General features: G+C 70.0%; 102 protein-coding genes, 1 other RNA gene and 2 pseudogenes (1 of these 105 running past the window's edge). 52 read left to right on the top strand and 53 right to left on the bottom strand.

Annotated features, from left to right (window positions below):
• The 3 genes from AC5YDV_RS07325 to AC5YDV_RS07315 form a co-directional block, all read right to left on the bottom strand.
• Positions 1-1,478, bottom strand: the 5' portion of a protein-coding gene (locus tag AC5YDV_RS07325; RefSeq protein ID WP_496182556.1) for an ABC transporter permease. It extends 49 nt beyond the left edge of the window; 1,478 of the gene's 1,527 nt are visible here — the first part of the coding sequence; its start codon is at positions 1,476-1,478; its stop codon lies off the left edge, out of view.
• A 142-nt stretch (positions 1,479-1,620) separates the two neighbouring features.
• Positions 1,621-3,483 carry an ABC transporter family substrate-binding protein gene (locus tag AC5YDV_RS07320; protein WP_496182555.1) on the bottom strand — a complete coding sequence of 621 codons (1,863 nt, stop codon included), beginning with the start codon at positions 3,481-3,483 and terminating at the stop codon, positions 1,621-1,623.
• A gap of 211 nt (positions 3,484-3,694) precedes the next feature.
• Positions 3,695-4,114, bottom strand: coding sequence for an RDD family protein (locus AC5YDV_RS07315; RefSeq protein WP_131167146.1), 420 nt, complete (start codon positions 4,112-4,114; stop codon positions 3,695-3,697).
• A gap of 110 nt (positions 4,115-4,224) precedes the next feature.
• Here AC5YDV_RS07315 and glnA point away from each other — a divergent pair, with 110 nt between their 5' ends.
• Positions 4,225-5,655 (top strand): type I glutamate--ammonia ligase, encoded by a 1,431-nt coding sequence (glnA, locus tag AC5YDV_RS07310; protein ID WP_496182554.1) that lies wholly within the window; start codon positions 4,225-4,227, stop codon positions 5,653-5,655.
• Positions 5,656-5,862: 207 nt separating this feature from the next.
• Here glnA and AC5YDV_RS07305 read toward each other — a convergent pair whose 3' ends face one another.
• The 6 genes from AC5YDV_RS07305 to AC5YDV_RS07280 all read right to left on the bottom strand — a co-directional run bounded on the left by AC5YDV_RS07305 (position 5,863) and on the right by AC5YDV_RS07280 (position 13,776).
• Entirely contained in the window at positions 5,863-6,072 is a 210-nt protein-coding gene (locus tag AC5YDV_RS07305) for a hypothetical protein (protein ID WP_496182553.1), read from the bottom strand.
• 84 nt (positions 6,073-6,156) lie between these two features.
• Entirely contained in the window at positions 6,157-7,002 is an 846-nt protein-coding gene (locus tag AC5YDV_RS07300) for a sulfurtransferase (RefSeq protein WP_496182552.1), read from the bottom strand.
• A gap of 31 nt (positions 7,003-7,033) precedes the next feature.
• Positions 7,034-8,455 carry an alanine/glycine:cation symporter family protein gene (locus AC5YDV_RS07295; protein WP_496182551.1) on the bottom strand — a complete coding sequence of 474 codons (1,422 nt, stop codon included), beginning with the start codon at positions 8,453-8,455 and terminating at the stop codon, positions 7,034-7,036.
• Between the two features lie 123 nt (positions 8,456-8,578).
• Positions 8,579-9,340, bottom strand: a complete 762-nt coding sequence (dprE2, locus tag AC5YDV_RS07290; RefSeq protein ID WP_496182550.1) for a decaprenylphospho-beta-D-erythro-pentofuranosid-2-ulose 2-reductase — start codon at positions 9,338-9,340, stop codon at positions 8,579-8,581.
• The gene (gene dprE1, locus AC5YDV_RS07285; RefSeq protein WP_496182549.1) at positions 9,337-10,749 is read right to left on the bottom strand and encodes a decaprenylphosphoryl-beta-D-ribose oxidase; all 1,413 of its coding nucleotides are present in this window, start codon (positions 10,747-10,749) and stop codon (positions 9,337-9,339) included. Before dprE1 ends, dprE2 begins: the two co-directional genes overlap by 4 nt.
• A gap of 72 nt (positions 10,750-10,821) precedes the next feature.
• Positions 10,822-13,776 (bottom strand): bifunctional [glutamine synthetase] adenylyltransferase/[glutamine synthetase]-adenylyl-L-tyrosine phosphorylase, encoded by a 2,955-nt coding sequence (locus tag AC5YDV_RS07280; RefSeq protein ID WP_496182548.1) that lies wholly within the window; start codon positions 13,774-13,776, stop codon positions 10,822-10,824.
• Between the two features lie 96 nt (positions 13,777-13,872).
• Here AC5YDV_RS07280 and AC5YDV_RS07275 point away from each other — a divergent pair, with 96 nt between their 5' ends.
• The 5 genes from AC5YDV_RS07275 to AC5YDV_RS07255 are packed head-to-tail and all read left to right on the top strand — an operon-like array spanning position 13,873 to position 19,325.
• Positions 13,873-15,081, top strand: coding sequence for an efflux RND transporter periplasmic adaptor subunit (locus AC5YDV_RS07275; RefSeq protein WP_496182547.1), 1,209 nt, complete (start codon positions 13,873-13,875; stop codon positions 15,079-15,081).
• Complete coding sequence (locus tag AC5YDV_RS07270; RefSeq protein ID WP_496182546.1) at positions 15,078-15,767, top strand: ABC transporter ATP-binding protein; 690 nt, start codon at positions 15,078-15,080, stop codon at positions 15,765-15,767. Before AC5YDV_RS07275 ends, AC5YDV_RS07270 begins: the two co-directional genes overlap by 4 nt.
• Positions 15,764-16,981 (top strand): ABC transporter permease, encoded by a 1,218-nt coding sequence (locus AC5YDV_RS07265; RefSeq protein ID WP_496182545.1) that lies wholly within the window; start codon positions 15,764-15,766, stop codon positions 16,979-16,981. Before AC5YDV_RS07270 ends, AC5YDV_RS07265 begins: the two co-directional genes overlap by 4 nt.
• Positions 16,981-18,939 (top strand): hypothetical protein, encoded by a 1,959-nt coding sequence (locus AC5YDV_RS07260; protein ID WP_496182544.1) that lies wholly within the window; start codon positions 16,981-16,983, stop codon positions 18,937-18,939. Before AC5YDV_RS07265 ends, AC5YDV_RS07260 begins: the two co-directional genes overlap by 1 nt.
• The gene (locus AC5YDV_RS07255) at positions 18,936-19,325 is read left to right on the top strand and encodes a sterol carrier family protein (protein WP_496182543.1); all 390 of its coding nucleotides are present in this window, start codon (positions 18,936-18,938) and stop codon (positions 19,323-19,325) included. The genes AC5YDV_RS07260 and AC5YDV_RS07255 overlap by 4 nt, the downstream gene beginning before the upstream one ends.
• Positions 19,326-19,348: 23 nt before the next feature.
• Here the strand turns inward: AC5YDV_RS07255 and AC5YDV_RS07250 are convergent, their stop codons facing one another.
• The 3 genes from AC5YDV_RS07250 to AC5YDV_RS07240 all read right to left on the bottom strand — a co-directional run bounded on the left by AC5YDV_RS07250 (position 19,349) and on the right by AC5YDV_RS07240 (position 21,621).
• The gene (locus AC5YDV_RS07250) at positions 19,349-19,921 is read right to left on the bottom strand and encodes a GNAT family N-acetyltransferase (protein WP_496182542.1); all 573 of its coding nucleotides are present in this window, start codon (positions 19,919-19,921) and stop codon (positions 19,349-19,351) included.
• A gap of 69 nt (positions 19,922-19,990) precedes the next feature.
• A complete protein-coding gene (locus AC5YDV_RS07245; protein ID WP_496182541.1) occupies positions 19,991-21,328 on the bottom strand; it encodes a glutamine synthetase family protein in 1,338 nt (445 codons plus the stop codon).
• Between the two features lie 44 nt (positions 21,329-21,372).
• Positions 21,373-21,621 (bottom strand): hypothetical protein, encoded by a 249-nt coding sequence (locus tag AC5YDV_RS07240; protein ID WP_496182540.1) that lies wholly within the window; start codon positions 21,619-21,621, stop codon positions 21,373-21,375.
• A 62-nt stretch (positions 21,622-21,683) separates the two neighbouring features.
• Here AC5YDV_RS07240 and map point away from each other — a divergent pair, with 62 nt between their 5' ends.
• Both map and AC5YDV_RS07230 read left to right on the top strand, forming a co-directional pair.
• Positions 21,684-22,544, top strand: coding sequence for a type I methionyl aminopeptidase (gene map, locus AC5YDV_RS07235; RefSeq protein ID WP_496182539.1), 861 nt, complete (start codon positions 21,684-21,686; stop codon positions 22,542-22,544).
• Positions 22,544-23,389, top strand: a complete 846-nt coding sequence (locus AC5YDV_RS07230; RefSeq protein ID WP_496182538.1) for an aminodeoxychorismate lyase — start codon at positions 22,544-22,546, stop codon at positions 23,387-23,389. Before map ends, AC5YDV_RS07230 begins: the two co-directional genes overlap by 1 nt.
• 45 nt (positions 23,390-23,434) lie before the next feature.
• Here AC5YDV_RS07230 and rnpB read toward each other — a convergent pair.
• The 3 genes from rnpB to AC5YDV_RS07215 all read right to left on the bottom strand — a co-directional run bounded on the left by rnpB (position 23,435) and on the right by AC5YDV_RS07215 (position 26,021).
• Positions 23,435-23,821: RNase P RNA component class A (gene rnpB / locus AC5YDV_RS07225), an RNA gene on the bottom strand.
• Between the two features lie 21 nt (positions 23,822-23,842).
• Complete coding sequence (locus AC5YDV_RS07220; RefSeq protein ID WP_496182537.1) at positions 23,843-25,273, bottom strand: RNB domain-containing ribonuclease; 1,431 nt, start codon at positions 25,271-25,273, stop codon at positions 23,843-23,845.
• Positions 25,274-25,277: 4 nt separating this feature from the next.
• A complete protein-coding gene (locus AC5YDV_RS07215) occupies positions 25,278-26,021 on the bottom strand; it encodes a zinc ribbon domain-containing protein (protein ID WP_496182536.1) in 744 nt (247 codons plus the stop codon).
• Between the two features lie 75 nt (positions 26,022-26,096).
• Here AC5YDV_RS07215 and AC5YDV_RS07210 point away from each other — a divergent pair, with 75 nt between their 5' ends.
• The 4 genes from AC5YDV_RS07210 to AC5YDV_RS07195 are packed head-to-tail and all read left to right on the top strand — an operon-like array spanning position 26,097 to position 30,638.
• Positions 26,097-26,660 (top strand): histidine phosphatase family protein, encoded by a 564-nt coding sequence (locus AC5YDV_RS07210; protein WP_496182535.1) that lies wholly within the window; start codon positions 26,097-26,099, stop codon positions 26,658-26,660.
• Positions 26,661-26,714: 54 nt separating this feature from the next.
• Entirely contained in the window at positions 26,715-28,217 is a 1,503-nt protein-coding gene (locus AC5YDV_RS07205) for an aminopeptidase P family protein (protein ID WP_496182534.1), read from the top strand.
• Positions 28,214-29,272 carry a magnesium and cobalt transport protein CorA gene (locus tag AC5YDV_RS07200; protein WP_496182533.1) on the top strand — a complete coding sequence of 353 codons (1,059 nt, stop codon included), beginning with the start codon at positions 28,214-28,216 and terminating at the stop codon, positions 29,270-29,272. Before AC5YDV_RS07205 ends, AC5YDV_RS07200 begins: the two co-directional genes overlap by 4 nt.
• A gap of 55 nt (positions 29,273-29,327) precedes the next feature.
• Positions 29,328-30,638: a TrpB-like pyridoxal phosphate-dependent enzyme gene (locus tag AC5YDV_RS07195; protein ID WP_496182532.1), complete on the top strand. Its 1,311-nt coding sequence runs from the start codon at positions 29,328-29,330 to the stop codon at positions 30,636-30,638.
• A gap of 436 nt (positions 30,639-31,074) precedes the next feature.
• On the opposite strand, the pseudogene AC5YDV_RS07190 reads toward AC5YDV_RS07195, so the two are convergent.
• Together AC5YDV_RS07190 and AC5YDV_RS07185 are read right to left on the bottom strand one after the other, a co-directional pair.
• Positions 31,075-31,578, bottom strand: a pseudogene (locus AC5YDV_RS07190) (YflT domain-containing protein); the annotation flags it as partial.
• A complete protein-coding gene (locus AC5YDV_RS07185; protein WP_496182531.1) occupies positions 31,575-32,522 on the bottom strand; it encodes an HpcH/HpaI aldolase/citrate lyase family protein in 948 nt (315 codons plus the stop codon). The gene AC5YDV_RS07185 and the pseudogene AC5YDV_RS07190, both read right to left, overlap by 4 nt.
• Before the next feature lie 57 nt (positions 32,523-32,579).
• Between AC5YDV_RS07185 and AC5YDV_RS07180 the strand changes: the two genes are divergently transcribed.
• Positions 32,580-33,782: an MFS transporter gene (locus tag AC5YDV_RS07180; RefSeq protein WP_496182530.1), complete on the top strand. Its 1,203-nt coding sequence runs from the start codon at positions 32,580-32,582 to the stop codon at positions 33,780-33,782.
• 59 nt (positions 33,783-33,841) lie between these two features.
• Here the strand turns inward: AC5YDV_RS07180 and AC5YDV_RS07175 are convergent, their stop codons facing one another.
• Together AC5YDV_RS07175 and AC5YDV_RS07170 are read right to left on the bottom strand one after the other, a co-directional pair.
• Entirely contained in the window at positions 33,842-35,140 is a 1,299-nt protein-coding gene (locus AC5YDV_RS07175; RefSeq protein ID WP_496182529.1) for an Nramp family divalent metal transporter, read from the bottom strand.
• A gap of 137 nt (positions 35,141-35,277) precedes the next feature.
• A complete protein-coding gene (locus AC5YDV_RS07170) occupies positions 35,278-35,961 on the bottom strand; it encodes a GNAT family N-acetyltransferase (RefSeq protein WP_496182528.1) in 684 nt (227 codons plus the stop codon).
• 62 nt (positions 35,962-36,023) lie between these two features.
• On the opposite strand from AC5YDV_RS07170, the gene AC5YDV_RS07165 reads away from it, so the two are divergent.
• A complete protein-coding gene (locus tag AC5YDV_RS07165; RefSeq protein WP_496182527.1) occupies positions 36,024-36,437 on the top strand; it encodes an OsmC family protein in 414 nt (137 codons plus the stop codon).
• A gap of 82 nt (positions 36,438-36,519) precedes the next feature.
• Here the strand turns inward: AC5YDV_RS07165 and AC5YDV_RS07160 are convergent, their stop codons facing one another.
• Complete coding sequence (locus tag AC5YDV_RS07160) at positions 36,520-37,671, bottom strand: Mrp/NBP35 family ATP-binding protein (protein WP_496182526.1); 1,152 nt, start codon at positions 37,669-37,671, stop codon at positions 36,520-36,522.
• 10 nt (positions 37,672-37,681) lie between these two features.
• Complete coding sequence (locus tag AC5YDV_RS07155; RefSeq protein ID WP_496182525.1) at positions 37,682-39,886, bottom strand: heavy metal translocating P-type ATPase; 2,205 nt, start codon at positions 39,884-39,886, stop codon at positions 37,682-37,684.
• A gap of 174 nt (positions 39,887-40,060) precedes the next feature.
• Between AC5YDV_RS07155 and AC5YDV_RS07150 the strand changes: the two genes are divergently transcribed.
• From AC5YDV_RS07150 to AC5YDV_RS07125, 6 genes are all read left to right on the top strand, one after another.
• Positions 40,061-40,537 carry a cupredoxin domain-containing protein gene (locus tag AC5YDV_RS07150; RefSeq protein WP_496192452.1) on the top strand — a complete coding sequence of 159 codons (477 nt, stop codon included), beginning with the start codon at positions 40,061-40,063 and terminating at the stop codon, positions 40,535-40,537.
• Complete coding sequence (locus AC5YDV_RS07145) at positions 40,534-41,406, top strand: cytochrome c biogenesis CcdA family protein (RefSeq protein ID WP_496182523.1); 873 nt, start codon at positions 40,534-40,536, stop codon at positions 41,404-41,406. Before AC5YDV_RS07150 ends, AC5YDV_RS07145 begins: the two co-directional genes overlap by 4 nt.
• 5 nt (positions 41,407-41,411) lie before the next feature.
• Entirely contained in the window at positions 41,412-41,624 is a 213-nt protein-coding gene (locus AC5YDV_RS07140; RefSeq protein ID WP_496182576.1) for a heavy-metal-associated domain-containing protein, read from the top strand.
• 4 nt (positions 41,625-41,628) lie between these two features.
• Positions 41,629-42,393, top strand: a complete 765-nt coding sequence (locus AC5YDV_RS07135; RefSeq protein ID WP_496192451.1) for a response regulator — start codon at positions 41,629-41,631, stop codon at positions 42,391-42,393.
• The gene (locus tag AC5YDV_RS07130; RefSeq protein ID WP_496182521.1) at positions 42,390-43,496 is read left to right on the top strand and encodes a sensor histidine kinase; all 1,107 of its coding nucleotides are present in this window, start codon (positions 42,390-42,392) and stop codon (positions 43,494-43,496) included. Before AC5YDV_RS07135 ends, AC5YDV_RS07130 begins: the two co-directional genes overlap by 4 nt.
• A gap of 117 nt (positions 43,497-43,613) precedes the next feature.
• Positions 43,614-44,264: a DUF6803 family protein gene (locus tag AC5YDV_RS07125; RefSeq protein ID WP_496182520.1), complete on the top strand. Its 651-nt coding sequence runs from the start codon at positions 43,614-43,616 to the stop codon at positions 44,262-44,264.
• A gap of 45 nt (positions 44,265-44,309) precedes the next feature.
• On the opposite strand, the gene AC5YDV_RS07120 is transcribed toward AC5YDV_RS07125, so the two are convergent.
• Genes AC5YDV_RS07120 through dapA form a run of 4 tightly spaced genes read right to left on the bottom strand, consistent with a single transcriptional unit; the run spans position 44,310 to position 47,474 of the window.
• Positions 44,310-44,840: a DUF1003 domain-containing protein gene (locus AC5YDV_RS07120; protein WP_496182519.1), complete on the bottom strand. Its 531-nt coding sequence runs from the start codon at positions 44,838-44,840 to the stop codon at positions 44,310-44,312.
• The gene (locus AC5YDV_RS07115; RefSeq protein WP_496182518.1) at positions 44,833-46,092 is read right to left on the bottom strand and encodes a magnesium transporter MgtE N-terminal domain-containing protein; all 1,260 of its coding nucleotides are present in this window, start codon (positions 46,090-46,092) and stop codon (positions 44,833-44,835) included. Before AC5YDV_RS07115 ends, AC5YDV_RS07120 begins: the two co-directional genes overlap by 8 nt.
• 22 nt (positions 46,093-46,114) lie before the next feature.
• Positions 46,115-46,561, bottom strand: coding sequence for a sec-independent translocase (locus tag AC5YDV_RS07110; RefSeq protein ID WP_496182517.1), 447 nt, complete (start codon positions 46,559-46,561; stop codon positions 46,115-46,117).
• A gap of 31 nt (positions 46,562-46,592) precedes the next feature.
• A complete protein-coding gene (dapA, locus tag AC5YDV_RS07105) occupies positions 46,593-47,474 on the bottom strand; it encodes a 4-hydroxy-tetrahydrodipicolinate synthase (protein ID WP_496182516.1) in 882 nt (293 codons plus the stop codon).
• Between the two features lie 51 nt (positions 47,475-47,525).
• Here dapA and AC5YDV_RS07100 point away from each other — a divergent pair, with 51 nt between their 5' ends.
• Complete coding sequence (locus AC5YDV_RS07100) at positions 47,526-48,170, top strand: O-methyltransferase (RefSeq protein ID WP_496182515.1); 645 nt, start codon at positions 47,526-47,528, stop codon at positions 48,168-48,170.
• Between the two features lie 85 nt (positions 48,171-48,255).
• On the opposite strand, the gene glgC is transcribed toward AC5YDV_RS07100, so the two are convergent.
• A complete protein-coding gene (glgC, locus tag AC5YDV_RS07095; RefSeq protein WP_496182514.1) occupies positions 48,256-49,479 on the bottom strand; it encodes a glucose-1-phosphate adenylyltransferase in 1,224 nt (407 codons plus the stop codon).
• Positions 49,480-49,631: 152 nt separating this feature from the next.
• Here glgC and glgA point away from each other — a divergent pair, with 152 nt between their 5' ends.
• Positions 49,632-50,828 (top strand): glycogen synthase, encoded by a 1,197-nt coding sequence (gene glgA / locus AC5YDV_RS07090; protein ID WP_496182513.1) that lies wholly within the window; start codon positions 49,632-49,634, stop codon positions 50,826-50,828.
• Between the two features lie 76 nt (positions 50,829-50,904).
• Here glgA and AC5YDV_RS07085 read toward each other — a convergent pair whose 3' ends face one another.
• Genes AC5YDV_RS07085 through dapE form a run of 4 tightly spaced genes read right to left on the bottom strand, consistent with a single transcriptional unit; the run spans position 50,905 to position 53,196 of the window.
• The gene (locus AC5YDV_RS07085; RefSeq protein ID WP_131167178.1) at positions 50,905-51,072 is read right to left on the bottom strand and encodes a DUF3117 domain-containing protein; all 168 of its coding nucleotides are present in this window, start codon (positions 51,070-51,072) and stop codon (positions 50,905-50,907) included.
• Positions 51,044-51,373, bottom strand: coding sequence for a DivIVA domain-containing protein (locus tag AC5YDV_RS07080; RefSeq protein WP_496182512.1), 330 nt, complete (start codon positions 51,371-51,373; stop codon positions 51,044-51,046). The genes AC5YDV_RS07085 and AC5YDV_RS07080 overlap by 29 nt, the downstream gene beginning before the upstream one ends.
• Position 51,374: 1 nt before the next feature.
• On the bottom strand, positions 51,375-52,124 hold the full coding sequence (locus AC5YDV_RS07075) for an LOG family protein (protein WP_496182511.1): 750 nt from the start codon (positions 52,122-52,124) through the stop codon (positions 51,375-51,377).
• 16 nt (positions 52,125-52,140) lie between these two features.
• The gene (gene dapE, locus AC5YDV_RS07070; RefSeq protein WP_496182510.1) at positions 52,141-53,196 is read right to left on the bottom strand and encodes a succinyl-diaminopimelate desuccinylase; all 1,056 of its coding nucleotides are present in this window, start codon (positions 53,194-53,196) and stop codon (positions 52,141-52,143) included.
• A gap of 64 nt (positions 53,197-53,260) precedes the next feature.
• On the opposite strand from dapE, the gene AC5YDV_RS07065 reads away from it, so the two are divergent.
• The 3 genes from AC5YDV_RS07065 to AC5YDV_RS07055 all read left to right on the top strand — a co-directional run bounded on the left by AC5YDV_RS07065 (position 53,261) and on the right by AC5YDV_RS07055 (position 56,208).
• On the top strand, positions 53,261-54,310 hold the full coding sequence (locus AC5YDV_RS07065) for a hypothetical protein (protein ID WP_496192450.1): 1,050 nt from the start codon (positions 53,261-53,263) through the stop codon (positions 54,308-54,310).
• 82 nt (positions 54,311-54,392) lie between these two features.
• A complete protein-coding gene (gene dapD, locus AC5YDV_RS07060; RefSeq protein WP_496182508.1) occupies positions 54,393-55,328 on the top strand; it encodes a 2,3,4,5-tetrahydropyridine-2,6-dicarboxylate N-succinyltransferase in 936 nt (311 codons plus the stop codon).
• A 10-nt stretch (positions 55,329-55,338) separates the two neighbouring features.
• On the top strand, positions 55,339-56,208 hold the full coding sequence (locus AC5YDV_RS07055) for a hypothetical protein (RefSeq protein ID WP_496182507.1): 870 nt from the start codon (positions 55,339-55,341) through the stop codon (positions 56,206-56,208).
• A gap of 42 nt (positions 56,209-56,250) precedes the next feature.
• Here AC5YDV_RS07055 and dapC read toward each other — a convergent pair whose 3' ends face one another.
• Both dapC and fdxA read right to left on the bottom strand, forming a co-directional pair.
• Positions 56,251-57,348 carry a succinyldiaminopimelate transaminase gene (dapC, locus tag AC5YDV_RS07050; protein WP_496192449.1) on the bottom strand — a complete coding sequence of 366 codons (1,098 nt, stop codon included), beginning with the start codon at positions 57,346-57,348 and terminating at the stop codon, positions 56,251-56,253.
• Complete coding sequence (fdxA, locus tag AC5YDV_RS07045) at positions 57,345-57,665, bottom strand: ferredoxin (RefSeq protein WP_496182505.1); 321 nt, start codon at positions 57,663-57,665, stop codon at positions 57,345-57,347. Before fdxA ends, dapC begins: the two co-directional genes overlap by 4 nt.
• 130 nt (positions 57,666-57,795) lie before the next feature.
• Here fdxA and AC5YDV_RS07040 point away from each other — a divergent pair, with 130 nt between their 5' ends.
• On the top strand, positions 57,796-58,290 hold the full coding sequence (locus tag AC5YDV_RS07040) for a hypothetical protein (RefSeq protein ID WP_496192448.1): 495 nt from the start codon (positions 57,796-57,798) through the stop codon (positions 58,288-58,290).
• On the opposite strand, the gene AC5YDV_RS07035 is transcribed toward AC5YDV_RS07040, so the two are convergent.
• From AC5YDV_RS07035 to AC5YDV_RS07005, 7 genes are all read right to left on the bottom strand, one after another.
• Positions 58,274-58,477, bottom strand: a complete 204-nt coding sequence (locus AC5YDV_RS07035) for a hypothetical protein (RefSeq protein ID WP_496182503.1) — start codon at positions 58,475-58,477, stop codon at positions 58,274-58,276. The genes AC5YDV_RS07040 and AC5YDV_RS07035 overlap by 17 nt on opposite strands.
• A gap of 105 nt (positions 58,478-58,582) precedes the next feature.
• A complete protein-coding gene (locus AC5YDV_RS07030) occupies positions 58,583-60,337 on the bottom strand; it encodes a VanW family protein (protein ID WP_496182502.1) in 1,755 nt (584 codons plus the stop codon).
• A 157-nt stretch (positions 60,338-60,494) separates the two neighbouring features.
• On the bottom strand, positions 60,495-62,564 hold the full coding sequence (tkt, locus tag AC5YDV_RS07025; RefSeq protein WP_496182501.1) for a transketolase: 2,070 nt from the start codon (positions 62,562-62,564) through the stop codon (positions 60,495-60,497).
• Positions 62,565-62,757: 193 nt separating this feature from the next.
• A complete protein-coding gene (locus AC5YDV_RS07020; protein ID WP_496182500.1) occupies positions 62,758-64,107 on the bottom strand; it encodes an MFS transporter in 1,350 nt (449 codons plus the stop codon).
• A gap of 295 nt (positions 64,108-64,402) precedes the next feature.
• Positions 64,403-65,047: a hypothetical protein gene (locus AC5YDV_RS07015; protein ID WP_496182499.1), complete on the bottom strand. Its 645-nt coding sequence runs from the start codon at positions 65,045-65,047 to the stop codon at positions 64,403-64,405.
• 604 nt (positions 65,048-65,651) lie between these two features.
• Positions 65,652-68,321 carry a pullulanase-type alpha-1,6-glucosidase gene (pulA, locus tag AC5YDV_RS07010; RefSeq protein ID WP_496182498.1) on the bottom strand — a complete coding sequence of 890 codons (2,670 nt, stop codon included), beginning with the start codon at positions 68,319-68,321 and terminating at the stop codon, positions 65,652-65,654.
• 9 nt (positions 68,322-68,330) lie between these two features.
• Entirely contained in the window at positions 68,331-70,133 is a 1,803-nt protein-coding gene (locus AC5YDV_RS07005; RefSeq protein ID WP_496182497.1) for an ABC transporter ATP-binding protein, read from the bottom strand.
• Positions 70,134-70,194: 61 nt separating this feature from the next.
• On the opposite strand from AC5YDV_RS07005, the gene AC5YDV_RS07000 reads away from it, so the two are divergent.
• The 10 genes and pseudogenes from AC5YDV_RS07000 to AC5YDV_RS06955 all read left to right on the top strand — a co-directional run bounded on the left by AC5YDV_RS07000 (position 70,195) and on the right by AC5YDV_RS06955 (position 79,493).
• Positions 70,195-70,644: a MarR family winged helix-turn-helix transcriptional regulator gene (locus AC5YDV_RS07000; RefSeq protein WP_496182496.1), complete on the top strand. Its 450-nt coding sequence runs from the start codon at positions 70,195-70,197 to the stop codon at positions 70,642-70,644.
• A 130-nt stretch (positions 70,645-70,774) separates the two neighbouring features.
• Entirely contained in the window at positions 70,775-71,425 is a 651-nt protein-coding gene (locus AC5YDV_RS06995) for a hypothetical protein (RefSeq protein ID WP_496182495.1), read from the top strand.
• A 110-nt stretch (positions 71,426-71,535) separates the two neighbouring features.
• Positions 71,536-72,528 carry a metal ABC transporter solute-binding protein, Zn/Mn family gene (locus AC5YDV_RS06990; protein WP_496182494.1) on the top strand — a complete coding sequence of 331 codons (993 nt, stop codon included), beginning with the start codon at positions 71,536-71,538 and terminating at the stop codon, positions 72,526-72,528.
• A gap of 9 nt (positions 72,529-72,537) precedes the next feature.
• Positions 72,538-73,383, top strand: a complete 846-nt coding sequence (locus AC5YDV_RS06985) for a metal ABC transporter permease (protein WP_496182493.1) — start codon at positions 72,538-72,540, stop codon at positions 73,381-73,383.
• Positions 73,380-74,204: a metal ABC transporter ATP-binding protein gene (locus AC5YDV_RS06980; RefSeq protein ID WP_496182492.1), complete on the top strand. Its 825-nt coding sequence runs from the start codon at positions 73,380-73,382 to the stop codon at positions 74,202-74,204. The genes AC5YDV_RS06985 and AC5YDV_RS06980 overlap by 4 nt, the downstream gene beginning before the upstream one ends.
• A gap of 46 nt (positions 74,205-74,250) precedes the next feature.
• Positions 74,251-75,204 (top strand): COX15/CtaA family protein, encoded by a 954-nt coding sequence (locus tag AC5YDV_RS06975; RefSeq protein ID WP_496182491.1) that lies wholly within the window; start codon positions 74,251-74,253, stop codon positions 75,202-75,204.
• Positions 75,205-75,213: 9 nt separating this feature from the next.
• Positions 75,214-76,488, top strand: a complete 1,275-nt coding sequence (locus AC5YDV_RS06970; RefSeq protein ID WP_496182490.1) for a sensor histidine kinase — start codon at positions 75,214-75,216, stop codon at positions 76,486-76,488.
• Positions 76,485-77,170: pseudogene (locus AC5YDV_RS06965) on the top strand (response regulator). Before AC5YDV_RS06970 ends, AC5YDV_RS06965 begins: the two are co-directional and overlap by 4 nt.
• 88 nt (positions 77,171-77,258) lie before the next feature.
• Positions 77,259-78,146, top strand: coding sequence for an RNase H family protein (locus AC5YDV_RS06960; RefSeq protein ID WP_496182489.1), 888 nt, complete (start codon positions 77,259-77,261; stop codon positions 78,144-78,146).
• 75 nt (positions 78,147-78,221) lie between these two features.
• On the top strand, positions 78,222-79,493 hold the full coding sequence (locus tag AC5YDV_RS06955) for a citrate synthase (RefSeq protein WP_496182488.1): 1,272 nt from the start codon (positions 78,222-78,224) through the stop codon (positions 79,491-79,493).
• A gap of 18 nt (positions 79,494-79,511) precedes the next feature.
• Here the strand turns inward: AC5YDV_RS06955 and AC5YDV_RS06950 are convergent, their stop codons facing one another.
• Genes AC5YDV_RS06950 through AC5YDV_RS06940 form a run of 3 tightly spaced genes read right to left on the bottom strand, consistent with a single transcriptional unit; the run spans position 79,512 to position 81,965 of the window.
• Positions 79,512-80,141 carry a prepilin peptidase gene (locus tag AC5YDV_RS06950; protein WP_496182487.1) on the bottom strand — a complete coding sequence of 210 codons (630 nt, stop codon included), beginning with the start codon at positions 80,139-80,141 and terminating at the stop codon, positions 79,512-79,514.
• On the bottom strand, positions 80,138-81,019 hold the full coding sequence (locus AC5YDV_RS06945) for a type II secretion system F family protein (protein ID WP_496182486.1): 882 nt from the start codon (positions 81,017-81,019) through the stop codon (positions 80,138-80,140). The genes AC5YDV_RS06950 and AC5YDV_RS06945 overlap by 4 nt, the downstream gene beginning before the upstream one ends.
• Positions 81,020-81,029: 10 nt before the next feature.
• On the bottom strand, positions 81,030-81,965 hold the full coding sequence (locus AC5YDV_RS06940) for a type II secretion system F family protein (RefSeq protein WP_496182485.1): 936 nt from the start codon (positions 81,963-81,965) through the stop codon (positions 81,030-81,032).
• Between AC5YDV_RS06940 and AC5YDV_RS06935 the strand changes: the two genes are divergently transcribed.
• Positions 81,955-82,617 carry a hypothetical protein gene (locus AC5YDV_RS06935; RefSeq protein WP_496182484.1) on the top strand — a complete coding sequence of 221 codons (663 nt, stop codon included), beginning with the start codon at positions 81,955-81,957 and terminating at the stop codon, positions 82,615-82,617. The two genes, AC5YDV_RS06940 and AC5YDV_RS06935, sit on opposite strands and share 11 nt — an antisense overlap.
• Positions 82,618-82,620: 3 nt before the next feature.
• Here AC5YDV_RS06935 and AC5YDV_RS06930 read toward each other — a convergent pair whose 3' ends face one another.
• Complete coding sequence (locus AC5YDV_RS06930) at positions 82,621-83,292, bottom strand: FCD domain-containing protein (protein ID WP_496182483.1); 672 nt, start codon at positions 83,290-83,292, stop codon at positions 82,621-82,623.
• Between the two features lie 266 nt (positions 83,293-83,558).
• Between AC5YDV_RS06930 and AC5YDV_RS06925 the strand changes: the two genes are divergently transcribed.
• On the top strand, positions 83,559-85,013 hold the full coding sequence (locus AC5YDV_RS06925) for a serine/threonine-protein kinase (RefSeq protein WP_496182482.1): 1,455 nt from the start codon (positions 83,559-83,561) through the stop codon (positions 85,011-85,013).
• Between the two features lie 7 nt (positions 85,014-85,020).
• Here the strand turns inward: AC5YDV_RS06925 and AC5YDV_RS06920 are convergent, their stop codons facing one another.
• On the bottom strand, positions 85,021-86,409 hold the full coding sequence (locus AC5YDV_RS06920) for a serine hydrolase domain-containing protein (protein ID WP_496182481.1): 1,389 nt from the start codon (positions 86,407-86,409) through the stop codon (positions 85,021-85,023).
• Positions 86,410-86,821: 412 nt separating this feature from the next.
• Here AC5YDV_RS06920 and AC5YDV_RS06915 point away from each other — a divergent pair, with 412 nt between their 5' ends.
• From AC5YDV_RS06915 to AC5YDV_RS06895, 5 genes are all read left to right on the top strand, one after another.
• Positions 86,822-89,032, top strand: a complete 2,211-nt coding sequence (locus tag AC5YDV_RS06915) for an NADP-dependent isocitrate dehydrogenase (RefSeq protein WP_496182480.1) — start codon at positions 86,822-86,824, stop codon at positions 89,030-89,032.
• A gap of 98 nt (positions 89,033-89,130) precedes the next feature.
• A complete protein-coding gene (locus AC5YDV_RS06910) occupies positions 89,131-89,877 on the top strand; it encodes a trimeric intracellular cation channel family protein (protein ID WP_496182479.1) in 747 nt (248 codons plus the stop codon).
• Positions 89,878-89,880: 3 nt separating this feature from the next.
• Positions 89,881-90,792 carry a patatin-like phospholipase family protein gene (locus AC5YDV_RS06905; RefSeq protein WP_496182478.1) on the top strand — a complete coding sequence of 304 codons (912 nt, stop codon included), beginning with the start codon at positions 89,881-89,883 and terminating at the stop codon, positions 90,790-90,792.
• Positions 90,793-90,802: 10 nt separating this feature from the next.
• Positions 90,803-91,972: an amidohydrolase gene (locus AC5YDV_RS06900; protein ID WP_496182477.1), complete on the top strand. Its 1,170-nt coding sequence runs from the start codon at positions 90,803-90,805 to the stop codon at positions 91,970-91,972.
• A 101-nt stretch (positions 91,973-92,073) separates the two neighbouring features.
• On the top strand, positions 92,074-93,981 hold the full coding sequence (locus AC5YDV_RS06895) for a BCCT family transporter (protein ID WP_496182476.1): 1,908 nt from the start codon (positions 92,074-92,076) through the stop codon (positions 93,979-93,981).
• 75 nt (positions 93,982-94,056) lie between these two features.
• Here AC5YDV_RS06895 and AC5YDV_RS06890 read toward each other — a convergent pair whose 3' ends face one another.
• The 6 genes from AC5YDV_RS06890 to AC5YDV_RS06865 all read right to left on the bottom strand — a co-directional run bounded on the left by AC5YDV_RS06890 (position 94,057) and on the right by AC5YDV_RS06865 (position 100,556).
• Positions 94,057-94,725, bottom strand: a complete 669-nt coding sequence (locus AC5YDV_RS06890; RefSeq protein ID WP_496182475.1) for a response regulator — start codon at positions 94,723-94,725, stop codon at positions 94,057-94,059.
• On the bottom strand, positions 94,713-96,380 hold the full coding sequence (locus tag AC5YDV_RS06885) for a sensor histidine kinase (protein WP_496192447.1): 1,668 nt from the start codon (positions 96,378-96,380) through the stop codon (positions 94,713-94,715). Before AC5YDV_RS06885 ends, AC5YDV_RS06890 begins: the two co-directional genes overlap by 13 nt.
• Before the next feature lie 137 nt (positions 96,381-96,517).
• Positions 96,518-96,763 (bottom strand): hypothetical protein, encoded by a 246-nt coding sequence (locus tag AC5YDV_RS06880; protein WP_496182473.1) that lies wholly within the window; start codon positions 96,761-96,763, stop codon positions 96,518-96,520.
• Positions 96,764-96,772: 9 nt separating this feature from the next.
• Positions 96,773-98,050 carry an MFS transporter gene (locus AC5YDV_RS06875; RefSeq protein WP_496182472.1) on the bottom strand — a complete coding sequence of 426 codons (1,278 nt, stop codon included), beginning with the start codon at positions 98,048-98,050 and terminating at the stop codon, positions 96,773-96,775.
• A 32-nt stretch (positions 98,051-98,082) separates the two neighbouring features.
• Positions 98,083-99,156: a redox-regulated ATPase YchF gene (ychF, locus tag AC5YDV_RS06870; RefSeq protein WP_496182471.1), complete on the bottom strand. Its 1,074-nt coding sequence runs from the start codon at positions 99,154-99,156 to the stop codon at positions 98,083-98,085.
• Positions 99,157-99,299: 143 nt separating this feature from the next.
• Entirely contained in the window at positions 99,300-100,556 is a 1,257-nt protein-coding gene (locus AC5YDV_RS06865; protein ID WP_496182470.1) for a M18 family aminopeptidase, read from the bottom strand.
• Positions 100,557-100,743: 187 nt separating this feature from the next.
• Between AC5YDV_RS06865 and AC5YDV_RS06860 the strand changes: the two genes are divergently transcribed.
• From AC5YDV_RS06860 to AC5YDV_RS06840, 5 genes are all read left to right on the top strand, one after another.
• Complete coding sequence (locus AC5YDV_RS06860) at positions 100,744-101,430, top strand: lysoplasmalogenase family protein (protein WP_496192446.1); 687 nt, start codon at positions 100,744-100,746, stop codon at positions 101,428-101,430.
• 12 nt (positions 101,431-101,442) lie between these two features.
• A complete protein-coding gene (locus tag AC5YDV_RS06855; protein WP_496182468.1) occupies positions 101,443-103,041 on the top strand; it encodes a DNA recombination protein RmuC in 1,599 nt (532 codons plus the stop codon).
• Between the two features lie 45 nt (positions 103,042-103,086).
• Positions 103,087-104,364, top strand: coding sequence for a threonine ammonia-lyase IlvA (ilvA, locus tag AC5YDV_RS06850; RefSeq protein WP_496182467.1), 1,278 nt, complete (start codon positions 103,087-103,089; stop codon positions 104,362-104,364).
• Positions 104,365-104,517: 153 nt separating this feature from the next.
• Positions 104,518-104,967: a rhodanese-like domain-containing protein gene (locus AC5YDV_RS06845; protein WP_496182466.1), complete on the top strand. Its 450-nt coding sequence runs from the start codon at positions 104,518-104,520 to the stop codon at positions 104,965-104,967.
• A gap of 42 nt (positions 104,968-105,009) precedes the next feature.
• Entirely contained in the window at positions 105,010-105,639 is a 630-nt protein-coding gene (locus AC5YDV_RS06840; RefSeq protein WP_496182465.1) for a hypothetical protein, read from the top strand.
• 6 nt (positions 105,640-105,645) lie between these two features.
• On the opposite strand, the gene AC5YDV_RS06835 is transcribed toward AC5YDV_RS06840, so the two are convergent.
• Together AC5YDV_RS06835 and AC5YDV_RS06830 are read right to left on the bottom strand one after the other, a co-directional pair.
• A complete protein-coding gene (locus AC5YDV_RS06835) occupies positions 105,646-106,422 on the bottom strand; it encodes a maleylpyruvate isomerase family mycothiol-dependent enzyme (RefSeq protein WP_496182464.1) in 777 nt (258 codons plus the stop codon).
• Complete coding sequence (locus AC5YDV_RS06830) at positions 106,394-107,077, bottom strand: TetR/AcrR family transcriptional regulator (protein WP_496182463.1); 684 nt, start codon at positions 107,075-107,077, stop codon at positions 106,394-106,396. Before AC5YDV_RS06830 ends, AC5YDV_RS06835 begins: the two co-directional genes overlap by 29 nt.
• A gap of 87 nt (positions 107,078-107,164) precedes the next feature.
• On the opposite strand from AC5YDV_RS06830, the gene AC5YDV_RS06825 reads away from it, so the two are divergent.
• On the top strand, positions 107,165-107,767 hold the full coding sequence (locus AC5YDV_RS06825) for a hypothetical protein (RefSeq protein WP_496182462.1): 603 nt from the start codon (positions 107,165-107,167) through the stop codon (positions 107,765-107,767).
• A 262-nt stretch (positions 107,768-108,029) separates the two neighbouring features.
• On the opposite strand, the gene AC5YDV_RS06820 is transcribed toward AC5YDV_RS06825, so the two are convergent.
• The gene (locus tag AC5YDV_RS06820) at positions 108,030-109,424 is read right to left on the bottom strand and encodes an NAD-dependent succinate-semialdehyde dehydrogenase (RefSeq protein WP_496182461.1); all 1,395 of its coding nucleotides are present in this window, start codon (positions 109,422-109,424) and stop codon (positions 108,030-108,032) included.
• A gap of 147 nt (positions 109,425-109,571) precedes the next feature.
• Between AC5YDV_RS06820 and AC5YDV_RS06815 the strand changes: the two genes are divergently transcribed.
• The 3 genes from AC5YDV_RS06815 to AC5YDV_RS06805 all read left to right on the top strand — a co-directional run bounded on the left by AC5YDV_RS06815 (position 109,572) and on the right by AC5YDV_RS06805 (position 113,386).
• Positions 109,572-110,597 carry a tocopherol cyclase family protein gene (locus AC5YDV_RS06815; protein ID WP_496182460.1) on the top strand — a complete coding sequence of 342 codons (1,026 nt, stop codon included), beginning with the start codon at positions 109,572-109,574 and terminating at the stop codon, positions 110,595-110,597.
• Positions 110,598-110,825: 228 nt separating this feature from the next.
• The gene (locus AC5YDV_RS06810; RefSeq protein WP_496182459.1) at positions 110,826-111,998 is read left to right on the top strand and encodes an HNH endonuclease signature motif containing protein; all 1,173 of its coding nucleotides are present in this window, start codon (positions 110,826-110,828) and stop codon (positions 111,996-111,998) included.
• A gap of 143 nt (positions 111,999-112,141) precedes the next feature.
• On the top strand, positions 112,142-113,386 hold the full coding sequence (locus AC5YDV_RS06805) for an IS4 family transposase (protein WP_496182899.1): 1,245 nt from the start codon (positions 112,142-112,144) through the stop codon (positions 113,384-113,386).
• Positions 113,387-113,567 lie beyond the last annotated feature (181 nt).

The following is a 113,567-nucleotide window of genomic DNA, read 5'->3' as shown; positions in this document are numbered from 1 at the left end:
GCGACGAGGTTGGCGATCATCGCCAGGGCGCCCGTCAGCATGATGTAGAACATCACGGGGTCCACCTCCTGCCCGCCGAGGGACGTGAGGAAGAGGCGTCCCATGCCGGCCCAACCGAAGATGGTCTCGGTGATGACGGCGCCACCGATGAGCCCGATGAAGTCGACGGGCACGATCGAGGCCAACGGCATCAGGGCGTTGCGCAGGGCGTGGCGCACGATGACGACGCGTTCGGACAGGCCCTTGGCCCGCGCGGTGCGGATGTAGTCCTGGTTCAGCACCTCGAGCATCGCGCCCCGCTGGTAACGGACGTAGGTGGCGAACGAGATCATCACCAGCGCCACCGTGGGCAGCAACAGGTGGGTCGCCTTGTCGAGTTGCGCCATCCAGAAGTCGGCGTTGAGCCCCGGCGTCGCGGCACCGATGGTGGCCAGCGGACGGCCCCGGATCTGCGGCGCCGCGGTGTAGGGGCCCCACGTCTGGAGCACGCGGTCGACGAAGATGAGGACGCTGGTGAACAGCGCCGTGAGCATCCCGCCCCGGATGGAGATGTTGCGGTCGGGGCCGCCGAACAGCCAGCCGATGAGCGCTCCCACCGCCAGTGCGACGGCGAGCAGGCCGAGCATCCAGCCCCAGCTCATCTCCCAGTAGTGGAACAACCACTGCAGGGGCCACCAGGTGATCGAGCCGACGACGGCGGTGGTGAGGGCGGAGTACAGGGCGCGCTTGTTGTTCATGCCCGCGAAGATCGCGGTGATGCTGGCGGCGAAGACCAGGGAGAGCACCGCGATGCCGATGATGCCGATGCTCGGGTTCTCGACCCACCCGGTGAGCAGCGTCAGGACCAGCACGGCGAAGGTCACGACGGTGGCCCCGGCGAACACCTTGAGCTTCTTGTCCCGGCGGCCCCCCAGCGCCCCGGCCCAGAACAGCCCCGAGACGACGCTCAGGGCGATGACGAGGGGCCAGTTGATCGTGGGGTCCTGGAGGTAGTCGTTCGCACCGATGGCGAGGAACTGCTTCAACAGGACGGCGACCCAGAAGATCGGCAGCGAGTACAGCAGGAACGAGATGAAGGTGATCACGTAGTCGAACGAGGTGTACTGGCGCAGCGCGGAGACGATACCGATCGTCACACCCAGCAGGATCGAGATGATCGTGGAGGCCAGGACGAGCTGCACCGAGGTGGCCATGGCGCCCCCGATGAGGTTGTTGACCGGTTGCATGGTGCGCCAGGCGATGCCGAAGTCACCTTGGAGAAAGTCCCCCAGCCACAGGAAGTAGCGCTGGTACCACGGCACGTCGAGGTTCAGCAGGCGGACCCTGATCGCGATCAGGTCGTCCCGGTTCGGGGCCGGGTTCTCCCGCAGGTCCATCAACGGATCGAGCGAGAACTCGAGCAATCCGTACATGAGGAACGACAGGATCAACAGGGTGCCGAGGGCGAGCGCAAGCCTGCGAGCGATGAAACGTGCCATGAACTACTCCCAGTCGGGGGCATGCGGTGGACGGGTGGTCGAGTGCATCCGGGCGACGATATCCGGGCGAACCCGCGTGTGGGGCGCCAGGCCTGCCTGGCGCCCCACAGTGTTGACACTTAGCGGTACGTGACCATGAGGATCAGGCCACTGTCTCCCACTCCCAGAAGCTCCAGAAGAAGGTCGGCGACAGCGGGATGGACGAGACGCCCTTCACCTTGGTCGTGTCGATGCCGGTAATCTCCGGGAACTGGAAGATCGTGATACCGAAGGCCTCGTCGACCAGGATCTTCTCGACCTCCCGGATGATCTCGTTCTGGCGCTCCTTGTCGGTGGTGACGTTCAGCTCGTTGAGGAGCTTGTCGACCTCGGCGTTGGAGAAGCCACCGTAGTTGTTCTGACCGGCGTCACCGGACAGGAAGTTCGGCGGGACCTGCGACACGCCCACCGAGGTGGACTGCCAGCCGAACAGCGACGCATCGTAGACGTCCTTGTTGGACAGGAGCTGGCCCCAGTCCTTGCTGGAGGCGTCGACGACCTTGAAGCCGGCCGCCTCGGCCGTCTCCTTGATGAGCTGGAACTCCTGCTGACGACGCGTGTTGTTCTGGGCGAACAGCAGGCGGACGGTCGGGCTGGGGACGCCCGCCTCGGCCAGGAGCGCCTTGGCCTTGTCGACGTTGGAGCCGCCGCCGTAGGTGGCCTCCATGCCGTTGGCCTCCGCGGTGGCCTCGTACTCAGGCGAGCCGGGGACCACGTTGAAGGTGTTCCGGATCTCGGCCTCAGGGTTCAGCGGCTTGATGATGTTGTCGATGATCCGCTGGCGGGGGATGGTCTGCAGGAAGGCCTGACGCACCTTCTTGGCCTTCTCGGCGTCGCCGCCGTAGCTCGCCGGGTCGAACGGACCGCCGTTGTTGAAGACCAGGTCGACGTGCTCGTAGGTGCCACCGGACTGGGTCAGGACCTCGACGTTCGGCAGGGCCTGGAGCTGCTGCAGGATGTCGGCGGTGGACTGCGGCTGAGTCACGGCGACCTCACCGTTCTGCAGGGCCTGGACCGACGCCTGGGCATCGGGGATGATGCGGACCGTGATCTTGTCGATCTTCGGCGCGCGCATGCCCTTGTAGTTCGGGTTCTTCTCGACGGTGAGGTACTGCTCCTCGACGAGGTCGGTGATGACGTACGGGCCGGAGCCGACGACGAGTTCCTTGTCGGACGGCATCGACTTGAAGTTGAAGTCGTTGTTCCAGACCTTGGCGACCTTGGCCAGGGCGGCACGGTCGTTGTTCTTGAACGCGTCGACGATGGCCTTCTGGCCGGCTGCCGGATCGGCCGACTGCAGCGCGCGCTTGGCGACGACGTGAGCCGGGACGCCGACGGGTTCCATGGCCAGGATCTCCCAGTCAACGAACGGCTCGGAGAACGTGACGGTGAACTCCTTGCCGTCGGCCGAGACCTCGGGGAAGTCCTTGATCAGGGCGTGGCCCGGGGACGCGGCGTTGAAGTAGACCTGGTCGTCGGCGACGCCGGTGACCTCGCCGGTGTTCTCGTCAGTCGTGATGCTGTCGGACTCGACGGTGTTGAAGTTGCCCGACACGGCGCCCCAGAGGAGCACGGCGTCCGCGGCGGTGACGGGCGTGCCGTCGGACCACGTGGCGGTGTCGGCCAGGGTGACCTTGACCTTGAGCGGGCTGTCGGAGACCTTCTCGTACTTGCCGAACGTCTCGTTCTGCGCGATGTTCAGGCCCTCGTCGTAGTACCCGATCGTGTCGTTGGTCAGGTACGTGATGTTCGCGTTCGCGGTGGCGTTGCCGTAGTCGGTGTCGTCGTTGCGGCTGTAGAAGGCCTGGTTCCACGCCACGCTGAGGGCCGTCGGGCCCTTCGCGGCTGCGGTGCCCGTGCTACCGCTGGTGCCCGGCGCGGTCTGCGTCGCCGGCGTGCACGCCGAGAACGCCAACGCGCTCGCCACAGCGATGCCCGCCGTGGCCAGAAGCTTGCGCTTGCTCAATGTTCCTCCATGGGTTCCGGGAGGCTCCTGCGGTAGGGCCCCCGTGCGGACCAGTCTGCCCCCGGGTGTGGGCAGTCGGGCGTCGTGAGTGAACCGTACACAGCCACCTCGATGCGGAGGCAACAGGTGTCGCCGAACAGAGGTTGATTCGTTATCCGACCGTGACAGGAACGACAAAAACCCCAAGTCGCCAAGTGAAAAGTGATCGGTTTCAGCGACGATTGACGACCACGGTGCCCAGCAGCAGGTCGTTGATGCCGCGCCGGTCCGGCCCGATCACGACGGCGGGCACGACGAGGCTCACCATCGCCGCGCGCGCGATCGCGCGCAGGGGGCCGATCGGGGAGCCATCGACCCTTGTCACGCCGATGCGCGAAACGAGTTGCCCGAACGAGCTGCCCGTGAGCGCGGTGAGCACGGACTTCTGCACGAAGTAGGTGGCCAGCACCATCCAGGCCTTCCAGCCGCTCTCGGTGAGGACGCCGCCCCCGAAGGCCCCGATGGCCACGATCATGCTCGCGCCCCAGTCGAGGACGAGCGCGCCCAGCCGACTCGCCCACCGCGCCAGGGAACCCGGCCCGGTGGCGGGCAGGCCCAACGACTGGCCCGGGTAGGTGTCGACGTCGGTCACCCGCGTCACCCTACCGGCGGGCGTAACACCACCGAAACACGGACGACACCGAGCGGTGACGTCACCCGCCTACCGTTCCATCGTCAAGCCCCTACCTATTCGGAGGATCCATGTTCAAAGACGCAGACGAGCTCCTCGCCTACATCGAGGAGAACGACGTCGAGACCGTCGACGTCCGCTTCTGCGACCTGCCCGGCGTGATGCAGCACTTCACCATCCCGGCGAAGTTCCTCACCCAGGACATCATCGAGGAGGGCCTCTCCTTCGACGGCAGCTCGATCCGTGGGTTCCAGAAGATCCACGAGTCCGACATGGCGCTCCTGCCCGATGTCACCTCGGCCTACCTGGACCCCTTCCGCAAGAGCAAGACGCTCAACCTGAACTGGTTCGTCCACGACCCGATCACCCGCGAGCCCTACAGCCGCGACCCCCGCAACATCGCCCGCAAGGCCGAGGAGTACCTCAAGTCGACCGGCATCGGCGACACCGCCTTCTTCGGCCCCGAGGCCGAGTTCTACGTGTTCGACTCCGTCCGCTTCGAGACCAAGTCGAACGCCTCCTACTACTTCATCGAGTCCGAGGCCGGCGCGTGGGCGTCCGGCTCGGAGACGGACCTGGACGGTCGCGCCAACCGCGGCTACAAGGTCAAGTACAAGGGCGGCTACTTCCCGGTGGCCCCGGTCGACCACTTCGGTGACCTGCGCGACGACATGGTCCGCCACCTGCAGGACGTGGGCCTCACGATCGAGCGCGCCCACCATGAGGTCGGCACCGCTGGCCAGGGCGAGATCGCCACGAAGTTCGACACGCTGATGCGCGCGGCCGACAACATTCAGAAGTACAAGTACATCATCAAGAACACCGCGTGGGAGGCCGGCAAGACTGCCACCTTCATGCCGAAGCCGATCTTCGGCGACAACGGCTCGGGCATGCACGTGCACCAGTCGATCTGGGCGGGCGGGGAGCCCCTGTTCGCCGACGAGGCCGGGTACGCGGGCCTGTCGGACATCGCCCGGTGGTACATCGGCGGCATCCTGCACCACGCGCCGTCGCTGCTCGCGTTCACCAACCCGACCGCGAACTCCTACCACCGCCTGGTGCCGGGCTTCGAGGCACCGGTCAACCTGGTCTACAGCCAGCGCAACCGCTCGGCCTGCATCCGCATCCCGCTGACCGGCCCCTCCCCCAAGGCCAAGCGCATGGAGTTCCGCTGCCCCGACCCGTCGGCCAACCCGTACCTCGCGTTCGCCGCGATGCTGCTGGCCGGTCTGGACGGCATCCAGAACAAGATCGAGCCGCCGCAGCCGATCGACAAGGACCTCTACGAGCTCCCGCCCGAGGAGCACGCGGAGATCGCGCAGGTGCCCGGCTCGCTGGGGGAGGCGCTGGACGCCCTCGAGGCCGACCACGACTACCTGCTCGCCGGCGACGTGTTCACCTCCGACCTCATCGAGACCTGGATCGCGATGAAGCGGGAGGACATCGACGCCATCCGGCTGCGTCCGCACCCCCACGAGTTCGAGATGTACTTCGACCTCTGACCTTCCTACCGTAGTCAGGACAGGGTCCAGATCTGCTGACCCACGAGGAGTCCGCACGAGCCGCGAACGCGGTTCGTGCGGACACGTCCATGTCCGGGAACGTGTGGCCGTTGGGACTGCCGCGAGCAGTACGCGTACACCGTCGACAACTCCGTCGTCCACGCCGTGACGCCGGACCCTCGGGCAAAGCAAAGTCCGCGAGACAGATCAGCCCTGGTTGAAGACGGTGGCGCCCTCGTCGTCCCTGACGGATTGTTCGATCCATGACCAAGCAGCGGGAGAGATGGTCCAGATCTGGTCCCGGGAGGGATCGGCCACCCTCAGGACCCCGTGTTCGAGGAGCCGGTAGGACGCCGCGTCGTCGAATTCCGTGGGCATGCTGCTGTTCATGGTGGAGAGCGTGACTCGGAATGCCATGGTCGGAGTCTCGCACGAAGGCTGGAACCAAGGGAACGACCGGTGCGTTCCCAGCCCGTTGCTCTGGGCCGGGACGTCGTCGTTTCAGTGGATGCGGCCTGCGGGGTCGATGGGCGGCTTGCTGCCCGGCTCGTGGCCGGTGGCGATCGGACGCTCGGTGTTCGACCACTGGGACCACGAGCCCGGGTAGAGCTGCGCGCGGCCGAGGCCGGCGTACTCGAGGGCGATGAGGTCGTGGCTGGCCGTGACACCCGAGCCGCAGTAGACGACGACGCCCGTGGCGTCCGTGATCCCGGCCGCCTCGAAGCGCTCGCGCAGGGCCTGCGGGCTCTTGAAGCGCCCGTCGGCGAGGTTGTCGGCAAAGGGAAGGTTGATCGCGCCCGGGATGTGACCCGCGCGCGGGTCGACGGGCTCGGCCTCCCCGCTGTACCGCTCGTGTGCCCGGGCGTCCACCACGATCGGGGCCGACCCCGCGTCGTCGATGGTGGCCAGCGCGTCCGGCGGCCAGGCGCGCGGGGTGAAGACGGCGGGCGCGACCGCCACGGGCCCGGTCTCCAGGTCTCCGCTCCAGTGCGTGATGCCGCCGTCCAGGACGGCGGCGTCCACCCCGAGGATGCGCAGCAGCCAGACCAGGCGCCCCGCCGCTGAACCCCCGGCGTCGTCGTAGGCCACCACGACCGCGTCGTCCCCGATGCCCGCCCCCGCCACGCCGTCGGCGAAGACCTGGGGCTCGGGCAGGGGATGGCGACCCGCCTCGGGCGAGGGTGGGGACGCCAGCACCGCATCCAGGTCCACGAACACGGCGCCCGGCAGGTGTCCCTCGGCGTGGGCGTCGCGACCCGAGCGGCCGTCCAGGTACCAGCGCACGTCGGCGACGACGGCCTCGGGGTGTTCGGACAGGAACGTGGCGGGCACGACCGGTGGAATCATGCCCGCCACTGTAGCCATCACGGGACCGCGCTCAGCGTACGCGCGCGCCCCCGGTCAGGTCTCCGATGCCGTTGAGCGTCGAGACCGACGGTTCGTTCTGCAGCGTCGGGTCGGCGGCCAGGTAGGCCTTGGTCTCGCGGGCGATCAGGCCCGAGCAGATGAGCAGGCCGATCAGGTTCGGGATGGCCATCAGACCGTTCGCGATGTCCGAGAACGTCCAGACGAGGTTCAGCTCGCTGACGGCCCCGACGAACACCACGGCGCTGAACAGCAGACGGTAGGGCAGGACGCCCTTGATGCCCACGAGGCGTTCGACGTTCCGCTCGCCGTAGTAGGCCCAGCCCAGGATCGTCGAGTAAGCGAAGAAGACCACCGAGATCGCGACGATGACGCCACCGCTGGCGCCGGGCAGGCCGATCGAGAAGCCTTCCGCGGTGAGCGCCGCACCCTTCTTGTCTCCCATCCAGGCACCGGTGGACACGATGACCAGCGCCGTCATCGAGACGACGATGATCGTGTCGATGAAGGTCTGGGTCATCGAGACCAGGCCCTGACGCACCGGGTGCTTGGTCTTGGCTGCGGCGGCCACGATGGCGGCCGACCCCATGCCGGACTCGTTGGAGAAGATGCCGCGCGCGATGCCGTACTGGACCGCCTGGGCGACCACCGAGCCCACGAAGCCGCCTGCGGCGGCCGTGCCCGTGAAGGCGTCGCTGAAGATCAGGGCGAACGCGCCCGGAAGGGCCTGCCAGTTGAAGGCGAGCACGACCAGCGCACCCACGACGTAGATGACGATCATGACGGGCACGAAACCGGCGGTCACACGGCCGATGGCCTTGATGCCGCCGAGGAGGACCGCACCGGTCATGACCGAGATGAAGATGGCCGTGACGATCGGGTCGATGGCGAAGGTGTCCTTCAAGGTGTGCGCGACGGTGTTCGCCTGCGTCATGTTGCCGATGCCGAACGACGCGATGACGGCCGCGATCGCGAAGAACAGCGACAGGAACGTGCCGACCCCCCCGCCGATCGCGTGCTTGAGGTAGTACTGCGGACCGCCGGAGACCTCACCCTTGGCGTCCAGCGTGCGGAACCGCACGCCCATGAAGGCCTCGGAGTACTTGGCGGCCATGCCGAAGATCGCCGAGATCCACATCCAGAAGACGGCACCGGGGCCGCCGAGGGTGATGGCGGTGGCCACACCCGCGATGTTTCCGACGCCGACCGTGGCGGCCAACGCGGTGGTCAGGGCCTGGTAGTGGGAGACGTCGCCGTCCTCCTCCATCCCGTCGTGGCGCTCGATGAACGCCAACCGCAGGGCCGGGACCAGTTTCGTGAACTGGATGCCGCCCAGGCGGATGGTCAGCCAGACCCCCGTTCCGAGCAGCAGGGGCAGGAGCACGAACGGCCCCCAGACGATGTCAGCGATGCTGCCAAGGGTCTTCTCGAGCATGGGTACTCCCCTGATGAGGTGGACGGAACGCGGAACATCAGACCATCCCGCCCCCGGGGTCGGCAACTGTTCAGGTCGGCGTTTTCACTTTTCGGGTGGGCCCTTGGCGCGCGACCCCTCGCCTCAGATGGGGAGGCGCTTGAAGATCGGCGTCGGAATGTGTCGCAGGACGAACATCACGGCTTCGAACGCCGGGGGCGTCCAGACCAGCCGCTTGCCGGCGCGCGCGGCGTCCACCACCATGGTCGCGACCTCCTCCGGATTGACCGTGAGAGGGGCCTCCTTCACGTGGGCGGACATGCGCGTGCGGACCTGGCCGGGCCGGACCACGAGGACCCTCACGCCGGAGGGGGCCAGCGCGTCGCCGAGGTTCGTGTAGAACCCGTCGAGGCCGGCCTTGGTGGAGCCGTAGACGAAGTTCGAGCGGCGCACCTTCAGGCCCGCGGCGGAGCTCATCGCGATGATCTGGCCGAAGCCCTGGGCCTTCATCCGCTGCCCCAGCAGGACGCCCACGCTCACCGCGCCGGTGTAGTTCACCTGCGCGGCCAGGACGGCCTTGCGCTGGTCCGTCCACAGCTCCTCGTTGTCGCCGAGGACGCCGAAGGCGACGATCGCCACATCCACGTCACCACCGGCCCACGCGCGGTCGATGAGGCCCGGGTGCGCCTCGAAGTCGGTCGCGTCGAAGTCGAGCACCTCGACAGCCCGGGCACCTTGGTGCGTGAGGGCCGACACCGTGGCGTCCGTGCGGTCGTCACCGGGCTGGACGCCGAGGACGACCCGCGCCGGCGCGTGCTTGAGGTACTCCCCCACGATCGCGAGTCCGATCTCGGAGGTGCCGCCCAGCAGCAGGATGGTCTGGGGGTTGCCGGTGGCGTCGATCACATCAGCTCCAGTCGTCGGGCCATGTCGGAGGCGAAGACCTCCGTGGGGTCGATGGACCGCCGGGTGGCGATCCACTCGTCGATGCGGGGGTACATCGCGTGGAAGGTGGCGGCGTCCGTGCGCGAGTCCTTCGAGGTGTAGAGGCGTCCGCCGAACTCGAGGACCCGGGCGTCCAGGCCTCGCAGGAAGTCGGACAGGCCGTCCTTGATCGGGAAGTCGACGCAGACGTTCCAGCCGGCCATCGGATAGGACAGCGGCGCGCGGTTGCCCTCGCCGAACAACTTGAACACGTTGAGGAACGAGTAGTGCCCCGACGCCTGGATGCTGTGGATGATCTTCTGGAACTCCTCCACGGCGGCCGGGGGCACCACGAACTGGTACTGCAGGAACCCGTGGCTGCCGTAGGCACGGTTCCACTCACCGAACATGTCCAGCGGATGGTAGAAGCCGGTCAGGCTCTGGATCTTGTTGGTGTAGGTGCCCGACTTGGCGTACCAGACCTGGCCGAGCGTGCCAAAGGTGAGCTTGTTGGCCAGCCCGTTGGGGAACACGTCCGGCAAGGTGACGAACGTCTTGCCGCTGAACTCCAGCGGCTTGTCGGCGAGCTTGGGCGCGTACTCCCGCAGCTCCGCGAGCGTGGCGAGCGAGCCGCGGGAGATGGCGGCGCGGCCGAGCTTCGGCGGGGCGGAGATCGCGTCGAACCAGGCACTGGAATAGTCGTAGCGCGCCTCCGAGCCGTCGGAGTGGACCGCGATCGTCTCCTCGAGCGTGTGCGTCACGACCCCGTCGGCGAGGAACCATGCCGTCTCGGTGCGCTCCATCGCCAAGGTGGCGCGCAGGACGATGCCCGTGAGGCCGATGCCGCCGACGGTCGCCCAGAACAGCGACGCGTCCGGATCGTCCGGGCTGCCCTCGGGGGTGAGGGTGAGCACGCGGCCGTCGGCGACCAGCAGGTCCATCGACGTGACGTGGTCACCGAAGCTGCCCGCGGAGTGGTGGTTCTTGCCGTGCACGTCGTTGCCGATCGCCCCGCCGACCGTCACCTGCCGGGTGCCCGGCAGCACCGGGACCCACAGGCCGTACGGCAGCGCGGCCCTCATGAGGGCATCGAGGCTGATGCCGGCCTCGACCGTGACCCTCGCGTTGTCGGGGTCGATCTCCAGGACGCGGTCCAGCGCAGTCATGTCGACGACGAGGCCGCCGCCGTTCTGGGCGACGTCGCCATAGCTCCGGCCCAGCCCGCGGGCCAGGACCCCGCGGCCCCGGTCGGACGCCCGGCGCTCGGCCTCACGTGCCACGGCGGCGGCGATGACATCGACATCGGGGGTGCGGAGCACCTCGGCGGTCGTGGGGGCGGTGCGCCCCCATCCGGTGAGGCGCATGGGTGTCGTGGTCGGAACCTTGCTCACCCCGTCAGCCTAGTGCGACCGCTCCACATGAGTGCCGTCGGGCGCAAGTCCCCTTGTCATGGCAACGGCACGTCAGTGCAACCCCCAGAACACCCGGTCCATCACCTCGCGGGCCAACCGTGCGCGCCGGGACCAGTCGTCGATGAAGAGGGACGCCTCCCCCTTGTCGTAGCCGAGCAGTTCGGCCACCGCCCCGCGTTCGCGGGCATCGGTGGGGATCGCGTCCGAGGCGCGCGCCCGCAACAGCATGGTGGCGTTGCGGATGCGGGTGGCCATCATCCAGGCCTCGCGGAGGGCTTGGGCGTCGGCGCGGGAGAGGAGGCCCCCGTCCACCTCGGCCTGCAGCGCGGCCAACGTGCGGGGCGTCCGGAGCGCGGTGTCCTCGTGGCCGTGCTGGAGTTGCAGGAGCTGGACGGTCCACTCCACGTCCGCCAGGCCGCCGGGCCCCAGCTTCACGTGACGGCGCGGGTCGAGCCCCCGGGGTAGTCGCTCGTTCTCCATGCGGGCCTTGAGCCTGCGGATCTCGTTGACCTGTCGCGGGGAGAGGCCCCCCTCGGGGTACCGGAACGGGGCCAGGAGCGCCAACAGCGCGGACGCCAGCGCGGCGTCTCCCGCGCCGTGGCCCGCTCGGACGAGGGCCTGGGCCTCCCACGTGCTGGACCACTTCTCGTAGTAGGCGGCGTACGAGCCGAGCGTGCGCACCAGGGGCCCGTTCTTGCCCTCGGGCCGCAGGTCGAGGTCGAGCTCGAAGGCGTCCACGCCGGGCTGCCGCATCAGCTCCCGCAGGCGTGTCACGACCTTCGTGGCGAGGCCGACGGCCTCGGCGTCCCCGTCGGCGACCACGACCATCCCGTCGGCGTCCGACGAGTACGAGAGTTCACGGCCACCCCACCGTCCGAGGGCGATGATCGCGAGCTCCGGTGCTCCCGGGACGTCCCGGCGGGCCACGTCGAGGGCGGCATCGATGCTGGCCGACATCACGTCGGACAGCCCGTCGCCGACGGCCACGACGTCCATGCGACCGAGCAGGTCGGCCATGGCGATGCGCAACAGTTCCTTGCGGCGGACCGCCCGGATCGCCTCGATGGCGGCCCGCGGCTCGTCGTAGCGGCCGGCACTCACGGCCATCTCGCGGAGCATGTCCTCCCTGGCGCGGACCAGCCCGTCGCCCTCGGCGAGCAATTGGGTGGTCTGGGGCGCGCGCACCAGGAGGTCGACGGCGAACCGGCTGGCCGAGAGTACGCGGGCGAGGTTCTCCGCCATGGCGCCCTCGTCCCGCAGCGCGCGGAGGTACCAGGACGACGAACCGAGCGCTTCGGACACCTGCCGGAAGGCGAGCAACCCGTTGTCGGGGTTGGGGCCGTCCGCGAACCAGCCGAGCATGGCCGGCAGGAGCTGCCGCTGGATCTCGGCCTTCCGCGACATGCCGGTCGAGAGCGCCTCGATGTGGCGGAGCGCCGCCTTGGTGTCGTTGAAGCCGAGGGCCCGCAGGCGGGTCTCAGCGGCCTCCGAGGTGAGCCGGACGGCCTCGGACGGGATCCGCGCCACCGCCTCCAGCAGCGGGGAGTAGAAGATGCGCTGGTGCAGGCGCTGGACGCGCCGGGTGGACGCCCGCCACGCGTTGGTCAGGGCGTCGGCGTCGGGGAGGCCCACGCTGCGGGCCAGCCGGCGCAGGCTGATCTCGTCCGTCGGCATCAGGTGCGTGCGTCGAAGTTGGTACAGCTGGATCCGGTGCTCCAGCACGCGCTGCAACCGGTAGGCCTCGTCGAGTCCCCGGCCGTCCTCACGACCCACGTACCCGGCCGCGACGAGGGCGTCCAGTGCCTCGAACGTGCCGCGCAGCCGCAGGCGGTCGTCGGAGCGCCCGTGCACGAGTTGGAGCAACTGGACGCTGAACTCGGTGTCCCGCAGTCCGCCGGCACCGAGCTTGATCTCGTGGTCGGCGTCCCGGCCCGGGATGAGCGCGATGACCCGCTTGCGCATGGCGCGCGTCTCGCCGACGAACTTGTCGTCGTCGGCCACCGACCAGACCTTGGGTGCCACGACGTCGACGAACTCCAGCCCCAACGCACGATCCCCGGCCATCGGACGCGCCTTGAGCAGGGCCTGGAACTCCCAGTTCTTCGCCCACTTGTCGTAGTAGGTGCCCATGGACGCCAGCGAGCGGACGAGCTGACCGGCCTTGCCCTCCGGGCGCAGGTTGGCGTCGACCGACCAGATCGTGCCGGCCGCGGTGTGCGCCGAACAGGTGCGCGCGATGCTCGCCGCCAGCTTCGTCGCGATCGCGATGGCCTCGGTGGGCGAGCACCGGGGCTGCCCCGCGGCATCCCGCGCGGGTTCGGCCACGTAGAGGACGTCCACGTCGGAGACGTAGTTGAGCTCCCGCGCCCCACACTTGCCCATGGCCAGCACCGCGAGCCGGACGTCCTGGTGACCCGCCACCTCGGCTCGGGCCAGGGCGAGGGCGGCCTCGATGACGGCGTCGGCGAGGTCGGCGAGCTCGCGCCCGATGTCGGGGACCAGGGCGAAGGGGTCGGGCGCCGTGAGGTCACGGGCCGCGATGCGGAGCACGGCGGTCCGGTACGCCAGGCGCAACGCGTCCGACGTGCCCGGCAGGGCGACGGGGGCCGCAGCGTCGGGTGGCGCTCCCACGGCCACGAGCAGGTCGGCGCGCAGCGCCGCCGCGTCCCGCGGCTGGGGTTCGTCGTGGAGGACGTGCAACGCGTCCGGGTGGACGCCCACGTGGTGGTTGAGCGCGACGGACGCCCCCAGGACGCGGGCGACGCGCCTGACGCGAGCCGGATCAGCCGTGACGGAGCGGAACACGTCGGGCGCGTGCGCGAGCCGTGCGAAGCCGGTCATGGCCAGGTCCGGATCGGCGCTGGCGAGGATCTCGTCCACCAGGAGGCTGATCGTCGCCTCGTCCTGGAAGGCCTCGAGCCAGGACTCGATGACACCCACCGCGTGGCGCGGATCCCCGAACCCGCGTCCGGCCAGTCGGCCGGCAGCGGTCGACATGCGGTCCATGCTCGTCGATGCTAGCGGTCCCGGGGCGCCCACGGGACCGGCTTGTTGGCGTCGCAAGATACGCTGGCGACGTCCCACCACAACAGGAGTGCTTCGATGAACCAGCCGCGTGCACGCAGGCCCTGGTCGCGCCGCCGTGTCGTGCTCGTCGCGGCCGTCGCCCTGCTCGCGATCGCCGTCGTCGCCGCCCTGGTCCTGTGGAACGCGTTCCGGCCGGCGCCCCAGGCCAGTACCGAGGTCGTGCGCGCGACGCGCACCGACGAGACCACGACGGTCTCACTCGCGGGGGTGCTCGCCCCGCAGCAGCAGGCGAACGTGTCGTTCGCGGTTCCCGGGACGGTGCGGACGATCGACGTGAAGGTCGGCGACCGTGTCGCCGTCGGCCAGACGCTGGCCACCGTCGAGGAGCGTGACCTCCGCAACGCGCTCGCGCTCGCCGAGGCCCAGGCGACCGCAGCACGGGCCCAGCTCCAGACGGTGCGCAGCGCCACCCAGGCCACCTCGGCCCAGGTCGCGGCTGCGCGCGCGCAGGTCGAATCGGCGGACGCGGGGGTCGCCCAGGCGCGGGACCGCCTGGCAGACGCCACGCTGGACTCCCCGCTCGCCGGTGTGGTCGCCGCGATCAACATCGAGGTCGGGGACCAGGTCACCGGGTCGGGCACCCTGCCGGCCACGGGGTCCCTGTCCGGGCTGTCGGGGGGCTCGGGGTTGTCCGGCCTGTCGGGGCTCGCCGGCGGCACGACCCAGACCGGTTCGAGCGCGGCGTCCGGCGCCAACATCGTCGTGGTCGTCCCCGATTCCTGGAAGCTCGAGGCCGAGGTCGGCACCGCGGACCTCCCCTCCCTGCAGGCGGGCCAGCCGGCCATCGTCACCCCCACCGGCACCTCCCAACACGTCGCCGCGATCGTCGACACCGTGGGCATCGTGGCCAGCGCGGCGTCCGGGCAGGCGGCCATGTTCCCCGTGACGCTCAAGGTCACCGAGACGTCGGCCACGCTCTTCTCGGGCGCCAACGCGGACGCCGTGGTCACGACCGGGACGGTCGACCAGGTCCTCACGATTCCCGCCGAGGCGATCTGGATCACCAACGGCAAGCCCACGGTCCGGCGTCCGGTCACGTCGGGCGTCGAGGTGGTCGAGGTGACCACGGGGCGGCGCTTCGGAGAACGCATCGAGGTGACCGCCGGGCTGTCCGAGGGCGACGAGGTGGTCGCGCGGCGCAGTGTGGTGGTCACCCCGCCAGCGCGCCCCCGGTTCGGCCCGGGCGGATCGTTCGTGTCCCCGGATCCCACTCCGTCGCCATGAGCGCCCTGCTGCGGATGTCCGGGGTCCGCAAGACGTATGACACGGGCGCGGTCCAGGTCGAGGCCCTCCGGGGCGTCGACCTGACCGTCGACCACGGCGACTTCGTCGCCATCATGGGCCCCTCGGGGTCGGGCAAGTCCACGCTCATGCACATCCTGGGCTGTCTGGACGTGCCCACGCAGGGCGTCTACGAGCTGGACGGCGTCGACGTCAGTCGCATGACCGAGGCCGAACTCGCCGAAGTCCGCAACCGCCGCATCGGGTTCGTGTTCCAGCAGTTCAACCTGCTGGCCTCCATGACCGCCCTCCGCAACGTCGAACTCCCCCTGGTGTACGCCGGGGTCGGGCGCGTCGAGCGCCGCGAGCGCGCGCTGGACGCCCTCGGCCGAGTCGGCCTGGCCGACCGCGTCGACCACCGCCCCGGCGAGCTGTCGGGCGGCCAGCAGCAGCGGGTGTCCGTGGCGCGCGCCCTGGTCACCGATCCTGCGCTGATCCTGGCGGACGAACCGACCGGCAACCTCGACTCGGTGTCCACCCGCGACGTGCTGACCCTGTTCCACGAACTGCACGACGCGGGACGCACCATCGTCCTCATCACCCACGAGGCCGACGTCGCCAGGGAGGCACGCCGCGTCGTCCGCATCACCGACGGCCTGCTGTCGGAGGCGGCGGGGGTGACGTCATGAGCTGGGCGGACACCCTCCGGACCGCGGTCGAGGCGCTGCTCGGTCGGCGCATGCGGTCGCTGCTGACCATGCTCGGCATCCTGATCGGCATCGCGGCGGTGATGTTGACGGTCGGCCTCGGCGAGGGCGCACGACACCAGATCACGGCCGAGATCAACAAGCTCGGCAGCAACCTCCTGATCGTCATGCCCGGGTCGACCACGAGGTCGCAACCCACGAGCGGCGTGATGAGCCTGACCCTCGACGACGCGGCCACCATCGCCGACCCCACGGTCGCCCCCGACGTGGCCGGCGTCGCGCCCGTCATGGGAACGCGCGTCAGCCTCCAGCGCGGCACCGAGAGCAGGACGACTCAGGCCAGCGGGACCACGGTCGACTGGCAGGAGGTCCGGGCGCGCAAGTTGGTGGACGGACGCTTCTTCACCGAGGTGGAGCAGGCCTCGGCCGCGCAGGTGGCCGTCCTGGGGCCCACCACGGCAGGGAACCTCTTCGCCGGCACCGCCGCCGTCGGCCAGGAGGTCGTGATCAGCGGGCAGACCTTCCTGGTCGTCGGGGTGCTGGAGCCGGTCGGCTCGAGTTCGATGACCAATGACGACGACACCGTCATCCTGCCGATCACGACGGTCGCCCAGCGCCTCGTCCCGCCGTCCTCCGCCCGGACCCTCCAGGCCATCTACGTGACGGCGCGCGACGACGCGTCCATCTCGTCGGCGCACCAGCAGATCACCCGGGCCCTGACGGTCAACCACGCCACGACGGCCGCCGACAAGGACTTCTCCATCCTCACCTTCCAGGCCCTGCTCAGCGCCATGGACTCGATGACCGCGGTCCTCACCACGCTGCTGGCCGGACTCGCCGGCATCTCGCTCGTGGTCGGCGGCATCGGCGTCATGAACATCATGCTGGTGTCGGTGACCGAACGCGTCCGTGAGATCGGCCTGCGCAAGGCCCTGGGCGCGACGCCGAAGCTGATCCGGAGGCAGTTCCTGGTGGAGGCCGGCATCCTCGGCCTGCTCGGCGGGGCGCTGGGGGTGGCGCTGGGCGTGCTCGGTGCGGCCATCCTGACCCCGGTGCTGGACCTGCAGGTCACCGTCTCCCTCCCTGCGACGCTGCTCGCGCTGGCGGTGTCGCTGGGGATCGGACTGATCGCCGGTACCTACCCGGCTGCTCGCGCGGCGAACCTGCCCCCGATCGACGCCCTGAGGAGCGAATGATGAAGCGCACGGGTTACCTCCTGGGAGCGGTGGTCGCCGCGCTCGTCATCGGCCTCGTCGCCTGGGCCGCCTGGCCGCGCCCCGCCGATGCCGCGTACGTGACGGCACCGGCGACCCGCGGCACGATCACCCAGACCCTCTCGCTCGTCGGTCCCGTCGAGCGCGACGGCCAGGCCGAGGTGAGCTACCGCAGCGACGGCCTCGTGACCTCGGTGCACGTCCGCCTCGGCGACCGGGTCACCGCCGGTCAGCAACTCGTGACCATCGACCCCGCTCCCCTGCGGTTGGCCGTCCTGCAGGCCCAGGCACAGGTCGCCCAGGCCGAGGCCCAGTTGGACGCCGACCTCGCCGCCCAGGACGCGGGGGCCGGCACCCCGGCCGCCGGACTGCCCGCGACGGGAACGACCGGTGCGGGCCTGCCCGGTGGCGGGCTGCCCACCTCTGGCGCGGGTGGGGGCACGCCGTCCGGCGGCTCGACCGGGACACCTCCCTCAGGCGCTATCGGCGGCCTGGCCGGTGGGTCGACCCCGACCTACCTGACCCGCATGAACACCGCACTGTCCGGCCTGCAGGCGGCCGTGGTGGTCCAGCAACAGCAGTGCACCCCCGTGTTCCAGGCACTCCAGCGGGTCCGGGAGCTGCAGGAGTCGCTGCCCACGGCCCTCCCGACGGCCCTCCCGACCACGCTCCCCACGGCACACCCCACGGTCCTCCCGACCGCACACCCCACGGTCCTCCCGACCGCACACCCCACAGCGCTCCCCTCCTTCCTCCCGACAGCACACCCCACGGCACACCCCACCGTGGCACCGGCCGTCACGCCCACCCCGACAGCCGAGCCGACCCCGGAGCCGTCCGCGACCCCGACGCCCAGCCCGACGCCCTCGGCGTCCGCCGAGCCGACTCCGACCGCAACGCCGACGCCGTCGGGGACGCTGCCGGAGATGTCACGCCAGCTGCGCGAACAGGTCGAACGGCTCATCGGGATGGCCGGCCAGGTCCAGTCGTGCTCGGACGCCATGGTCGGACTCGCGCAGGCCGAGGGTGAGGCCGGGCAGGCGATCGGCGAGGCCGTCCAGGGCTTCGCGATCCAGACCCAGCAGGCCCAGGCCGCCCTGGCCCAGGCCCAGGCCGAGTTGCAGCAGGCCATGGCATCCGCGCAGGCGCAGGCAGAATCCGCGGCGCGGGCGGCCGCGGAACAGGCCATGCGGGAGGCGCAGGCCCAGCTGGCCGCACAGATGGCGGCCTCCTTCGGCGGGACCGTCACCGACGCCACGATCGCCAACGACCGGGCGCGACTGCTGCAGGCGCGCCAGCAGCTCGATGGGGCCCAGGCCGACCTCGCGTCCGCCACCCTGACCAGTCCCGTCTCTGGTGTCATCGGCAGGATCGACTTCGCTGTGGGCGAAGGATCCCGCGGGCGTTCGGCCGTGGTGGTGGGTGAGGGTGCGGCACGCGTCACCGTCCAGGTGCCGCTGTCGGACCGAGCACTGGTGTCCCCCGGCGTCCGCGGCCGCGTCGGGCAGTTGGCGGCCCCGGCCACGCTGGACGGCCAGGTCACCGGCGTGAGCGTGCTGCCGACCGGGTCGGGCGACCCGACGTACGGCACCGAGGTGATCTCCGAGGATCCCGGCCAGACGCTGCGCCCGGGGTCATGGGCGGAGGTCACCCTCACGCTGGCGCAGGCGAGTGACGTCCTGACCGTGCCGGCGTCCGCACTCACGAAGATCACCGACACCACCGCGACGCTGGAGGTGGTGGACGCGGTGCGCGACCAGACCGCACGGACCGTCACGGTCGTCACGGGGCGCACCGGCGGCGGCAAGGTCGAGATCGTCAGTGGCCTCAGCGAGGGGCAGATCGTCGTGCTCGCGGACAGGCGACTGCCGGTCCCCGGCGGCATCGAGCAGTACCAGCAACCGCGGGAGCCGGCTCCCACACCCACACCGGCACGATGAGCCGCCTCCCCGACGCCGCGGTGTTGGCCGCCGCCCGCCGCACGGCCGGCAGGGTGTCGGCCGGTGAGGACGTACCTCGCCCTGACATCGCCGCGGCTGTGCGTGCCAGCCTCGCCTGGCTGGCCCACCTGACGCCCGGCAAGCTCGTCGAGGTGCGCGTCCCGCCGTTCGCCGCGGTGCAGGTCGGAGTGCCGGGACAGTCCTCGGCGCACACGCGGGGGACCCCTCCGAACGTCGTCGAGACGGACGCCGTGACGTGGCTCGCGCTCGCCTCGGGTCGCCTGGCCTGGGGCGAGGCCGTCTCGGACCATCGGGTCTCCGCGAGCGGGATCCATGCCGACCTCTCGCACCAGCTGGGGCTGGTGATCCCGACCCTGGGGCGATGACCCCGTCGGTACGACGGGAAAGGTCAGCGCCGACGGCTCGCCAGGTCGATGACCTGGGCGTCCGGACGGGCGTCCAGCCGGCACAGGATGCCGTCGGCGTTGGCGAACACCACTCCCGGGAGGGAGAAGTCCGTCGTGACCTCCCGGAACCCCAGCTCGGCGTGCAGCGTGCGCGACGCCAGGTTGGAGGCACTGACGACGTAGAAGACGGACGATGCGCGCTCCAGCACCCAGTCCACGCGGGCCTGGGTGAGGAGGCGTCCGATGCCGCGGCGACGGAACTCGGGCTTCACCACGACGCCGCTGAGGTACCAGCCGTCCGGTGCGTTGCGGCCGCCGTCGGCGGTGGGCGTCAGGTGGGCCAGCCACGCGTAGGCGATGACCTGGTCCTCGTGCTCGGCGATCAGGAGCGTCCGGTTGTCGTCGTCGAACAGCCGTGCGTGGATCGCCGCCCAGCTGCCCAGGAGCCCGCCCTCGCGCTGCGCCGCCAGGGCCGCGGTCAGGGCGATGTCGGCACGACACGCCTCCCGGATGCCGACGTTGGGCAGCGGGATGCCGTGCGCATCAGGCTGGTACGGAGCGAAGAGCGTGTTCACGATGAGGACCACCCTGACACACCGGCCGGGGCGAGCCCGTCCCGTCCCAAAGGCCGGTGGACAGGGGGTTCACAGGGCGAGCAGTTGCTTGCTGAGCTCCAACGGCGTGACCTGCCTGCTGTACTCGGCCCACTCGGCCCGCTTGTTGCGCAGGACGAAGTCGAACACGTGCTCCCCGAGCGTCTCGGCGACGAGTTGGCTGGTCTCCATCGCGCGGACGGCGGCCTCCAAGCTGGTCGGGAGCGGCTTGATGCCGAGCGCCTCCCGTTGCCTGTCGGTCAACGACCACACGTCGTCCTCGGCGGGATCGGGCAACTCCATGCCGTTCTCGATGCCGGACAGCCCCGCGCTGAGGATGAGGGCGTAGGCGAGGTAGGGGTTCACCGAACTGTCCAGGGAGCGGATCTCGATGCGCGCCGAACTCGCCTTCGTCGGCTTGAACATGGGGATGCGGACCATCGCGGAGCGGTTGTTCTGGCCCCAGGTGATGTAGGCGGGTGCCTCTCCCCCGGACGCGAGGCGCTTGTAGGAGTTCACCCACGGATTCAGCACCGCGCTGATCTCCGCCGCGTGGTGCAGTAGCCCGGCCACGAACTGGCGGCCCGTCCGCGACAGGTTGTACTCACCCGAGGCGTCATAGAACGCGTTGGTGTCGCCCTCGAAGAGCGACACGTGGCTGTGCATGCCCGAGCCGGGGTGTCCGGACAGCGGCTTGGGCATGAAGGAGGCGAACAGGTCCTGCATGACGGCGACCTCCTTCACCACCACCCGGAAGGTCATGATGTTGTCGGCCATCGTCAGGGCGTCGGCGTACCGGAGGTCGATCTCCTGCTGGCCGGGGCCGCCCTCATGGTGGCTGAACTCGACGGAGATGCCCATCTGCTCCAGCATCGAGATCGCCGTGCGGCGGAAGTCGGATCCCGCGGTGTCGGTCGTGTGGTCGAAGTAGCCGGACGTGTCCACGGGCGTGGGCTCGACCCCGGGCACGATCGGCCGCTTGAACAGGTAGAACTCGATCTCGGGGTGCACGTAGAAGGTGAACCCCATGTCGGCCGCCTTCTTCATGGCGCGCTTCAGGACGCCGCGGGGATCGGCGAAGCTGGGCGAGCCGTCCGGCAGGCCGATGTCGCAGAACAGGCGGGCCGTTCCGCCCGCGGCACCGCGCCACGGCAGCATCTGGAACGTGGACGGGTCCGGGCGGGCCACCATGTCCGACTCGTAGACGCGGGCGAAGCCCTGGATGGCCGACCCGTCGAAGCCGATGCCCTCACGCAGCGCGCCCTCGAGCTCGGCCGGGGCGATCGCCACGGACTTCAGGAACCCGAGCACATCGGTGAACCAGAGCCGGACGAACCGGACATCCCGCTCCTCCATCGCGCGCAGGACGAAATCGGTCTGCTTGTCCATGCACCCATCTTGGTCGACGCGGTGTTACACGCGGGTTACACCTCTCAAGGCTTGAAGGTGTCGAACGCCGAGGTGCCCCAGTCGTCCTCGCTCTCGCCCTCGTCGTCGGCGTCCTCGTCGCGGTAGCGCGGGTCGTTCTCCCACTGCTCGTTGCGGAGCTGGGCATGCTCCAGGGCCTGCTGCGCCTCCTCACGGGAGCGGTACGGGCCGAGGCGGTCCTCCGCCCTGCCACCCTCGTACTGCTCGACCTGACCCGTGACCAGGTTGTAGTACCACTCGGTGTCGTGCGTCATCGCCCGCCTCCTCACTGGGCCCGATCCGCGGCCCTCAGATGCACCCACACTATGATCGGCCCGTGACTCCCATCAAGCCTTACCCGATCTCAGCGCGCCGCCCCGTGCCGGCGTCGATCCCGCGTCCCCACTACGTGGATCGGCCCTCCCCCGAGCGCTACACCGGCTCGCACGTGCAGTCCGCCGAGACCATCGAGCTGATGCGCGAGAGCTCGCGCATCGCCTCGGGTGCGATGTACGCCGCCGCCGCCGCGATCGCTCCGGGCGTCACCACCGACGAGCTGGACGCCGTCGCGCACGAGTACATGCTCGACCACGGCGCCTATCCCAGCACGCTGGGCTACCGCGACTTTCCGAAGGCCTGCTGCACGTCGGTCAACGAGGTCATCTGCCACGGCATCCCGGACGCCCGGCCGCTCGAGGAGGGGGACCTCATCAAGATCGACGTGACGGCCTTCAAGAACGGCGTCCACGGCGACAACTGCGGCACCTTCGGCGTGGGCGAGCTGGACGAGGAGTCCCGCCTCCTCATGGAACGAACGCACGAGGCCATGATGCGGGGCATCCGCGCGATCAAGCCCGGGCGTGAGACCAACGTGATCGGCCGCGTGATCGAGATGTACGCCAAGCGGTTCAACTACGGCGTGGTGCGCGAGTACACGGGCCACGGCGTCCACACCGCCTTCCACTCGGGGCTGGTCATCCTGCACTACGACAACGACGTGTACCGCGACGTGATGGAACCCGGCATGACCTTCACCGTCGAGCCGATGCTGGCCCTCGGCGACCCCAGCTCCCACGTGTGGGACGACAAGTGGACCGTCGTGACCAACGACCGCTCCCGCGTCGCCCAGTGGGAGCACACGGTCGTCGTGACCGAGGACGGTGCCGAGATCCTGACCCTGGCCCCGGACGCCGTCTGATGCGCCACGTGGTCGCGGTCCTGGGTGTCGGCGTCGTCGAGGCGTCCACGGCTGTCGTGCTCGCGGACGACCTCGGCATCAACCGGGGCGACGGCGTGTTCGACGCAGCCCGCGTGGTGTCGGACGCCGCGGGCGTCCGCGTCGAACTGCTGGAGCCGCACCTGGCCCGCTTCGCCCGTTCACACCGGAAGATGGGCATGCCCGAGCCAGACCTGGAGGCCTGGCGGGCCCTGATCGACCAGGCGGTGGCTGCTTGGGACGTCCCCGGCGAGGCGATCCTCAAGCTGATCGCGACCCGTGGCCAGGAGCATGAACCGACCGCGGCCGGGGCGTCCTTCCTGACGCTCACCGCGTCGGACTCCATTCCCTGCCCTCCCCTGCGCGTCATCACCCTGACCACCGGGCGTGCCGCCGACGCCTTCGACGACGCCCCGTGGCTGCTGGGCGGGGTGAGGTCGCTCTCGTACGCCGTGAACGTGGCCGTGGCCCGGGAGGCCAAGCGGCGCGGGGTCGACGACGTGCTGTTCACCTCGTCCGACGGCTACTGCCTGGAGGGCCCCCGCTCGGGGCTGGTCGTGCGCTTCGGGGAGGAGTTCGTGACCACGCCGGTGGCGGGTACGGGCATCCTCGACTCGGTGACGATCGCGGTGGTCGCGGCGGGCCTGCGCGAGCACGGGCTCGGCCTGACCGAGCGGCTCGTCACCCCCGCGGAACTCGTCGCGTCCGACGGCGCCTGGCTGCTGTCGGCCGGCCGGGGTGTGTGCGAGATCGTGGCGCTGAACAACTCCGCGGTCCGCACCGATGAGGACGCCTCGGCCCTGCTGCGGCAGCTCGCGGGCTTCTGACTCACCGCGCGGGCGGCATGGCCCCCGTCGCGACCGGGCTGGATGGGGACGAGCCGGCCTGTAAGCCGGATTCTGTCGTTCCGAGGAACGGGTGATCATCCATCTGTGACGGTTGTCGCCAACCGCCTCCGACACGACCTTCCGACCGTGCCGTGCAACCTACCCGGAGGCCTCGCGCGAGCAACGCTCAAACAGCCTCCGCGGGCCGAAGCCCTTCTTGGTCTTGCTCCGGGTGGGGTTTGCCGTGCCGTCCCTGTCACCAGGGACGCGGTGAGCTCTTACCTCGCCGTTTCACCCTTACCCCTTGCGGGGCGGTCTGTTCTCTGTGGCACTGTCCCGCGGGTCACCCCGGGTGGGCGTTACCCACCACCCTGCTCTGAGGAGTCCGGACTTTCCTCTGCGGTTCCCCGCAGCGATCACCCGGCCGACTCGTCCAAGTGACAAGCGTACCGCTCACGCGAGCCGGAACTCGACCTCGCCGCTGTGGACGTCAGCTTGGACGAGCGTGGCTGAGACCTCGTCACCCAGGGCCGGACGCCCGCCCTCGAGGGGGGCCGCCACGGCGGGGTCCTCGAGTTGGATCTCGCCGTCGTCGTACTTCTCGTTCCACTCCACGACCGTCCCGATGAAGGTCTCCCCCACCCGATCGGCCAGCACGAGGGCCTCGACGAGGTTGAGGATCCCGCGCTCGTACTTGTTCGCCTTCTGCGTCGCCCGTCCCATGGCCTGGGGCAGGGCCTGCAGGTGGCCGCGGACCCACGCCGGCACGTCCTCGCCGGCGCACAACGCCACGCAGGCCTCGCCGACATAGCGGTCGACGAGCCGGCGCAGCGGGGCCGTGGCGTGGGCGTACGCGGTGTTCATGGCACCGTGCAGCGCCTGCTCGGGCACCTCTCCGTCGAACGCGGCGTAGTCGGCGCCACGGAACAGCGCGGTGCACGCGTTGAGCATCGCGAGGTGCCTGGGTTGGGTGGGGTCGAGCGACCGGACGAACTCCGGGTAGCCCATGGACCCCGGCCAGGAGATGTGGAGTCCCTTCGCCACCCGGCGCAGCTTGTCGATGCCGGACTGCTGGGCCGGCGGCAGCGTGCGCAGGATGCCGACCCGGGCATCCAGCATGAGCTTCGCGGCCTGCATGCCCGTGAGCAGTGAGACCTGGGCGTTCCACCCCTCGACGGGCAGCGTCCGGCGGAACTCCAGCTCCCAGGAGCCCGATGCGGTGACGTGCACCTCCTGCTCGGGGATCTGGAGGCTGACACCCCCGCGGGCGATCTCCAGTGCCTCGCGCTTGCGGCCGACCTCGCGGAGCAACTGCAGGCTCTCGGACGCGGTCCCGCCGTCGAGCGCCGCCTGGACACCCTCGTAGGTGAGCTGCTCGCGGCTCCGCACCCGGGCACGCCGCACGGTCGTGGACACGGCCTCGCCGTCGGCGTCCAACCGGTGTTCCCACAACAGGGCCGGCCGCACCTGGTCGGGCAGCAGGGACGCCGCCCCCTCCGACAGGATCGTCGGGTGCAGGGGCGTCCGGCCGTCGGGGGCGTAGAGGGTCACGCCGCGCTCGTGCGCCTCGGCGTCGATGGCCCCACCGGGCGCGACGAAGGCGGCCACGTCGGCGATGGCGTACCAGACGATGTGACCCGTTCCGTCGCGCTGGATGAACAGCGCCTGGTCGAGGTCGGTGGACCCGGGCGGGTCGATGGTCACCAGGGGCAGGTCGGTGCGGTCCAGCTCCGGCAGCCGCACCGCGGACGCCGCAGCTCGGGCCTCGGCCTCGACCTCGGCGGGGAAGCCCCCCGGCACCGCGAGCTCCTGGCGCAGGCGCTGCAGCCCGGCGCGGATCGGCTCGGGGGCGCCGGCACGAGCCGACAGGTGCAGGGCGGGCATGGAGTCAGAGCCCCGAGTCGGCGGTGCGGATGAGGATGCGGTTGCACTCCTCGCAGCGGAGCACCTCGTCCTCGGCGGCTGCACGGTAGTGGTTCATGTCGGACGCGTTGGCCTCCAGCTGGCAGCCACCGCAGCGGCCCTGGCGCAGCAGTGCGGCACCGACGCCGCCGGACTTCTCCGCGACGCGCGCGTAGAGGGACAACAGGTCGGCCGGCACGGCGGCGGCGATCGCGTTGCGTTCGGCCTCGTGCCGGGTGCGCTCGGCGGCGATGGCGGTGAGCTTGACCTCGCGCTCCTTCAGCACCGATCGGAGGGATTCCTCGAGCGTGGTCTTGGCCTCGACGGCGAGGGCAGCGGCCTCGCGGGCAGTCTCCAGCCGCTCCATGGCGTCCAGCTGGATGTCCTCCAGTTCGCCGATGCGCCGCTTCAGGTGCTCGACCTCCTCGAGCAACCCCTGCAGGGCCTTGGGGTCACCCACCGATCCGTCCGAGACGCGCTTCTCGTTGCGTTCCAGTCGCTCGCGGACGGGGACCAGGTCGGACTCAGCCTTGGCCTGCTCCGCCTCGAGGTCGGACACCACGGTCTCGGCGGCGATGACCCGCTCGGCGGCACGGGCGCGGTCAGCCTGGAGTGCACGTGCCTGAGCCGTCTCGGGCAGCGTGTTGCGGCGGTGGTCCAGCTGGGCGATGGCGGTGTCACTGGTCTGCAGGTCGAGCAGCCTGCGCTGCGCCTCGGCGGCAGCCTTCATTCCGGTCCTCCTGAGAGTGGCGTGATTCGCACGATACCGCAGCGACTGCGGGGCACGAGTGACAGGATGAGGCGCATGACCATCCTGTACCTCGTGCGCCACGGGCAGACGGAGTGGAGCAAGTCCGGTCAGCACACCAGCTACACCGACCTCGACCTGACCGACACCGGCGTCGACCAGGCCAGGGCGCTCCGCAGCAAGCTCGTCCCGTCCGAGTTCGGCCTGGTCCTGTCCAGCCCGCGCCTCCGCGCCCGCAAGACCGCGGCCCTGGCCGGCTTCGACGACATCACCATCGACGACGACCTCGCCGAGTGGAACTACGGCGAGTACGAGGGCCTGACGTCCCAGCAGATCCGCGCCAACCACCACCCGGGCTGGCGCCTGTGGTTCAACGGTGTTCCCGGTGGCGAGACCCACGACGAGGTCCGCGAACGCCTGACCCGCGTCGTCCACCGGGTCCGCGAGTCGGGCGTCGAAAAGGCCATCTGCTTCGGCCACGGCCACGCGTCGCGGGTGCTGGCGCTGTGCTGGCTCGACTTCCCCCTCATCTTCGGGCAGGCCTTCCCGCTCGAGGTGGCGTCCGTGTCGATCCTCGGTCGCGAGAAGGAGTCGTGGGCCGTCCTGCGCTGGAACAGCTGAGCGTGCCCCCGCGTAGAGTGGGTTCGACTCGCTCACGCGCACAGGGGGTTCTGGATGAACAACAAGGAATCGAAGCTGCCCAACCGGCAGACGCCCTTCTCGGACGCGTTCGTCGCGTTCATCCCCCAGGACTGGGCCCCCTACCCTGCCGAGTTGCCCGCACGCCTCCCGGCCGCCGAGCACACCCAGCCGCGTCGGGATGCGGTCAGCGCCGCCTACCCGGGTGAGCGGATCATCGTCCCGGCGGGGACGCTCAAGGTGCGCAGCAACGACACCGACCACCCCTTCCGCCCCCACTCGGCGTTCGCCCACCTGACCGGCCTGGGCGCCGACCGCGAGCCGGACGCCGTCCTGGTCTTCGAGCCCGTCTTCACCGACGCCGGCGTCGACGTCGAGGACGCCGGCCACACGGCCACGCTGTACTTCAAGCCCCGGGCGCCGCGCACCGACCCCGAGTTCTACGCCGACGCCCGCTACGGCGAGATGTGGGTGGGCCAGCGTGAGTCGCTCGAGGAGATGGCGGCCCTCACCGGCCTGCCCTGCGCACCTCTGGCCGACCTGCCCGCCGCGATCAGCACCCACCACGACCGGATCCCCGCCCGCATCGTCCGCAACGTCGACGACCGCCTCACCCAGCTGGTCGACGAACTGCGCCGCACCAACCAGGTCGACGCCGACCCGTCCGCCGACGTGGAGCTCGAGGTGATGCTGTCGGAGCTGCGGCTCATCAAGGACGACTTCGAGATCGCGCAGTTGCAGGCCGCGTGCGACGCCACGACGGTCGGCTTCGAGGCCGTCGCGGCGGACTTCCCCACCGCGGTGGCGAAGGGGCGCGGCGAGCGCTGGTGCGAGGGCGTGTTCGCCCTGCACGCCCGCCACCTCGGCAACGACATCGGCTACGGCAGCATCTGCGCCGCCGGCGACCACGCCAACACCCTGCACTGGATCCGCAACGACGGCGACCTGCGCGACGGCGACCTCGTCCTGCTCGACATGGGCGTCGAGGTCGAGTCCCTCTACACCGCCGACGTCACCCGGACGCTGCCCGTCAACGGCCGCTTCACCCCCGCCCAGCGCAAGGTCTATGACGCGGTCCTGGCGGCCCAGGAGGCCGGCATCGCCGCCGCACGGGCCGGGCGGACGTTCCACGAGGTCCACGACGCGGCGATCCGGGTGGTCGCCGAGCACCTGCACGCCTGGGGCATCCTGCCGGTCTCCGTGGAGGAGTCCCTCGACCCGGTCAACGGCGGGCAGCACCGCCGCTGGATGGTGCACGGCACCTCGCACCACCTCGGCCTGGACGTCCACGACTGCGCCCAGGCCCGCAAGGAGTTCTACCGCGAGGGCACCCTGCGCCCGGGCATGTGCATCACCGTCGAGCCGGGCATCTACTTCAAGTCCACGGACCTGTTGGTGCCCGAGGAGTTCCGTGGCATCGGCGTCCGGATCGAGGACGACATCGTCATCACCGACGGTGAACCCGTGATCCTGTCGAAGGCGCTCCCCCGCGATGCGGACGCCGTCGAGGCCTGGATGGCCGAGCGCCTGGGCCGATGACGGACGCCGCCCCCGGCTGGGAGGCCATGCGGCGACGCATGGAGCTCCCCCGCGACAACCCCGACCGTCCGCACGTGGGCTGGTACTGGTACGTGGGCGGCGTGGCCCAGGCGGAGAGGGACCTCTCCGTCGCCGCCCGCGGGGCCCGCGCGGGACGCGGGTTCGTCTGGTTGGGGTTGAAGGACCCCGACGACGCCACCATGCAGAGCTTCACCGACCTGTTCGGCCTGCACGAACTGGCCGCCGAGGACGCCGTCGAGGGGCACACGCGGTCCAAGCTGGAGGTTTTCGACGAGTCGCTTTTCATGGTCATCTCCACCGTCGACTACGTGCCCCACCGGACGCTGACCGCAACCTCGGAGATCGTGTCGACCGGTCAGGTGATGGTGTACGTGGGCCCGTGGTTCGTGCTCACCGCACGCAGGGGCGGGCGTCCGTTCATGAACCAGATCCGGCGGGGGCTGGAACTCACACCCGAGGACCTGGCCGACGGCCCCTGGCGTGTCCTGTACGCGATCCTCGACCACGTCGTGGACGACTTCACCGAGACGGTCACCGAGATCGAGCAGGACGTCGACGCCGTGGAGGAGGTGGTCTTCGCCCCGGGCGTCCGGCCCGACGTGGACGGCGTCTATCGCCTCAAGCGCGAGCTGATCGAGTTCAAGCGCTGCCTCACGCCGTTGGCGACCCCGATGCAGCGGCTGCAGAGCGCTCCGCTGCCGAACATCCCGGAGGACGCCCGCGCCTACTTCCGCGAGGTGTCCGACCACCTCACGGCGGCGCGGGAGTCGACGGGCGCGCTGGACGAGGTGCTGACGGCGCTCATCCAGTCCGCCCTGACCCGGGTGTCCCTGTCGGACAACCAGGACATGCGGCGCATCTCGGCCGCGGTGGCGATGTTCGCCGTCCCGACCACGATCGGTGCCATCTACGGGATGAACTTCGACAACATGCCCGAACTGCACTCCGAGTACGGGTACTTCGTCGTGCTCGGGGTGATGGCGGCGTCCGTCATCGGTATCGCGATCTTCTTCCGCAGGCGGGGCTGGCTGTAGAGACTTCGCGCGAGACGGCCGGAAGGGCCGTGGTCGCGCCCCTAGAGTTGCCCCCATGGCTGAACCAACGAAGGTGTTCCTCGACGAGGACGACATCCCCACGCACTGGTACAACATCGCCGCGGACTTCCCCACGCCCCCGCCCCCGCACCTGCACCCGGGCACGAAGGAGCCCGTGACCCCCGCCGACATGGACGCCCTCTTCGCGGCTGGCCTCATCGAGCAGGAGTTGTCGACCGAGCGGTGGATCGAGATCCCGGAAGCGGTCCAGGAGATCTACCGCCTGTGGCGTCCCAGCCCCCTCCACCGTGCCCGCCGACTCGAGGCCGCGCTGGGCACCACAGCGCGCATCTACTACAAGTACGAGGGAGAGAGCCCGGTCGGGTCGCACAAGACCAACTCGGCCGTGCCGCAGGCCTACTACAACAAGATCGCCGGCCGGAAGCGCCTGACCACCGAGACGGGGGCCGGCCAGTGGGGTGCCGCGCTCGCGTTCGCGACGCAGATCTTCGACCTCCGGTGCGACGTGTGGCAGGTGCGCAACACCTACGAGACCAAGCCGTACCGCCGCATCCTCATGGAGACGTTCGGCGCCTCGGTGACGCCCAGCCCGTCCGACAGGACCGAGGCCGGACGTGCCCTGCGTGAGCGCTTCCCGGACACGACCGGCTCACTCGGCATGGCGATCTCGGAGGCCATCGAGGAGGCCGTGAAGGATCCGGACGCCTCGTACTCGCTGGGCTCGGTGCTGAACCACGTCGCCCTCCACCAGAGCGTCATCGGGTTGGAGGCCATCAAGCAACTGGCCAAGTTCGGCGAGCGGATGCCGGACTTCCTGTTCGCCTGCGCGGGCGGCGGGTCGAACCTCGCCGGCATCGCGTTCCCGTTCATCCGTGAGAACCTCGAGGGCCGCGCGGAGGTCGACATCGTGGCGTGCGAGCCGGCCGCGGCGCCGTCCCTGACCCAGGGCGAGTACCGCTACGACTTCGGCGACGCCAGCGGCATGACCCCGCTGCTGAAGATGTACACGCTCGGCAGTGACTTCGTCCCCGACCCGGTGCACGCCGGCGGCCTGCGCTACCACGGCATGGCGCCGCTGGTCTCCCACGCCCACCACGAGGGCCTGCTGCGGGCGACCGCCGTCAAGCAGCGCGACGCCTTCGCCGCCGGGGTGATGTTCGCGAAGGCCGAGGGCATCGTCCCGGCCTCGGAGTCGAACCACGCCATCGCCGGGGCCATCGCCCAGGCGAGGCGCGCGACCGAGGACGGCACCGCGCCGGTCATCCTCATCGGCGTCTCCGGCTCGGGCCAGCTCGACCTGCCGGCCTACTCCGAGTACCTCGCGGGAACCATGCTGGACGCCTGATCCGCCCCTGACCCGCGAACGCGGTTCCTCGCCTTGGCGGGGAACCGCGTTCGTGTTGGTGCGCTCAGTGCCCTGAGGGGCCGGCCGCCGAGGAACCCGACGACGGGGGACGCCACGGGTCGTCCGGATCGGCGGGGCGCGACGGATCGTACGGGCGGGGCTGGCCGGACGGCTCGCCCGAGGACGGCGGGGTCGGCGGGGCCCAGCCTTGGTGCGTCGGCCCCTCCGGCGCCTGCGGGGGAGGCCACCCCGGGTTGGTCGGACCGCCCTGCGTCCACGGCTGCGGGGCCTGGCCGGGCTGCTGCTGCCCGTAGCCGGGCCACGGCCCCGGCTGCTGGGGCTGTCCCGGCTGCTGGGGCTGTCCCGGCTGCTGGTACTGCCCCTGCGGTCCGCCCTGCCAGGGCTGGCCGGGCTGGCCGGGACGCGCGCCCGGGTTGAACTGGGACGAGCGCGCGCCGGGGGCCCGCGTCAGCAGTTCGCGGGCCTGGGCGACGACCTTGTGCTCGCACAGGATCTCGTACTTGGTGGCCACCGTCTGGGTCACGGACGTGAAGTCACGCTGACCACGGCTGACGACGTAGCCGAGCACGGCGAAGAGCAGCCCGATCGCCACACCGATGACCAGCGCGGTCAGGAGTTGCGCCAGGAAGTTCTGGGTCGGGAACAGGAGGATCATGAAGATCGCCACGATGAAGCCGGTCGACAGGCCGCTCATCACACCCTGGCCCAGCACCGTCCCCCACGTACGGCGTCCGGTGACCCGCTCGACCAGCCGCAGGTCGGTGCCCACGATCGCGATGTTGCCCACCGGGAAGTTGTTGTCGGCGAGGTGGTCCACCGCCTTCTGCGCCTCGGGGTAGCTGTCGAACACCCCCAGGGACTGCGGGTACTCGAGGCGGAAGATCGCCTGGTTGCCCGCGATCGGACTCTGCTGTGTCATCGGTGTTCCCTTTCTGCGCCCATGCCGGCGGCGTGCCCGCGGGCAACGATCGACGCGGCCAGCTTGACCCCGGCCTCGTCCACCATCTCGTCATCGACCACGATCGCGCCACGCGCCCCGCCCTGGACCGACGTGGCTGCCGCGTACGCGTCCACGATGCGGTGCGCGCGCTCGTAGTCCTCAACGCGCGGGCTGAAGGCGGCATTCCCCGCCTCGACCTGGGCCGGGTGGAGCACCCACTTGCCGTCGTAGCCGAGGGCAGCCGCTCGAGCCGCGGAGGCCTCGAAGCCGGTCAGGTCCCGGATGGCGACGAACGGACCGTCGACCGCCTGCAGCCCGTGCGCGCGAGCGGCCACGAGGATCGACATCAGCACGTGGTGGAACGCGTCAGCGGGGTACCCCGCCAGCTGCGCCCCCACGTTGAGCCCGCGCATGCCGAGGGACGCCATGAAGTCGCCCGGGCCGTACACGAGGCTCTCCAGCCTCGGTGAGGCACCGGCGATCTCGGCCACGTGGAGGAGGCCTTGGGCGTCCTCGACCTGCGCCTCGATCCCGATCGCACCCACCGGTAGGCCGGCCTCGTGCTCGACCTGGGTGAGCAGCAGGTCCAGGGCCACGACCTGGGACGCCGCGGTCACCTTCGGCAGGACGAGGCAGTCGATGCGCGCGCCCGCTCCCCCCACGACCTCGGCCACGTCCCGGAACGTCCACGGCGTCGTCCAGTCGTTGACCCGCACGGTGATCGTGGGTGCGTCGAAGCCGGACGGCTCGTTCAGCGCCTCGACGATGCGCCGGCGCGACTCCTCCTTGGCCGCCGGGGCCACGGCGTCCTCCAGGTCCAGGAACAGGGCATCGACCCGGAGCCCACGCGCCTTGGCGATGAAGCGGTCGGAGCTGCCGGGCACGGCGAGCACGGTGCGGCGGACGCGGGACGGGCGGGTCATGCGTCCAGACTAGGGGTGCTGGGTGCCGCGTGGGAGGGCTCCCGCTAGGGTGCGCGCGTGACCCACGCTCGCCCGACCACCCGCTCGGCCTGGTTCGTCCTCCTCGGTGGGACCACGGCGGCGCTCCACGTGGCCAAGCTGTCCCCCGCGATCCCAGCACTGCAACGCGATCTGGGTGTCTCGCTGGTGACCTCAGGACTCCTGCTTTCACTGGTCCTGTTGGCCAGCGCCCTCACCGGGCTGGTCGTCGGTCTGTTCGTGGAGCGGTTCGGGCTGCGCCGCAGCCACCTGATCGGGCTCGGGGTGCTCAGCGCAGCCGGGTTCGCCGGCGGGTTCGCGCCCAACGAGGCCGTCCTCCTGGTGCTGCGGGCGACCGAGGGCATCGGCTTCCTGCTGGCCACGGTTCCGGCGCCGGCGCTGGTCCGGCGGCTCGTCTCGCCGGACCGCCTGACCCGGATGCTGGGCTTCTGGTCCGCCTTCATCCCCGTGGGTGCCGCCGTGGCCCTTCTCGTCGGGGCGGGCATCATCGACGCGTGGCGCTGGTCGGGTTGGTGGTGGCTGACCGCGACGGTGTCGACCGTGGCCGCGCTGCTCGTCTGGTGGCGGGTCCCGGCCGACCCGCCACACACCGCGTCCGAGGACGGCCGGGCCCTGGTGCTGGGCCGCGCCCGGGAGACCCTCACGCACCGTGCCCCGTGGCTGCTCGCGCTGACCTTCGCCTGCTACTCGCTGCAGTGGCTGGCCGTGGTCGGCTTCCTGCCGTCGATCTACGCGGCGTCCGGCTGGGGAGCCAGAACGGTCGCCGTCCTGGCCGCCCTGGTCGCACTGGCCAACGTCGTCGGCAACGTCGGTGCGGGCTTCGCCCTGCACCATGGCGTCCGGGCCCGTGCCACGCTGCTGACCGGCTTCACAGCGATGGCGTTGGGTTCGGTCCTCGCGTTCGGGACGCCGACGTCCGGCCTGCCGGTCGTCCAGTACGCCGGGGCGGTGCTGTTCTCCGCGCTGGGTGGGCTCATCCCGGGCACGCTGTTCGCGCTGGCCCCGCACCTGGCCCCGAGCCGGCGGACGACCTCCACGACCGTCGGGTGGATGATGCAGTGGTCCGCGCTGGGACAACTCGCCGGCCCACCCCTGGTGGCCTCGCTGGCCACGCTCGTCGGGGGCTGGGGGTTCACCTGGCTGGCCACCGGATCCGCGTCCGTGCTGGGGATGGTGCTGGCCCTCCTGGTCACGGCCCACGCGACCCGGCGGGTCCCCTGACAGGGAGGAGGGGCGCCCGCAGCAGCGGGCGCCCCTCCGGACTCAGGTGAGACGAGTGACTACGTGACGGCCTGCCAGAGCTGGTAGACGCCCAGGATGCCGAACAACAGCGCCGTGACGCCCAGGGCGATGTTGTGTGACAGCTTGTTCCGCCACTCGGGGGGAATCATCTTTCCGTTCAGCAGGCCCAGGTTGGCGATGGCCATGAATGGCATGAACAGCGCACCGAGGACGCCGTAGGCGACGATCAGGCCGAACGGACGATCGAGGAAGAGCAGGATCATCGGCGGGAACGTGAGCCACAGGACGTACCACTTGAAGTACTTGCCCCCGTTGCGGCCGTCCGGGTGGTCGTCCGGCAGGCCCTTCATCTTGGCCATGAAGTCGGCGAACATCAGGGAGACGCCGTTCCACACGCCGATGACGGACGAGAAGGCCGCGGCGAAGAAGCCGACCAGGAAGAACTTGCCGACGACGACGCCGTAGCGCGCCTCGAGCACCGTCGAGAGATCGACCAGGCCCTTGTCACCGGCACTCAGCTTGACGCCCGCGGCCCGCACGACCTCGGCACCGACGATGAGCATCGAGATGACGAAGATGCCGGTGATCACGTACGCCATCGTGTTGTCGATGCGCATGACCTTCATCCACTTGGGCGTGTACCAGCCCTTCTCGCGCAGCCAGTAGCCGTAGGCCGCCAAGGTGATCGTGCCGCCGACGCCGCCCGCCAGGGCGAGGGTGTACATGAGGCCCCCCTCGTCCGACGGCAGGCGCGGGACGAGGCCCCCCAGCATCTCGGGGACGTTCGGGACGGCGATGATCGCCAGCGCCACGATCGTGAGGAACATCAGCCCGACCAACGCTGCGGTGACTTTCTCGACCACCGCGTACTTGTTGAACCACACCAGCAGGAAGCCCACGATGCCGGTGGCGACGGCCCAGGCGAGCAGCGGGATCTGCGGGAACAGTGCCGCCAGCGGCAGTGCCGTGGACGACATGGCCGATGCGCCGTAGACGAAGCCCCAGATGACGATGTACGGCGCGAAGTACCAGGTGGTCCAGCGGCCGAGCTTCCGCCACCCCTCGAAGATGGTGTAGCCCGTCGCCAGCGAATACCGGCCGGCGCCCTCGACCAGGATGATCTTCATGATGACGCCGACGATGATCGCCCACAGCAGCATGTAGCCGTAGCGCGAACCACCGATCAGGGTGGACACCATGTCGGCCGCACCGACACCCGTTCCGGCGACGACGATGCCCGGACCGATGATCTTCCACTTGGCGACACGTCCGCCGTCGTCGTCCACTCGTTCGTGATGACCGACCTTGCGGCCGTCGTCGACTGTTTCTTCCTGCATGAGACCCCTTCGTCTTCACTCCGTGCGCAACCGGAAGAGTGCGCTTTGTTGGCAACGTATCGGGCTAGCCGCGGGTCCTGCATCTTCGACACCGCAGAATTCACCAGTCGTGCCCGAATTCGAGACAGTCTCCAGGCTCAGGCGAGCGGGACCGCCAGGTTGACGCCGTGGGCGGTGAGCCCGAGGCGCTGGGCGACCCCACGAGAGGCGGCGTGCGCGCGAGCCGCCCTATAGGCGGCGAAACCGGCCTGCTGGACGCCCCAGGCGAGCGCAGCCGCGGCGACCTCGGCGCCCAGCCCACGGCCGCGCGCCCGGGGTGCGACGAGGACGCCGACGTCAATGGGCCAGCCCCACAGGGTGTTCAGCACGGACGCCGCGACCAAGTGGTCCCCCTCGACGATTCCGAAACAGGCGTGCGGCCTCCGGTCAAAGCCCGCCTCCGCCCACTCCGCGGCCGACACGAGGGGGTGGAGTTCCGCGAGTTCCTCGGGCTCGGTCATCAGGGCGGAGGACGACATGAGCTCCGTGGCGTGGTCGGCCCAGAAGTGGTCGGCCGGGCCGAGGACGGGGCCCGTCGCGAGCGGCTCCCACGTCGCGGGATCGACCAGGGCGCCGGGGTCGTGGGCCAGCGCGAGTTCAGCCACCTGCTCGACCCGGGACAGCGGCGCGTCGATGTAGGCGTGATCACCCAGCAGGAGCACCAGCGCGGCGTCGTCGTGGCGGCCGGACGCGGCCACCACAACCGGGACCAGGCCCGGCACTGGGACGCCGAAGCGGCGGGACCAGTGGCCGTCGATCCGGGCACGCGTATCGGGCTCCACGCGCGCAGCGTACCGCCGCGCTCGCGGTGCGCGCGGGAGGTGGGCCGGGCATGATGGGCCCCATGAGCGATCCGACCACCGTCTCCCTCCGCCGCATCGACCAGATGCACTACGAGGCCATCAACAGCCATGGGGCCCGCATCGAGGTGGGGGGTGAGGGCAACTTCTCCCCCGTCGAGCTCCTGCTCACCGCCATCGGCGGGTGCACGGCCGTCGACGTGGACGTGATGACGTCCCGGCGCGCCGAGCCGGAGGTCTTCGAGGTCGTCTCGTCGGGCCGCAAGGTCACCGAGGGCGGAAACCACATGGAGGACCTCACCATCACCTTCCGCCTGCGGTTCCCCGAGGGCGAGGACGGCGACAAGGCCCGCTCACGCATCGAGCCGGCGGTCAAGGCCTCCCACGAGCGCGACTGCACGGTCTCCCGCACCGTCGAGCTCGGCACCCCGATCGCGTTCGTGGTCGAGGAGGCCTGAGGCCCCTCGAATGCATTTCCGGGTGGCAGTATCCCAAGGTTCCTTGGGGTACTGCCACCCGGAAATGCAGGTGGGGTGGGACTCAGCCCACCGCGAGGTTCAGCTTGCGTCCCGCGAGGCCGCGCTTGCGGGTCGCCAGCCGCTCGGCAACGCCGGCCAGCGCCGTCGCGGCCGGGTTGTGCGCGTGCGACTGCACCAGGGGCACACCCTCATCACCGGACGCGCTCATGGCCGGGTCGATCGGCACCTCGGCCAGCAGCGGGACGTCGTAGCCCAGGCGCAGCGTGAGCGCCTCGGAGACGCGCGCACCTCCGCCGGTGCCGAAGACGTCGACGCGGTGGGTCTGCTCGCAGTGTGGGCACATCGACTCGAGGTACGCCATGTTCTCGATCACGCCGATGACCTTCTGGTCGACCATGGACGCCATCGTCCCGGCCCGCTCGGCGACCTCGGCGGCCGCCTGCTGCGGGGTCGTGACGACGATGACCTCGGCGTTGGGGAGCTTCGTGCCCAGCGACATGGCGACGTCACCGGTGCCCGGAGGCAGGTCGACGAGGAGGAAGTCGAGGTCACCCCAGTAGACGTCCGCGAGGAACTGCTGGAGGGCTCGATCGAGGATCGGCCCGCGCCAGGCGATCACCTGGTCGCGGGACTGCTTGAGCATGCCGATGGAGATGACCTTCAGGTCACCGGCCGGCACGGGCAGGATCATGTCGTCGATGCCCGTCACGTCGGCGTCGGCGATGCCGAGCATCGGCGGGATGGAGTGGCCGTAGATGTCGGCGTCCAGCACGCCCACCTTCTTGCCACGGGCAGCCAGCGCCTGGGCCAGGTTGACGGTGACCGACGACTTCCCGACGCCGCCCTTGCCGGACGCGATGAGCAGCACCTGGGTCAGGTTGTCGGCCTTGGCGAACGGGATCACCCGCTCCTGCACACCACCGCGCAGCTTCGTCTTCAGCGCGTCGCGCTGCTCGTCCGACATCACGCCGAACTCCAGGTCGAGGCCGGTCAGGCCCTCCAGGCCCTGGAGTGCCGCGTGCACGTCGTGCTCGATGGTGTTCCGCATGGGACATCCGGATATCGTGAGCAGCACCTTGACGTGGGCGAACCCGTCCTCGTCCACCTCGACCTTCTCGACCATGCCGAGTTCGGTGATGGGCTTGTGGATCTCGGGATCGTTCACGCGGGACAGCACGTCCCACACGGCGGCGTTCAGGCTTTCGACAGACATGGGGTCCACCTTACTGAGCCTCGTGGACGTGCCCCACACGGTGACCAGCGGGAACGCCGGGCTCGCGGGAGGTCGGACGGTGCTGGGCCCGCATCGGCGCCACGACGTCGGGGTGCAGGTCGAGGCGACGCAGCAGTTGCGCGTTCAGGGCGACCACGATCGTCGACAGCGACATGAGGACCGCTCCCACCGACATCGGCAGCACGAACCCGACCGGCGCGAGCACTCCGGCGGCGAGCGGCACGGCGAGGATGTTGTACCCCGCCGCCCACCAGAGGTTCTGCTGCATCTTGCGGTAGCTGGCACGGGACAACTCGATCACCGAGACCACCGAGCGGGGATCGTCACTGGCCAGGATGACGCCCGCCGACCCGATCGCGACGTCGGTGCCGGCACCGATGGCGATGCCGACGTCGGCGGACGCCAGCGCCGGGGCGTCGTTGACGCCGTCGCCCACCATGGCCACCCGGCGGCCCTCCGCCTGCAACTCGGCGACCTTGGACGACTTGTCCCCGGGCAGGACGCCGGCGTAGTACCGCTCGAGCCCGAGTTCACCGGCAACGGCGGACGCCACGGCCTCGGCGTCACCGGTGATCATGACCACCTCGACCCCCCGTTCGCGGAGCGCCGCGACGGCGGTGCGGGACTCCGGACGGATCTCGTCGGCCAGTTTGAGCGCGCCCGCGACCCGGCCGTCGACCAGGACGTGGAGGATGATGGCACCGTCCGCGCGCCAGTCCTCCGCGTCCGCCAGTTCGGCCGCTCCCTCGCGCTCCAGCAGGGTGGGCCCGCCCACCTGGACGCGGCGGCCCTCGACCAGCGCCGAGACACCGACGGCCGGGGCCGAGGTGAAGTCCTCAAGGCCGGCCAGCGCGAGGCCGCGATGTTCCGCGGCGGCCACGATGGCCCGGGCGAGCGGATGCTCGGAGTAGGCCTCGGCGCTCGCCGCGAGACGCAGCACGTCGGCGTCGTCCAGGTCGGCGTCCGCCCCGGCGACGGACACCTGCTCCACGGCCGGCTCGCCCTTGGTGAGGGTGCCGGTCTTGTCGAAGAGGACGACGTCGACCGTGCGCATGGCCTCCAGGGCCAGACGGTCCTTGACCAGGACGCCGCCGCGCGCGGCGCGTTCCGTGGCGATCGAGACGACCAGCGGGATGGCCAGGCCGAGGGCGTGCGGGCACGCGATCACCAGGACCGTGATGGCGCGGACGATGCCCTGATCGGGCAGGCCGAGCGCGCTCCAGGCGATCACCGTGACCACCGCTGCCCCGAGCGCGAACCAGAACAGCCAGCCGGCGGCCCTGTCGGCCAGGCGCTGGGCTCGGGACGTGCTGGACTGGGCGTCCGCCACCAGCCGTTGGATGCCGGCGAGTGCCGTGTCCTCCCCCGTCGCGGTGACCTCGACCCGGAGGCCGGAGTCGGTCGCCACGGTTCCGGCGACCACGTGGTCGCCCTCGGCGCGTCGGACGGCCCTCGATTCCCCGGTGATCATCGACTCGTCCACGTCGGCGGCCCCGGCGACCACGCGTCCGTCGGCCGGGACCCGTCCGCCGGGCCGGACGATGACGACGTCCCCGACGCGCAGGTCGGACGGCGCGACCGTCTCGACGGCGTCCCCGACGACCCGCTCGGCCTCGTCGGGCAGGAGCGCCGCCAGGGAATCGAGCGCCGAGGTGGTCTGGGCGAGCGACCGCATCTCCAGCCAGTGGCCGAGCAGCATGATGACGACCAGGAGGGAGAGTTCCCACCAGAAGTCGAGTTGGTGGTCGACGATGCCCAGGGTCGCACCCCAGGACGCCAGGAAGGCGACCGTGATGGCCATCCCGATCAGCAGCATCATGCCGGGCTTCCGGGCGCGGAGCTCCTCCAGGGCACCCGTCAGGAACGGACGACCGCCCACCAGGTACACGACGGTGCCGAGCAGCGGTGGCACCCATGCCAGCCAGGGCACGTCCGGCGGTTCGTAGCCGAGCAGCATCGCGAACATCGGTGACAGCGCCACCACCGGGATCGCCAGGACGAGCATCACCCAGAACAGGCGGCGGAACTGGGCGACGTGGTCTCCGTGCCCGGCGTGTCCGCCATGATCCGCGTGACCGCCGTGGTCCGCGCGGCCGCCGTGGTCGGTGTGTTCGCCGTGGCCTTCGTGATGGATATGGCCTTCGTGGCCCTCGTGGTCGTGCTGCTGGTGGCTCTCGTGCCCGGTGCTTGTCATGACGATCCCCTTCCTCAAGATTACCCCCGGGGGGTATCTGGTCAACACTCGGGCCCTGCGGTTCCATTCCCCCGGCGGGTCCCCTTCGTCAAACCTTCATCGTTTCTGGTCCACGCCTTCACCGGTCATCGCCGACGGTTGGGGAAAGGAACCACACGACAGGAAGGGTTCACCATGACGAGGTCCCCGGCACCGGCCCAACGCAGGGAGTCGGGCACTCAGCCCGGTTCGCGGCCATCGCCCGCGCGAGGGTGGATGTTCGGCGGGCTGGTGGTCGCCGTGCTGGCCCTGGGACTGTACGCCGCGTTCAGCGACTTCATCGGACGTCCTGTCTCCGACCCCACGACCAACACCCTGAGCATCCAGAGCTCGATGGCCGGGTTCACGCCGAACGAGATCCGCGTGAAGGCGGGTAGCACCGTGACCCTTGACTGGTGGACGGACGACGCGGCCCCACACCTGGAGGGTGGCGTCCACACCATGGTCTCCCCCGAACTCGGGCTGGACGAGGAACTCAGGGCCGAGTCGCGGCGCCAGTTCACCTGGACCGTGCCCGACAAGCCCGGGCGCTACGACGTGTGGTGCGACAGCTGCTGCGGTGGCAAGGCGTCGCCGTCGATGCACGGCGTGATCGTGATCGAGCAGGCATGACGACTCCTGGGGTGGGGGTGGACCCGGGGCGGGACCAGGCGACCGTCCGGCCCCGGGGGTCCCGCTGGCCGTCGCCGGCCATCGGCCTGGCGGCGCTGCTCCTCGCGGTGGGTGCGGGTGCGTCCGCGTACGTCGTCGCTGTGCCCTTCGACTCGGCCGCGTTCGGCGGCCTGACCGTGCCCGCGGTGCTGGGGGCCGGGTTCCTCGACGGGTTCAACCCCTGCGCCTTCTCCCTCCTGGTGCTCTTCGGCACCTACACCCTCACGCTGGCCAACTCGGTGACGGCGGCGGGGATGCCGACGCTGGCCGCACGGAACCGGCTCCTGTCGGCCGGGGCCCTGTACGTCGGTGCGGTGTGGGTGACCTACTTCGCCATCGGACTGGGCCTGCTCACGGTGCTGTCGTGGCTGGGGCGCGACCACATGGTGGCGCGCATCGCGTCCATCCTGGCCCTGGTCATGGCGCTGTGGATGGTGAAGGACGTCATCCTCCCCGGCGTCGGCCCCAGCATGCTCGCGCCGTCCGGGACCCATTCCCGCATGAAGAAGGCGATGGAGACCGGCGGGCTGGCGGGGATGCTGGTGGCCGGCGTCCTCGTGGGCGTGTGCACCGTGCCGTGCTCCGGGGCGATGTACCTGCAGATCACCGCGGTCCTGCACGCGTCCGGCGGCGGCGGCACCGGGCTGGCACTGCTGGCCCTCTACAACATCGCCTTCATCGCTCCGCTCGTCCTCCTGCTCGCGGCCGTCACGAACCGACGCGTGCTGGGCCGGCTCGGGCGGTGGAACCGCGCGAACGCGCCGTGGGTCAAGGTGGGCATCGCGGGCACGGTGATCGCGATGAGCCTGGGCCTGATGGTGTCGCTGTGAGCACCATGGAGTCGTTGACCTTCCCGGTCGAGGGCATGACCTGCGGGAGCTGCGCCCTCCGGGTGACCCGCGCGCTCCGCAAGCGGGGCGCACGGAAGGTCCGGGTCGATCTGGCGCGGGAGGTGGTGACGCTGGAACGCGACCCGGCCACCACGAGCGACACCGCGATCCGTGACGTGTTGGACGCCGTGGGCTACCGCGCCCGCCTGGGTGGATGAGGCGGTGGCCCCCGGCGAGGTGATCGCCGGACGTCCGGTCGCCGTGGTGGAGACTGGAGACGTGAAGACACAGCCCTCGCCACAGGCCCGTGTGCTGGTGGTCGATGACGAACCCGTCCTGGCCGGGACGGTGGCCAACTACCTGGACCGGGCCGGCCTGTCCGCCCGCACCTGCGATGACGGGCTCGACGCGGTCGCACTGGTCCGCGAGTGGGCCCCCGACGTCGTCGTCCTCGACCTGGGCCTGCCGGGCCTGGACGGGGTCGAGGTGTGCCGTCGGATCCGCACCTTCTCCGACTGCTACGTGGTCATGCTGACCGCCCGCGACGACGAGGTGGACAAGCTGGTCGGCCTGTCCGTGGGCGCGGACGACTACGTGACCAAGCCCTTCAGCGCCCGCGAGTTGGTCGCTCGCGTGCAGGCCATGCTGCGACGGCCACGCGCTGGCGGTCACCCGGGCTCGCCACGCCGGGTGTTCGGGGAACTGTCGATCGACCCGGACGCACGCGAGGTCCGCCTGGCCGAGACCCTCGTGGACCTGACGCGCACTGAGTTCGACGTCCTGGCGACGCTGTCGGCCAAACCCCGGGTGGCGTTCTCGCGCCGGCAGTTGGTCACCGAGGTCTGGGGCGGGGACTGGGGCGGCGACGACCACCTCGTCGACGTCCACATCGCCCACGTGCGCCGCAAGCTGGGCGACGCCCCGCAGGACCCCCGCTACATCCTGACGGTGCGCGGCGTGGGCTACCGCATGGGATCGGGCGCATGAAGCGGCGCTCGGGCAGGACGCCGCTAGTGCGGCAACTGCTCGGGGCCCAGGTGGTGGTCGTCGCCGCCATGGCCGCCACGGCGACCGGGGTGGCCGCCTTGGTGGGTCCTCCGGCGTTCGAGAACCACATGCGGCAAGTCGGACACGAGCAACCCCCGCTGGTCATGCAGCACGCGCAGGAGGCGTTCCAGACGGCGGGGGTCATCGCCCTGGGCGCCGGCGTCGCCATCGCGGCTCTCGGGGCGATCCTGGTGCAGTCCGTGCTGGCGCGCCGGCTCGGCACCGCGGTGCGCGAACTGACCGACGGGTCCGAGCGTGTGGCCCATGGCGACTACGGGACCCCCATCACCCTCACGGGCGGCGTCGGGGAACTCCACACCGTGGCCGACAACCTCAACCTGATGGCGGCCCGCATCCACGCGACCGAGGCCACCCGCCGCCGCATGCTGACGGACATCTCCCACGAGATGCGCACCCCTGTCACGGCCCTGAACGTCGTGCTGGAAGCGCTGGAGGACGGTGTGGCCGAACCGGACGCCCCGACGCTCGCCTCGCTGCGCCGGCAGACCGCCCGCCTGACCCGCCTGGCCGCCGACATGAAGGACGTCTCGGCCTTCGAGGAGGGACGGCTGAGCCTGGACCTCGAGGAGACGTCCCTCGACGAACTCGTCCGGTCGGCGGTCGCCGGGGCGCGCCCGCGCGCCGACGCCGACGGCGTCCGCCTGACCGTGGACGCGGACCGGCCCGTCCGGGGCCTGGTCGACCGCAACCGTTTGGGGCAGGTCCTGGACAACATCCTGCGCAACGCGCTGGAGCACACGCCCGAGGATGGATCCGTGCACGTGGCGCTGGCGCTCGGGGAGGGCGAGGCGACGGTCGAGGTGCGCGATGACGGGAGCGGAATCAGCGCCGAGGACCTCCCCCACGTCTTCGAGCGCTTCTACCGCGGCAACCCCCAACGACGCCACGACGAGGGCGCCGGGACAGGCGTGGGTCTCACGATCAGCCGCGGGATCGCGGAAGCGCACGGTGGCACGCTGGACGCCCACAGCGAGGGTCCCGGGTCCGGAGCCACCTTCCGGCTGGTCCTCCCCCTGACCTGAGCCGACCCACCCGAGCCTTCATCGATCCTTCATCGTTCCGACCCCGAATGCTCAGGGTTGGTGGACGACGCTCGCCTTGCACGTCGCCCGTGCGCCGTCCCTCAAGGAGGAACTTCGATGCCCGACACCGTGACCGCCTCGACCTCGCCGCTGGCTGAGGCGATCTCCCCCGTCTCCCGTCCCACACCCGAACTGCGACAGCTGATCCCCGTGGCGAGCCTCGCCATGGTGCTGGCCCTGGGCGGCCTGTTCGGCCCCAGCCTCGTGGGAGGCAGCATGGACATGACCATGAGCATGGGGATGACCCACTACATGGAACTGCTGGCGACCAACCAGCCCGTGAACCTGCTGCTCTTCATGGGCGTCCCGGTGGTGCTCGCCGAGACCTTGGCCATCAGCGAGATCGCCATGCTGGTCCTGCGCCCCGGACCGGCCTGGGTGGCGCGCGCCAACCACATCGCGGGCCTGCTGGCCGGCCCGGCGATGCTCGCGATCACGCTGCACCTGCTCGTGAACGCCGTCGTCCCGCTGACGGCCACCGCGGGCTGGCGCGGTCCGGCGGACGTGATCGCCGTCCTCACCTACCTGTCCGGGGTCGTCCCGTTCGTCGCCATCACGCTCGTGGAACTCGGCCTCGTGGGCCGAACCGAGCGGCAGCGGGTCCGGCTGCGCGCCCTGTGGATCTCGGTCTTCCTCGTGGTGGCCCACGTCGCCATGATCTTCGGCATGCTCAACCCGGCCGTCCTGGGCTACGCCATGCACCACTGACGCGCGCTGGACGTGCCCAGAGGGCCGGGGGTGAAACCCCGGCCCTCACTGTTCGCTGCGCCGCTTGTGCTTGTCGCGCTTGGGCGGATCCGCCGCGTTGTCGTCGTCGCGGTTCAGGTCCTCCAGCAGGTCCCGGAGCTCGCTCCGAATGAAGTCGCGGGTGGGCATGTCGTTGATGCGCATGCGCAGCGAGGCGATCTCGCGCGCGAGGAAGTCCATGTCGGCGCGCGACTGGGCGGCGACCTCGCGGTCTCGCTCGGTCGTGACCCGGTCCCGGGCCTCCTGCCGGTTCTGCGCCAACAGGATGAGCGGTGCCGCGTACGAGGCCTGCAACGACAGCAACAGGGTCAGGAAGATGAACGGGAACGGGTCGTTCAGCAGGTGCGGGGCGACGGTGTTGACGACGATCCAGGCGAGGATGAACACCGTCATCCAGATGAGGAACCGGGCGGTGCCCATGAACCGCGCGAATCCCTCGGCGAAGGCGCCGAAGGCATCCTCCGAGAACTTGAACTTCGGAAGCCACGTGCGATGGCGTCCGGGCGTGTTGAGCCGGTCGGACGGGCGTTCAGCCATCGCTCACCCCTTCCGCCAGGTGTTGGCCGCGCCAGTCGGTGGGGAGGATGTGGTCGAGCACGTCGTCGACGGTGACCGCACCGACCAGCAGGCCCGCGTCGTTGACCACCGGCGCGCACACCAGGTCGTAGGTCGCGAAGTAGCGGCTGACCATGGCAACGTCGCTGTGCGGGTGGAGGGGCGTGATCGAGCTGTCGACCAGGCCCGCGGCCAGCACGGACGGGGGCTCGCGCAGCAGCCGCTGGATGTGGACCGCTCCGAGGTAGCGCCCCGTCGGGGTGTCCAGGGGCGGCCGGCACAGGAACGCCAGCGCCGCCAGCGCCGGCGTGATCTCCTCGTTGCGCAGCAGGGCCAAGCAGTCGGCCACGGTGGCGTCCGGGCCGAGGACGACGGGCTCCGGCGTCATCAGGCCGCCGGCGGTGGCCGCGTCGTAGTTGAGCAGGAGCCGGACGTCCTCTGCATCCTCGGGCTCCATCCGCTCGAGCAGGGTCTCGGCGAGGTCGGGGGCCAGCTCCGCGATCAGGTCAGCGGCGTCGTCGGGGTCCATCTCCTCGAGGATGTCGGCCGCCCGCTCGGTGTCCATCGTCTGGATGACGCGCACCTGCTCCGCCTCCGGCATCTCCTCCAGCGCCTCGGCGAGCAGTTCATCGTCGAGCGCCTTGACGACCTCCGCACGCCGCTCCGGGGTCATCTCGTGCAGCTCACGGGCCACGTCGGCGGGCTTCATCTCGGACAGCTGGGCCAACACCTGGTCCGTGCCCTGCCCCGAGTCCACGAAGAAGTCGGGCACCTCCGTCCAGTCCACGATCACCACGTGCCCCCGGGCGAACGGGGAGCGGCTGGTCATCTCCCGCAGCGCGACCTCACCGACCTCCCAGGCGCCGCGCGTGCGCGTCTGGGTGATGGCCACGTCGTAGATGGTGGTCGTCGGCGCTCCGCCCCAATTGACCTTCTTGTCGAACAGGTCCTCGTAGATGAGGGCCTCGTACTCGCGACGCTGGAATGCCACCGTGTTCACGACGCCCGAGATGATGACCTGTTGGGCATCGATCGAGTGCACCCGCTCCATGGGCAGGAACACACGTCGGAGGCGCAGCAATTCGACCACGAGTCCCTTGACCCGGGGCGACCGCGCGTTGGCGCGGTTCTGGACGACCACGTCGCGGACCTTCCCGACCTGGTCCCCGCTGGCGTCCAGCACGGGAAGTCCCTTGATCCGCGAGGTGAAGATCGAGGTGGACGATCCGCTCACGCTGCGAAGGTTATCGCACGCCTCACGTCGCCTCGGGGTCGAACGGAACACGTTCTTCCGTCGCCGCGTCCGCCTCGGGTCTGACGACGCCGGGTGCGTCCGATCGCGGTGAAGTCGTGCCCACCGCGGCGCTCGCGCCCGACCCCGCGTCCTTGGCATCCTGCAGCGTGTCGCGCACCAACGTACCGCTGGAGAGGGCCTCGTCTCGGATCTGCCGGAGGTCCTCGACCTCCTCACCGCTGAGGAGGTGCTTGCTGACGAACGTCTTCGGGTTCAGGTCGGCCAGGCTCATGTCGGCGAACTCGTCACCCAGCTCGCGCCGGAGCTGCCCGCGCGCGTCGTTGCCGATGCGGCGCAGGTAGTTGAGGACGCGGGCGGCCTTGCGGGCGAGTTCAGGCAGCTTTTCGGGGCCGAACACGATGATCGCGAGGACCACCAGCGCGGTGATCTCCCAGAGGTTGAAGTCCATCCGTCGTTCGTCCGGCTCGTGCCCGACCGGGTCAGAGCCCGGCCGCCTCGAGGAGTTGGACGAACGTGCGCGCCTGCGACGGGCTCGCCGCCTTGAGCGGACGCCGCAGCACCGCCGGCCCGAAGCCGCGGGCGGCGAGGCCGGCCTTGACGAGCATGCACCCCTGCGTCGCGAACACGCCCGTGTAGACCGGGAGCAGCCGCCGGTAGACCTCGAGCGCCTCCTCCCGCGCCCCCTCGGCGAGGAGGTCCATCCATTCCTTGGTGACGGCGCCGCTGAAGTGCGTCGACGTCCCGACCACTCCGACACCGCCGACAGACATGAGGGGCAGCGTGACCGCGTCGTCGCCGGAGTAGTAGGCCAGGTCGGTCGCCGCCATCACGCGGGCGGAGCTGACCAGGTCGCCCTTGGCGTCCTTCACGGCCACGATGCGCGGGTGGCGGGCCAGTTCGATGATGGTGTCCTCGGGGATCGGGATCGCCGATCGGCCGGGGATGTCGTAGAGCATGACGGGCAGGTCGGTCGCGTCGGCCACGAGCACGAAGTGCTCCAGCAACGCGTCGACCGGAGGCTTGCTGTAGTAGGGCGTCACGACGAGGAGGCCGTCACACCCAGCCTCGACGGCATCCCGGGAACGCTTGATGGTCGCGGCGGTCTCATTGGTGCCGACACCGGCGATCACCTTGGCCCGGTCGCCGACCTCGCCGACAACCGCCTTGAGGAGCGCGATCTTCTCCTCGTCGTCCGTCGTCGGGGACTCTCCGGTCGTGCCGTTCACCACCAACGAGTCGTTGCCCTGCTCGTCGACCAAGTGGGCGGCGAGGCGCCGGGCTTCGTCAAGATCGAGCGAACCGTCGTCGTGGAAGGGCGTCACCATGGCCGTGATGAGGCGCCCGAAGGGAGGTTGGGCCATGCGCGACAGTCTAGGACACCCCCGCGGCATCTCTGGCGATAGGCTGTGCGCGTGAACGCCGCAGCGAAGCCCGCCACTGCCCACACGCACGCCTGGATCGAGACGTTCGTTCCCGAGGTGGCGGGCGCGCACGCTGCCCGCGAGGCCGCCGGGCGCATGGGCATCACGCCGGTCTCCCCCGGCGTCGCCGGCGTCCTCACCTTCCTCGCCCGGGTCGTCGAGGCCCGCGCGATCGTGGAGATCGGCACCGGCACGGGCGTGTCGGGGCTGGCCCTGCTCGCAGGGATGGCGCCCGACGGCGTCCTGACGTCGATCGACTCCGAGCCCGAGCACCAGGCCGCCGCCCGCGCCGCCTTCGCCGAGGCCGGCCACCCGGCCCGCCGGGCTCGGCTCATCGCAGGGCCCGCCCTCCAGGTGCTCCCGAAGCTGAGCGACGGGGCCTACGACCTCGTCCTCGTCGATGGGGACCCGCTCGAGTCGGTGGAGTACGTCGAGCAGGCGCTCCGCCTGCTCCGCACAGGAGGGCTGCTGGTGCTGCACCACGCGCTGGCCGATGGTCGTGTGGTCGACGAGTCCAACGAGGACGACGAGGTCGTCATCATCCGCGAGGCACTCGCCGCCGTCCAGGAGTCCGACCAACTCGCACCGATCGTGCTGCCCATCGGCGACGGCCTCCTGGTCGCACTGCGCAGCTGACCCCTCGTCTGGCTCGGTCACCGGAAGACCCCCTCGGAACAACGAACGGCCCCGCGGTCATCCGCGGGGCCGTTTCGAGGCTCGGTCAGGCGCTGACGCGTCCACCCTTGGTGACGACCGTGATGCCGGTGTCCGACACGTGGAAGCCTCGTGCCAGGTCCATCTCCCGGTTCACGCCCACCTCGGCGCCATCGTCGACGGTGACGTACTTGTCGAGGATCGCGCGGCGCACCACGGCGTTGCGACCGATGCGGGCGCCGGAGAAGATCACCGACTCCTCCACCTTGGCCCACTTGTCCACGACCACGTTCGGGGAGATCACCGAGCGATCGACGTCACCGCCGGAGATGATGCTGCCCGCGGAGACGATCGAGTCCTCGGCCGTCCCGCGCAGGGTGAACTTCGCGCCGGGGGCCTGGGCCTGCTGGGTGAAGATCGGCCACTGCCGGTTGTACAGGTTGAACTCGGGCTCGACGTTGACGAGGTCCATGTGGGCCGCGTGGTAGGCGTCGATGGTGCCCACGTCGCGCCAGTAGTTGCGGTCCTTGTCCGTGGAACCGGGCACGTCGTTGAGCGTGAAGTCGTAGACCTGTGCCTGACCCTTGTTCACGAAGAACGGGACGACGTTGCCGCCCATGTCATGCTTGGACTCCGGGTCCTCGGCGTCGGCCTTCAACATCTCCACGAACGCCTTGCGGGTGAAGATGTAGTTGCCCATCGACGCGAAGGACTGGTTCGGGCTGTCGGGCAGTCCGGGCGGGTCGGCCGGCTTCTCGAGGAACTGGTTGATCTTGTTGTCCTCGGCGGCGTCGATGATGCCGAACGCAGAGGCTTCCGACCGCGGGACGCGGATGCCCGCCACCGTGCACTCCACACCCGACTCGATGTGCGACCGCAGCATGTCGCTGACGTCCATGCGATAGATGTTGTCCGCACCGAACACGACGATGTAGTCCGGGTCCTCGTCGGTGATCAGGTTCAGTGACTGGTAGATCGCGTCCGCACTGCCCTGGTACCACTGCTTGCCGGTGCGCTGCTGTGCCGGCACCGACGCCACGAAGCTGCCCAGAAGAGTCGACATGCGCCACGTCTGGGCGATGTGCCGGTCCAGCGAGTGGGACTTGTACTGGGTGAGGACCGCCATCTTGGTGAAGCCAGAGTTCGCCAGGTTGGACAGGACGAAGTCGATGAGGCGATAGGTGCCTCCGAAGGGGACCGCCGGCTTGGCCCGATCAGCGGTGAGGGGCATCAGGCGCTTGCCCTCGCCACCGGCCAGGACGATCGACAGGACGTTCGGTCGATTGCTCATGGGCCCCAACCTAGGCCACAGCGAGGTGGCCCGGCGCTGAAATCTCGGAAACGTCACGCTGACTTCACCCCTTGTTGGCCGTCACCTTGGTGGCCGCACCGGGTCTGACCCTTTCTTGCTCGCGACGTCCGGGGCTGTGTCACGATCAGGCCATGCGCGTATCCATCCTGACTCGTGAATACCCCCCCTTCATCTATGGCGGCGCCGGCGTCCATGTCGGGCAGCTCGTCCCGCAGTTGCGCAAGTTCACCTCGATGGTGGACGTCCAGTGCATGGGCGAACCGCGCGAGGGCGCGACGGCGCATCCTGAGACCTACCCCGAGGGCGCCAACGGCGCCATCCGGACGCTCGGCGCGGATGTGGCGATGGCCGCCGCGATCCCGGAGGTGGACGTCATCCACGCCCACACCTGGTACGCCCAGTTCGCCGGCATCATCGCGTCGGAGTTCCAGGACGTCCCGCTCGTCGTGACGGCCCACTCGCTCGAGCCGGACCGTCCGTGGAAGGTCGAGCAGCTCGGCGGCGGCTACCGCGTCTCCAGCTGGATCGAGAAGACCGCCTACGAGAACGCGGACGCCGTGATCGCCGTCTCTGCGGCGATGATCAAGAACATCCAGGACGCCTACCCGTTCGTCGAGTCCGAGCGCATCCACGTGGTGAAGAACGGCATCGACCCCGAGGAGTTCAAGCCGGACCACAACACCGACGTCATCGAGGGCCTCGGCGTCGACCTGTCGAAGCCGATCGTGACGTTCGTCGGTCGCATCACCCGCCAGAAGGGCTTGATCCACCTCGTCCGCGCGGCGAAGATGTTCGATCCCGACACCCAGGTCCTGCTGCTGGCCGGCGCCCCCGACACCCCCGAGATCGCCGCCGAGTTCCACGGGGCGTTCGCCGAGCTCAACGAGGCCCGTGGCAGCGGCGTGGTGTGGGTGCAGGAGATGCTCCCCCGCGCGGCCGTGCGCCAGGTGCTGACCAATTCGACCGTGTTCGCCTGCCCGTCGATCTACGAGCCGCTCGGCATCGTCAACCTCGAGGCCATGGCGTGCGAGCTGCCGGTGGTGGCCTCCGCCGTGGGCGGCATCCCCGAGGTGGTCGTGGACGGCGAGACCGGCCTGTTGGTGCCCTACGACCCGAAGAGGGCCGATGACGTGGAGTTCATCGCGACCTTCGAGCAGACCTTCGCCGACAAGATCAACACGATCACGCGCGATCCGGAGCTCGCCGACAAGATGGGCAAGGCCGGACGCCAACGCTGCATCGACGAGTTCAGCTGGGAGAAGATCGCCCAGGAGACCGTCGAGGTCTACAAGGCCGCCCAGGCCCGGCGCCGGGCACGCAAGGGCTGAGGATCGACTCCCCCAAGGGAACGTCCCCCGGGTTCTCGTGAACCCGGGGGACGGCCGTTTGTTGGGTCGGGGTGTGTCAGCCGACGACGCTCTTGAGGGCTTCGAGCAGCTCGGCTGCCTCCGTCGCGTTCATCTCGATCACGAGTCGGCCACCGCCATCCGCGGGAATCCGCATCGCGATGACGCGGGACTCCTTCGCGACCTCGATGGGGCCTTCACCCGTGCGGGGCTTCATTGCTGCCATGTTCTCCCTCTCTGCCAGACTGCGAGAACTCGCTGGGCTCCATTATCGCAGACGCCTCCGTGGGCTGTTCCAGCTGGGTGGCGAGGCGCTCCAGGAGCTCGTCGACCTGAGCGGTCGAGTAACCACGGGGCGTGATCTCGAACTGCGCGCCCCGGATGTCCCGGGCGCCCAGCATGCCGCCCGGCAGGTCGAGCACGGGAGCGTCGCGCACGGGCGGGGGCAGTTCGCCGAGGCGTCCGGTTCCGGCGATGGCCGCGAACGCGAACACCACGACGACGAGCGACGCAAGGAACCAGACCACGTCAGTGCCCGTTCCTCCGGCCGTGCTCCACGATGATCGCCACGGCCTCGTCGACGTCGTCGACGAGGTGGATCAGGTCCAGGTCGGTGTCGGAGAGGTAGCCGTCGGCCAGCATGTGCTCGCGCACCCAGTCGAGGAGGCCCTGCCAGTACGCGCTGCCGAACAGGATGATCGGGAACAACGTGATCTTCCCCGTCTGCACCAGCGTGAGGGCCTCGAACAACTCGTCGAGCGTACCCAGGCCGCCCGGCATGACGACGAAGCCCTGCGCGTACTTGAGGAACATGACCTTCCGGACGAAGAAGTACCGGAAGTTGATCCCGAGGTTCACGTGCTTGTTCAGCCCCATCTCGAACGGGAGCTCGATGCCAAGGCCGACCGACACCCCGCCCGCCACTGCGGCCCCGCGGTTGGCGGCCTCCATGATGCCCGGCCCACCGCCGGTGATCGTCGCGTAGCCCGCCTTCGCCAATGCGGCCCCGAGACGCACGGCCTCGGCGTACATCGGGTGATCCCGGGGCGTGCGCGAGGAGCCGAAGACACTGACACCGCGACCCAGTTCGGCGAGCGTGCCGAACCCCTCCACGAACTCGGCCTGGATGCGCATCACACGCCACGGGTCCGCGTGGAGCCAGTCCTCGCCCCGACGTCCCTGCAGGAGCCGTTGGTCGGTGGTGGTGTCCTGCACCTGCCCAGAGCGGCGGATCACAGGGCCCTGCTGGCGGAAGTTCTTCCTGGACGTCTTGGTCACCACAGCAGCCTAACCGTCAGCCGAGCCAGCGCAGGAGGGCCTCGTGGCAGGTGTGCAGGTCTGCGATCGAGCAGAACTCGTCGTCGGTGTGTGCCTTGCCCGGATCCGCCGGGCCGAAGTTGACCGCCGGGACGCCGAGGGCCGAGAACCGGGCGACGTCCGTCCAGCCGTACTTGGCGCGCGGCTCGCCCCCCACCGCCGCGAGGAACTCGGTCGCCGCCGGCCGGTCGAGGCCGGGGCGTGCCGCGGCCGACTCGTCCGTGAAGACCAGCTCGTGGCCGGCGAACACCTCAGCGCAGTGGGCCTTGGCGTCCTCGACGCTCCGGTCGGGCGCGAACCGGAAGTTCACGGTGACCGTGCAGCGATCGGGGATCACGTTGCCCGCGATGCCGCCCCTGATGCCGACCGCGTTGAGTCCCTCGCGGTACTCCAACCCGTCGACCACGACCGTGCGGGGCTCGTAGAACGCCAGCCGCTGCAGCAGGACGCCGGCGTCGTGGATGGCGTTGTGCCCCAGCCAGCTGCGGGCGGAGTGGGCCGCGGTGCCGGTGGTGGTCACGTCGAAGCGGAGGGTGCCCTGGCAGCCGCCCTCGATGCGGGCACCCGTGGGTTCCATGAGGACGGCGAAGTCGCCGGCGAGCAGGTCGGGACGGTTGCGGGCGACCCGTCCCAGCCCGTTCCTGACCGCCTCGACCTCCTCGTTGTCGTAGAAGATCCAGGTCACGTCGTGGCGCGGTGCGGTCAGGTGGGCGGCGGCCGCGAGGGCGACGGCGACCCCGCCCTTCATGTCGCACGTACCGCGTCCGTAGATGCGGTCGCCGACGCGGCGCGAGGGTAGGTTGGCGGCCACCGGGACGGTGTCCAGGTGCCCGGCCACCACGACGCGGGAGCCGCGTCCCAGGTCCGTCAGGGCCACGATGGTGTCGCCGTCCCGGTCCACCCGGAGGTGCCCGTACCGGCCGAGGGCCTCGGCCACGGCGTCCGCGAGGGCTGTCTCGTTGCCGCTCACCGACTCGATGTCGACGATCGCCATGAGCAGGTCGGGCAGGTCAGCGGTGAGGTCGAGCGCCATGGGGCCAGCCTAGACCTCGCCGTCGCATGGCAAACTGGCAGGGATGTCAACCTCAGGAGACGCCATGCAGTACCCCGACGAGCCCACGCAGGCCCTGCCTGCCTCCGAGGCGGAGGAAACGCCTGAGACCGGCTCACGTGGTGGGTCGGCTGGTGACGCGCGTCCGTTCTGGCCGCCCAGGCCCTGGATGTGGGCGGTCGCCGGTGTGGTGGTGCTGGCGCTCGTCGTGAGCATCGTCTGGTTCGTCCAGTCCACCAGCCGCGCCCAGCGCGAGGACGCGATGCGGGCGACGGCCACGTCCTACCTCACGGCGGTCGCGGAGGGGGACGCCGCGCGCGCTCTCGACCTCCTGGCGTCGCGACCGACCAACACCGCCCTCCTCACCGACGGTGCCCTGGCCGCGTCGCGCGAGGCCGCCCCGTTGACGGAGATCCAGGCCGGCACGCTGTCCGGCACCGATGACGAGCGGGCCACGGTCGAGGTCTCCTACCGGCTCGGTGACCTGCCGGTCGCCACCACCGTGCAGCTGACCGGCAGCGGCACCTCCTGGAGGATCGTCGACGGGACCGGTGACCTCGTGGTCCCGGAGCGTCGGGCGCTCACCGTGAACGGTGTCGCCCTCGCCGAGGAGACCACGCCGGTCTTCCCGGGCACGTACACCGCCGCACCCGTCTCGGACAAGGTCCAACTCAGCGGCACGCCCACGGCGACCGTCTCCAGTCCGGCGCAGGAGCCGGCTCGGATCGAGGTCACCCCCGGGCTCTCCGAGGTGGGCCGGCAGACCGCGCTCAACGCCGTCCGGACGCGCTACGACGAGTGCCTGGCCTCCACCGAGTCCCGCCCGGCGAACTGCCCGTTCGGCGTGTCCACCGAGGGGGTCGAGGTGGCCGAGGGGTCCGTCCGCTTCACGGGCGCCAACGACCCCTGGGCGGCGTTCAACCCGACCCTCGACCTGGACACCCTAACAGCGACGGGAACGATCCCCTTCGCCGTGAACGCGACGGCCACCGTCACCCGCGACGGCCTCTCCCTGGACGCGACAACCTCCCTGAACGGTGAACGTGGCTACACCGTCGACCTGAAGCAGGACCCGGCGGTCGTCTCCTGGCGCTGATCGGCGCTTGGGTAGGCTGTCGTCGATGTCGACACGGGACCCGCTCGATCGCGGCCCACGCACTGGACACGAGGAGAACTTGATGACGACTGCTGCGCGCCCCGCCTGGGGTTGGGGACTGGCCACCACCACCGATGCGGGTGACGTGTTGGACGTGTGGTACCCCTCCCCCGCCCTCGGCACCCCGCCGGAGGAGGCCACGGCTCCGGCCGCGCTCTTGGCTGCCGCCGTGCAGGACGACCTCCGCGGCGTCCGGACCGAGGTGGTGCGGACGGTGGTCGACCTCGACGCGGCACCAGCCACCACGGCGGACGCCTACCTGCGCCTCCACCTGTTGAGCGCCCGCGTGTGCGCCCCGCGCAGCATCAACCTCGACGGCATCTTCGGAACCCTGCCGAACGTGGTGTGGACCTCGGCGGGCCCCTGCGCGGTCGAGGGCTTCGAGGACGTCCGGGCGACCCTGCGCGCGGCCCGGGGCCACCTCACCGTGTACGGCGTGGACAAGTTCCCGCGCATGGTCGACTACGTCGTGCCGGCCGGCGTCCGCATCGGTGACGCCGACCGCGTCCGCCTCGGCGCGCACCTCGCCGCGGGGACGACCGTCATGCACGAGGGCTTCGTCAACTTCAACGCCGGCACGTTGGGGGCCTCGATGGTGGAGGGGCGCGTCTCGGCGGGTGTCGTCGTGGGCGACGGTTCCGACGTGGGGGGCGGCGCCTCGATCATGGGAACGCTGTCCGGTGGGGGCAAGGAGCAGATCTCGGTCGGCGAGCGCTGCCTGATCGGCGCGAACGCCGGCATCGGCATCTCCCTGGGCGACGACTGCGTCATCGAGGCGGGCCTGTACGTGACGGCCGGAACCAAGGTGACGCTGCCGGATGGTCGGATCGTGAAGGCGGCCGACCTGTCCGGTCAGGATGCCCTGCTCTTCTACCGCGACTCGGTGTCCGGCGCCGTGTCCGTCCGCCCCCGCAAGGGCCGGACGGTCGAACTGAACGCCGCGCTCCACGCGAACTGAGCGCGGACCCTTGGGTGTCCTCCGGCGGCTCCTCCTCACGATGGTCGTGCTGGCCCTCGTGATGACGGGTATCGTCGTCGGCCTGTTCGTGCTCTCCTCGTGGGGCAAGAAGCCCTTGCCGCTGACCGACCAGTGCGTGGCGACAGTGGCCGACCTCTCCGTGCCGGTCAGCAGCGAGCAGGCCGAGAACCTGTCGATGATCGTCGGGGTGGCGACCCAGCGGGGGTTGGCCCCGCGCGCGGCCACCATCGCCATCGCCACGGTCTACCAGGAGTCCGGCATCCGCAACCTCGATTACGGTGACCGCGATTCGCTCGGGCTGTTCCAACAGCGCCCGTCGCAGGGGTGGGGCACACCGGCCGAGGTCCAGGATCCCTACCACGCCTCCGGACGGTTCTACGACGCCCTCGTGGAGGTTCCGAACTGGAGCACGGGCGATGTCAACGACGTGGCCCAGGCCGTCCAGAAGAGCGGCCACCCCAACGGGTACGACAAGCACGTGGAGAACTCCCGTCGCTTGGCGAGCGCGCTGACGGGTGAGACCCCCGCGTCCTTCACCTGTCGCGTGTTCGCCCCACCCGCGGGAGACCCCGAAGGGCTGTCGACGTTCCTGGAGCGGACGCTGCCCTCCTCGAGCACGGTGACCCGCACCTCCGACCAGGTGACCATCACGGCCGCCACCCCGAGCCTGGCCTGGTCCGCGGCGTCCATCGCGATCGCCAACCACCACCGCTTCGGGTTGGCCGGCGTCGAGGTCGCCGGCCGCTCGTGGACGCCCAGCTCGCGCGAATTGGCCCCGTGGACCGGTGAGCCGACCGCTGGGTCAACCGTCGTGGTCCGGTTCGACGTGAAGCCGACGCCGACCCCCCAGCGACGCTGACCCAGGCTGGGCGGGATCAGGCTCAAGCCAGGGGGAGGCGGCTCAGGCCAGACGGGACGCCGCGGCGGCGACCCGCTCGTCGGTCGCCGTCAACGCGATGCGGACGTGACGAGCCCCGGCAGGACCGTAGAAGTCGCCCGGGGCGGCCAGGATGCCGCGTTCGGCGAGCCAATCGACGGTGGCCCGGCTGTCCTCCCCGCGAGTGGCCCACAGGTACAGGGATCCCTCGGAGTGGTCGATGCGGAAACCAGCCCCCTCGAGCGCGGGCTTGAGCACCCGGCGCCGGGCGAGGTAGCGCTCGCGCTGCTCCTCGACGTGCTGGTGATCGGCCAGCAGGGCGACCACCACCTCCTGCACCGGCCCGGGCACCATCAGGCCCGAGTGCTTGCGGACGTCCAGGAGTTCGCCCACTACGCGTCCGCAGCCCGCCACGAAGCCCGCGCGGTACCCCGCGAGGTTCGAGCGCTTGGAGAGCGAGTGGGCCGCGAGGAGGCCCTCCACGCTGCCGCCGCACACCTCGGGGTGGAGCACGGAGACGGGCTCGACGTCCCAACCGAACTCGCCGTAGCACTCGTCCGAGGCCAGGACGGCGCCGACCGAGCGGGCGGCGTCCACCCAGGCGCGTAGCGCGTCCGGGCCGAGGATGGCGCCGTGCGGGTTCGCCGGCGAGTTGATCCAGATCAGCTTCGGCCGCGCGGAAGCCGCCTCGGCCGGGTCGTCGGTGGCCAGCACCTCGGCGCCGGCGATGCGGCCGCCGACCTCATAGGTGGGGTAGGCCGTCGTCGGGATCACGATGGTGTCGCCGGGGCCGATGCCCAGCTGCAGGGGCAGGTGCGCGACCAGCTCCTTGGTTCCGACAACGGGCAGCACGTTGGCGTCCGCCAACGGAACGCTCCCCCATCGCTGCTCGAGATGGGTGCGGATCGCGCGCCTCAGCTCGGGAGTGCCCCACACCGTCGGGTAGCCGGCCCACGCCGCCGCCGACGCGGTCAGCGCGTCGAGGGCCACGTGGGGAACCGGATCCACCGGGGTCCCGACCGAGAGGTCGCAGATCCCGTCGGGATGGCTGCGTGCGCGCTCACGCGCCCCGGCGATGGTGTCCCAAGGAAAGTCGGGCAGGCGGCCGGAAAGCCCGCTCACTCGCCCTGGGGCGGGAGGGCCGCGACCAGCGGATGGTCAGCGTCGATCTTGCCCATCTTGGCGGCACCACCGGGCGAGCCCAGGTTGTCGAAGAACTTCACGTTGATGTCGTAGTACTGCGCCTGGTCAGCGGGGACGTCGTCCTCGTAGTAGATCGCCTCGACCGGGCACACCGGCTCGCAGGCACCACAGTCCACACACTCGTCGGGATGGATGTACAGCATCCGGTTGCCCTCGTAGATGCAGTCGACCGGGCACTCCTCGACGCACGCGAGGTCCTTCACGTCGACGCACGTCTGGGTGATGATGTAGGTCATCGAATACGCTCCTGACAGTTCCCTACGATGGACTCAGGGCCCCACCATACAACGCAGGACCGGAGGTTCGATGCCCTCGCCAACCGATGTCGTGGCATCGCTGAATCCGGCCCTGCGCAGGGGCGAGCGCGTGAGCCTCCGCGTGCTGCAGCCGGACGCCGCCCGCGAGGTCATCGGGTTCGTGACGGCCCTGTCGGACGCCCGGATCGCCGTCGTCGACCGCCGCGGCATCGAGCATGACCTGGGCCGCGGGGAGGTCGAGGCCATCCGAAGGGTGCCGGTGGCGCTGGGGCGACGGCCCGAGGCCACGCCCCGCGACCTGCTGGACGCCCTGGCCGACCGCGCGGGCCTGTCGGGAACGGCTTGGGTGGCGCGCGTCTCGTCCCTGCTCGAAGGCCGGACGCCGCCGGCGGAGGTCCCGCCGTGGGGTCAGTGGGCTGACATCGACGGCGTCCGAGCGCGTTTCGAGGGTGAGTGGGTGACCCTGCCGGTCGCGCCCGTCGACACCATCGTGGCTGCGGCCTGGTGGGCGACGCGCATGGGGGCGAGGTCGGTCCAGGTGCGAGGCTCCGGCGGGGAGGCCGCTCGGGTGCTGGCCGAGGCGGGCTTCACCCGGCTGGGCTGACGCAGGCGCGCGGCGCCACCGGCACCGGGACGCCGAGGAACCGGCGCCACCAGGCCTCGCTGTTCGCGTGCGCTGCCCTGCGGGCGAGCCGTGCCTCGCGCACGAGTCGGGCGTGGGCCAGCTCCTGTTGGAGGTCACGGGCCCTGGCCTCATGGAGTGCCAGGACGACATGGGGATGTTGGATCATGCGTCCACGATCCTCCTGAGACCCCCCGGTACACATCGGGATCTTGCCCAGTCTTCGCGCCCTGCCCGTCGCCTGAGGTACCTCAAGGACCGGCCGTCGCTAACCTCAGCGTTCGATGCGGTCCGGCTTGGCGGCCGGATTGGTGCACACCACGGGGGTGAGGGTGTTGTACGTCCACTTGAAGGGCTCGGTCCTCACCAGAGCCCCGTTCTGGTAGAACAGGCGGTTGTAGGTGACCGTGAACCCATCCTTGGCGTCCTGGGGGCTGCACACCGCGGAGTTGTCCTGGATCGCCGGCCCGGGAGACTTGACGTTGGTCTTCACCGGGTTGCTGGCCTTCACGTCGTAGGTCTTGGTCGACCACACCCGCACGGTGACCTCCCACCCCTTCGGTCCGTTGCGGGTGAAGGACTGCATCAGGACGCCGTAGTCGGAGTTGTTCCTGAACTTCATGTCGACCGAGTTGTAGTCCAGCGTGGCCTCGCGCCCCATCGGGTAGCGGCTGAAGTACAGCGAGTGCGGTTTGTGGTAGACGTCCTCCAGCCCGGCGAAGAAGATCGCGTTGAAGGTGGTGGTCGTGGTCTGCGAAATGCCGCCGCCCATCCGCTCGACGACGCGGCCGCCGTCGATGGCGCCGCCCGCCTGCCAACCCCGGGCGAGGGTGCGCGGCCCGAGCACCTTGTTCATCGAGAAGGTGTCGCCCGGCTTGAGGTAGACACCGTTGATCAGGCCGGCCGACTTGCCGATGTTGTTGATGCGGTACGCGGAGCCCGGGAAGTAGGTGGTGAACTCGCCGGTGACCTCCTTGACGCCGGCCTTCTCAGCCATCTCGGTGGTGAAGTCGGCCTTCTTCTGGGAGACGCTCACAGCGCCGGTGCGCTGGTCCCCCGACTTCACCATCGCCGCCTCCACGACCTGGGCAAGTTCGCCCTTGTCCACGCCCATGCCGTCCACGGACGGGACGATCGTCGGCTTGCCGCTCTCGAACGTGAAGCGAGCGTCCTTCGGCTCGTCGAGGCCGAGCCCCTTCAACGCCGTGCTGGCCTGCTCCATGAGGATGTCGGGGTCCAGGCTGGCCTTGAGCGCTCCGTCGACCGTTTCGAACACCAGCGCCTCGGCGACCATGCTCGGTTCGACGGCGAAGTTCTTGTCGCCCGCGGTGAGGTTGACCGGTGCCGACAGCGCCGGTGTGACGACCTCGTCGAGGGTCTGCTGCGCCTCGGCGGTGGTGATGTCCGGCTCCTGCTCGGTCACGACGGCGTCGACCGCGGTGTCGGTGAGGTAGGCGTCGGCCAGCGCTTCCTTGGTGGCCGCGGCGTCCAGCTTGACGGCGTTGGCGCCCGGCTTGAGCGAGGGCTTGCCGTCCTCCATCGCGAGTTCAGCGTTGACCGGCTCGGTCTCGACGAGCTGGGCCATCTCGGACATCGCCGCGTCCAGCTTCGCCTCGTCCCTCGTCACGAGGGCCTCGTGAGCGCCTCCCCCGGTGAGGTTGTCCCAGATGACGCGGGGATCGAAGGACTTGGCACCGCCCGCGGCCGCGACGGAGGCGGGGACGTCCACCGCCAGGCCCGCCTCGGCGGGGCCCTTGGTGAGGACGCGCTCGCCGGACGACAGCGTGATGGCAGCATCGGCGCGCGGGGCGAGCTCCTGGGCGAGCTTGCTCTCCGCCTCACCCGGGGTCAGGCCACCCACGGCGACGCCCTCGATGGTGGTCTTCGGGGCCAGCGTTTCCCCCGCGAGGGCGTAACCGACGCCGTAGGTGCCAGCGGCGAGCAGCACAACGCCACCGGTCAGGATCGCGGCGATGGTGCCGCTCCGCCTCCTGCTCGGGGGGGCGGACGGGAAGGCGGTGTTGGTCATGCGGCTCCACTTTCAAGATGCGTCTCCGCCATGGTAGGCGAGCGCGGACCGCGCCTCCGAATCGTTGTCACCCCCGCCGCCCCGCAGCGCTCAGGAGCCGCTCGCGGAACGAGGCGGCGCCACCCCACCGGGCGGCGCCGCCGTCGACCTGCACTGCTCAGCCGAGGAGCGCCTTCGCCTTCTCCACCGCGGCGTCGGCCGTGATGCCGAACTCGCGGTACAGGGTCTTGGCATCCGCCGAGGCGCCGAAGTGGTCGATGCCCACGGCCTCGGTGTTGGCGCCCAGCAGGTCCTTCCAGCCGACGACCGAGCCGGCCTCGATGACGACCTTCGGGATCGCGGTCGGCAGCACCTCGGCCTGGTAGGCCTCGTCCTGCTCCTTGAACCACTCGACGCACGGCATCGAGACCACGCGGGCCGGAACCCCCTCCGCCTCGAGCTTCTCGGCCGCCTGCACCGCGAGTTCGAGCTCGGAGCCCGTGCCCACGAGGACGACCCGGGGTTCGGCCGACGCCTCCTTCAGGACGTAGCCGCCCTTGGCGACGCCGGTGGCCGGCGCGAAGCCGGACCCCTCGGAGCGGTCGAACGTGGTCATGTTCTGGCGGGACAGGATGAGCGCGGACGGGTGGTGCTGGGTGCGCAGGATCTGCGCCCACGCCTGAGCCGTCTCGTTGGCGTCGCCGGGGCGCACCACGTTGAGCCCGGGCATGAGGCGCAGGCTCATGACGTGCTCGATGGGCTGGTGGGTCGGGCCGTCCTCGCCGACGCCGATGGAGTCGTGCGTCCACACGAACACCGGGTTGACGTGCGAGAGGGCCGCCAGGCGCGGCGTCGTCCGCATGTAGTCGGAGAACACCAGGAAGGTGGCGCCGTACGGGCGGGTCAGCCCGTCCATCGCCATCGCGTTGATGATGTTGCCCATGGCGTGCTCACGGATGCCGAAGTGCAGCGTCCGGCCACCGGCGCGCCCGACGAAGTCGTGGCTGCTGCGCTCCTCGGGCAGGAACGAGCCCACCCCCTTCATCGTGGTGTTGTTCGAGCCGGCCAGGTCGGCCGAGCCACCCCACAGCTCCGGCACCGCTTCCGCGAGGGCGTTCAACACCGCGCCGGACGCCGCTCGCGTGGCCATCGAGCCGGGATCGAACACCGGAAGGGCGTCGTCGAGGTCCTCGGGCGCCTCCTTGGCCAGGATGCGGTCGAGCAGTTGGGCGCCCTCGGGGTTGGCGTCCCGCCACGCCTGGTAGCGGGGTTCCCACTCGGCCCGCGCCGCCGCGGCACGGTCGGCGGCGTTCTGGCGGGTGTGTGCCACGACCGCCTCGTCGACGGCGAAGGGCGCGCCCTCGAAGCCGAGTCGCTCCTTCAGGGCCGCGATCTCGTCGCCACCCAGCTTCGAGCCGTGGACGCTGTGGTCTCCGGCCTTGTTCGGCAGCGGCCAGCCGATGATCGTGGTGACCTTGATGAAGTGGGGCTTGTCCGTGACCTGCCGGGCCTTCTCGATGACCTCGAACAGCTCCTCCACCTTCTCCTCGTACGTGGTGAAGCCGTTGGTGAAGTCGACGTGGTGCGTGTCCCAGCCATAGGCCGCGTAGCGGGCCTCGACGTCCTCCGAGAAGGCGATCTTGGTGTCGCCCTCGATCGAGATGCGGTTGTCGTCGTAGAACAGGAACAGGTTGCCCAGGTTCTGGGTCGCGGCCAGCGAGGACGCCTCGGAGGCGACACCCTCCTGCATGCAGCCGTCGCCGGCGATGCAGTAGACGTCGTGGTCGAAGACCGACTCACCGGGGGTGGCCTGCGGGTCGAGCATCTCGCGGACACGACGGGCGCTCATCGCGAAGCCGACGGCGTTCGCGACGCCCGCGCCGAGCGGACCGGTGGTGCACTCGACACCCTTGGTCATGCCGAACTCCGGGTGGCCGGGGGTGATGGAACCCCACGTGCGCAGGGACTGCAGGTCCTCCATCTCGAGGCCGTAACCGGCCAGGTACAGCTGCGTGTACTGGGTGACGGAGCTGTGCCCCGCGGAGAGCACGAAGCGGTCACGCCCCAACCAGCGGTCATCGGCCGGATCGCCCTTCATGACCTTCTGGTAGAGCAGGTAGGCCAGCGGTGCCAGCGAGATCGCGGTACCTGGGTGCCCGTTGCCCACCTTCTCCACGGCATCGGCAGCGAGCACGCGCGCGGTGTCGACAGCCTTGCGGTCGGTGTCGGTCCAGGTGAATTCAGCCATGGCGAAGTGTTCCTCCAGAGACGCTTGTGGCAAAGGTGTTTCGAGGGGAGCCTATTCCACGGTGGCCGGGCCGTGGGAACAAATCAGCGCAGCAGCCGGACCAAGCTCCGCTCCGCCGGACCCGGGGGAACACCCGTCCCGCTGATGACGCTGCTCATGGTTGCGCGCCGTGCTGTTCGGTCGCGTCAGACCGTCACCCCTCGTCGAGAGCAAGTCCCCGCTGCTCCGGGAGCAGCAGGGCGGCACCGGCGGCGATCAGGAACGCCACGCCGAACACGCTGAACGGGAGGGCGATGCCACCCGCGGCCAACAGCACGGGGACGAACCACGGCGAGGTGGTGATGATCGACGCGAGGCGTCCGAACGCGGCCGCCGACCCGGTGCCCGTGCCACGGACGCCGGTGGGGTACAGCTCGGGACCCACGGCGTACAGGGCCCCCCACGCGCCAAGGTTGAAGAACGACAGCAGGCAACCGAACACGATGATGAGGGTCTCGCTCGGGGCGAACCCGAAGGCCACGGCAGAAGCGGCGGAGCCGAGCAGGAACACCGACAGGGTGATGCGGCGTCCCCACACCTCGATCAGCCAGGCCGCCATCGCGTAGCCGGGCAACTGGGCCACCGTGATGATGAGGGTGAACGCAAAGCTGCGCACCAGCGGGAAGCCGCGCCCGACGAGCAGGCTGGGGATCCAGATGAAGGCGCCGTAGTAGGAGAGGTTGATGCAGAACCAGACGGTCCACAGGGCGGCCGTGCGGACGCGGTAGCGCGGCGACCAGATCGACTCGGTCGCCAGGGTGGCCTTGCGGCCGGAGTCCGGGCTGGGAACGGGCTCGACCCCCGCTGCCTCCTCATAGACACGCACCGCGGCCTCGGCCTCGGCGACGCGGCCCTTCTTCTCCAGGAACCGGACCGACTCCGGCAACCCGAACCGGACGTAGAGCGCGTACAGCGTGGGGACGATCCCGACGCCCAGCGCCCAGCGCCAGCCGTTCGCGTTCAGGGGGATGATGAAGTAGCCGATGAGGGCCGCGAGGAGCCAGCCGAGGGCCCAGAACGCCTCCAGCCCCACGATGACCCGTCCACGGATCGCCTTGGGTGCGTACTCGCTGACCAGGGTGGACGCCACCGGGAGTTCGGCTCCGAGCCCCAGGCCGACGAAGAAGCGCAGCGTGGACAGGATGGCCACGGCGGCCAGGATGCCGATGCCCTCGGGGCCGGGCACGAACGCCGAGGCTCCTGTGGCGAGGCCGTAGACGACGAGGGTGGACGCGAACACGGTGCGCCGGCCGACCTTGTCGGCGAGGATGCCGCCGAGCGAGGCGCCGACGGCCATGCCGACGAAACCGACCATGGCGATGTAGCCGAGCATGTCGGGCTTCAGGCCCCACTCGGCCCCCAGCGCCGCCATGACGAAGGAGATCAAGCCGACGTCCATGGCGTCCAACGCCCAGCCGATGCCGGACCCCACCAAGAGCTTTGCGTGTCTGCGGGTGAAGGGCAGGCGATCGAGTCGTTCAGCGCGCGTCACCATCTCAGCCATGGCCCCTCCTTGGGCTGCCCCTCCCGCGAGGGGACCTCGGCAAGGGTAGGCCCTGTGAGCCGCGGTGCGCCACATCTTTCTAGTCTGACGGACAAGATGGGGGTCTCCGGGGCAGGGACGAGCGGTGGCCGGTGTCATGAGCTGACTGCCGAATTCGACCGACGTCGTGGGTGTGTGGACGCCCCGGGCGTCGGTCGAAATCTGCGGTCGGACGGGTTGTCACGCGGTGGGCATCACTCAGACCATCGCCCACCCCGTCCGTCAGAGCCGTCGACCCAGCCCGTCCCTCAGCCAGTCACCCGGCTGCCCGCTGAGCCGCCCGGCGGCGTCCCGCCTCGAGCGCCCGTTCCACTTGGTGCAACAGCTCGTCCGCCTTCGCCGGGAGGCGCAACCCCATCACCGGGATCTGCAACTGGAACTCCGAGACCCCCCGAATCATCAGCTCGTTCGACCGGAGTGCGTCGTCGATCGGCGTGAGACCGCTGTAGTGATGGACGCCGTGGACCTCGACGTGAACGCCCTCGGCCTCCCAGAAGACATCTAGGTAGACGCGCCCTCGCGGACCGGTCTTGAGCACCTGGCGGTCCGGTTCGGGCAGTCCCCGCTCGCGGCACATCCGGGCAAAGTCCAGCTCGCCAAGGGACTCGGCTCCATTGCAGATGTCCTGGATGACCGCATCGAGGACGGCGCGGCGTTTCGAGTAACCGACCGAGCCCCACCTCTCCAAGAGGGCGGTTGTCGCCGTGAGGCGCTGCTGGATCGTCATGGCGAGGATCGTGGCAGCCTCCGCGTCGGAGACCGCCCATTGCGCTGCTCGTATCGCGGCTACTTCGGGACGGGTCCGGCGCAGGGGCGCGTCCACGATCGACGCCCGCCCGGAGACGATGGTGCCGCACGCCCTCCAGCGCGCGCACGCGAGCGTTGTTGGGGACGGTGACATGGATGTAGTCCTCCTTCCAGCCCTTGAGGCCCGCAGCCAGCAACGCCGTTGCCCCGTCGAGGACCGCCTGCCTGCCCGACTCCCACAGCGCAAGCCACCAGGCCGCCCGACCCGTTGGAGACGGCCCTGTCACGCAGAGGGTGTGCATACCGACCTTGTGCCAAGCGCCTCGGGCCACGTGGGCGTCGATCTGACCACGCGTCAATCCGGCCGCCAGCAAGCTCGCGATCGTCACCACACCGTCGTGGGGTTCGGCGAGTTCGAGAGCCAAGCGGTGTCGGCGGTCGCGAGCACGGCGGAACTCGGCCTCACGCAGGGCACGGGCGGAAGGGATGGCGTCCATGTCCAGACAATGGGCTGCCAGAGTCCCTCACTGTCACCGGCTGCCGGTTGTCCCCATAGCTCTCCGGCGGGTCGTGCGTCGTCCACACCCCGACCGCGGAATTCGACCGTCCTCGTGGGCGTGTGGACGCCCGGGGCGTCGGTCGAAATCGTCGGTCACCCGGGTGAGCGCTCCCCTGGCGACCGGAACCCGAGCCCTCGGCGCAGGGAACCCGAGCCCTCGGCGACCGGAACCCGAGCCCTCGGCGGCGGGAACCCGACCTCACCAGCGCTGAACGAAGACCGCCGTCGTCAGCCCTGGGACGGAGAGTTGCCCGTCGTCCCAGCGCGCGGTCTGGACGAGGGGGTCCGCTCCGTCGGCCTGGACCGGGTGCAACACGCAGGGGCGTCCGGAGAGAGTCGGCACCAGTTGCCGCACCGGCCATGGATTGGAGTTGAACACCACCTGGATGCTGGCGAAGGTGTCATCCACACGGACGCCCGCGCGGTCGTCCAGGGCCATCACGACGACGCCGTCCTGCTGCGCCCACGAGCCCGAGACCGGGAACGACACCTTCGCGTGCACCTGCTTGGGGTCCGCGAGTCGGAACAACCGGCTGGAGGACCGCAGTCTCAGCAGGTCGAGGCACATCGCGTGCGAGAGGCGCATGTCGTCGGGGGTCGGCTTCAGGCTGGGATCAGCCAGCAGGGGTCTCATGTAAACCCACTTGTCGGCGTTGTCGGACGCCGGGGGCAGTCCGGCGCCGAAGCCGTTGTCGGTGAGGGTGAAGTCGAGGTAGTTGAACCAGTCCCCCGACGTGTAGGAGTTGCGGTCGAGCGACTTGCTGCGCAGGAAGTCCGTGCCCGCGTGCCACATGACCGGGCTCTGCCCGAGCGTCGCCACGGCCAGGGCCAGCGTGTTCGCCCGGACGCGCTGCGCCATGGGCATGTCGGTGGGCAGTTTGAGGGTCAGCGCATCGAAGAGCGTCTCGTTGTCGTGTGCGTCGACGTAGGAGATGACCTCGTCCGGTGCGTCGGCGTAGCCGGCGGCGAGCATGCCCTTGTAGGGCACGTGGTCCCCCCGGATCGGACGCCGGGTGCGTGCGGACCTGAACGTGTGGTCGCGGAGGGTGCCCGCCAGGCCGTTCTGGATGATGTCGGTGTAGCGCCGGAGCCGCTCGCGCTGGATCTCGCGTGGTCCGTTGGTGGCGGCGCCGTTGGGGGCGCCGGCCAGGCCGGTGGCGAACCCTTGGCGCCGGGGGTCGTCGTCGAACGGGCCCCCGCCGCGCACGGCGTCCCGGAGGCGGTCGGAGAAGGTCGCGATCTGGGTGCCGGCGAGTTGCCCCTGGGTCGCCTGGACGAAGCGGGCGTTCCCGGCGACCTCGCCGAAGTCCCAGCCCTCGCCGTACAGGGTGACCGCCCTCCCGTCGACGCCGTCCCGCTCGGGCGTGAGCGCATCCAACGCGGCCCGGACGGCCAGCATGTTGTCGCGGCTGTGGTGACCCATGAGGTCGAAGCGGAACCCGTCCACGTGGTAGTTCCGGACCCAGTGGACGACGGACTCGACCATGAGTTTGCCCGCCATGGCGTGCTCGGTCGCCATGTTCGGGCAGCAGGTCGACCGGGCGACCCTCCCCGTCTCGTCGATGCGGTGGTAGTAGCCGGGCACGATGCGCCCCAGGACCGAGGTGCCGCCCTGACCCTCGCCGTCGGTGTGGTTGTAGACCTGGTCGAGCACGACCAGCAGCCCCATGGCGTGCAGGGAGCCCACCATCAGGCGGACCTCCCGGACGCGGCCGCCCCCGTTGATGGACCCCTCAGTGCACAGCGACCCCTCGGGTACTTGGTGGTGCCACGGGTCGTATCCCCAGTTGAACGCGGGACGTTCGTCCGAGCGGACCGCCCGTTGCTGTTCGAGGGAGTCGGGCGCCGCCGCCTTGAGCGCGTCCCGGTCCGGGACGGTGCGCCTGCAGGGATCCTCCTCCACGGAGGTGTAGTCGAAGATCGGCAGCAGTTGCACCGAGGTCAGGCCGGCCTCGGACAGGCGGCGCAGGTGGCGGGTCCCGTCGCTGTCGCAGGCGAAGGCGGCGAAGGTGCCGCGCAGTTCGTCGGGGACAGTCTTGTCGGCCCGCGAGAAGTCGCGGACGTGGAGTTCGTACACGACCTGGTCGACCGGGTGCGCGAGCCTCGGGGCCGGGGTCTCGCACCAGATGTCGGGCCTGAGGTCGGGGTCGTCGAGGTCGAGCACCAGCGAGTGGGTCGAGTTCACGGTCAACCCGATGGAGTAGGGGTCGGTCACGCGGTTCTCGACGACCCGGCCGAAGCTGGGAGCGAAGACGGTGACCGCGTAGAGGTAGCGCGCGCCCTTCCACGCGACGTCCCCGGTGACCGCCCAGCAGCCGTCGCGCTCGCGCGTCATCGCCACGCGCCCGGGGGCGGCCTGCAGCGAGCGGCCCACCCGCCACAGGAGGAGGTGAACTTCGTGGGCCGTGGGTGCCCAGACCCGAAGCGTGGGTTTCCCGTCCGCCCACGAGACGCCCAAGGTGGCGCGCACAGCGTCCGGGTGGAGGGTGTCGAGGAGGTGCGCGAACTGGACGCCGCTGGCGACCACGAGGCGACCGCTGGGGTGGCGGGCGGTGACGGCGATCTGGCCGCGCAGGAGGTCGGGAAGGTCGCCCCGGGCCGGGACGTGGAGCGCGATCGCATCGGCCAGGTGGGGGTGTTCCCGACGGACGTCTTCCAGCGCGCGTTCAGCACCGATGGCCAGCGGGATCGTCGTCCACGGCACGGGCTCTCGGCGCTCGGGATCGATCCCCCCGCCGGGGGCGACGTGCAGGGTCCAGTCGAGGTCGGAGGGCCGCGTCCCGGCTGGCAGCGACGAGCCCGGCCACAGGATGGTCCGCGGATCCACCCAGTACCCCCGCGCGAGGGCGAGGTCGTGGGCCGTCCGCATGGTGTCAGACTACGTGGCCAGCGCCGCGTAGCGACCTCCGGCGCGGAGGAGTTCGTGGTGCGTACCGCGCTCGACGACGCGGCCCCGGTCGAGGACGACGATCTCGTCGGCGTGCCGGACGGTGCTGAGCCGATGCGCGATGGTCAGCGTGGTGCGTCCCTGGGCGAGGTTGTCGAGGGCTGCCTGGAACTCACGCTCGGTCTCCGTGTCGAGGGCGCTGGTGGCCTCGTCGAGCACGAGGACGCGTGGATCCGACAGCAGCGTGCGCGCCACCGCCAGGCGCTGGCGCTCGCCACCGGAGAACCGGTGCCCACGCGCACCGACGATCGTGTCCAGTTCCTCGGGCAGCCGCCTGACCGTGTCGGCGACCTGCGCCGCCTCGAGCGCGCGCCAGAGGTCGTCGTCCGAGGCGTCCGGCTTGGCCTGGAGCAGGTTCTCCCGGACGGACGCGTGGGAGAGGTAGGTGTCCTGGGTGACGACGCCGACGGCGCCCGCCAGATCCGAGGAGGAGATGTCGCGGAGGTCGATGCCGTCGAGCATGACTCGTCCCGCGGTCGGGTCGGCGAGGCGGACGAGGAGCGTCGCCAGCGTTGACTTGCCCGAGCCGGTCTCCCCCACGACGGCGATCGAGCGACCGGGAGCGAGGTGCAGGTCGACCTCGACGAGGACGTCGGTGTCCCCGTCCGGGTAGCGGTACGAGACGCCTTCGAAGCGCACGTCACCGCGCACCTCCTCCTTCTGGAGGGGCGTGGGATGGGTGGGCTCGGCCACCTCAATGGGCAGGTCCAGGTATCCGAAGATGCGGCTGAGCAGGGCCAGGGAGCTGATCCACTGGGCGCCGACGTTGAGCAGGCCCATGATCGGTCGGAAGATCTGGCTCTGGAGCGCCGTGAACGCGACGAGGGTGCCGATGGTGATGCCACCGGTGAGCTGCGGGAATCCGCCGGCGAGGTAGATCAGCGCCGGGATGGCTGCGAACACGATCTGCATCGTCGCCATCCGCCACTTGCCGGCGAGTTGGCTGCGGACCTCCAACTCTGCGAGCGTCGCGGACGTCTCGTTGAAGGCCGCGACACGGGTTTGCTGGATGCCGAGCGTCTTGGTGAGCAGCGCGCCGTTGACGCTGAGGGCCTCGTCCACCTGGGCGTGCAGGTCGGCCATGGCGCGCTGGCGTTGGGTGGTGATGTCGCGGCGGACGAGCGCCACGCGGCGGGTGAGGGCGATGGCGGGCGGGAGCACCACGAGGCTCAGCAAGGAGAGCCGCCAATCGAGGACGACCATGGCGACGGCGGTTCCGACCGCCGTGGTGAGGTTGGACGCCACGGACGTGGCCGTGGTCGTGATGACCGACTGGAGCCCGGCGATGTCGTTGATCAGGCGGGACTGGATCTCTCCCCCGCGCGTCCTCTTGAAGAAGGCGAGTGACTGCTTCTGGACGTGCTCGAACACATCCGTGCGCAGCCGGCTCATGACCCGCTGGCCCATGCTCGTCGCCAGCCACGTCTGGACGACACCCAGCAGCGCGGTCGCGACCGCCACGGCGATCATGCCGATGACCAGCCAGAGGAGCAGCGTGGTGTTGCCGTGCGGAAGGGCGTCGTCGATGACGGCGCGGAGCAGGAACGGCTGCGCGAGGCCCACCAAGGACGCCGCCACGACCGCGGCGACGACCACGGCGAGCGCCCCCTTGTGGGGCACGAAGAATGCCGCCACCCGGGCGGCGGAGACGGGGGATTCGATGAGCTGGGCGCGGTCGCGCGGGTCGATCCGCTGCGGGCCGCGCATCTCGGGGCCGCCGATCATCTCGCTCATGGCGCCTCCTTCCGTCCATCCGATATGCTGAGGTTACCTCACTATCAACCGGGAGGGTGTGGTGGATATTCCCGAGGGCGAGCTGGCCGACCTGATCCTGCGGGTGGCGCGACGGCTCCGACGGGCCACGGCGGACGAGCTGGAGGGACTGCCGGTGAACCCCCACCAGGCGCGGGCACTGCGCACGATCGCCCGGCTGCAGCCGGTGCGGATGGCCGACCTGGCCCAGCGCCTGCACGTGGCGCCACGGTCCGCCACGGACGTCGTGGACTTCCTGGTCGCCGGAGGCTGGGCCGCACGCACCCCCGACCCGTCGGACCGCCGAGCCACACTGCTCTCGCTCACACGCGCCGGACTGCGCCTGAAGGACGAGGTGGACGCCGCGCGCGCGAGGGCGGCTTCCACCGTCCTGGGGCACTGTGACCCCGAGCGCCGTGCGCAGGTGGCGGAGGCCTTGACGTCCACAGCCTCCACAGAGGGGGACGCCTCCCCTCCCCCGCGGGTTCGTTGATGTTGCCGAACCGTGACCTTCCACATCCCGTTGGCAAGGGGAGGCGGACACTCGGACGGTTGCGCGGGCACCGGATAACGCTGATATGTTGTGCTCGTACATCGTGCTCAGTTCTGAGGGGAACCCCACCATGACCGAACAATCCACGTCCGGCATCTCGCGCCGGACCCTCGCCAAGGGCGCCGCTTGGAGCGTTCCGGCTGTTGCCGTGGCTGCTGCCGCTCCGGCCTATGCCGCCTCCGAGGGCCCGCTCCGCTTCACGGGCACCGCCTGCAAGCTGCCCGGGGCCTCCAGTGACCCCTACAAGCAGGGGTACATCTTCGAGTTGAACGTGCGGAACATCGCCGGCCCCAACCCGGATGACGCGATCATCACCATCACCAACCTGTACGTCAACGGCAAGAAGCAGAACTTCATCGGCTTTGCGTTCGTGCCGCTCGACCCGAACAACACCACGCCGCTTCCCTACCGCACGACCGGCCCAACCGGATGCTCGTGCACCAACTGCGGCACGGCACCGATCAAGTTCTGCATCGCGGACGCAACCCAGTACCGAATCTTCCTGTACACAGACGAGAACGGGAACAGCGCCGCCTCACAGGTCCGGCTCGACTACACGATCTACGACTGCAAGAACACGGCCAACTGCGGCTCGGGCACGGCCAGCTTCACCCAGACCCCGATCAAGGACAGCCCGCCCACCCAGGAGGGCGGCGGCGGCAACTGCCCCCTCAACTCGCAGCAGGTCTTCCCCCTCCCCGCGGCCCAGTCGTACGCCTAGGCACCGCCCGAGCCAAGAGAGGCCCTGAGGGGATCATCCCCTCAGGGCCTCCAACCATCTGGGCACACACAGTTTGAGAATGATTCTCGCTTTGTTCTAGCATGGTCACCATGCGCTCCACGTTCCTCGCCGTGCCCCTGCTGCTCACGCTCGCCGCTTGTTCGACTCCCGCGACACCCGGGACCACAGGCGCACCCGCGGCGTCCGACCCCGTCGCCATCGCCACCACCACCCAGCTCGGCTCGATCGTGGGCGACATCACCCAGTGCGCCGGCACGACCTCCGCGACCCTGATGGGCCCCGGCGATGACCCGCACGACTTCTCGCTCGCGTCCAACCAGGTCGCCTCACTGACCAAGGCCAAGCTGGTCGTGGCGAACGGGCTCGGTCTGGAGGCTGGCATGGGTACCGTCCTGAAGAGCGCCCAGTCCGACGGGGCGAAGGTCTTCGAGGTCGCTCCCTTCCTGGATCCGCTCACCTACGAGGAGATCGAGGCCAAGGCTGCGGCGGCCCACGAGGGTCACGAGCACGCCGCGGACGGCGAGCACGCCGAGGACGACGGCCACGGCCACGACGCCGAGGACCCCCACGTCCACATGGACGCCGCCCGCATGGCGAAGGCAGCCGGCCTCATCGGCGACGAGCTCGCCAAGGTGACCGGCGACCAGAAGTACGCCACCTGCGGCGACGAGGTCGAGCAGAAGCTCCAGCAGACGGACGCCGAGGTCCGGCAGATCCTGTCGGTCATCCCCCCCGAGAAGCGCGTCCTCATCACCGACCACGAGGCTTACCACTACTTCGCCGACGCCTACGACTTCGAGATCGCGGGCGTGGTCATCCCCGGCGGGTCCACCGATGCCGCGCCCAGTTCGTCCGAACTCGCCGAACTGGTGAAGGTTGTCCAGGAGGACAAGGTCTCGGCGATCTTCAGCAACAACACCGTCAACCCGCGCCTGGTCGAGGCCGTCGCCCAGGAGGCCGGTACCGACATCAAGGTCGTCCAGTTGTACGAGGGCTCGGTCGGGCCCGCGGGCTCCGGTGCCGAGACCTACTCGGGCATGATGCTCGCCAACGCCCGCCTCATCGCCGACGCCCTCAAGTAGGTTGGGTCAGTGGACTGGTTCCTTGAGCCCTTCATGCTGGGCTTCCAACAACGCGCTCTCCTCGGCGGACTCACCGCCGGGCTCATGACGTCCATCGTGGGCGTGTGGCTTGTGCTCCGCGGGATGAGCTTCTTCGGGGACGCCTTCGTGCACGGCATCCTGCCCGGCATCGCCGCGGCCACCATCTTCGGCTTCAACCCCTACTTGGGGGCGGCCGTCGCGGCGCTCGTCATGGTGGGTGGCATCGAGCTGATCCACCGCCAGACCGCCCTGAAGGAGGACACCGCGATCGGCCTGCTGTTCGTCGGCATGATGGCCCTCGGCGTGGTGATCATCAGCAAGTCGGCCTCCTACACCGGCTCGCTGACGAACATCCTCTTCGGCGACATCTTCGGGGTGAACGCCGAGACCCTGACGGCCATGCTCGTCCTGGGCACACCGGTGCTCGTCGGGTCGCTGCTCCTCTACCGCCCGCTGCTGGCCCTCAGCTTCTCGGCCCCCAAGGCCAAGACGCTCGGCATGAACCCCCGCTTCACCCACGCGGCGCTGCTCGTCCTGATCGCGACCGCGGTCATCGCCAGCTTCCAGGCGGTCGGCACCCTGCTGGTGTTCGGCCTCCTGGTCGGGCCGCCAGCCACGGCGGCGCTCATCACGCGCACGGTCCCCCAGATGTTCGTGGTCTCCGCTTTGCTCTCCGCCGTCGTGGTCTGGGTCGGCCTCCTCCTCAGCTACCACCTCGGCACGGCGGGCGCCGCCACGATCGCGCTCGTCGCCATCGCTGCGTTCTTCCTGACGTTGACGGTCCGCCCGTTGTTCCGCAAGCGTGAGCAGTCGAAGGAGGTGGCGTCCGCATGACCGACTCACCGAACGGCACCGGCCTCGAGCTGCTGGCCGAGGCGTCCGACCTCGTGCTCGGCTACGACCGGAACGTCGCGGTCCGGCCGTCCAGCTTCACCATCCCCCACCGCAAGGTGACGGCGATCATCGGGCCGAACGGCTCGGGCAAGTCCACAATCCTGAACGCGCTGGCCGGGATCCTGGATCCACTGTCGGGGACGCTCCGCGTCTTCGGCGCGACGCCGGGCGGACGCGGTAGTCGGGTGGCGTACGTCATGCAGTCCCTCGCACTGCCCGAGGGGATGCCCATCACGGTCCGCGAGGCGGTCGCCATGGGCCTGTACCCCAAGCTCGGCTGGTTCGGACGCCCCTCGGCCGACGACAAGCAGCGCGTGCAGCGCGCCATGGATCGCCTGCAGGTCACCCCGCTGGCCAACCGGCACCTGCACGAGCTCTCCGGCGGACAGCGCCAACGCGTCTACGTGGCCCAGGGCATCACCCAGCGTCACTCCGCGCTGCTGCTCGATGAGCCCCTGACCGGTCTCGACATCGTGTCGGCCCGGACCATCGACCAGATCATCCACTCCGAGCGCGAGCGCGGACACGCCGTCGTCCTCACCACCCACGACCTGGCCGAGGCTCGGGCCGCGGATTGGGTCATCCTGATGAGCGGGTATGTCGTGGCCGCCGGGCCGCCGGAGCAGGTCCTCACCCGGCACAACCTCGAGGTCGCCTACGGACTCGGCTCGCTCCACCAGGCTGACGCGGCGTTCCTGGACGACCCGCACGCCAACGGTGATCCGGAGCACGACCACTCGCGACACCAGCACCCGCACTGAGGCTAAGGTGGAGCCGCCTACTACACAGAGTCGGAGAGGCTCCACCATGACGACGGTTCCCCGCTGGGTTCTCATCCTGTTCCGCGCCGCCGGGCTGTTCACGCTGCTCGCCGTCGTCGGCGGCACGCTCGTGGCCGCCACGCACTCGGGCTTCGAGTGCGGCAACTGGCCCGGCTGCGACGCGGACGCCCTCCTGCCCGGCGGTCCGGTCAACGAACTGCTGTACCGCAACCCCTGGATCGAGATGATCCACCGCGCCTCCGCGGTCCTGTCGGGCCCGCTCGCCCTGGTCGCGGCCGGCGTGGCGCTGCGGCTGCGCGGCGTCCACCCTCTGGTGAAGGTCCTGCCGTGGGTGACGGTGGCCGGCGCGATCGTGGCCGGCTTCGTCGGCCGCGGGATCGTCCTCGGTGCGGTCTACCCGACGTGGGTCGGCGCCGCTGACCTGGGCTCCGCGCTCGCCGCGCTGGTCGCGATGACGACGGCCGCCGTCCTGCTCGAGCGGACGCCCGCGCAGTGGGTCGCCACCAAGGCCGGCGCCTATGCGTGGGGTGCCGTCGGAAGCCTGTGGGTCATGCACCTGGCCGGCATCTACGCCGCCGGGCCCAGCTCGTACACGCGCGTCACCAGCTGGCCCGTCTGGCGCCTGCTGGAGGCCGACGTCCACGGCAGCCTGGTCGCCCAGTGGATCCGGTTCCCCCTGATGGCGCTGGCCGCGGGCCTGATCGTCCTCGCCGCCCGCGAGGCCAAGGCGTTCGGCCTGTGGCGGGAAGGCATCACCGCGGTGGTCCTGGCGATCGCCAACCTGGCCTTCGGCGCCGGCATCGCGCTCAGCGGCACGGACGCCCTCGGCGTCCCGTTCTCGATGTGCTCGGTGGCGGTCTTCTTCACGATGACCCTGCTCGCCGCCCGCTCGACCGCCCTGCCAGCCGACGCCGGGGCATCCCACGGTATGAACGACACCATGTCGGCGACGGAGGCCACCGCGCGCTCGCACGCCTAGGCTGACCGGGTGGACAACCGAACGAGAGAACCCCTGCGCCTGTCGCAGCTGCGTCTCCCTCGTCCGCGTCCGCTCGACATCGCGTGGACCGCATTCGTGGGGCTGCTGGTCCTGCTGGGTAGCGGCACGGCGTTCGACGCGCCCTGGTGGGCCACTCCCGGGACCTTCTTCGGCTTCGTCTGGGGCCTGATGTTCGTGCTGCCGGTCCTCTGGCGCCGGGCCGACGCCGACCTCGCCGCCCTGGCCCTGATCCCCGCCCACCTCCTCCAACTCGCCCTCACGAACTGGGCCAGCCCGGCGAACATCACCGTCCCCCTGATGATGTACACCATCGCGGCGTACGGGCGTCTCCGTCATCGGTTGTGGTGGCTGGGTTTCGGCGTCTTGGCCGCGCTCGCCGCCGCGTTCGACTGGAGCGTGGGCCCGGCCATCGACAACGCGCGCAACGGACAGACCCTCCCGCTGTCGACCCATGTCGTCCAGACAACGGCGGCCTTCGTCGGCTTGGCCTCGGTGGTGGCGGCCTCCTGGGCCATCGGGGCGTTCGTCCGGGCGCGCAGCGACGCCCGCGCCTCCGCCCGCGACGCCATGACGGCGCAGACCCTGCAGCATCGGCAGGCCGTCCAACTGGCCGCCACCCAGGAGCGCCAACGCCTCGCGCGCGAGATGCACGACGTCGTGGCGCACAGCCTCGCGGTCATCGTCGTCCAGGCCGACGGCGGAGCGTACGCCGCCGGCGTGGAGGGAGATCTGGCTGCCCGCCTCGCCACGGCGGAGAAAGCACTCACCACCATCCGCGACACCGCCAAGGACGCCCTCACCGAGACCCGCCGACTCGTGGGCGTCCTCCGCTCGGACCAAGCCACGGAACTCGCCCCGGCGTCCGGACTCGGCGACATCTTCGGCGTCGTCCAAGGGCTCGTGGACGCCGGGCGCGACGTCCGCATGGAGGTGACCGGGGACGCCACCCTGCGACGACTGCTGTCCCCCGGCCTGGAGTTGGCGGTGTTCCGCATCGTCCAGGAGGCGCTCACCAACACGGTCAAGCACGCGGGCGACGACGCGTCCGTGCTCGTGCACCTGCACCATGCCCCCCACGAGTTGGTCGTCGAGGTCCGTGACAACGGGGTCGGCGCCGGCACGACGGACGGCCTCGGCCACGGCCTCCTCGGCATGCGCGAGCGCGTGGCCGCCTTCGGCGGCACGTTGGCCGCCCATGACCATCCCGACGGCGGATTCGTCGTCACCGCCCGATTCCCGATCCAGCAAGGAGCCGCCCGATGACCGAGACCGCGCCGATCCGCCTCGTGCTCGCCGACGACCAGGAACTCGTCCGACTCGGCTTCCGCATGGTGCTGGACGCCCCAGTCCGACATGACGGTCGTCGCCGAAGTCGGCAACGGCCGGGACGCCGTGCGCGCGGCGGCCGCGCCCGCCGGGTGCGATGTCGTCCTGATGGACATCCGGATGCCGATCATGGACGGCGTCGAGGCCACCCGCCGGATCGTGGCGTCCGGGGCGCCGACCAAGGTGCTGGTGCTGACGACGTTCGACCTCGACGAGTACGTGTACTCCGCGCTGCAGGCGGGGGCGTCCGGTTTCCTGTTGAAGGACGCGGGCCCGGCCGAACTGCTGGCGGGGATCCGGGCCGTCCACTCGGGTGAGGCCGTCGTGGCGCCGTCCGCGACACGACGGCTGTTGGAGCGCTTCGTCCCGCTGATGCCGGGCGACGGCTCGACCGGGAAGTCCCGTGAGGAGCGCCTGGCGGTGTTGACCGAGCGCGAGCGCGAGGTGCTGACGCTCGTCGGCACCGGGCTGACGAACTCCGAGATCGCCCAGACCCTCTTCCTCGCCGAGGCCACGGTCAAGACCCACATCGGGCACACTCGCCAAGCTCGCCCTCCGCGACCGCGTGGGCATGGTGGTGTTCGCCTACGACACGGGGTTGGTGCGGCCGCAGCCGTGATGCATTTCCGGGTGGCAAGACCCCAAGGATCCTTGGGGTCTTGCCACCCGGAAATGCATCACGGGGGACATGACGGAACAATGGCCGGGTGATCATCGCTGCCGCTGACGGTTCCTCGCTGTCCAACCCCGGCCCGGCCGGGTGGGCCTGGTTCATCGACGGGGAGCGCTGGGCCGCCGGCGGCTGGAAGCACGGCACCAACAACATGGGCGAGCTCATGGCCGTCCTCGACCTCCTGCGCCAGACGCGCGGGGTCGACGACGACCTGCTCGTGATGTGTGACTCGCAATACGTCATCAACTCGCTCACCAAGTGGATGCCCGCCTGGAAGCGCCGCGGATGGAAGAAGGCGGACGGCAAGCCGGTGCTCAACGTCGAGATCCTCAAGGAACTGGACGCCGAACTCGCCGGGCGCCGCGTCACGTTCGAGTGGGTCAAGGGTCACGCGGGGCACGACCTGAACGAGGCGGCGGACGCCCGCGCCCGGGCCGCGGCGACCGCCTTTCAGAAGGGCCTGCCGGTGGACGAGGGCCCCGGCTTCTCCCCCACCGTCGTCCGGACGCCGACGCCCGACGTCGCCCCGGGTCCGCGCCGCGAGCCGGACCTGTTCGACGCGTCCCCCGACTCGGAGGAGCATCCCGACGAGCACCCCGTCGTGGCCTTTCAACGCCAGTGGGTCTCGGACGCCGTGCGCTCCGACCGCGCTGCGGCCGACGCGCTCCTGCACCCCAAGTTCCTCGAGCACGACGTGAACGGCCGGGCGTCGGGCAAGGGTCGGACGCTGGCGACCCTGAAGCCGTACGACGACCCCGTCACCGTGGAGGTTGAGGGCATCGACGAGTTGGCACCCTGGGTGTTCCTGTTGCGGTGGCGGGCCCGCTCTCGTACGGCGGTGAGTCTGCGCGCGTCGATCTGGGTCAAGCAGGGCGAGACTTGGCGGTTGCGGTTCGAGCAGCAGACGCCGACGGTGCGCTGAGCACGGCGTGCTCGTGGTCTGACCGCCTGCTGAACACTCCCCCACCCATCAGTTTTCACAACTACGGTGCGTCGTATGACCGAAACGCTCACGATCAGCAGTGGCGAGGCGACGCTCGACCTGCCCATCACCGACGGCACCATCAAGGCGACCGACCTGAAGCAGGTCAGCACGTCGAGCGGCCCCTTGGCCACCTACGACCCAGGGTTCATGAACACCGCGGCCTGCAAGAGCGCGATCACCTTCATCGACGGCGACGCAGGCATCCTGGAGTACCGCGGCTACCCCATCGACCAGCTGGCGGAGCACGCCAACCACTTGGAGGTGGCCTACCTCCTGCTGAAGGGCGAACTGCCCAACGCGGATCAGCTGGCCGACTGGGAGAACAAGATCAACACCCACCGGTTCGTGCACGAGAACGTGGGCAGCTTCATCCGCGCCTACCGGCACGATGCGCACCCGATGGCCAAGCTGATGTCGGCCGTGGCGTCCATGCAGACCTTCTACCCGAGCTCGCGGCGCATCGAGGACGCCGAGGCGAACGAGATGAACATCATCCGCCTGATCGCGAAGATCCCCACGATGGCCGCCTGGGCCTACCGCCACTCCATCGGACGCCACTACGTCTACCCGAACGACGAACTGGGTTACGTCGACAACTTCCTGGCGATGCTGTTCCAGAGCCAGCAGCGCGTCTACCAGGCGGACCCGCGTGTGTCGCGGGCCATGGAGATCCTGTTCGTCCTGCACGCCGACCACGAGCAGAACTGCTCCACCAACGCCGTGCGCGCGGTCGCGTCCGCCGGCAACGACGTGTACACGTCAGTCGGCGCCGGCATCGGTGCCCTGTTCGGCCCGCTCCACGGAGGCGCGAACGAGGCCGTCCTGAAGATGCTGCGCGAGATCGGTTCCGTGGACCGCGTCCCCGAGTTCGTCGAGGGCGTCAAGGCCGGCAAGGCCCGGCTGATGGGATTCGGGCACCGGGTCTACAAGAACTACGACCCGCGCGCCCGCATCATCAAGAAGGCATGCGACGACGTCTTCGAGGTCACTGGCGTCAACCCGCTGCTGGGGATCGCCCTCGAGCTCGAGCGGATCGCGCTGGAGGACGAGTACTTCATCAAGCGCCGCCTCTACCCGAACGTCGACTTCTACTCCGGCCTCATCTACGAGGCGCTCAAGTTCCCGCCGGAGATGTTCACTGTGCTGTTCGCCGTCCCGCGGACGGCAGGCTGGTGCGCGCAGTGGCTGGAGGGCGTGTCCGACCCGGAGCAGAAGATCATGCGTCCCAAGCAGATCTACACGGGCGAGCGTGATCGGGCGTTCGTCCCCGTCGAGAACCGCTGACAGGTCCTTGGGGCTGTCCTACCAGGGCAGCCCCACGGTCGCGGAGGCCACCCCCACGGCGGCGCCTACGATGAGCGCCGGGCCCATGGGAACGTCGGCCTTGAGATCGCGCTTAAATGCGAGAACGACCAGCGCGGCCATTCCGTGGAGCAGGATGCCCGCGACCACGCCGGTGCCGACGGCGGGCCAACTGAACCATCCCAGCACTGCCCCCAGCAGCGCGGACAGCTTAACGTCTCCGAAGCCGAGCATGCCGCGGGCCAAGATGCCGGCGACGAAGAATCCCGCAAACAGCACCACTGCCGCGAGCGCCGAGCGTCCCAAGGCCTCCCAACCAAACCCGGACGCCGCGAGCGCGGCCGCGCCCACGAACCACACCCCGAGCAACGGCAGGGCGACCGCGTCCGGCAACCGGTGCTCGGCCAGGTCGACGACGATCAGGACCCCGAAAGCCCCGGCCAGCACCGCGAGCAGGGCGGCCTCGCCGGGATGACGGGCGACAGCACCAGCGCCCGCACCGAGCAGGGCAGCCACAGGGGTCGCCCACCGCGCGTAGTGCGCCTCAGATGCCGTCGCCACCCTCGGCAACCAGGACAACACAGCCCACGCCACGGACGCCGCGAGGGCGGCTCCCCATAGCGCGGTCATCGGCCGCCGAAGGCGGCCATGATGCCGAGCACCGCTGGACCCATGATGACCACCATGAGGGCCGGCAGCAGGAAGAGGATCAGCGGAAACACGACCTTGACAGGGATCTCCATGGCCGCACGCTCGGCGCGCTGTCGACGCGCCACCCGCATCTCCCGCGCTTGGGTGTGGAGGACGTCGGCGAGGGGAATGCCGTACTCTTCCGCCTGGATGACCGCCCGCATGAACCGGCGCAGGTCGGGCACGGAGAGCCGCTCCGAGAGCGCTTCGAAGGCCATGCGGCGAGGTTGCCCGACCTGGATGTCCTGCAGCGTCCGGATGAGTTCCCCGGCAAGGATTCCCTTGCCGTTGCGTGCGACGCGCAGCATGGCCGCGTCGAAGCCGAGACCGGCCTCGACCGCGATGCTCATCTGGTCGAGGGTGTCGGGCAGTTCGAGCTGAGCTGCCTGGCGCCTCTTGATACCGGTGTTCCACAGCAACAGGTCCGGCATGAAGAAGGCGAAGGCGATAAGGAATGCAGCGAGCACCACCGCCTGAGTCGTCCCGGCGCGCAGGACGACCAGGACACCGAGGACGAGGCCGAGGAGGGCGCCGAGGAGTTTCGCGCCGATGACGCGATCCACAGGCCAGCGTTCGGGTCGGCCCGCGCGCACGATCAAACGGTCGAGGAAGGAGACCATCCTGGGGCCGACGAGGCGGCGTCCGATGCCGGCCTGCCGCGCACGCCGGGCTGGGGCTCCCAGTGCTGTCGGGAAGCCCCGCTGAAGGTTGCCGCGGACCGCCTTGATGACCTTCCCGTCCCCGACCGAAGCAAGCCACACCAAGTAGGAGGTGCCCCCGGCGAAGAGGGCGATGGCGGCGATCACGAAGGTAGGCACCGTGCGCTCCTCAGTACTTGATTCTGACAAGGACGCGTAGCCACAGGATGCCGATGAGAAGCATGACGCCGCCCGCGACGAGGATCAGGATGCCGGTCAACGATTCGTACAGCCGGGCGATGTAGGACGGGTTGACCAGCGAGAGCAGCAGGAACATGACGAACGGGAGGGCGCCGAGGATGATCGCCGAGAGCTTCCCTTCGGCTGCGAGCGCGTCCACCTGCCGCTTGAGGTGGGTGCGCTCGCGAATGGTACGGCCCACGCCCTCCAGCACGTCGGCGAGGTTCCCCCCGACTTCACGATTGATCGCGATCGCCTGCACGATCCAGTAGAAGTCATCGTTCTTCACGCGCACGGCCGCGTCCTCGAGGGCCGCAACGAAGGGACGGCCCACCCGCGCCTCGTTGGTGACCCGGGTGAACTCTTCCGACGTGGGCGCCTCCGTCTCGGCGGCCACGGTGGTGCAGGCCTGGGGCAAGCTGTAGCCCGCGCGCAGGCTGCCGGAGAGGATCGCGAGCGTCTCGTCCAGCTGCAGCCCGAACCTCTTGCGACGACGGTCGGTCTGGATCCGTACGACCATGTAGGCGAGCGCGGGGCCGAGAAACAGCAGGACAAGTCCCTGCAGCGGTCCCCAGAGCAACCCGCCGACCGCGAAGAGTGCCACCATGCCGCTCGCTACGAGGACGAGAAACTCCTGCGGCGTTGACCGAAGACCCGCTTGGTCCAGGGTCTCGTGCAAGGCGCCAGCACGGTTGCCGAGCGCTCGTCCCGCAAGGCGGACCGCGGCGTCGGCCGATCGCGTGAGGCCGCTCGGCGGAGCCGCATCCGGCGGGCGACGTCGGGACATGGGCACCACGCGGCCCCCGCTGAGGATCAGGTACAGGCCGACGACGGCGCCGGCAGCGAGCACGGCAGCGCCGAGCCAGAGGATCTGGGTGTCGGTCACCGGCGCGGCACCCAGGTCTCGCTCGTCCCGAAGGCGGTCGGGGACGCTGAAGCCCGGTGAGTCCCAGCAGTTCCCCCTCACCCTGACGGTCGACAAGCTCGGCGAAGGGGGCGGCTCACTGGTCACCCAGGGCACGGTCGAGAGCCCGTGGCAGGCCGCGGCGTCCGAGTTCGGGGTGACGCTCAGCCCCCGCCTCGACGCCGTCCCCGTCGAACTGCCCCCGGCACCCGCCACCTTCCCCGGCGAGGTCGAGCCCGCCGTCCAAACCACGTGGCTCCCGACGGCCATCGGGGGCGCCGCAGTCCTGCTCGCGCTCATCCTCGGGTTGCTGGCCATCCGCAGCCGTCGAACCAAGCTGCGCGGAGCCTTTCAGGTCTTGCGGGAGGGAGCGACCGTCCGGGAGTTCATGCTGTGGGGGACGAAGATCGACCTGGCCCGTACGGCGGGCCCCCAAGCTGCCGGACTCTCCGGCCACATCTCACCAGTCAAGGGCGGGGAGGGCGTCCGCGTCGTCGCCAGACTCGGGAAGCAGAAGGTCAACACGGTGCTCCACGACGGGGAACAGGTCAACATCGGCGACCTGACACTCCAATGGACTTCGCAGCGGACGCGGACCCTGGACATGGTGAATGAGGGGCTCAACGAGGCCTGACCCTCAGGCGTCCGTCGTCACATCCAAGAACTCCTCGTCCACGTTCGGATCCAGCACCACTGGGGGGCCCACGAGGTAGGGAGCATCCATGCGAGGGGCCCCGACGAAGTGCAGGCGCTCGACGATGACGCGACTCAGGTTCTCGACGGCGGTGAAGTCCTTCGCCTCGATCAGGTCGACCATCCGCTGCTGCGGCCGCAGCGTCCAGCTCAGCATGCCCCACTCGACTGGGGCCCGGAGGCCGTCATAGGCGGTCCGACGGCGCAGTTCCCGACACAGCCGCCCCAGTTCGTCATTGGGGTTGAGCATGATCAGGGTCGTGAAGAAGTCGTCACCGGCGCGGCGAAACTCACCGTAGTCACGCTTCTCCAGCGCGGTCTCGACCTTCTGAGCCAACTGGCGCAGCGTGATCACGTCAACGGTCCGGGCATGCTCGGCGGCGGTGCGGACGGCCGGCGGCTCCACCAGCAGGCGGATCTGGACGATCTCCTCCTCCGGCATCTCGCAGAGGGCCCGCACGCGGATCTGGTCGTCCTCCGTCTTCTCGAGGAAGCCATCGCGTCCCAACTCCTGCAGCGCGGACAGCGCCGCCGCCTCCTCGACCTGGAGCATGGCGGCCACCTGCTCTATCGGGACAGGACGCTCGGGTGTCACGGCGCCCTCAACGATGAGCATGCGCAATCGAGCCACCAAGCGGGCCGGGGGGCGTGGGAACCGTCCCTGCGGCGTTGCCTTCATGTGCACCTCGTGGTGCCTCCTCGTGCGGATCTGATGTGAGCCTAGGGCGGGGCGCCCGACCCCGGACGCTGTTGCACAAGTTGCCGTGCACCGTGCTCCACGAGGGGGACTCATGGGCGTCGAACTCCTTTGTGCTTGTCACGCGGGCGTCCGCACACCAACACGGATTGGCCCGTGCGGGCATCCCGACGGACAATGGTCCGGTGGAACAAGGAGCCGTGCTCGACGGGCGCTACCGCCTCGACGTCCGAATCGGACACGGGGCGGTGGGTGACGTCTGGCGCGCACGCGACCTTCACCTCCAGCGCGACGTGGCGGTCAAGACGGTGCGGATGGCCCCCGGCTCCAGTGACGTGGCGGTCAGCCGCTTCCGTCGCGAGGTCGACACGGCCGCGTCCCTGAACCACGGCAACGTCGTCTCGCTCCACGACGCCGGCCGCGACGACCAGGTCGCCTACCTCGTCATGGAGCTCCTCGAGGGCCCGTCCGTCGCCGGCCTCGTCGCCGAGGGCGGTCCGGTGAGCCTGGAGCAGGGTCTGGCCATCGGCGAGGACATCGCCCGCGGCCTCATGGCCGCCCACCGTGCCGGCATCATCCACCGGGACGTCAAGCCGGCCAACGCGGTGTTGCACCAGGGGAGCGTCAAGATCGTCGACTTCGGCATCGCCCGTCTCATCGAGGGGAACGGCGAGACCCTCACGGAGGCCGGGTTCACCGCTGGCACAGCCGCCTACCTCTCACCCGAGCAGGCGCGCGGCGACAAGGTCGACACCTCCACCGACGTGTACTCGCTCGGCTGCCTCCTGATGGCCCTCTTCACGGGGCAGCCGCCGTTCCCGCGGGAATTGCCGGTTGCCCAGGCCCTGGCCCACCTGACCGCCGAAGCACCCCGGCTGCGTGAGCTCCGTGCGGACGTCCCGGAGGCATTGGACGACCTCGTCGCCCGCATGCTCGCCAAGGATCCCGCCGATCGGCCTACCGCGGCCCAGGTCGCGGACGAACTGGCGGCCCTCCAAACGGGTGACCGAACGATGGTCCTGCCGACCGCCGCCACACCGTCGCGCACCCCACCCTCCTTCGGGCACTCCGAGTTTGCCCCGCCCGGCGGTCCGGCGCCCCGGCGCGCCGCCACGAAGCCGACCCGCCGCTGGCCGGTGGCGGCAGCCGTCGTCGGGGCCGCCGCACTAGCGTTCGGGGCTTGGCAGCTCAGTCCCCGAGATGCCGACCCGTCCGCCACGACGATGATCCGACAGCAAACACCCCAGCCGACGCCCGTGGCCACGGCCAGCACTCCTCCGTCCCCGACACCCTTCGGTCCGGACGGGGTGTGGACCCCCGTCCCCGCCCCCGCTCCGGCAACGAACGCTCCGGGCTCCCAGCCCGGGACCGCTCCCACAGGGGACTCGCCACAGGCGCCGAGGTCCGACCTGGGAGCGTCCGTCCGCGCCATCAACGGAGCCATCGCCGGCGTCCAGAACCCCGGCGCGCGCAACCGACTCGAGCGCACCTGGTCGTCGCTGTCGACCGGACTGACCCCAGCCAACGCGTCGGCCCGGCTCGACGAGATGGCCTCCGCCGTTCGGGACACCACCCCGCTGTCGGACGCCGAGGCGCGCGCCATCCTGAACGCGATCGCGTCGGCACGGAGCCAGCTGTAACCGAGGTTCAGCGCAGGGCCAGGTCGGCGAGGCTCCCCCGCCCCAAGGGCGCGGACTCGATCCACTCGGTCCGCCCCGACCCGTCATCGCGCAGGTGGACGAGCAGTCCGTGCGGGGAGTCCAGCGTGACCACGTGCCCGACCCAGTGCCCCCACTCGATCCAGGCCCCGGACGCCGCGACCTGCAGTCGGCGGTCCCCCCACGTCATCACGGAGTGGCGCCAGCGCCCGTGACCGATCGGCACGTGGTGGTCGCCGCCCTCGGCGTCCACCCAGCGCAGGATCCACCCGTCCGGGTCGTCGTTGAGCTGCCACCGGTTCGTCCGATTCTCGAAGGTCAGGCGAACGGCGCCACCCCTCTCGCCTCCCACCGTCCGGAGTGCGGCCCGTTCGAGTCGCGCCGCGAGGTGAGCGTCGCCGGCGCCCGGCCGGTCGAAGGCGGGGACGAGGGAGGCCCAGAGTTCGTCCAGGACCTCCTGCATCCGCTGGGTGAGGCTGGTCAGGACGACCACGGCGTCCAGCTTCGGCATGATCACCCCGAACTGCCCGAAGGCGCCGTCCCCGCGGTACCCGCCACGGGTGTCGCGCCACACCTGCCAGCCATAGCCCTGGGCCCAGTCGGGATTGGCCTCGCGGGACGCCGTCGAGACCTGGAGCTGTCGGTGGCGGGTGATCCACTCGACGGGCAGGAGCCGTTCCCCGTCCCGGACGCCGTCGTCGGCGAGCAGTTGGAAGAACGAGGCGATCGCCTCGGGGGGCAGGTGCAGCCCGGTGAACCCGAGCAGTCGGCCATGCGCGTCGGCGTCCCAGCGGGGCCGGCTGATGCCGAGGGGTCCGAAGACGCGGTCCTGGAGGACATCCAGCACCGTTCGTCCGGTCGCGTGCCGGACCACCTCGGCCAGCGTCCACGTGGCGAACTGGTTGTAGCAGAACGTCGTCCCGGGCTCGCCCGCCGGCTCCTCGCCCAGCACGACACGCCACGGCGTCCGGCCAGGCAGCTTCGCCAACGCCGGGGAGAAGACCGTGTCGGAGGTGTGACCGGTCGCCATGGCCAGACAGTCCCGGACGCGGATGCGTGAGGCGACCGGCCCCGCGGTGTCCACCACGTCGGCGAAGAGGTCGACGAGCCGGTCGTCGTAGCCGAACGCGCCGTCGGCGACGGCCAGACCGACCGCTGCCGAGGAGAACGTCTTCGACAGCGAGTAGAGCAGGGGTGCGTGCTCGGGTCGGTAGGGCGCCCAGGAACCCTCGGCGAACACGCGGCCGTACCGCAGCAGGTGCAGGCTGTGCAGGTCGATGTGGCGTCGGGACAGGCCGTCGAGGAAGGCGTGCACACCGGCGGGATCCACGCCGACATCGGCGGGCAACGCACGGGGAAGCGGCCGTTCGATGCTCATCCCCTCAGTCTGGCACGGTTCTCCACAGGCAATTGGGTATGAAATGTGGATGTCGGCAAGGTCCCCTGTGGAGGATGCCACTCCCCTGTGGACGACACGCCGTGACCCTTGCCGAAGCGGTACGCGGGGCATTAGACATGTCCTCACACGTCGCGCCGGGAGGCGGGCGTGGGATGGCGCGATCGAGTGGCCGCCGGTGGTCTGCAGTCCACCGATTCATCCGGGTGACGTGGATGAAGGCACTTTCCCTCGTGTCATCGGCCGGAATCGTCACGCCATCTCCGGTCAGAACAAGATGTCGGGCCCCCACCGCTCACACCGGTGGCGGGCCCGCTCTGTTCTCGGGCCCAGCGGCGACCCGATAGGGTGAGCGCTGCATCACTGGACACATTCAAGGGAGATCCGAGTCCGCATGGCCAAGATCATCTACACGCTCACCGACGAAGCTCCGATGCTCGCCACCTACTCCCTCCTGCCGATCATCGAGGCCTTCGCCTCGACCGCCGGCGTGGAGGTCGAGACCCGCGACATCTCGCTCGCCGGACGCATCCTGGCAGCCTTCGCCGACCGCCTGCCCGAGGCTCAGCGCGTCCCGGACGCCCTCACCGAGCTCGGCCAGTTGGCGAAGACGCCGGAGGCGAACATCATCAAGCTGCCGAACATCTCGGCGTCCCAGCCGCAGCTCGACGCGGCCATCGCCGAGCTGAACGCGCAGGGCTACGACCTCCCGGCCTACGCCGATGCGGACGCCGACGCGAAGGCCCGTTACGACGCGGTCAAGGGTTCCGCCGTGAACCCGGTCCTCCGCGAGGGCAACTCCGACCGCCGCGCGCCGCTGGCGGTCAAGAACTACGCCCGCAAGCACCCGCACTCGATGGGCACCTGGTCGGCCGACAGCCTGACGCAGGTCGCGACCATGGGCCGCGACGACTTCCGCGCCAATGAGCAGTCGGTCGTCATGCCCGAGGCCGACTCCCTGCGCATCCAACTCGTCGACACCACGGGTGAGGTCACCGTCCTCCTGGACGGCCTGAAGGTGCTCGAGGGCGAGGTGGTGGACGCGACGGTGCTCCGTGCCGCGTCCCTCGACGCGTTCCTCACCGAGCAGATCGCCCGCGCCAAGCAGATGGGCGTCCTGTTCTCGGTCCACCTGAAGGCGACCATGATGAAGGTGTCCGACCCGGTGATCTTCGGCCACGTCGTCCGCGCCTTCTTCCCGAAGACGTTCGCGACCTACGGCCAGGAGCTGACCGCGGCGGGGCTGACCGGCAACAACGGCCTGGGCGCGATCCTCGCGGGCCTCGACGGCCTGGAGAAGGGCGCCGAGATCAAGGCCTCCCTCGAATCCGAGCTGGCGGACGGCCCGGCGCTGGCGATGGTGAACTCCGACAAGGGCATCACGAACCTGCACGTCCCGTCCGACGTGATCGTGGACGCCTCCATGCCGGCCATGATCCGCATCGGCGGCAAGATGTGGGGCCCGGACGGCAAGGAGGCCGACACCCTCGCGGTGATCCCGGACTCCTCCTACGCCGGTGTCTACGAGGCCGTGATCGAGGACTGCAAGGCCAACGGTGCCTACGACCCGGTCACCATGGGCTCCGTCCCGAACGTCGGCCTCATGGCGCAGGCCGCCGAGGAGTACGGCTCGCACAACAAGACCTTCGAGATCACCCGCGCCGGCAAGGTGCAGGTCACGACGGCGTCCGGTGAGGTGCTCATGGAGCACGACGTCGCCCCCGGCGACATCTGGCGCGCCTGCCAGACCAAGGACGCCCCGATCCGCGACTGGGTGAAGCTGGCCGTGACCCGCGCCCGCGTCTCCGGCACCCCGGCGATCTTCTGGCTCGATCCCGAGCGCGCCCACGACCGCAACCTCATCACCCTGGTCGAGAAGTACCTCGCCGACCACGACACCGAGGGCCTGGACATCTCGATCCTGTCCCCCGTCGAGGCGACCAAGAAGTCCGTGGAGCGCATCCGACGCGGCGAGGACACCATCTCGGTCACCGGCAACGTGCTGCGCGACTACAACACCGACCTGTTCCCGATCCTCGAGGTCGGCACGTCGGCGAAGATGCTGTCCGTCGTCCCGCTGATGAACGGCGGCGGCATGTTCGAGACGGGTGCCGGTGGTTCGGCCCCCAAGCACGTGCAGCAACTGCTCGAGGAGAACTACCTCCGTTGGGATTCCCTCGGAGAGTTCCTCGCGCTGGCCGAATCGCTGCAGCACCTGTCCCGCACCTCGGACAACCCGAAGGCGGCCATCCTGGGCAAGGCGCTGGACGCCGCGACCGGCACCCTGCTCGATGAGGACAAGTCCCCGGCCCGCAAGGTCGGCCAGGTCGACAACCGCGGCTCGCACGCGTGGCTCGCCGTCTTCTGGGCCGAGGAACTGGCCCAGCAGACCGAGGACGCCGACCTCGCGGCAGCGTTCGGTCCGGTGGCCAAGCAGCTCCGCGCGCAGGCGGAGCAGATCAGCGAGGAGCTGATCGCCGTCCAGGGTTCCCCCGTGGACCTGGGTGGGTACTACCGTCCGGACGCCGACAAGACGGCCGCCGTCATGCGTCCGTCCGCGACCCTGAACGACACCATCGCCCGGCTGAGCTCGCCGGGTCGCTGATCCCCGACGCCCTGTGTTGCATTTCCGGGTGGAGTTTCCCCAAGGATCCTTGGGGAAACTCCACCCGGAAATGCAACACAGGGTGAGAAGATCTCCCTGTGATCTGGGATGCCGAAGCACTCTTCCGCATCGTCGACGTGACGGGAGTCGTCGCGAACGGACTCCTCGGCGGGGCCGTGGCGCGTTCCCGGCGGTTCGACATCGTCGGCTTTGCCACGCTCGCGATCATCTCGGGGCTCGGCGGCGGCATGCTCCGTGACGTCCTGCTCAACTCCGGCTACCCGGTCGCCCTCACCGATCCCGCCTACCTCAGCGGCGCGCTCGTCGCCGCGCTCGTGGCCTACCTCATCCACTTGGAGGGGGCCTTCTCCCGCCGCGCGCTCGCCTTGGCGGACGTCCTCGCGCTGGGCTGTTGGTCGGCCACCGGCACGATCAAGGCGGCCGCGCTCGGGCTGGACGCCGTCCCCTCGATCATGTTGGGTGTCATCACGGCCGTCGGCGGGGGCATGCTGCGCGACGTCCTCGTGGGCAAGACGCCGTCCGTGTTCGGCGGGAACACCCTGTACGCCTCCCTGGCCATCGTCGGGAGCATCGAGGCACTGACCTTCTTCCACCTCGGCCTGCGCGAGGTCGGCATGGCGGCGCCCATCGTGACGTGCGCCGTCCTCGGGCTCCTGGCCCGCAACTTCGGCTGGATGCTGCCCGAACCCATCGACCTCACCCTCCGCGCCGCCCTGAAACCCCTCGCCCCACGCGCGAACATCACCCGTCTCAAGGGACTCGTCGACGGCGGACCCGACGCCGGGCGGCCCGACCGCTCGGGCGACTCGACCGACCAGGACTGACCCGTGCCCCGATCCGCTCAGCGTCCCGCCCCGTCCATCAACGTGCCCGGCGTCGCGTTGGTGTTCGAGGGCGGTGGCATGCGGGCGGCCCACACCTCAGCCACTGTGGTGGCGCTGTTGGAGGCGGGCATCGTGTTCCCGTTCGTGGCGGGCATCTCGGCGGGGGCGTCCAACACGGTGAACTACCTCACGGGCGATGCGTGGCGCGCGAAGGCGTCCTTCACGACGTTCGCGGCGGACCCGCAGTTCGGCGACTGGCGGACGTTCGTCCGCGGTCAGGGGTTGTTCAACTCCGACTACATCTACCGCCGCACCTCCGGGCCCGGCGAGGCGCTCCCCTTCAACCACGACGCCTTCGACGCACACCCGGCCGAGATGTCCATCAGCGCCTGTCGGGTCCGCGACGGCCGGACGGTTCGCTGGGGCCGCGCGGACATCCACGAGCCCCTCGACCTGATGGCGCGTGTCCAGGCGTCCTCGACGATGCCGATCGTGATGCCACCGGTGGAGATCGACGGCGAACTGTACGTCGACGGGGCACTCGGGGAGACGGGCGGCATCCCCATCGACGCGGCGCGCGAGGCGGGCTACTCGAAGTTCGTCGTGGTCCTCACGCAGGAACGGGGCTACACGAAGAAGCCGCCGTCGAACCCGTGGTTCTACCGGCAGTACTTCCGCCGGTACCCGGCCGTGTCGGACGCCCTGCTGTCCCGCTGGTCGCGCTACAACGCCACCCGGGACGAGCTCTTCGCGCTGGAGCGCGCCGGGGATGCGTACGTGTTCGCCCCCGAGCGGATGACCATCTCCAACGGCGAACGCAACGTCGCCAAGCTGGAGGCGGCCCATCAGCTCGGCCTGACCCAGGCATCTCGGGAGCTGCCCCGCCTGCGGGAGTTCCTGGGGCTGTCCCACTAGGCTCGACGCCATGAATGTCGCCATCACCGGAGCCCATGTCGTCCCTGTCACCGCCGAACCATTCGACGGCACCGTCGTCGTCACCGACGGCCGGATCGCCGCCCTCGGGCCGGACGTGGCCGTGCCGCAGGGGCACGAGGTGGTGGAGGCCGCGGGCGCCTGGCTGCTCCCCGGCTTCGTGGACGCCCACGTCCACCTCGGCGTCCACGAGGAGGGCGACGGGTGGGCCGGCCACGACACCAACGAGATGACCGACCCCGTGATGGCCGGCGCCCGCGCCCTCGACGCGATCAACCCCTACGACCAGGGCTTCGCGGACGCCGTCGCCGGCGGCGTGACCGCGGTCAACGTCAACCCCGGGTCGGGCAACCCCATCGGTGGGTTGACCGTCGCGATCAAGACCTGGGGGCGTGTCGTCGACGAGATGGCCCTCCGCTCCCCCTCCGGCCTGAAGGCGGCCCTCGGTGAGAACCCGAAGAAGGTCTACGGCGAGCTCAAGAAGACTCCGTCGACACGCCTGGGGACCGCGCTGGTGATCCGCAAGGCGTTCACCGAGGCTCGCAACCACGCGGCCAAGGACGACGCCGGCGGCGACCTCGTCCACGAGGCGCTGCTGATGGTGCTGAACCGGGAGATCCCGTGGCGCCAGCATTGCCACCGCGCCGACGACATCGCGACCGCGTTGCGCATGGCGGACGAGTTCGGGTACGACCTCGTCCTCGACCACGGCACCGAGAGCTGGAAGATCGCCGACCTCGTCGGGGAGCGCGGCATCCCGGTCCTGTACGGCCCGCTCATCGTGAGCCGGTCCAAGGTGGAGGTGCGCGACCGGCTGCTCTCGGCTCCCGGCATCCTGGACCGGGCGGGCGTCCCCGTGTCGATCATCACCGACCACCCGGTCGTCCCCATCGAGTACCTCGTCACGCAGGCCGCACTCGCCGTCCGCGAGGGCATGGACGCCGACGCCGCCCTGCGGGCCATCACGATCAACCCGGCCCGCGTGATGGGCGTGGCCGATCGGATCGGGTCGCTCGAGCCCGGCAAGGACGCCGACCTCGTCCTCTGGACGGGTGACCCGTTCGAGTTGGCCCACAAGGTGCTCCGCACGTGGATCTCGGGCCACGAGGTCTACTCCTGGGACCCGGCGACGCGGACGCCGACCTGGCAGCCGCGGGGCTGACCGGACGCCCGTCCGGTTGCCGAACCGGAGGGCTCGATGTGATTTCTCCCGTCGGGTGCCATACGGTCGAACGGTTCTGTCCGCAACCAGGAAGCACGCCGATGACTGACCAGGACCGTCCGACCGGATCCACACGGAGGGTGAAACTCACCCGCGCCGCCCGTTCCCAGGCGGGCAGAGCCCGCGCCCGTCGGACCCTGCTGCACTCACACGCGAGCGCGGGTGTGGCCCGCATGACCGGTGAGGGACGCGTGCTGGATGCGAACCATCCCGCCCTCGAACCGACCGCCGACGTGCGCGACGAGCGCCCCGGGACCCTCGACAAGGTCGTCTTCTCGATCACCGCCCTGGTGTCCCTGGCCTTCGTCGTCTGGGGTCTCGTGTCCCCCACCAGCCTGTCCACGTCGGCCACGGCCGGGCAGGGCTGGGTCGTCACGAACGCGGGCTGGTTCTTCGCGCTGGCGGCGACCGGCTTCGTGTTCTTCATCCTGTGGCTGGCGATGAGCCCGTTCGGCAACATCCCGCTCGGGCGGGACGGTGAGAGCCCGGAGTTCCGCACGTCGTCGTGGATCGCGATGATGTTCAGCGCCGGTATGGGCATCGGCCTGATGTTCTACGGTGCCGCCGAGCCGCTGGCCCACTTCGTGACGCCCCCACCCGGGACCGGTGGTGCGGACAACGAGAACACGATCCGGAACGCCCTGGCCACCACGATGTTCCACTGGGGCCTCCACCCGTGGGCGATCTACGCCGTCGTCGGCGTGGCCGTGGCCTACGGCGTGTTCCGCAAGGGACGTCCGCTCACCATGAGCGCCGTCTTCGAGCCGCTGCTCGGCAAGCGCCAGACGTACGGTCCCGCCGGCAAGGTGATCGACATCTTCGCGATCTTCGCGACCCTGTTCGGCTCGGCGACCTCCTTGGGCCTGGGCGCCCTGCAGATCATGTCCGGCGCCCAGATCGTCGGCTGGATCGACGAGCCGAGCAACACCGCGCTGGTCGTCCTGATCACGATCCTCACCACCGCCTTCATCCTGTCGGCGGTGTCGGGCATCAGCCGCGGCATCCAGTACCTGTCCAACATCAACATGTTCCTGGCGATCGGCCTGGCCCTGTTCGTGTTCGTCGTCGGACCGACGGTGTTCATCCTGAACCTGCTGCCCGCCACGCTCGGCACCTACCTGCAGAACCTCATGCAGATGTCCGGCCGCACCGGAACTGCGGGCCCGGCCGCCCTGGACTGGCTGGCCAGCTGGACGATCTTCTACTGGGCGTGGTGGGTCAGCTGGACGCCGTTCGTCGGCATGTTCATCGCCCGCATCTCCCGCGGCCGCACCATCCGGCAGTTCGTGTCCGGCGTCCTCCTGCTCCCCAGCGCCGTCAGCCTGGTGTGGTTCTCGATCTTCGGCGGTGCGGCCATCAATGCCGAGCAGACCGGTGCCGGGCTCAGCCAGATCGGATCTGCCGAGGAGACCCTCTTCGCGCTGCTCGGGACCCTGCCCTGGCCGACCATCACCGCGTTCATCGTGATGCTGCTGACCTCCATCTTCTTCGTCTCGGGGGCGGACGCGGCTTCGGTCGTGATGGGCACCCTGTCGGAGAACGGCACCATCGAGCCATCCCGTCCGACGGTGATCTTCTGGGGCGCGGCGACCGGCGCCGTGGCCGCCATCATGCTGATCATCGCCGGCTCCGAGGCGCTGGCGGGCCTGCAATCAATCACGATCATCGCCGGCCTCCCCTTCATGGTGGTGATGATCGGCATGGTGGTCTCGCTGATGAGGGACCTGCACACCGACCCGATGATGGTGCGTCGCCGCTACGCCGCCAAGGCGATCGAGGCTGCCGTCGTCGAGGGTGTGGTGAGCCATGGCGACGACTTCGTGCTCGCCGTCGATCCCACTCCCCCCGGCGAGGGCGTCGGCGCGCTGGTCCAGGAAGACGAGAGGGGCACGGCCGAGACGGTCGTCACCCCACCCGTCGTGGACGACGACGGCGCGACCAGGGCCTGACGTGTCGCGCACGCGGCGTCCGCGAGTTGACCCTGCAGGTGGCCGCGCGCTGGGGGGCTGACGGGAGGCCCTCGTTCAGAGTCGGCCGACCTCCGCCTCGGCCTCGAGGTGACGGATGACCGCGAGGACCCGGCGGTGGTCGTCCTGCGCGACCGGGATGCCGAGTGCGTCGTAGATGTTCGACGTGTGCTGCACGACCGCCTTCTCGGTGAGGAACAGTGTCTTCGCGATCGACGCGTTGGACCGGCCCTGGGCGACCAGGGCCATCACCTCGTTCTGGCGTGGCGTGAGCTTGCGCACCTGGCCGCCGGCACGGCTGGTTCGCAACATCATGAGGCGCACGACCTCGGGGTCGAGGGCGGTGCCCCCGTCTGCGACTCGCCGCACGTCGGCGAGGAAGCCGTCGATGTCGGCGATGCGCTGCTTGAGGAGGTACCCCACCCCACCGCGGTCCGCGGACAGCAGTTCGACCGCATAGTTGCGCTGGACGTGCTGCGACAGGACGAGGACCGCGGTGGCGGGGAACCGCTCCCGGATCGTCAGGGCGGCGGCGAGCCCTTCGTCTGAGAACGTGGGCGGCATGCGGATGTCCGTGATGGCCAGGTCCGGAGCCAGCTCCTCGACGGCCTCCAGCAACGACGGGGCGTCGCCCACGCGGGCGACCACGTCCGCTCCGCCCTCTGCCAGCACGAGGACCAGGCCCTCGCGCAGCAGCGCCTCGTCCTCGGCGATCACGACCCGCACGGCAACTCCCCCTTGATCCTCGTTCCCGCACCGGGTGGACTGTCGACCACCAGGCGTCCGCCGATCGCCTCGACCCGGTCGCGCAAGCCGCTCAACCCCCGGCCGGCGTCGAGCAACGCTCCCCCTCCGCCGTCGTCGCTGACCTGCACCACCAACGTGTCGCCGTCGTGGTCGATGTCCACCCGTGCAGCCCTGGCGTTCCCGTGCTTGGTCACGTTCGTGAGGGTCTCGGCGACCACGAAGTAGGCGGTGCGCGCCACCTCGGCGGAGAGTGGCTCGGGCACCTCCAGGAAGACCCGAACTGGAATGGGCATCCGATCGGTGAGGTCCTCGACCGCGGCCGCCAGGCCACTCTGCTCCAGGGCGGTCGGCATGATGCCCTGCACCAACCGGCGCACTTCTGTGGCCGCCGCGTCGAGTTCCTCCCGCAGGCGTGTGGCGCGCTCGGTCAACGTGGACGTGTCGGCCCCCGCCGACGCCAGCCGACCGAGGCGGTGGGCGTCCACCCCGAGCAGGACCAGACGCGACTGGATCCCGTCGTGAAGGTCATGGGCGATGCGGGCCCGTTCCCGGTCGGCGGCCTCGACGATCCGGGAACGCGACGCCCTCAGCGCCGCGGTCAGGCGTTCTCCCTCCACTGCCAGCGCCACGACGCGGGCTGCCTCCTGGGCGGCACGTGCGTCCACGGCCAGTGCATCGTACGTCAGTGCCCCGACGGGTTCGCCGCCCACCTCGACGATGACGGTGTCGCGTGGGTGGGACCCCGGTGGCGGCACGCTCACGGGGAGGCCTTGTGCATCGACGTGGTGCGGGCCACCCACGAGCCGATAGGCCAAGGTGACGGTCGGGTCGCCGAGGGCCCGAGCCAGTGCGTCGTGGAGGTGAGGGCGTCCGGGATCGGCACCGAGCCACACGGCCAGGGCTTCCGCCTCAGCGGTGCGCGCGAACGCTCCGCGCATGATCGCCACGAGGAAGGCGATGGGGATGCCGGCGATCGCGAACAGCTGCGCCGAACCGATCTGCAGGGGGGTCGCGCCGACGAGCGTGGTCAGCACCCAGGGACCGCTGGGGATGAACACCACCACGGCCATGCCGTAGCCCCAGAGGGGGATCAGCGTGCGGCGCTGGGAGGTCGTGGCCGCCTTGAGCCGGACGGCGAGGACGACCACGGTGCCCACCATCATCAGCAGCCCTCCCACGCGTTGGAGGACGTGGCCGGCGTCCGCGACGACGCCGTCGAACAGGACGAAGAATGCCTGCGCCACCGTCGTGGAGACGTACGCGATCGCCACGACCACGCGGGGAAACGGCAGGCCCAGCCGGCCACTCGGGAAGCCGAGCAGGAGGTGGATGATGATGGCGACGACCAGCGTCGCGGAGAGGTGACCGACGACGACGAGTGGCTCGATCTCGGTGTTGATGAGGCCTGCGAGGAGCATCGCCACGCCACCGGCCATGATCAGCGGACCCATCAACGAACCCGGACGCCGCCACCACGCGCGGACCCCGGCCGCGGTGTAGAGCACCGCGCTGATGGGGTAGGCGAGCGTGATGGGAATGAAGTTCGGCGCGGACACCAGCAGGAGCGCCTCGAGGGCGGCTGCGATGACGCCCGCCACCATGGAACCGAACAGCGCGATCCTCAGCGAGTGCACGACGCGCGACCCCGGTTTCACACCATCACTTGACCGCACCAAGTCGTCCCCCGTCCCGATCGCCCCATTGTGGTCCATGGACCACGGGAGTGGGAAAAGGAGCCGGACGACCCCCGCCCGTGTCCTGCGCCGCAGCCCTACGGCCCCTCTCGGCGACTCATCTCCTCGACGATCCACCGTGCCGTCTCACGCTGGCACGCACCCGGCTCGCCGAAGCTGACGGCGAAGATGCTCGTGACCTCGGTCAACTGGGGCACGCCGCGCAGGCTCAGGATCTCGTCGGCCTCGGCCGCGTACTCGTCCCGCGGGGCACCTCTCGCAATGAGGCCGACGGGATCGGCCTCCGCCAGGATCTCGATCATCTGCTCGCGCGTCAGTGCCATGCCCGCAGCCTAGGACGACGCGACGGCCGCGGGGCGCCGAGCCCGGGAATGGCGTCCGTGCGCGAACGCGTACCAGACGGCGGCCACGCCCACGGCTGCAACGAGCGCGAGGTACATCGTGCCGAACCCCGCGGCCGAGACGAGTGCCCCGAGCGCGATCGGGCCGATGCCGAGGCCCACGTCCGCGAGGAGCAACAGCGTGGAGAGGCCGGTGGCCAACTGGTGCGGCTCCACCCGTGACACGGCGATGGCCTGGGAAGCCGGCATGAGGGTGCCGTAGCCGAGACCGGTCAACGCGCCCGCCACCACCACGTGCCAGTCCGCGGACGCGAACGCCAGCAGGGCGAGGGCCAGGGCGAAGCTCACCAGCCCGAAGGCGACCACGGGATTGTCGCCTCGGGTGTCCTGGACCCTCCCCAGGACGAGTCGCATGACCAGCATCGCGACCGCGTACGCGACGAAGAACCAGCCCGCGCCTCCCGTCAAGGACCGCTCCTGGGCGAACCCGTTGAGGAACGTGATGACCCCGGCGTAGCACAGGCCGACGACGACCATGAACATCCCGATCGGGACGACGTCGGGGTGCAGGATGTCGGCCAGGGAGAACCTCTTGCGCGCGGATGGTGGGACGTTGGCACCGCTCGTCCGGGCGGGTTCGTGCACGAACAGGGCGAGGACGAGGCCCAGCACGGACGTCGCCGTGGCGACCGTGAACAGCGCGGCGTACCCGACGTTGCCGGCGAGGAAGAGTCCGAGCGCCGGCCCCACGGCCGTGGCGAGTGTGCTGCTCAGGGCGAGGATGCCGGTTCCCTCCCCGCGGCGCAGGGCCGGGATCGCCGCCTGCGCGACCGCCATGGTGGCGGTGCTGGCGAACGCGTAGCTGAAGCCGTGCAGGATGCGTACGACCACCAAGATCGGCAACGAGACGGCCGCGAAGTAGAGCCCGCTGGAGACTGCGGCCATCGCGAGGGCGGCGAGGAGGATGCGTCGGCGTCCGAAGCGGTCGACCACGAACCCGGCGATGACGCGGGCGAGGGTGGCCCCGATGACGAACGCGCTGGAGGCCAGTCCGCCCATCGCGTCCGAGGCGGCGAACTGGCGCACCGCGTACAGCGCCATCGTGGTGACGAGGACGTAGAAGGTCAGGTACTGGGAGAAGTTGACCAGCCACGAGAGGGTGAACGTCGAGGTGAGGAGCCTGTCATGCTGACCGGCGCCGGATGTCGCCCCTCGCCGAGGCGCTCTCTCCTCGACCGGGTCCGGCCGACTCTCCCCCACCCTTGCCATGCACGCGCACCCTCACCCATGTGTCGCTCCGGTCAGACGTTGAAGCGGAACTCCACCACGTCGCCGTCCGCCATCACGTAGTCCTTGCCCTCCAGGCGCATCTTGCCGGCGGCCTTGGCCGCGGCTTCCGAACCAGCGGCCACCAGGTCGTCGAAGGAGACGATCTGAGCCTTGATGAAGCCCTTCTGGAAATCCGTGTGGATGACCCCGGCCGCCTCGGGTGCGGTGGCGCCCTTGCGGATCGTCCAGGCGCGGGCCTCCTTGGGGCCTGCCGTGAGGTACGACTGAAGGCCCAGGGTGTCGTAACCGACGCGGGCCAGCTTGTCGAGGCCGGGCTCGTCCACGCCCATCTCGGCCAGGAAGTCGCGGGCCTCATCCTCGTCCATCTCGACGAGCTCGGACTCGAACTTGGCGTCAAGGAACACCGCTTCCGCCGGCGCCACGATCTCACGCATGCGGGTCTTGAGGTCCTCGTTGCCCAGCTCGTCCTGGTCGCAGTTGAAGACGTAGATGAATGGCTTGGCGGTCAGCAGGAACAGGTCCTTGAGCTCGGTGGTGTCCATCCCCGACGCGAAGACGGTCCTGCCGGAGTTCAGCGTCTCCACGGCCGCCTGCATGGCCTCGAGCTTGGGGCGAGCCTCCTTCTTGATGCGCGCCTCCTTCTCGACCCGCGGCAGCGCCTTCTCCAGCGTCTGCAGGTCGGCGAGGATCAGCTCGGTGGTGACCGTCTCGATGTCGCTGCCCGGGTTCACGTGACCGTCCACATGGGTGACGTCGGCGTCCTCGAAGACGCGGGTGACCTGGCAGATGGCGTCCGCCTCACGGATGTTCGCGAGGAACGCGTTGCCCATGCCCTCGCCCTGCGAGGCGCCCTTCACGATGCCGGCGATGTCGACGAACGACACCGTCGCCGGGATCTGCTTCTCCGAGCCGTAGATCTCGGCCAGCTTGGCCAGTCGGGGTTCGGGCACCCCCACCACGCCCACGTTCGGCTCGATCGTCGCGAACGGGTAGTTCGCCGCGAGGACGTCATTGCGGGTGAGCGCGTTGAACAGGGTGGACTTGCCCGCGTTGGGGAGCCCGACGATTCCGATGGTGAGTGCCACGGGAGAGCATTCTAAGGCCGGAACGCCGAAGGCCCGACCGCGGTTGCACGGCCCCCGGGTGAGCGGGCCGACGGATGGAGTGAACTTGTGCCCCGACTGGGGGTCCGATGTTAACCCCGTCCGCACGTGCGGCGCCCCGGACCTCAGGCCCCCGCGTAGTACGCGGTGAGGGCGTCGGCCAGCCAGCCCGGGTCGAGGACGCCCGCGAGCTCGCGGGTGGAGTGCATGCTCAGCAGCGGGATGCCCACGTCGCACATCACCAGGCCGAGGCGCTCGGCGGTCATCGGCCCGATCGTGGAGCCGCAGGGCACCGCGTTGTTCGACACGAAGTCCTGGGTGGGGACGCCGGCCGCCTCGCAGGCGCGGCGCCAGAGGGCCGAACTGGCGGCGTCCGAGGTGTAGCGCAGGTTCGCGTTGTGCTTGAGCAGCGGTCCACCGTTGAGCAGCGGGCGGTGGTCCGGATCGTGCAACTGGGGGTGGTTCGGGTGGAGCGCGTGGCCGGCGTCCGCTGAGATGCAGGTCGAGCGCGCCAGCATGCGGTGCCAGCCGTCGGCGTCCGCACCCAGGGCACCGGCGATCCGGCGCAGCACCTGCTCCAGCAGGGGGCCGGCACCGCCCGAGCGCGAAGAGGAACCGACCTCCTCGTGGTCGAAGCACGCGAGCACCGTGATGTCGTCACCCTCGGCGTCCAGCAGGGCGACCAGACCGGCGTGCACCGAGCTGAGGTTGTCCAGGCGCGGCGAGGCGAAGAACTCCTCCTGGGGGCCGAAGACGGCCGGGGGCTCCGTGACGTAGCAGTACAGGTCGTGGCTCGCGGCGTCGGCGAGGTCGAGGTCGGCGTGGTCGGCGATCAGGTCGAGCAGGTCGAGGTCGGGGCGTCCGACGGCGAAGACGGGCTTGAGGTGGGTCTGCTTGTCCAGGCGCAGGGACTCGTTGACCGAGCGGTCCAGGTGCGGGGCGACCTGGGGCACGCGCAGCCACGCCGGCGTCCGCACCAGCACCTGCTCCCCCGCCCGCGTCACGATGCGGCCGGCCAAGCCCAGCTCGCGGTCGAGCCACTGGTTGAGCAGGGGGCCGCCGTACACCTCGACCGCCGCTTGCTGCCACCCGAAGGCGGACGCCGTGGGCCGCGGCTTGAGCTTGAGGGATGGCGAATCGGTGTGGGCGCCCACGATCCTGAAACCGGAAGCCGCGTCGGCACCGGAGGGGACGTGCCACGCCACCACGGCGCCATCACGAATGACGTAGCCGCCTCTGGCTTCGAGCACGAAACGCGCGTCCTCGGACTGCTCGGTGAAGCCGGCGGCCTCCAAGCGGCGGGCCACCTCGGCCGCGGCGTGGAAGGAGCTGGGGGAAGCGGAGACGAAGGCGGCCAGGTCGTTGATGTGGTCCAGTGCCATGGCCCCATCCTGCCCGGTCACCCCGCGATCGGCACGAGGCTCGCTGCGCTCGGCGATCCGCCACGGAGCCTGCGGAGTCCCCGCCCCCCGGAGGACACTGGAGTCAGCAGGCGCGGCGCGGGTGAGGGGATGAGCCATGATGCCTGGGCGTGGGGGGATCCTGTCGAGGGCACAACGATGTGCGGTGGTGGGAGCCGCCGCCTCGGGCGCCGCGTTGAGCGGACTGGTCCTGTCGGGAGCGTCGGAACGGATCATCCGGTGGGTGGCCACCTCTCCCATCGGTGCGCTGTTCGCGGCGGCGCTCGCCTCCCGGCCGACCACCGCGACCCAGCGGCTCACAACCGCGGCCCTCGGCCTGTCGGCGGTGGGTGACGCGTTCCTCGTGGCGTCCCGGGAGTATGAGGACGAGTCGGCCTCGCTCGCGGGGATGTCGTGCTTCGCCGCCGCGTATGCGACGCTCGCCGGCGCGTACTGGCGGGGGCGCCCGTGCCCGACGGACGTGCTGTCCTCGGCGGGGGCGGCGGCGACCGCGACCACCGTCGGCGCGGTGGTCTGGCCGCATGTGCCGCCGGGCATGCGCGTCCCGGTCGCGGTCTTCTCCGGCTGCCTGGTCTCCTTCGGCGCCGCGGCGCTGGCGGCTCCGCGGAGGGGATGGTTCTCCGAACCGGTGTCGCGACGGGTCGCCGGTGCCGCGCTGTTGCTGGTGGCTTCGGACTCGCTCGTCGCCCTGCAGATGTTCCACCCCCGGTTCCGCCCGTCACCGACGTGGGTGGAACTCGTCGTCCGCCTCACCTACCTCGCCGGCTGGACCCTCCTGCTGCTCGCGGTGCAGGAGCCCGCGGCGGGGCAGCGAAGAATTGTCGGAGGGCCCTGACAGGATCGAGGCATGGACAATTTCGCCCTCCTCCTGGTGGCCCTCCTCGTTGGCGTCGCACTCGGCGCTGCGGGCGCATGGCTCGTCCTGCGGCGGGCGTCCGACACAGCCGCCGTCGAGGACGCCGCTGCCACCGAGCGGTTGCGCGCGGCCGAGTCCGCGGCGCGGGCGGACGCCGAGCGCGCGCGGGCCGACATCGCCAACGCCGAGGTTCGGGTGAGCCAGGCCGAGATCAAGGTGCAGGAGGCACGCGCCGAGGCCGAGCGCGCCCACCGAGCCGTGGCCGAGGGCCGCGTCGAGGCGGCCAACGCCCAGGCCGAGGCGTCCGAGCAGGCGGCGAAGGTGGCCGGCCTGGCCGCGCGGCTGGAGGCGGCGCTCGCCGAGCGTGACACCGCCCGCGCCCGCGCCGAGGAGATCGCCGCCGATCGTGACGGCCTCGTGAAGGAGTTCAAGGTGCTGTCGGGTGCCGCACTCGACGAGCAGGGCAAGAAGGCGGACGCCACCGCCGAGACCCGGCTCAAGGCCACCGAACAGCTGATGGCCCCGATCAGGGAGAGCCTCGCGCTGTTCAACGACCGCCTGACCGAGGTCGAGAAGGCCCGCGTCGCCATGTCGACCGAGCTGGCGCAGCAGGTGAAGGCGGTGCAGTTCACCGGCGAACAACTGCGGCGTGAGACCAACGCCCTGTCGACGGCCCTGCGTAAGCCCCAGGTGCGCGGCGCGTGGGGCGAGCTGCAGCTCAAGCGGGTCGCTGAACTCGCGGGCATGCTCGAGCACTGCGACTTCACCCAGCAGTCCACCTCCACGACGTCGGAGGATCGGGTGATCCGCCCCGACCTCAAGGTCACCCTCGCCGAGGGCAAGTTCGTCTACGTCGACGCCAAGGTGCCGCTCTCGGCCTTCCTGGATGCCCAGGAGGCCGACGACGAGCGCGATCGCGAGCGCCACCTGACCCAGTTCGCCAGGAACGTGAAGGGCCATGTGGACGCCCTGAGCGCGAAGAACTACTGGAAGGCCGACCCGGGTACGCCGGAGTTCGTCGTCATGTTCATCCCGAACGAGGCGCTCGGCTTCGAGGCGCTGCGGATGGTCCCCGACCTGCACGAGTACGCCAGCAGCCGCAATGTCGTGGTGGCCACGCCGACGGTACTGATCGCCATGCTGCGCTCGATCGCGTACGGCTGGAAGCAGGCCAGGTTGGCCGAATCCGCCGCCCAGGTGTCCACGCTGGGCCGCGAGTTGTACGAGCGGCTGGGCACGATGGGCCACAACGTCGACAAGCTCGGGCGCGCGTTGGGCTCGGCGGTGAAGGCGTACAACGCCTCCGTCGGCTCGCTCGAGACCCGCGTGATGGTCACGGCCCGCCGGTTCCGCGACCTGAAGGTGACCGACGAGGAGTTGGCCGAGCTCACCCCCATCGAGGAGCCGCTTCGCCAGCTGTCAGCTCCCGAGTTGGTGGAGGACGCGACGGCCGTGCCGGCGGTGATCGGACGCAAGCCCGCAGCCGTTCTGCCCGAGGCGTCCGTGCTCAAGCGGAGCGAGCCGGACCTGTTCGACATCGTCGGCGAGACCAGCGCGAAGGACGCGCCCCCGGTCCGCAAGCACGCCTGAGTGCGCCGTGCTCCCCGGCTCCTCGATCGGGGGCACAATGGGCGGGTGACGCACCTTCCCAGCGATGTGATCAGCCTCCCCCTGCCCGTGGCAGCCTCCGACGTGGACGCCGCCGCCGTCCGCCTCGCCGGGGTGATCAACGACACACCGCTCCAGTACAACGAACGCCTGTCCGCCGCCACGGGGGCCGAGGTGTGGCTCAAGCGGGAGGACCTGCAGCCGGTGCGGTCCTACAAGATCCGGGGCGCGTACAACTTCATCGCGCAGCTGTCGGAGGAGGAGCGCAAGGCCGGTGTGATCGCGGCCTCCGCGGGCAACCACGGCCAAGGCGTGGCGATGGCCTGCGCTGAGTTGGGCATCCACGGGCGCATCTTCATCCCGAGCACCACGCCTCGCCAGAAGCGCGACCGGATGCTGCACCTCGGCGGTGACTCCATCGAGCTCGTGGTCGTCGGTGACTCCTACGACGAGGCGTCTGCGGCGGCCGCCCAAGCGGTCGAGGAGACTGGAGCGGTCATGGTGGCCGCCTTCGACGACGCGCGCACCATCGCGGGCCAGGGCACGGTTGCCAAGGAGATCGTCGAGCAACTGGGCCGCGAGCCCGACCGTCTGGTCGTGCCCGTGGGCGGCGGCGGCCTGCTCGCCGGCTGCCTGGTGTGGCTGAGCACGTTCAGCCCCCACACCACCGTCGTCGCGGTCGAGCCAACCGGTGCGGCCTGCATGGCGGCCGCACTGGATGCCGGAGGCCCGACCACGCTGACGAAGGTCGACACGTTCGTCGACGGCGCGGCCGTGCGCCGGGCGGGCGAGCTCACCTACGCCATCGCTGCCCGCCTGGCTCCCCGCGCCGTCTCCGTGCCCGAGGGGGCGATCTGCTCGGAGATGCTCGCGCTCTACCAGACCGAGGGCATCATCGCCGAGCCGGCCGGGGCGCTCGCGTCCACCGCACTGCGGCTCCACCCGCCGAAGCCCGGAGAAGTCGTGGTCGTGGTCATCTCCGGGGGGAACAACGATGTCTCCCGCTACGCCGAGATCGTCGAGCGTTCCCTGGTGTACGAGGGCCGCAAGCACTACTTCCTGGTGAACTTCCCGCAGGAGCCGGGCGCCCTGCGCAGGTTCCTCGACGAGGTGCTCGGCCCGGACGACGACATCACCCACTTCGAATACGTCAAGCGCAGCAACCGTGAGGTGGGCCCCGCCCTGGTCGGCATCGAGTTGGGCGATCCGGCAACCCTGCCCGACCTCCTCGTCCGGATGGACCACAGCCCGATCCGTGCCGAGCCGGTGGATCCCCAGAGCCCGTTCTACCGGTTCCTGATCTGACGGTTGGACTCTCGGTTCGGATCACACGGGTTCGGATCGCACGGGTTCGGATCCCACGGGTTCGGATCCCACGGGTTCGGATCCCACGGTTGCGGAATCCGATACCCCCCGGGGTATGATCCCTGCATGTCCGTCCGACCTCGAGGAGCCGCCATGCGTGTCCGTCGCACCGCGTCCGTCATTGTCGCCGCCGTGGTGGCCCTCACCGGAGCGGCCTGCACCGCAACGAGTCCGAGTGCCCCGGCGTCCGTCGGGAGCGCGGCTGCGCAGGGGGTCGCTCCCGCCTTCGGTGCGACGCTCAACGCCCAGCAGTTCAAGGCCTCCCTCGACGTCCCGGGCGTGACGGTCCTCGACGTCCGGACGCCGGCCGAGTTCGCCGGCGGGCACCTGGAGGGGGCCCAGCTCGCCGACATCAACGGCGACTTCGAGACGGCCGTCGCCGGGCTCGACCGGTCGGCTCCCTACGCGGTCTACTGCCGCTCCGGCAACCGCTCCGCCGCTGCCTTGGCCGCGATGAAGAAGCTCGGCTTCACCAACGCCTGGCACCTCGACGGAGGCATCGGCGCCTGGCAGTCCGCCGGCAACGCCGTCGTGACGGGCTGACACCGAACGCGATCTGTCCGGGCCTCCCGCCATGATGGGCCCATGAGGTTCTACGCGCGCCCCTCGTGGCGGTTTGTCGGCCAAGTGGTGGGAGACCTCCTCCTCATTGCTTGGGCCGTGGCCTGGTGGTTCGTGGGTCGGTTCGCGGACGGCACGATCCGAGCCCTGTCCGAGCCCGCTCGCCAGACGCAACGCGTCACAGGCGATCTCCAGCGCCAGCTGGGCGACGCCGCGACGCAGGCCGCGGGAGTCCCCGTGGTGGGCGACGGGCTGCGGCAACCCTTCGACGGCATGTCGGGCACGTTGGGCGAGCTCGCGGTCGCGGCGGGCGACCAGGTCGTCCAACTCGAACGGGTGGCCACCGTGACCGGATGGCTCGTGTTCCTGATGCCACTCCTGGCGCTCGCCGTGGTGTGGGTGCCGCGCCGCGTGGCGTTCGCCGCCCTGGCCGGCACGACCAGCGGCTTGCTGAGCAGCAGCGACGGCGACGACCTCCTCGCCCTCCGGGCCCTGGCCACGCAACCGGTCGCCGCGTTGCGCACGGTGGCTGACAATCCCGTGGCCGCTTGGCGCATCGGCAACCCAGAGGTCATGGCCCGCCTGGCCGACCTCGAGCTCGAACGGGCCGGGGTGAGTCGTCCGCGTCGACGGATTCGGCGCGGCGCCGGATAGGCCGGTTCAAAAGGTGACGCGGGCGGCTTCGAGGCTGGGCCGCACGGCGTCCGGGACGTGGGCGAAGAAGCCCTCCCGCACCGCTCGCCCCGAGAGGTGGCGCAGGTAGTCGGCACCATCCAGGGCCACTCGCTGGGCCCCGGCCTCACGGCCGAGCAGCCACGTGCCCCCTTCCGGCCCGTTGAGGTGGAGGACGACGCTCGGCCCGTGCCAGGCGAGCGCGAGATCGCGGACGACCTGGGTCACGACATCGTGGTCGCTCGGGTCGGGCGCGACGGACGTGCCCGCTGCTCGGGCGATGTCGTGGCGGTGCAACCACACGTCGCGAGCGAGGATGTCGTGAGCGAAGTACCCGATCGTCGCGTACCTCGGCAGCTGGGGGTCGCGGATGGGCACCCGGCGCAGGACGCCCGGTGCCGGCCGCGAGTCCCGGGCACGACGACGCAGGCGTTCGATGAGCTCGTGGGGGGACTTTTCTCGCAGCCGAGCGATGCCGACCTCGTTGACCCCATCCAGGGCGTTGTCACGCGGATGGAGCACCCGCGCGAGCACGGTGTCGACGAGGTAGAGCAGTGGTGCCCGCGTGAAGCGGGAGGCCGCCGTGACGTGCGCGACCATGTCGCGGACTGTCCAGCGCGGGCACTCGGTCGGGGCGTCCCACAGTTCGGGCGCGAGTGCAGCCGCCTCCGCGGCGAAGGCGAGCCGCTGCGCGCGCACGGCACGGGCACCGCTGGCAGCGTCGGCGGCGGGCAGTTCAGCGGCGGGCGGGGGTACGACGTCCATGGCGATCCTCCTCGGGCAAGTAGGACGTGATGAGTGCGGCGACCAAGCCGGCGAAGTGCTCCTCGGCCCGGCCCTCCCCCCAAGCCGCGTCGGGTTCGTTACCGAGGTGACGGGCGATCACCCCGGTGACGAGGTTGGCCACGTTGTTGGCCATCTCGGCAACGGTGACGTCCTCCCTGACCAGCCCATGCTCGCGGTAGCGGGACATCTCATCCACGAGCAGCGCGAACACCGCCAGTGACGGCTCGTAGGCCTGCGGAGACGGCTGCCACTGCGGGACGGGCCGGAAGTACATGAGGTGGGCCAGGGCTGGGTTCTCGACACCCCAGCGTGCGTGGGCCTCGGTCAGTTCCAGGGCCCGGGAGAGCACGTCCGTGGAAGGTCGGACCGGGCCGAGGCGCTCGGCGTGGTCCGTGATGGCGGCCAGGCATTGCTCCCAGCCTCGGCGGAACAGCGCGTCGTAGACGGCGTTCTTGGAGTCGAAGTACGTGTACAGCGACGGCGTCCGGACGCCGATGCGGCGAGCCAGCTCTCCCAGGGAGAGGCCGAGCACACCCTCAGAACGCATGATGTCGATCGCGTGGTCGAGGATGGCCGCGCGTGTCTCCTCATGCCGCCGGAGGCGCCGGCTGTCGGGCTGGAATGTCTCGACCACGGCGTCCTCCTTGTGCAAGAAGGTAAGCCTAATGGGATGAGGCGTCAAGGGCTGGGACATGAGGAGGCGGACGCCTACCCTTGTCGGGTGACCTCTCCCAAGCGGCCCCACCGTCCCGTGCTGCGCTCCCCCGAAGCCCTCGAGGCCCTGGGAGCCGGGTCGGACCCGATCGCGCAGCTCCACGCCGCGCACGAGACCGCCGCCGCGCTTCTCCACGTCGGGCGCTCCGCGGACGACCCGGCCGTGACCGCGCGCCTGGTCGCCCTGGTCGACGAGATCGGCTTGTCGACGCTCGTGGACCTGTGGGCGCACCGTCCGGCGACGACCCTGCCCGGGGCGCTGTGGCGGCTCTACCTCCTGCGCGAGTGGATGGTGACCGACCCGGACGGCGTCGCGCGTGAGTACGCGGCCGGCGTCCGGTTCACCGAGCCCAACCATGCCGTGGCCGGCATCGACCCGCCCGGTCCCGACGAGGTGCGTCGGGTCGCCGACGCGATCCTGCGCGGGGTGTTCACCGGAGACTTCGCGATCGCGTTGGAGCGTGCCGCCGCGTTCTGCCACGTGGTCGCCTCCGGCCGAGCCGAGGTGGGACGCGACCGCGCCGACCTCGAACGAGCCGCGAAGCTGCAGGACATGGCACACGACCTCACCGAGGACGCCCACCTCTGGCGCACCGGCGCACTCAACTGACCCGCACTCAGCTGACCCGCACTCAGCTGACCCCGCACGCAACTGACCCGCACTTGGCTGACCCCGCACTTGGCTCTGGGCGGCACACCCCCTATTCTCGAACGCGCGTCGGGCTGCGGTAGCCCCGGGCTCCACTCATAGCCGCTGCGAGCGGCCACGCGCCGAGAGGCGCTCCCAGCCCGACGCCCACCAAAGCACGATGGCCCGGCCCCCCGAGGGGGCCGGGCCATCGGCTCGATCAGGCGACCAGAAGGTCTGTCGATCAGAAGTTGTCGTCGATGTCGCGGACGACGACCAGCTTCTCGTTCACGAACTCCCTGATGCCGAGGTCACCCAGCTCACGGCCGTAACCGGAGCGCTTGGTGCCGCCGAACGGGATGTCCGCCTTCACTCCGGTCGGCTGGTTGATGTACACCATGCCGGTGTCCATCTTCGCGGCGACCTTCTCAGCCTTCTCCATGTCCTCGGTGAACACCGAGCCACCGAGGCCGAAGGGGGATGCGTTGGCGATGCGCACGGCGTCATCGGCGTCCTTGGCGCGGAACAGCGAGCTGACCGGGCCGAAGAACTCCGTCTTGGCGGTCTCGGACCCGACCGGGATGTCGGTGAGGATCGTCGGCTGGTGGAAGGTGCCCTGCTCGGGGACGGGCTCGCCGAGCTCCTCGATCGTCACGCCCTCCTTCTTGGCCTGCTCCAGCTGGGCGGTCAGCATGTCCTTGGCGCGCTGCGAGGACAGCGGTGCCAGCGTCGTGGAGGGATCCATCGGGTCACCGGCCTTGAACTCGGCGACGCGCTTGCGGTACTTCTCCAGGAACTCGTCGTAGACCGAGTCCTCGACGATCATGCGCTTGGACGACACGCAGACCTGGCCGGCGCTCCAGTGACGTCCGAAGGCGGCCCACTCCACCGCCTTGTCGAGGTCGGCGTCCGCCAGCACGATGAAGGCGTCCGAGCCACCCAGCTCGAGGGTCGACTTCTTGAGGTTCTTGGCGGCCACGGCGGCCACGGCACCGCCGGCACGCTCGGAGCCGGTCAGCGCGACGCCGCGCACGCGCGGGTCGGCGAGTACCTGCTCGGTCGCGGCGTGGTCCGCGAACACGTTGGTCAGCAGGCCCTCGGGAACGCCGGCCCGGCGGAAGAGCTCCTCCATCTTCAGAGCCGACTGCGGGACGTTCTCGGCATGCTTGAGGACGATCGCGTTGCCCGCGGTGAACTGCGGGGCACTGATGCGGACGACCCGGTAGTACGGGAAGTTCCACGGCTCGATGGCGTAGAGGACGCCCAGCGGCGAGGACACCAGCTTCACGTCCTTCTCGCCGAGCTGCTTGGTCTCGAGGTAGCGCGGCTGGAGGTGCTCGGGACCCCGCGCCACGTAGTACTCCAGCATGTCCACGCAGAGGTCGACCTCGGCCTCGGCCTCGGCGATCAGCTTGCCCATCTCGAGGGTGAGGACCTCGGCGTACTCACGGCGGTTCTCGCGCAGGATGTCGGCCGCCTTCTGGAGGACACTCACTCGCCCCTCGACCGGGACCTCCCTCCACTCCTGGAACGCGGCGTCGGCGCGTTCGATGGCCGCGTCGATCTCCTCGGGGTTGGCGGTGGGGAACTCCTTGACCAGCTCGCCGGTGTACGGGTTGACCGTCTTGTAGTTGTTCATCACAAGCTCTTTTCCCTGCAGCCTTGCAGATAGATGATGCTTCAATTAAACCCACTCGGATAGGTTGAAGATTCAAATCCACTGGTCCCTGTAGGGTGATGGCGTCCGGTTCCGGAGCCTGCCTCCCCCAGCCCAAGCGAGGACGACGTGCTGGCCTCGATCACCTCCCGCTACCGCGCCACCGGCGCCGACCTGCCCTTCGGACGCCCCGCACGCGCCCACCCGGGCGTCTCCATGGAGGGCTACTTCTGGCGCATCACCACCCCCGAGCGCTCGGCGATCGCGCTGATCGGCGTGAACCAAGGACCGCACGGCCCTTGGGCCACCCTGGGCCTCGCCACCTCGCCGGGGGTGTCCTCACCGGCGGGGCTGGCGACCGCCGCCGTCGAGGGCGCCTGGGCCGATCCGGACGCGCTGGGTGCCGGCTCGGGCGGGCACTTCCTCGGCACGGAGCGGATCTTGCGGGTCCGCATGGCGAACGGGGAGCTGGACGCGGCCTTCAACCACCTGGACCTGTGGCCGCGGCGGGCCTTCGGCGGTTCGAGCGCGTTCCAGCTCGTGCCGGCACTCAACCAGTACTGGCACCCGTGGCTCCTCGGCGGACGGGCGTCCGGCCGGGTCACCCTCGGCGACGACACGTGGGAGTTCACCGAAGCGCAGGTCTATGGCGAGAAGAACTGGGGACGCGGCGGGTTCCCCGACGCCTGGTGGTGGGGACAGGCCCATGGCTTCGACGAGCGAGGCGCTTGCGTGGCGTTCGCCGGAGGCCAGGTCCACGCCGGGCCGCTGCGCACGGAGGTGACGGGCCTCGTGGTGCGCCTGCCCGACGGCACCGTCCTCCGGCTGGGCAACCCCGGGACCTCCCCCGTGGTGGCCCGCATCCACGACGAGGCCTGGTCGCTGCGGGGGCGGTCGCACCTGTGGTCGGTCGACGTGGACGCCCACGCGCCACTCGGCTTCGCGCACGTCCTGCCGGTTCCGCTGCCCGCGGAGCACCGCAACACTCCGGGCGCATTGGAGCACCTGAGCGGCGTCCTGCGCGTCGTCGTCCGTCGACGTGGACGTGCCGTCTGGCGCGGCACCAGCACCATGGCCGGACTCGAACACGGGGGCCTGGCACGAGCGGACGCCGAGCTGGCACGTCGGGGCGGCGATCCCCATCCGTTGCCCTGACGGCGTCAGGCCGGACGTGCACTGCGCGGCCCTGTGCCACGAACCCGGACCATGCCCGCTCTGTGACACCCCACTCGGTGAGGCCTCCTCTGTGACACGCGGCCTGTGACACCCGGCCTGCGACACCCACCCTGCACACCCACCCTGTGACCACCCACCCTGTGGATGGTCCTCCACAGTTTCGATTCCTGTTCGATTGTGTCGGTGGCGACGCGTAGCGTTCTTGCCATGGACACCCCCTCCAGCACGACCACCATCGCCGCCCTCGTGGCGATGACGGCTGCCCTGGATGCGGTCGATCATGCAGAGCGTCACGGCCTCGACCACCGGACGCGTCTGGCCCTGGTCGAGCAGGCCCAGGTCGTCCTGGTGCGAACGGAGGCCCTGCTCGGTGCGCTGGTGGCCGAGGCGGACAAGGCGCGGAGCAGCAGCATCGTGGCCGGGACGCCCACGACGAGTTGGATGCAATCGACCGCGGCGCTCGGGCGAGGTGAAGCGGCCGGGCTGGTGCTGGGCAGCAAGGAGGTGAACGCGCGGCCCGGCATCCGGGACGCGGCGCTCTCCGGCCAGGTGAGCACGCGGCAGGCCCGCTCGATCGCCAAGGTGATCAACCAACTGCCTGCGGACCTGACCCCGCGGCAGCGCAGCCAGGCTGAGCAATGGCTCATCTCCGAGGCGGCCCACACCGAGGCCGGACAGTTGGCGAAGCTCGGGCCGAGAGTGCTGGACGTGGTGGCTCCCGAGTCAGCTGAAACCCCCGAGCAGGTGCAGAGACGCTTGGAAGCCCAGCAGCGTCGAGCCCACGCGGCCCGCTGCCTGACGTTCACCGACGACGGGGATGGTTCCTCCATCGTCCACGGCAGCCTGCCGCACTTGCAGGCGACGCCCCTGCTCAAGCTTCTCCAGGCCAAGGTGGACGCCGGACGCCGCCACGCCCGCGACCTGCCCCGTGACGAACAGCCGGCGCTCAGCATCGCTCAGCGGTGGGCGGACGCCCTCACGGACCTGGCTTCGGGCGTGGGAGACATGGTCTCCGACGAGCCTCCGGCGGATGGCCGCCGCCCCGGCGGCCAGGTGCCGACGGTGGCGGGTGAGCGTCCGCGCATCGTGGTGACCTTCGACTACGACGCCTTGCGTCGAGGAGTGGAGCAGGCCGGCCTGCTCGACACGGGCTTGCCCATCAGCGCCGGCGACCTGCGGCGGTTGGCCTGCGATGCCGACCTGGTCCCGGTGGTGCTGGGCCGGAGCAGCGAACTCCTCGACTACGGCACCACCACTCGACTCGTCCCGGCTGGGCTGCGTCGAGCCTTGTCCCTGCGTGATGGCGGCTGCACCTTCCCCGGCTGCGGCGCGCCCGACAGCCAGTGCGACGCCCACCACATCGCAATGCCGTTAAGTTAGCCGCTGGCACTGCTTCGCGGGTGAGTGGTCTTTGAGGATGCTTGCGGCATTTTTCGAGATTTGTTGGTGTGGTCTGCGGAGGTTTGTGCGACTCGCGGGATTATGTTCGTGACGCTCCGGGGTGATTCTTCTAGTGTGGGGCTATGAACGAATCCGTTTCGCGGAAATTCACGGATCATCTTCCTGTGGGCGTGTTGGCGGAGTGTATTCCGCGGGACGAGGTCGAGACGGCAATTGATCTGGCTAATCGGCGGGAGCAACGTTCGCGTCTCCTTCCGGCCCGAGTCGTGGTCTACTACGTGATCGCGTTGGGACTGTTCTTCGGGGAGAGCTATGACGAAGTCATGCGAAGGCTCGTCAACGGTCTGAGATTCATCGGTGGATGGTTATCCAGTTGGCATGTTCCCACGCCCAGTGCAATCACGCAGGCCCGGGCCCGCCTGGGTGAAGAACCCATGAAGTTACTTTTCGAGCGTGTTGCCCAGCCTTTGGCTTCCTCAGCGACGCCGTCGGCGTGGTTCCACGGGCAACGCGTGATGGCTATTGATGGAGTGGTGCTGGACGCTCCTGAGTCGCCGGGCAACGCCGCCACGTTCGGCTATAGCGTGGGAGGACGTGGGGCCAGCGTGTTCCCGCGCGTGCAGGTGGTAGCGGTTGCCGAGTGTGGGACTCACGCCATTACGCACGCGGTGATCGGTGACCTCGGCTCCAGCGAACGGCCGCTGGCTGAGCGGCTGGTCGGCCGGCTAGAGCAAGGAACGCTCCTGCTTGCCGATCGTGGCTTCTACTCGTACAAGATCTGGGAATTGCTGATCGCGGGCAAGGTGGACGCCGCGTTTCGTGTCGCGAGCACCCTGAACCTTCCCCCCATCACCGAATACCCCGACGGATCGTATCTGTCCGTCCTTTTGGCGCCCGCACGTCAAAGCGCAGTGAGGCAATCCTCCCGCGTCCATGGGCGCGATAACAAGCGGGCCGAGCATCAGTGGCTACTCGATAACGGTACCGCTTGCCGGGTCGTCGAATACACAATCGAGGGGTCTTCGGCGACGTACCGCATTATCACCACTCTCTTGGACCACGACCGCTATCCCGCCGATGAAATCGCCGCCCTCTATCACGAACGTTGGGAAATCGAGAACGTCTTTGATGAGATCGAGGTCCACCAGATCGCGCATGGCCGGGTCCTACGGTCTCGCTCACCCGAACTTGTCAAACAAGAGATCTGGGGACTCCTCCTGGCGCACTACGCGATCCGAAAACTTGTGCATAACGCTTCCGACCTCGCCGAGATCGACCCCGACCGATTATCGTTCGTTCGCGCTCTCAGAATCATCCGACGCCACATTTCCAGCGGCGCGGAACTTTCCCCCCTCGATCCTGAATGAAATAGTCGACGAACTCGTAACGCACCCGAATCCTCCCCGACGACACAGGAGCTACCCGCGGGTCGTCAAGCGACACTTCGCCGCCTACCACAACACAAAACGTGCACAACACCGCGGAATAAAGCAGGAACACCTACCACGAATCCACACTCGCCAGCCCCAGCTAACTTAACGGCATTGC

Source organism: Propioniciclava sp. LT432 (assembly GCF_059515965.1).
The sequence above is the reverse complement of the archived record's forward strand: the minus strand, read 5'-3'. Positions and strand labels throughout refer to the sequence as shown.

Excerpts from the sequence above, each read along its gene's own strand:
- glnA (WP_496182554.1), top strand. The coding sequence starts at position 4,225 with ATGTTCAAAGACGCAGACGAGCTCCTCGCCTACATCGAGGAGAACGAC.
- AC5YDV_RS07305 (WP_496182553.1), bottom strand. The coding sequence starts at position 6,072 with ATGGCATTCCGAGTCACGCTCTCCACCATGAACAGCAGCATGCCCACG.
- AC5YDV_RS07300 (WP_496182552.1), bottom strand. The coding sequence starts at position 7,002 with ATGATTCCACCGGTCGTGCCCGCCACGTTCCTGTCCGAACACCCCGAG.
- AC5YDV_RS07295 (WP_496182551.1), bottom strand. The coding sequence starts at position 8,455 with ATGCTCGAGAAGACCCTTGGCAGCATCGCTGACATCGTCTGGGGGCCG.
- AC5YDV_RS07280 (WP_496182548.1), bottom strand. The coding sequence starts at position 13,776 with ATGGACCGCATGTCGACCGCTGCCGGCCGACTGGCCGGACGCGGGTTC.
- AC5YDV_RS07275 (WP_496182547.1), top strand. The coding sequence starts at position 13,873 with ATGAACCAGCCGCGTGCACGCAGGCCCTGGTCGCGCCGCCGTGTCGTG.
- AC5YDV_RS07270 (WP_496182546.1), top strand. The coding sequence starts at position 15,078 with ATGAGCGCCCTGCTGCGGATGTCCGGGGTCCGCAAGACGTATGACACG.
- AC5YDV_RS07265 (WP_496182545.1), top strand. The coding sequence starts at position 15,764 with ATGAGCTGGGCGGACACCCTCCGGACCGCGGTCGAGGCGCTGCTCGGT.
- AC5YDV_RS07260 (WP_496182544.1), top strand. The coding sequence starts at position 16,981 with ATGAAGCGCACGGGTTACCTCCTGGGAGCGGTGGTCGCCGCGCTCGTC.
- AC5YDV_RS07255 (WP_496182543.1), top strand. The coding sequence starts at position 18,936 with ATGAGCCGCCTCCCCGACGCCGCGGTGTTGGCCGCCGCCCGCCGCACG.
- AC5YDV_RS07245 (WP_496182541.1), bottom strand. The coding sequence starts at position 21,328 with ATGGACAAGCAGACCGATTTCGTCCTGCGCGCGATGGAGGAGCGGGAT.
- AC5YDV_RS07240 (WP_496182540.1), bottom strand. The coding sequence starts at position 21,621 with ATGACGCACGACACCGAGTGGTACTACAACCTGGTCACGGGTCAGGTC.
- AC5YDV_RS07230 (WP_496182538.1), top strand. The coding sequence starts at position 22,544 with ATGCGCCACGTGGTCGCGGTCCTGGGTGTCGGCGTCGTCGAGGCGTCC.
- AC5YDV_RS07220 (WP_496182537.1), bottom strand. The coding sequence starts at position 25,273 with ATGCCCGCCCTGCACCTGTCGGCTCGTGCCGGCGCCCCCGAGCCGATC.
- AC5YDV_RS07215 (WP_496182536.1), bottom strand. The coding sequence starts at position 26,021 with ATGAAGGCTGCCGCCGAGGCGCAGCGCAGGCTGCTCGACCTGCAGACC.
- AC5YDV_RS07210 (WP_496182535.1), top strand. The coding sequence starts at position 26,097 with ATGACCATCCTGTACCTCGTGCGCCACGGGCAGACGGAGTGGAGCAAG.
- AC5YDV_RS07205 (WP_496182534.1), top strand. The coding sequence starts at position 26,715 with ATGAACAACAAGGAATCGAAGCTGCCCAACCGGCAGACGCCCTTCTCG.
- AC5YDV_RS07200 (WP_496182533.1), top strand. The coding sequence starts at position 28,214 with ATGACGGACGCCGCCCCCGGCTGGGAGGCCATGCGGCGACGCATGGAG.
- AC5YDV_RS07195 (WP_496182532.1), top strand. The coding sequence starts at position 29,328 with ATGGCTGAACCAACGAAGGTGTTCCTCGACGAGGACGACATCCCCACG.
- AC5YDV_RS07185 (WP_496182531.1), bottom strand. The coding sequence starts at position 32,522 with ATGACCCGCCCGTCCCGCGTCCGCCGCACCGTGCTCGCCGTGCCCGGC.
- AC5YDV_RS07175 (WP_496182529.1), bottom strand. The coding sequence starts at position 35,140 with ATGCAGGAAGAAACAGTCGACGACGGCCGCAAGGTCGGTCATCACGAA.
- AC5YDV_RS07165 (WP_496182527.1), top strand. The coding sequence starts at position 36,024 with ATGAGCGATCCGACCACCGTCTCCCTCCGCCGCATCGACCAGATGCAC.
- AC5YDV_RS07160 (WP_496182526.1), bottom strand. The coding sequence starts at position 37,671 with ATGTCTGTCGAAAGCCTGAACGCCGCCGTGTGGGACGTGCTGTCCCGC.
- AC5YDV_RS07155 (WP_496182525.1), bottom strand. The coding sequence starts at position 39,886 with ATGACAAGCACCGGGCACGAGAGCCACCAGCAGCACGACCACGAGGGC.
- AC5YDV_RS07150 (WP_496192452.1), top strand. The coding sequence starts at position 40,061 with ATGACGAGGTCCCCGGCACCGGCCCAACGCAGGGAGTCGGGCACTCAG.
- AC5YDV_RS07145 (WP_496182523.1), top strand. The coding sequence starts at position 40,534 with ATGACGACTCCTGGGGTGGGGGTGGACCCGGGGCGGGACCAGGCGACC.
- AC5YDV_RS07140 (WP_496182576.1), top strand. The coding sequence starts at position 41,412 with ATGGAGTCGTTGACCTTCCCGGTCGAGGGCATGACCTGCGGGAGCTGC.
- AC5YDV_RS07130 (WP_496182521.1), top strand. The coding sequence starts at position 42,390 with ATGAAGCGGCGCTCGGGCAGGACGCCGCTAGTGCGGCAACTGCTCGGG.
- AC5YDV_RS07125 (WP_496182520.1), top strand. The coding sequence starts at position 43,614 with ATGCCCGACACCGTGACCGCCTCGACCTCGCCGCTGGCTGAGGCGATC.
- AC5YDV_RS07120 (WP_496182519.1), bottom strand. The coding sequence starts at position 44,840 with ATGGCTGAACGCCCGTCCGACCGGCTCAACACGCCCGGACGCCATCGC.
- AC5YDV_RS07110 (WP_496182517.1), bottom strand. The coding sequence starts at position 46,561 with ATGGACTTCAACCTCTGGGAGATCACCGCGCTGGTGGTCCTCGCGATC.
- dapA (WP_496182516.1), bottom strand. The coding sequence starts at position 47,474 with ATGGCCCAACCTCCCTTCGGGCGCCTCATCACGGCCATGGTGACGCCC.
- glgC (WP_496182514.1), bottom strand. The coding sequence starts at position 49,479 with ATGAGCAATCGACCGAACGTCCTGTCGATCGTCCTGGCCGGTGGCGAG.
- glgA (WP_496182513.1), top strand. The coding sequence starts at position 49,632 with ATGCGCGTATCCATCCTGACTCGTGAATACCCCCCCTTCATCTATGGC.
- AC5YDV_RS07085 (WP_131167178.1), bottom strand. The coding sequence starts at position 51,072 with ATGGCAGCAATGAAGCCCCGCACGGGTGAAGGCCCCATCGAGGTCGCG.
- dapE (WP_496182510.1), bottom strand. The coding sequence starts at position 53,196 with ATGGCGCTCGACCTCACCGCTGACCTGCCCGACCTGCTCATGGCGATC.
- AC5YDV_RS07065 (WP_496192450.1), top strand. The coding sequence starts at position 53,261 with ATGCAGTACCCCGACGAGCCCACGCAGGCCCTGCCTGCCTCCGAGGCG.
- dapD (WP_496182508.1), top strand. The coding sequence starts at position 54,393 with ATGACGACTGCTGCGCGCCCCGCCTGGGGTTGGGGACTGGCCACCACC.
- fdxA (WP_496182505.1), bottom strand. The coding sequence starts at position 57,665 with ATGACCTACATCATCACCCAGACGTGCGTCGACGTGAAGGACCTCGCG.
- AC5YDV_RS07035 (WP_496182503.1), bottom strand. The coding sequence starts at position 58,477 with ATGATCCAACATCCCCATGTCGTCCTGGCACTCCATGAGGCCAGGGCC.
- AC5YDV_RS07030 (WP_496182502.1), bottom strand. The coding sequence starts at position 60,337 with ATGACCAACACCGCCTTCCCGTCCGCCCCCCCGAGCAGGAGGCGGAGC.
- tkt (WP_496182501.1), bottom strand. The coding sequence starts at position 62,564 with ATGGCTGAATTCACCTGGACCGACACCGACCGCAAGGCTGTCGACACC.
- AC5YDV_RS07020 (WP_496182500.1), bottom strand. The coding sequence starts at position 64,107 with ATGGCTGAGATGGTGACGCGCGCTGAACGACTCGATCGCCTGCCCTTC.
- AC5YDV_RS07015 (WP_496182499.1), bottom strand. The coding sequence starts at position 65,047 with ATGTCACCGTCCCCAACAACGCTCGCGTGCGCGCGCTGGAGGGCGTGC.
- pulA (WP_496182498.1), bottom strand. The coding sequence starts at position 68,321 with ATGCGGACGGCCCACGACCTCGCCCTCGCGCGGGGGTACTGGGTGGAT.
- AC5YDV_RS07005 (WP_496182497.1), bottom strand. The coding sequence starts at position 70,133 with ATGAGCGAGATGATCGGCGGCCCCGAGATGCGCGGCCCGCAGCGGATC.
- AC5YDV_RS06995 (WP_496182495.1), top strand. The coding sequence starts at position 70,775 with ATGACCGAACAATCCACGTCCGGCATCTCGCGCCGGACCCTCGCCAAG.
- AC5YDV_RS06990 (WP_496182494.1), top strand. The coding sequence starts at position 71,536 with ATGCGCTCCACGTTCCTCGCCGTGCCCCTGCTGCTCACGCTCGCCGCT.
- AC5YDV_RS06980 (WP_496182492.1), top strand. The coding sequence starts at position 73,380 with ATGACCGACTCACCGAACGGCACCGGCCTCGAGCTGCTGGCCGAGGCG.
- AC5YDV_RS06975 (WP_496182491.1), top strand. The coding sequence starts at position 74,251 with ATGACGACGGTTCCCCGCTGGGTTCTCATCCTGTTCCGCGCCGCCGGG.
- AC5YDV_RS06955 (WP_496182488.1), top strand. The coding sequence starts at position 78,222 with ATGACCGAAACGCTCACGATCAGCAGTGGCGAGGCGACGCTCGACCTG.
- AC5YDV_RS06950 (WP_496182487.1), bottom strand. The coding sequence starts at position 80,141 with ATGACCGCGCTATGGGGAGCCGCCCTCGCGGCGTCCGTGGCGTGGGCT.
- AC5YDV_RS06930 (WP_496182483.1), bottom strand. The coding sequence starts at position 83,292 with ATGCTCATCGTTGAGGGCGCCGTGACACCCGAGCGTCCTGTCCCGATA.
- AC5YDV_RS06920 (WP_496182481.1), bottom strand. The coding sequence starts at position 86,409 with ATGAGCATCGAACGGCCGCTTCCCCGTGCGTTGCCCGCCGATGTCGGC.
- AC5YDV_RS06915 (WP_496182480.1), top strand. The coding sequence starts at position 86,822 with ATGGCCAAGATCATCTACACGCTCACCGACGAAGCTCCGATGCTCGCC.
- AC5YDV_RS06900 (WP_496182477.1), top strand. The coding sequence starts at position 90,803 with ATGAATGTCGCCATCACCGGAGCCCATGTCGTCCCTGTCACCGCCGAA.
- AC5YDV_RS06895 (WP_496182476.1), top strand. The coding sequence starts at position 92,074 with ATGACTGACCAGGACCGTCCGACCGGATCCACACGGAGGGTGAAACTC.
- AC5YDV_RS06880 (WP_496182473.1), bottom strand. The coding sequence starts at position 96,763 with ATGGCACTGACGCGCGAGCAGATGATCGAGATCCTGGCGGAGGCCGAT.
- AC5YDV_RS06875 (WP_496182472.1), bottom strand. The coding sequence starts at position 98,050 with ATGGCAAGGGTGGGGGAGAGTCGGCCGGACCCGGTCGAGGAGAGAGCG.
- AC5YDV_RS06865 (WP_496182470.1), bottom strand. The coding sequence starts at position 100,556 with ATGGCACTGGACCACATCAACGACCTGGCCGCCTTCGTCTCCGCTTCC.
- AC5YDV_RS06855 (WP_496182468.1), top strand. The coding sequence starts at position 101,443 with ATGGACAATTTCGCCCTCCTCCTGGTGGCCCTCCTCGTTGGCGTCGCA.
- AC5YDV_RS06845 (WP_496182466.1), top strand. The coding sequence starts at position 104,518 with ATGCGTGTCCGTCGCACCGCGTCCGTCATTGTCGCCGCCGTGGTGGCC.
- AC5YDV_RS06840 (WP_496182465.1), top strand. The coding sequence starts at position 105,010 with ATGAGGTTCTACGCGCGCCCCTCGTGGCGGTTTGTCGGCCAAGTGGTG.
- AC5YDV_RS06835 (WP_496182464.1), bottom strand. The coding sequence starts at position 106,422 with ATGGACGTCGTACCCCCGCCCGCCGCTGAACTGCCCGCCGCCGACGCT.
- AC5YDV_RS06820 (WP_496182461.1), bottom strand. The coding sequence starts at position 109,424 with ATGAACAACTACAAGACGGTCAACCCGTACACCGGCGAGCTGGTCAAG.
- AC5YDV_RS06810 (WP_496182459.1), top strand. The coding sequence starts at position 110,826 with ATGGACACCCCCTCCAGCACGACCACCATCGCCGCCCTCGTGGCGATG.
- AC5YDV_RS06805 (WP_496182899.1), top strand. The coding sequence starts at position 112,142 with ATGAACGAATCCGTTTCGCGGAAATTCACGGATCATCTTCCTGTGGGC.